This window comes from Nocardioides sp. Root240, from assembly GCF_001428825.1.
Classification (GTDB): Bacteria; Actinomycetota; Actinomycetes; order Propionibacteriales; family Nocardioidaceae; genus Nocardioides.
In genome coordinates, this window is record NZ_LMIT01000010.1 from 728,355 (window position 1) to 814,585 (window position 86,231).

83 protein-coding genes, 3 tRNA genes and 3 pseudogenes are annotated in these 86,231 nt (G+C 69.1%); 22 read left to right on the plus strand and 67 right to left on the minus strand.

Annotated elements, in window-relative coordinates; all coding sequences use genetic code 11:
• The 9 genes and pseudogenes from ASE20_RS26030 to ASE20_RS13380 form a co-directional block, all read right to left on the minus strand.
• Window positions 1-530: pseudogene (locus ASE20_RS26030) on the minus strand (molybdopterin-dependent oxidoreductase); the annotation flags it as partial.
• A 1-nt stretch (window position 531) separates the two neighbouring features.
• Window positions 532-970, minus strand: a pseudogene (locus ASE20_RS26035) (molybdopterin-dependent oxidoreductase); the annotation flags it as partial.
• A gap of 55 nt (window positions 971-1,025) precedes the next feature.
• Window positions 1,026-1,280 (minus strand): hypothetical protein, encoded by a 255-nt coding sequence (locus tag ASE20_RS13355; RefSeq protein ID WP_157538522.1) that lies wholly within the window; start codon window positions 1,278-1,280, stop codon window positions 1,026-1,028.
• The gene (locus ASE20_RS13360; RefSeq protein ID WP_056895011.1) at window positions 1,280-2,470 is read right to left on the minus strand and encodes an APC family permease; all 1,191 of its coding nucleotides are present in this window, start codon (window positions 2,468-2,470) and stop codon (window positions 1,280-1,282) included. Before ASE20_RS13360 ends, ASE20_RS13355 begins: the two co-directional genes overlap by 1 nt.
• Window positions 2,471-2,658: 188 nt before the next feature.
• On the minus strand, window positions 2,659-4,800 hold the full coding sequence (locus ASE20_RS13365) for an FAD-binding and (Fe-S)-binding domain-containing protein (RefSeq protein WP_235538818.1): 2,142 nt from the start codon (window positions 4,798-4,800) through the stop codon (window positions 2,659-2,661).
• A gap of 243 nt (window positions 4,801-5,043) precedes the next feature.
• Window positions 5,044-5,586 (minus strand): annotated as a pseudogene (locus tag ASE20_RS26040) (FAD-binding oxidoreductase); the annotation flags it as partial.
• A 16-nt stretch (window positions 5,587-5,602) separates the two neighbouring features.
• Complete coding sequence (locus ASE20_RS13370; RefSeq protein WP_056895013.1) at window positions 5,603-5,950, minus strand: hypothetical protein; 348 nt, start codon at window positions 5,948-5,950, stop codon at window positions 5,603-5,605.
• A gap of 32 nt (window positions 5,951-5,982) precedes the next feature.
• A complete protein-coding gene (locus ASE20_RS13375; RefSeq protein WP_162261017.1) occupies window positions 5,983-6,882 on the minus strand; it encodes a nitrilase-related carbon-nitrogen hydrolase in 900 nt (299 codons plus the stop codon).
• 194 nt (window positions 6,883-7,076) lie between these two features.
• Window positions 7,077-8,378, minus strand: a complete 1,302-nt coding sequence (locus ASE20_RS13380) for an NAD(P)/FAD-dependent oxidoreductase (protein ID WP_056895015.1) — start codon at window positions 8,376-8,378, stop codon at window positions 7,077-7,079.
• A gap of 207 nt (window positions 8,379-8,585) precedes the next feature.
• Here ASE20_RS13380 and ASE20_RS13385 point away from each other — a divergent pair, with 207 nt between their 5' ends.
• Complete coding sequence (locus ASE20_RS13385) at window positions 8,586-10,250, plus strand: PucR family transcriptional regulator (protein ID WP_056895016.1); 1,665 nt, start codon at window positions 8,586-8,588, stop codon at window positions 10,248-10,250.
• A gap of 10 nt (window positions 10,251-10,260) precedes the next feature.
• Here the strand turns inward: ASE20_RS13385 and ASE20_RS13390 are convergent, their stop codons facing one another.
• From ASE20_RS13390 to ASE20_RS13450, 13 genes are all read right to left on the minus strand, one after another.
• The gene (locus ASE20_RS13390; protein ID WP_200952792.1) at window positions 10,261-11,115 is read right to left on the minus strand and encodes a polysaccharide deacetylase family protein; all 855 of its coding nucleotides are present in this window, start codon (window positions 11,113-11,115) and stop codon (window positions 10,261-10,263) included.
• Entirely contained in the window at window positions 11,115-11,933 is an 819-nt protein-coding gene (locus ASE20_RS13395; protein ID WP_056895018.1) for a citryl-CoA lyase, read from the minus strand. Before ASE20_RS13395 ends, ASE20_RS13390 begins: the two co-directional genes overlap by 1 nt.
• Entirely contained in the window at window positions 11,930-13,480 is a 1,551-nt protein-coding gene (locus ASE20_RS13400) for a class I adenylate-forming enzyme family protein (RefSeq protein WP_162261018.1), read from the minus strand. The genes ASE20_RS13395 and ASE20_RS13400 overlap by 4 nt, the downstream gene beginning before the upstream one ends.
• A 52-nt stretch (window positions 13,481-13,532) precedes the next feature.
• The gene (locus tag ASE20_RS13405) at window positions 13,533-14,321 is read right to left on the minus strand and encodes an SDR family NAD(P)-dependent oxidoreductase (protein ID WP_056895020.1); all 789 of its coding nucleotides are present in this window, start codon (window positions 14,319-14,321) and stop codon (window positions 13,533-13,535) included.
• Window positions 14,318-14,944 (minus strand): CoxG family protein, encoded by a 627-nt coding sequence (locus ASE20_RS13410; protein WP_056895021.1) that lies wholly within the window; start codon window positions 14,942-14,944, stop codon window positions 14,318-14,320. Before ASE20_RS13410 ends, ASE20_RS13405 begins: the two co-directional genes overlap by 4 nt.
• 61 nt (window positions 14,945-15,005) lie before the next feature.
• Entirely contained in the window at window positions 15,006-16,244 is a 1,239-nt protein-coding gene (locus tag ASE20_RS13415; RefSeq protein ID WP_056895022.1) for an NAD(P)/FAD-dependent oxidoreductase, read from the minus strand.
• A gap of 68 nt (window positions 16,245-16,312) precedes the next feature.
• Complete coding sequence (locus tag ASE20_RS13420; RefSeq protein ID WP_056895200.1) at window positions 16,313-16,798, minus strand: MaoC/PaaZ C-terminal domain-containing protein; 486 nt, start codon at window positions 16,796-16,798, stop codon at window positions 16,313-16,315.
• Between the two features lie 187 nt (window positions 16,799-16,985).
• Window positions 16,986-17,399, minus strand: a complete 414-nt coding sequence (locus ASE20_RS13425; RefSeq protein ID WP_200952793.1) for an acyl-CoA thioesterase — start codon at window positions 17,397-17,399, stop codon at window positions 16,986-16,988.
• A gap of 46 nt (window positions 17,400-17,445) precedes the next feature.
• Entirely contained in the window at window positions 17,446-18,561 is a 1,116-nt protein-coding gene (locus ASE20_RS13430; protein WP_056895023.1) for a nitronate monooxygenase, read from the minus strand.
• 137 nt (window positions 18,562-18,698) lie between these two features.
• Window positions 18,699-19,025 (minus strand): DMT family transporter, encoded by a 327-nt coding sequence (locus tag ASE20_RS13435; RefSeq protein WP_225869114.1) that lies wholly within the window; start codon window positions 19,023-19,025, stop codon window positions 18,699-18,701.
• A gap of 13 nt (window positions 19,026-19,038) precedes the next feature.
• Window positions 19,039-20,691 (minus strand): CocE/NonD family hydrolase, encoded by a 1,653-nt coding sequence (locus tag ASE20_RS13440; RefSeq protein ID WP_200952794.1) that lies wholly within the window; start codon window positions 20,689-20,691, stop codon window positions 19,039-19,041.
• 135 nt (window positions 20,692-20,826) lie between these two features.
• Window positions 20,827-21,552 carry a nitroreductase gene (locus tag ASE20_RS13445; protein WP_056895025.1) on the minus strand — a complete coding sequence of 242 codons (726 nt, stop codon included), beginning with the start codon at window positions 21,550-21,552 and terminating at the stop codon, window positions 20,827-20,829.
• 46 nt (window positions 21,553-21,598) lie between these two features.
• Window positions 21,599-21,955, minus strand: a complete 357-nt coding sequence (locus tag ASE20_RS13450; RefSeq protein ID WP_200952795.1) for a CoA transferase — start codon at window positions 21,953-21,955, stop codon at window positions 21,599-21,601.
• Between the two features lie 283 nt (window positions 21,956-22,238).
• On the opposite strand from ASE20_RS13450, the gene ASE20_RS13455 reads away from it, so the two are divergent.
• Complete coding sequence (locus tag ASE20_RS13455) at window positions 22,239-23,663, plus strand: MFS transporter (RefSeq protein ID WP_225869115.1); 1,425 nt, start codon at window positions 22,239-22,241, stop codon at window positions 23,661-23,663.
• A gap of 120 nt (window positions 23,664-23,783) precedes the next feature.
• Here ASE20_RS13455 and ASE20_RS13460 read toward each other — a convergent pair whose 3' ends face one another.
• From ASE20_RS13460 to ASE20_RS13565, 22 genes are all read right to left on the minus strand, one after another.
• Entirely contained in the window at window positions 23,784-24,536 is a 753-nt protein-coding gene (locus ASE20_RS13460; RefSeq protein ID WP_056895027.1) for an IclR family transcriptional regulator, read from the minus strand.
• Between the two features lie 132 nt (window positions 24,537-24,668).
• Window positions 24,669-25,625 (minus strand): glycerate kinase, encoded by a 957-nt coding sequence (locus ASE20_RS13465; protein WP_200952796.1) that lies wholly within the window; start codon window positions 25,623-25,625, stop codon window positions 24,669-24,671.
• 59 nt (window positions 25,626-25,684) lie between these two features.
• Window positions 25,685-26,662, minus strand: coding sequence for a 2-hydroxyacid dehydrogenase (locus tag ASE20_RS13470; RefSeq protein ID WP_056895028.1), 978 nt, complete (start codon window positions 26,660-26,662; stop codon window positions 25,685-25,687).
• 74 nt (window positions 26,663-26,736) lie between these two features.
• Complete coding sequence (locus ASE20_RS13475) at window positions 26,737-27,372, minus strand: carboxyl transferase domain-containing protein (RefSeq protein WP_056895029.1); 636 nt, start codon at window positions 27,370-27,372, stop codon at window positions 26,737-26,739.
• A 20-nt stretch (window positions 27,373-27,392) separates the two neighbouring features.
• Window positions 27,393-28,013, minus strand: coding sequence for a biotin carboxylase N-terminal domain-containing protein (locus tag ASE20_RS13480; RefSeq protein WP_056895030.1), 621 nt, complete (start codon window positions 28,011-28,013; stop codon window positions 27,393-27,395).
• Window positions 28,014-28,052: 39 nt separating this feature from the next.
• Window positions 28,053-28,847, minus strand: coding sequence for an enoyl-CoA hydratase/isomerase family protein (locus tag ASE20_RS13485; protein WP_200952797.1), 795 nt, complete (start codon window positions 28,845-28,847; stop codon window positions 28,053-28,055).
• Window positions 28,848-28,917: 70 nt separating this feature from the next.
• Window positions 28,918-30,054: a thiolase family protein gene (locus ASE20_RS13490; protein ID WP_056895032.1), complete on the minus strand. Its 1,137-nt coding sequence runs from the start codon at window positions 30,052-30,054 to the stop codon at window positions 28,918-28,920.
• Entirely contained in the window at window positions 30,038-30,451 is a 414-nt protein-coding gene (locus tag ASE20_RS13495; protein WP_056895033.1) for a hypothetical protein, read from the minus strand. Before ASE20_RS13495 ends, ASE20_RS13490 begins: the two co-directional genes overlap by 17 nt.
• A 52-nt stretch (window positions 30,452-30,503) precedes the next feature.
• Complete coding sequence (locus ASE20_RS13500; protein WP_235538819.1) at window positions 30,504-31,394, minus strand: SDR family NAD(P)-dependent oxidoreductase; 891 nt, start codon at window positions 31,392-31,394, stop codon at window positions 30,504-30,506.
• A 60-nt stretch (window positions 31,395-31,454) separates the two neighbouring features.
• Window positions 31,455-32,603 carry an acyl-CoA dehydrogenase family protein gene (locus tag ASE20_RS13505; protein ID WP_056895035.1) on the minus strand — a complete coding sequence of 383 codons (1,149 nt, stop codon included), beginning with the start codon at window positions 32,601-32,603 and terminating at the stop codon, window positions 31,455-31,457.
• Window positions 32,604-32,669: 66 nt separating this feature from the next.
• Entirely contained in the window at window positions 32,670-33,860 is a 1,191-nt protein-coding gene (locus tag ASE20_RS13510) for a CaiB/BaiF CoA transferase family protein (protein ID WP_056895036.1), read from the minus strand.
• Between the two features lie 12 nt (window positions 33,861-33,872).
• On the minus strand, window positions 33,873-34,667 hold the full coding sequence (locus tag ASE20_RS13515) for a citrate/2-methylcitrate synthase (protein ID WP_056895037.1): 795 nt from the start codon (window positions 34,665-34,667) through the stop codon (window positions 33,873-33,875).
• Window positions 34,668-35,096: 429 nt separating this feature from the next.
• Window positions 35,097-36,065, minus strand: coding sequence for an aldo/keto reductase (locus ASE20_RS13520; RefSeq protein WP_318655574.1), 969 nt, complete (start codon window positions 36,063-36,065; stop codon window positions 35,097-35,099).
• 215 nt (window positions 36,066-36,280) lie between these two features.
• Window positions 36,281-37,189: an AEC family transporter gene (locus ASE20_RS13525; protein ID WP_225869118.1), complete on the minus strand. Its 909-nt coding sequence runs from the start codon at window positions 37,187-37,189 to the stop codon at window positions 36,281-36,283.
• Window positions 37,190-37,211: 22 nt separating this feature from the next.
• Window positions 37,212-38,921, minus strand: a complete 1,710-nt coding sequence (locus ASE20_RS13530) for a CocE/NonD family hydrolase (protein ID WP_082612375.1) — start codon at window positions 38,919-38,921, stop codon at window positions 37,212-37,214.
• On the minus strand, window positions 38,918-39,865 hold the full coding sequence (locus ASE20_RS13535; RefSeq protein ID WP_056895039.1) for an alpha/beta hydrolase: 948 nt from the start codon (window positions 39,863-39,865) through the stop codon (window positions 38,918-38,920). The genes ASE20_RS13530 and ASE20_RS13535 overlap by 4 nt, the downstream gene beginning before the upstream one ends.
• Window positions 39,866-39,895: 30 nt before the next feature.
• Window positions 39,896-41,173 carry an ABC transporter ATP-binding protein gene (locus tag ASE20_RS24345; RefSeq protein ID WP_082612376.1) on the minus strand — a complete coding sequence of 426 codons (1,278 nt, stop codon included), beginning with the start codon at window positions 41,171-41,173 and terminating at the stop codon, window positions 39,896-39,898.
• Window positions 41,170-43,128 carry a dipeptide/oligopeptide/nickel ABC transporter permease/ATP-binding protein gene (locus ASE20_RS13545; RefSeq protein WP_082612377.1) on the minus strand — a complete coding sequence of 653 codons (1,959 nt, stop codon included), beginning with the start codon at window positions 43,126-43,128 and terminating at the stop codon, window positions 41,170-41,172. The genes ASE20_RS24345 and ASE20_RS13545 overlap by 4 nt, the downstream gene beginning before the upstream one ends.
• A complete protein-coding gene (locus ASE20_RS13550) occupies window positions 43,125-44,066 on the minus strand; it encodes an ABC transporter permease (protein ID WP_082612378.1) in 942 nt (313 codons plus the stop codon). The genes ASE20_RS13545 and ASE20_RS13550 overlap by 4 nt, the downstream gene beginning before the upstream one ends.
• Before the next feature lie 136 nt (window positions 44,067-44,202).
• A complete protein-coding gene (locus ASE20_RS13555; protein ID WP_082612379.1) occupies window positions 44,203-45,783 on the minus strand; it encodes an ABC transporter substrate-binding protein in 1,581 nt (526 codons plus the stop codon).
• A 241-nt stretch (window positions 45,784-46,024) separates the two neighbouring features.
• Window positions 46,025-47,125, minus strand: coding sequence for a zinc-binding dehydrogenase (locus tag ASE20_RS13560; RefSeq protein WP_200952798.1), 1,101 nt, complete (start codon window positions 47,123-47,125; stop codon window positions 46,025-46,027).
• A gap of 28 nt (window positions 47,126-47,153) precedes the next feature.
• On the minus strand, window positions 47,154-47,852 hold the full coding sequence (locus ASE20_RS13565) for an SDR family NAD(P)-dependent oxidoreductase (protein WP_056895043.1): 699 nt from the start codon (window positions 47,850-47,852) through the stop codon (window positions 47,154-47,156).
• Between the two features lie 144 nt (window positions 47,853-47,996).
• On the opposite strand from ASE20_RS13565, the gene ASE20_RS13570 reads away from it, so the two are divergent.
• Entirely contained in the window at window positions 47,997-48,824 is an 828-nt protein-coding gene (locus ASE20_RS13570; RefSeq protein ID WP_225869152.1) for a helix-turn-helix domain-containing protein, read from the plus strand.
• A 183-nt stretch (window positions 48,825-49,007) separates the two neighbouring features.
• Here the strand turns inward: ASE20_RS13570 and ASE20_RS13575 are convergent, their stop codons facing one another.
• Both ASE20_RS13575 and ASE20_RS13580 read right to left on the minus strand, forming a co-directional pair.
• Window positions 49,008-49,457: a YybH family protein gene (locus tag ASE20_RS13575; RefSeq protein ID WP_056895045.1), complete on the minus strand. Its 450-nt coding sequence runs from the start codon at window positions 49,455-49,457 to the stop codon at window positions 49,008-49,010.
• Window positions 49,458-49,608: 151 nt separating this feature from the next.
• A complete protein-coding gene (locus tag ASE20_RS13580) occupies window positions 49,609-50,202 on the minus strand; it encodes a TetR/AcrR family transcriptional regulator (protein ID WP_082612380.1) in 594 nt (197 codons plus the stop codon).
• A gap of 95 nt (window positions 50,203-50,297) precedes the next feature.
• On the opposite strand from ASE20_RS13580, the gene ASE20_RS13585 reads away from it, so the two are divergent.
• Together ASE20_RS13585 and ASE20_RS13590 are read left to right on the plus strand one after the other, a co-directional pair.
• The gene (locus ASE20_RS13585; RefSeq protein ID WP_056895047.1) at window positions 50,298-50,735 is read left to right on the plus strand and encodes an MmcQ/YjbR family DNA-binding protein; all 438 of its coding nucleotides are present in this window, start codon (window positions 50,298-50,300) and stop codon (window positions 50,733-50,735) included.
• A gap of 18 nt (window positions 50,736-50,753) precedes the next feature.
• Window positions 50,754-52,190: a carboxylesterase family protein gene (locus tag ASE20_RS13590; protein ID WP_056895048.1), complete on the plus strand. Its 1,437-nt coding sequence runs from the start codon at window positions 50,754-50,756 to the stop codon at window positions 52,188-52,190.
• A gap of 226 nt (window positions 52,191-52,416) precedes the next feature.
• Here the strand turns inward: ASE20_RS13590 and ASE20_RS13595 are convergent, their stop codons facing one another.
• The 3 genes from ASE20_RS13595 to ASE20_RS13605 all read right to left on the minus strand — a co-directional run bounded on the left by ASE20_RS13595 (window position 52,417) and on the right by ASE20_RS13605 (window position 54,524).
• Entirely contained in the window at window positions 52,417-52,617 is a 201-nt protein-coding gene (locus tag ASE20_RS13595) for a hypothetical protein (RefSeq protein WP_056895049.1), read from the minus strand.
• A gap of 266 nt (window positions 52,618-52,883) precedes the next feature.
• Window positions 52,884-54,314, minus strand: coding sequence for a tyrosine-type recombinase/integrase (locus ASE20_RS13600; protein WP_056895050.1), 1,431 nt, complete (start codon window positions 54,312-54,314; stop codon window positions 52,884-52,886).
• 137 nt (window positions 54,315-54,451) lie between these two features.
• Window positions 54,452-54,524: transfer RNA gene (locus tag ASE20_RS13605), tRNA-Arg, on the minus strand.
• A 93-nt stretch (window positions 54,525-54,617) separates the two neighbouring features.
• On the opposite strand from ASE20_RS13605, the gene ASE20_RS13610 reads away from it, so the two are divergent.
• Window positions 54,618-55,619 (plus strand): LuxR family transcriptional regulator, encoded by a 1,002-nt coding sequence (locus ASE20_RS13610; protein WP_082612381.1) that lies wholly within the window; start codon window positions 54,618-54,620, stop codon window positions 55,617-55,619.
• 65 nt (window positions 55,620-55,684) lie between these two features.
• Here the strand turns inward: ASE20_RS13610 and ASE20_RS24750 are convergent, their stop codons facing one another.
• The 3 genes from ASE20_RS24750 to ASE20_RS13620 form a co-directional block, all read right to left on the minus strand.
• Window positions 55,685-55,822: a hypothetical protein gene (locus ASE20_RS24750; protein ID WP_157538525.1), complete on the minus strand. Its 138-nt coding sequence runs from the start codon at window positions 55,820-55,822 to the stop codon at window positions 55,685-55,687.
• 178 nt (window positions 55,823-56,000) lie between these two features.
• A tRNA-Ser gene (locus ASE20_RS13615) sits at window positions 56,001-56,091 on the minus strand.
• Window positions 56,092-56,172: 81 nt separating this feature from the next.
• Complete coding sequence (locus ASE20_RS13620) at window positions 56,173-56,631, minus strand: hypothetical protein (protein WP_157538526.1); 459 nt, start codon at window positions 56,629-56,631, stop codon at window positions 56,173-56,175.
• 100 nt (window positions 56,632-56,731) lie between these two features.
• On the opposite strand from ASE20_RS13620, the gene ASE20_RS13625 reads away from it, so the two are divergent.
• Window positions 56,732-56,816: transfer RNA gene (locus ASE20_RS13625), tRNA-Ser, on the plus strand.
• A gap of 22 nt (window positions 56,817-56,838) precedes the next feature.
• Here ASE20_RS13625 and ASE20_RS13630 read toward each other — a convergent pair.
• A complete protein-coding gene (locus ASE20_RS13630; RefSeq protein WP_056895053.1) occupies window positions 56,839-57,870 on the minus strand; it encodes a hypothetical protein in 1,032 nt (343 codons plus the stop codon).
• An 11-nt stretch (window positions 57,871-57,881) separates the two neighbouring features.
• Window positions 57,882-58,673, minus strand: a complete 792-nt coding sequence (locus ASE20_RS13635; RefSeq protein WP_056895054.1) for a carbon-nitrogen hydrolase family protein — start codon at window positions 58,671-58,673, stop codon at window positions 57,882-57,884.
• Between the two features lie 197 nt (window positions 58,674-58,870).
• Here ASE20_RS13635 and ASE20_RS13640 point away from each other — a divergent pair, with 197 nt between their 5' ends.
• The 4 genes from ASE20_RS13640 to ASE20_RS13655 are packed head-to-tail and all read left to right on the plus strand — an operon-like array spanning window position 58,871 to window position 61,459.
• On the plus strand, window positions 58,871-59,455 hold the full coding sequence (locus tag ASE20_RS13640) for a molybdenum cofactor guanylyltransferase (RefSeq protein ID WP_225869119.1): 585 nt from the start codon (window positions 58,871-58,873) through the stop codon (window positions 59,453-59,455).
• 50 nt (window positions 59,456-59,505) lie between these two features.
• Window positions 59,506-59,829 carry a DUF6457 domain-containing protein gene (locus tag ASE20_RS13645; RefSeq protein ID WP_056895055.1) on the plus strand — a complete coding sequence of 108 codons (324 nt, stop codon included), beginning with the start codon at window positions 59,506-59,508 and terminating at the stop codon, window positions 59,827-59,829.
• A gap of 30 nt (window positions 59,830-59,859) precedes the next feature.
• Complete coding sequence (locus tag ASE20_RS13650) at window positions 59,860-60,837, plus strand: NAD(P)H-quinone oxidoreductase (protein ID WP_056895056.1); 978 nt, start codon at window positions 59,860-59,862, stop codon at window positions 60,835-60,837.
• A gap of 34 nt (window positions 60,838-60,871) precedes the next feature.
• A complete protein-coding gene (locus ASE20_RS13655; RefSeq protein WP_056895057.1) occupies window positions 60,872-61,459 on the plus strand; it encodes a bacterial proteasome activator family protein in 588 nt (195 codons plus the stop codon).
• A 25-nt stretch (window positions 61,460-61,484) separates the two neighbouring features.
• On the opposite strand, the gene ASE20_RS13660 is transcribed toward ASE20_RS13655, so the two are convergent.
• The 4 genes from ASE20_RS13660 to ASE20_RS13675 form a co-directional block, all read right to left on the minus strand.
• Complete coding sequence (locus tag ASE20_RS13660; RefSeq protein WP_056895058.1) at window positions 61,485-62,186, minus strand: hypothetical protein; 702 nt, start codon at window positions 62,184-62,186, stop codon at window positions 61,485-61,487.
• On the minus strand, window positions 62,183-63,052 hold the full coding sequence (locus ASE20_RS13665; protein WP_056895059.1) for an HAD family hydrolase: 870 nt from the start codon (window positions 63,050-63,052) through the stop codon (window positions 62,183-62,185). Before ASE20_RS13665 ends, ASE20_RS13660 begins: the two co-directional genes overlap by 4 nt.
• A complete protein-coding gene (serS, locus tag ASE20_RS13670) occupies window positions 63,049-64,329 on the minus strand; it encodes a serine--tRNA ligase (protein WP_056895060.1) in 1,281 nt (426 codons plus the stop codon). The genes ASE20_RS13665 and serS overlap by 4 nt, the downstream gene beginning before the upstream one ends.
• 158 nt (window positions 64,330-64,487) lie before the next feature.
• Window positions 64,488-65,483 (minus strand): aldo/keto reductase, encoded by a 996-nt coding sequence (locus ASE20_RS13675; RefSeq protein ID WP_056895061.1) that lies wholly within the window; start codon window positions 65,481-65,483, stop codon window positions 64,488-64,490.
• Between the two features lie 71 nt (window positions 65,484-65,554).
• Here ASE20_RS13675 and ASE20_RS13680 point away from each other — a divergent pair, with 71 nt between their 5' ends.
• Window positions 65,555-67,138 (plus strand): diacylglycerol kinase family protein, encoded by a 1,584-nt coding sequence (locus ASE20_RS13680; RefSeq protein WP_056895062.1) that lies wholly within the window; start codon window positions 65,555-65,557, stop codon window positions 67,136-67,138.
• Between the two features lie 14 nt (window positions 67,139-67,152).
• Here the strand turns inward: ASE20_RS13680 and ASE20_RS13685 are convergent, their stop codons facing one another.
• On the minus strand, window positions 67,153-68,292 hold the full coding sequence (locus ASE20_RS13685) for a hypothetical protein (RefSeq protein WP_056895063.1): 1,140 nt from the start codon (window positions 68,290-68,292) through the stop codon (window positions 67,153-67,155).
• 116 nt (window positions 68,293-68,408) lie between these two features.
• On the opposite strand from ASE20_RS13685, the gene ASE20_RS13690 reads away from it, so the two are divergent.
• Both ASE20_RS13690 and ASE20_RS13695 read left to right on the plus strand, forming a co-directional pair.
• Complete coding sequence (locus tag ASE20_RS13690) at window positions 68,409-68,957, plus strand: hypothetical protein (protein WP_056895064.1); 549 nt, start codon at window positions 68,409-68,411, stop codon at window positions 68,955-68,957.
• Between the two features lie 22 nt (window positions 68,958-68,979).
• Window positions 68,980-70,152 (plus strand): hypothetical protein, encoded by a 1,173-nt coding sequence (locus tag ASE20_RS13695; protein WP_056895065.1) that lies wholly within the window; start codon window positions 68,980-68,982, stop codon window positions 70,150-70,152.
• Between the two features lie 18 nt (window positions 70,153-70,170).
• Here ASE20_RS13695 and ASE20_RS13700 read toward each other — a convergent pair whose 3' ends face one another.
• Window positions 70,171-70,569 carry a DUF4446 family protein gene (locus tag ASE20_RS13700; protein ID WP_056895066.1) on the minus strand — a complete coding sequence of 133 codons (399 nt, stop codon included), beginning with the start codon at window positions 70,567-70,569 and terminating at the stop codon, window positions 70,171-70,173.
• A 65-nt stretch (window positions 70,570-70,634) separates the two neighbouring features.
• On the opposite strand from ASE20_RS13700, the gene ASE20_RS13705 reads away from it, so the two are divergent.
• The 4 genes from ASE20_RS13705 to ASE20_RS13720 all read left to right on the plus strand — a co-directional run bounded on the left by ASE20_RS13705 (window position 70,635) and on the right by ASE20_RS13720 (window position 74,276).
• The gene (locus tag ASE20_RS13705; RefSeq protein WP_056895067.1) at window positions 70,635-71,465 is read left to right on the plus strand and encodes a prephenate dehydratase; all 831 of its coding nucleotides are present in this window, start codon (window positions 70,635-70,637) and stop codon (window positions 71,463-71,465) included.
• A 35-nt stretch (window positions 71,466-71,500) separates the two neighbouring features.
• On the plus strand, window positions 71,501-72,730 hold the full coding sequence (locus ASE20_RS13710) for an arginine deiminase (protein WP_056895068.1): 1,230 nt from the start codon (window positions 71,501-71,503) through the stop codon (window positions 72,728-72,730).
• Window positions 72,731-72,870: 140 nt separating this feature from the next.
• Window positions 72,871-73,242 (plus strand): Crp/Fnr family transcriptional regulator, encoded by a 372-nt coding sequence (locus tag ASE20_RS13715; protein WP_056895069.1) that lies wholly within the window; start codon window positions 72,871-72,873, stop codon window positions 73,240-73,242.
• A 20-nt stretch (window positions 73,243-73,262) separates the two neighbouring features.
• Window positions 73,263-74,276: an adenylate/guanylate cyclase domain-containing protein gene (locus tag ASE20_RS13720; protein WP_056895070.1), complete on the plus strand. Its 1,014-nt coding sequence runs from the start codon at window positions 73,263-73,265 to the stop codon at window positions 74,274-74,276.
• 189 nt (window positions 74,277-74,465) lie between these two features.
• On the opposite strand, the gene ASE20_RS13725 is transcribed toward ASE20_RS13720, so the two are convergent.
• Both ASE20_RS13725 and ASE20_RS13730 read right to left on the minus strand, forming a co-directional pair.
• Window positions 74,466-75,410: a DUF5926 family protein gene (locus ASE20_RS13725; protein WP_056895071.1), complete on the minus strand. Its 945-nt coding sequence runs from the start codon at window positions 75,408-75,410 to the stop codon at window positions 74,466-74,468.
• A 10-nt stretch (window positions 75,411-75,420) separates the two neighbouring features.
• Window positions 75,421-76,212 carry a glycerophosphodiester phosphodiesterase family protein gene (locus ASE20_RS13730; protein WP_056895072.1) on the minus strand — a complete coding sequence of 264 codons (792 nt, stop codon included), beginning with the start codon at window positions 76,210-76,212 and terminating at the stop codon, window positions 75,421-75,423.
• 92 nt (window positions 76,213-76,304) lie between these two features.
• Here ASE20_RS13730 and ASE20_RS13735 point away from each other — a divergent pair, with 92 nt between their 5' ends.
• The gene (locus ASE20_RS13735) at window positions 76,305-76,532 is read left to right on the plus strand and encodes a PspC domain-containing protein (protein WP_056895073.1); all 228 of its coding nucleotides are present in this window, start codon (window positions 76,305-76,307) and stop codon (window positions 76,530-76,532) included.
• A 12-nt stretch (window positions 76,533-76,544) separates the two neighbouring features.
• Window positions 76,545-77,333, plus strand: a complete 789-nt coding sequence (locus tag ASE20_RS13740; RefSeq protein ID WP_056895074.1) for a putative protein N(5)-glutamine methyltransferase — start codon at window positions 76,545-76,547, stop codon at window positions 77,331-77,333.
• On the opposite strand, the gene ASE20_RS13745 is transcribed toward ASE20_RS13740, so the two are convergent.
• Window positions 77,305-78,999, minus strand: coding sequence for a serine/threonine-protein kinase (locus ASE20_RS13745; RefSeq protein ID WP_056895075.1), 1,695 nt, complete (start codon window positions 78,997-78,999; stop codon window positions 77,305-77,307). The two genes, ASE20_RS13740 and ASE20_RS13745, sit on opposite strands and share 29 nt — an antisense overlap.
• Window positions 79,000-79,062: 63 nt before the next feature.
• On the opposite strand from ASE20_RS13745, the gene ASE20_RS13750 reads away from it, so the two are divergent.
• Window positions 79,063-79,608, plus strand: a complete 546-nt coding sequence (locus ASE20_RS13750) for an RNA polymerase sigma factor (RefSeq protein ID WP_056895076.1) — start codon at window positions 79,063-79,065, stop codon at window positions 79,606-79,608.
• Window positions 79,609-79,780: 172 nt separating this feature from the next.
• Here ASE20_RS13750 and ASE20_RS13755 read toward each other — a convergent pair whose 3' ends face one another.
• Window positions 79,781-82,612 carry a hypothetical protein gene (locus tag ASE20_RS13755; protein WP_056895077.1) on the minus strand — a complete coding sequence of 944 codons (2,832 nt, stop codon included), beginning with the start codon at window positions 82,610-82,612 and terminating at the stop codon, window positions 79,781-79,783.
• 101 nt (window positions 82,613-82,713) lie between these two features.
• On the opposite strand from ASE20_RS13755, the gene ASE20_RS13760 reads away from it, so the two are divergent.
• Entirely contained in the window at window positions 82,714-83,625 is a 912-nt protein-coding gene (locus ASE20_RS13760) for a hypothetical protein (protein WP_056895078.1), read from the plus strand.
• Window positions 83,626-83,634: 9 nt separating this feature from the next.
• Here ASE20_RS13760 and ASE20_RS13765 read toward each other — a convergent pair whose 3' ends face one another.
• Genes ASE20_RS13765 through ASE20_RS13775 form a run of 3 tightly spaced genes read right to left on the minus strand, consistent with a single transcriptional unit; the run spans window position 83,635 to window position 86,025 of the window.
• Window positions 83,635-84,645: a hypothetical protein gene (locus ASE20_RS13765; RefSeq protein ID WP_056895079.1), complete on the minus strand. Its 1,011-nt coding sequence runs from the start codon at window positions 84,643-84,645 to the stop codon at window positions 83,635-83,637.
• The gene (locus ASE20_RS13770; RefSeq protein ID WP_056895080.1) at window positions 84,642-85,340 is read right to left on the minus strand and encodes a hypothetical protein; all 699 of its coding nucleotides are present in this window, start codon (window positions 85,338-85,340) and stop codon (window positions 84,642-84,644) included. The genes ASE20_RS13765 and ASE20_RS13770 overlap by 4 nt, the downstream gene beginning before the upstream one ends.
• A gap of 34 nt (window positions 85,341-85,374) precedes the next feature.
• Entirely contained in the window at window positions 85,375-86,025 is a 651-nt protein-coding gene (locus ASE20_RS13775; RefSeq protein ID WP_056895081.1) for a TetR/AcrR family transcriptional regulator, read from the minus strand.
• Window positions 86,026-86,231 lie beyond the last annotated feature (206 nt).

Consider the following 86,231-nt stretch of genomic DNA (forward strand, 5'->3'; position numbering starts at 1 on the left):
GACCGACCTGACCGAGCATCGCGGCCAGCGTGACCCCGAGCCAGATCGGCTGCTCCCCGTGGTCCTGACGCTGCATCGACCAGCTGAGGTTGATCATGGTCCGCGACCGCGCCATTGCGCGTGCCAGCTCCTCGATCGTCCTCGCGGGAACCTCGGTGAGGGCCGATGCCCACTCCGGCGACTTCGGCGTCCCGTCCACCTCACCGCGGACATAGGCGATGAAGCGTTCGTAGCCCACCGTGCAACGGTCGAGGAACGCGCGGTCGGCGAGTGACTCCACGTCGAGCACATGGGCGATGGCGAGCATGAGCGCGGCGTCGGAACCCGGCCGGGGCGCGATCCAGTCAGTGCCGGCCTCGGCGAAAGCATCATCTCGGATGGGACTGATGTCCACGAAGCGGCATCCGGCCTCTCGCGCCCGGCGAACACCTTCACGCGTCCCGTGCTTGGCGATCCCTCCGGGCCCGACAGCAGAGTTCTTCTCCGACAACCCTCCGAAGGAGACGAACAGCTCCGTGTGCTCCGCGATCNGGGCTCCCGACGTCCCGTAGCTGTAGTCGCCGACGGCTGAGACGTAGCCGCCGAGGCAGTTCAGGAACCTGTGGAGCTGGCTCTGCCCATGGTGGAACCTGCCGGCACTCGACCATCCGTACGACCCGCCGTACACGGCCGATGGACCGCTCGCGGTGTACACACGGCACAGCTCGGCGGCCAGGAGGTCCAGAGCCTCGTCCCAGCCGACCTCGATGAACGGCTCGTCCCCGCGTCCCGCGCCCCCGGGGCCGTTGCGCAGCCATCCCTCGCGAATCGCGGGACGAGCGATGCGGGAGGCGTGGTGCTGGCTGGTGCCCACATTGCCGATGATGGCTCGGGGATCGGGATCGCCCGACCAGCCGGTGACGTCTCGCAGGGACCTTCCGTCGGTCTCCGCCTCGAGCATCCCGAAGTGGGTCAGGTGTCGCGACCTCATGAACTCTCGACTCCCTTAGGTTCCGGGTGATTGCTCAAGTCTGACGGACGGCGGTCTACTGCCGACCGATGCGCTGGTAGACGCTCGGCTGGAGACGCTTGAGGGCGGCGGCCGTCAGTACGCCGGCAACGAAGATTCCCCCGATGACGACGAGCAGTGCGTTCGACAGCGTCTGAGAACCGCCGGTCAGCAGATTGAAGTTCACGATGCCCAGGACCAGACTTGCGCCGAGCCCAATCGCCGCCAGCACCGGGATCACGGTACGGCGCCAAGTGGTCTCCTGAGTGTCGCTCGAACGCATGTAGCGCATCACCGCGAGGTTGCTGCAAAGAAGACCGCCAGCGTCGCGACGGAAGCGATACCGAGGATCGCGGCGTAAAAGGCGAGAGGCTCGACATCGAGCACCACGATCGGCACGAAGATGACTGCCGTCGCCACGCTCATCGCCAAGGATGCGGCGTGGGGGGACCCGTGGCGCTGGTGCACGCCCGAGAGCGCTCGCGGAAGGATGCCGTCCGCGCTGAGGTTGAACACGTAGCGCGAGGCGACGTTGTGCGCGGTCAGGAGGACGGCGAACGCGCTTGTGTTGACCAAGACATTTGCGGCATCCGTTGTGAACCGGCCAGCGAACTCGGAGATGCTCGCGTGCATGACTCCTTCGGGATCAGCAAGCACCGAAGCAACCGCGTTGCCCACGCCGAGCGAGTCGATGAAAAGCCAGGAGGTCACGCTGTAGAGGACACCGGCCGCTGCGATGACGCCAAACGTGGCGCGCGGAATCGCGCGGCGCGGGTCACGAACTTCGTCCCGGAAGAGAACGGCCACCTCGAAGCCACCGAACATGCCCATGGCGAAGAGGATGCCGATCGCGAAGGATCCGTCGAACAGGTGCGCCGGTGAGAAAGGGGCAGCGCTCAGGTCGTCTGGACCGCCACCGTGGAGGATGACGGCGGTGTCGTACACCGCCACCACGACAAGCTCGCCGAACAGCAGCAACGTGGTGATCTTGGCGGACAGGTCGATGCGGAGATAACCGAGCACGGCGGTCAGTCCCCAGAACACCGCACCCCACACGTACCAGGGCGCGCTTGGACCGTGAAGGGTGTCGGTCACGAGCGCGCCCAGCACGATGCCACCGAAGGCGACGGTCCCGGAAGCAACGCAGAAGTACGCCACCAGCATGGTGAAGCCGGAACCGAGGCCGACCTCGCGGCCGAGGCCGGCGGTGATGAACGAGTAGAACGCTCCGGGCCGCGGCAGTGCCTTCGACATGCGGATGAATCCGTCCGCGAAAGCGGCGAGGATGATTCCCGAGATGATGAAGACGAGCGGCGTACCGACGCCGTTGCCCGCGACGAGCATGATCGGGATGATGCCGACCACGACCACCAGTGGCGCGTTGTAGGCCATGATGCTGAAGAACAGCTCCAGCGTCCCGAGGTTGCCCCGCAGGCGCGGCCCGGTTCCCTGGTCGTTGGCTGGCTGAGTCGTTGAGGTCATCGCGCCCGTCCTTGTCGGCCGTGTCCTGCGCCGGGTTGCGCTCCTGGACGGGATCAGTCTGTTGAGCCCCTGCGGCCGGTGCACTGGTGCATCTACCATTCCGCTGCAGGGGCATTGGGCGTTCGCCAGTGCGCCGCCGGTTGGCCAGCCCCTCAGGCCCGGCGCTCAGGCGTTCGCCGCGGCAGGACTCAACGGGCGTCAGTCTCGGGCATCGCCGACGACGTCATTGCGCGATCGATCAGTTCGGCAAGGTGCAGCCCGGAGCGGGAGGGATCCACCTGCTTGACCTGCATCGAGCAGCTGAAGCCGTCGGTGAGGACCGGCACGTCGGCCGCTGTCGATCGCAACGCCGGTGCGAGCGCCTGCTCCGCGACCGACATGGAGAGCTCGTAGTGCTCGGCCTCGAACCCGAAGTTGCCGGCGACACCGCAACAGCCCGTCGCCTCACGGACCTCCTCGACGCCGAGCGCGGTGAGTGCCTTGCGTTGGACAGCGGCCCCGAAGGTCGAGTATTCGTGGCAGTGGGTCTGCAGGGTGACCGCGGCAGGCAGCGGCCCGGGGGTCCACCCGTCGCTCGTCCACGCGCCGGCGGCCTCGGCGAAGCTCTGGATCCTGGCGGCGACCCGCTCCGCCGCATCGGTGCCCAGGAGCTCGGGCACATCCTTCTTGAAGGCCGCAGCGCAGCTGGGCTCGATGACGACGATCGGCGCATCACCGCTGTCGTCCAGTCGGTGTACGGCCCGTCGCATGACCTTCTTCGCACGTTTGAGCTGGCCGGTCGAGATCCACGGCAGGCCACAGCACGCTTCCGTCTCGCACGTGATCGCGCGACCAGTGGCAGCGGCGACGCGCGCCGCCGCCCCCGCCACCTCGGGGCGGAAGCCCTTGGTGAAGGAGTCGACGAGCAGGACCACTTCAGGGGTGCCGACGGAGGATCCGGCTGTCTCGAGCTGGCGCTCGACGGCACGCCGCGAAGCGAACCGGGGCAGCGCACGCCGTGTCGTGACTCCACCGGCGAAGGCGATGAAGCGACCCAGGGGTGAAGCGAGCACGAGGTTCACGAAGCCCGGGACCCGACCAGTGATCTTCAACCAGAAGGGCAACCAGCCCAGCGTGAAGTGCGCGATCGGTCGCAGGCGGCGCCGGTAGTAGCGGGAGAAGAACTCTGCCTTGTACGTCGCCATGTCGACGCCGGCGGGACAGTCACTTGAGCACGCCTTGCAGGCAAGGCAGAGATCGAGCGCCTCCCGCACGTCCTCCGAGGCCCAACCGTCGCGCTGCGTCGGAGCGGATCGCACCATCTCCTGAAGCACGCGCGCACGCCCCCGGGTCGAATCACGCTCGTCGCCGGTCGCCCGGAAGCTGGGGCACATCACGCCCCCCGTCTCGGTCCGGCACCTTCCGACACCGATGCAGGACTGGACGGCATGGACCCAGGGATCGACCCCGGCCGCTGCGGCCTCGACGGGGTGGAGCGCAAAGCTGGTCCGCCACTCCCGATCGGGGACGCCGGCGAGCGCTAGGTTGTCGTCAAAGGCATCGGGAGCCGTGATGGAGCCCGGGTTGAGGATCCCCACGGGGTCCCACGCCAGCCGGAACTCCTCGAAGGCCGCCATCGCTTGGGACGAGTACATGATCGGGAGCAGCTCCGACCGAGCGCGCCCGTCACCATGCTCGCCGGACAGGGTGCCGCCGTGCCGCACGACGAGCGTTGCGGCCTCTCGTGTGAAGGTACGAAAGACCTGGCGCCCACGCTCGGAGCGAAGGTCGTAGGTCACCCTGATGTGCATGCACCCGGCGCCGAAGTGGCCGTACATGATGCCCGTCAGGCCGTGTGCTGAAAGCAGCTCGCGGAAGTCGGTCAGGTAGTCGGCCAGATCGGCGACCGCGACCGCCGAGTCCTCCCACCCCGGCCACGACTCGCCGCCGCTGGACGGGCGGTAGCTCAGACCGGCGCCGTCCTCCCGGACCCGCCACAGCGCGGTCCGCTCGGCTTGGTCGGTGATGAGGCGACCTTCGCGAAGCCGACCGGATCCGCCCAACCTGGCGAGCAGGGCCTCAGCATGCGACGCGACCTGGTCGGGATGCTCGCCGTCGAGCTCGACGTACAGGAAGGCCGATCCGGCTGGCAGTCCGACGACCGCATCAGGGCCTCGGCGCAGCCGCATGGTCGCGACGATCTCCTCGTCGATCCCTTCGACAGCAGCGGGGTCGAACTCGAGGATCGTCTCGACGTCGCGAGCGGCGTCGACCACGTCGTCGTAGCCGAGGACGACCAGGAGCGCAGAGAGCGGCTTCGGAACGACGCGGACGCGGGCACCCACGACCACCGCGCAGGTCCCTTCCGAGCCCGCCAGGGCGCGAGCAACGTCGAAGCCGTTCTCGGGCAGGAGGTTCGCGAGGTGGTAGCCGGAGACCTGACGAGAGAGGCGTCCGAGCTCTGTCCGGAAGGTCGCCAGGTTCGAGCGCGCGATCGTCGCGAGTCGAACGTTGAGCTTGTTGGCGCGTTCGGCGGACGATCGGTCCGCGGGGTCGGTCGGGCGCAGTCCGCCTGCGGCTGCCGTCAGCCGTGATCCGTCCGAGGTCACCAGGTCGAGCTCGACGACGTGGTCGGACATGCGGCCGTACCTGACCGAGTGATTGCCGCACGCGTCGTTGCCCACCGCCCCGCCGACCGTCGCCCGTGTCCGTGAGGACGGGTCGGGCGCGAAGGTCAGACGTCCTCCCGTGACCGCCTCGGCCTCTCTGCTCAGCGCGGCGAGGACCACGCCTGGCTCGACATCGGCCGTACCGGCTCCCTCGTCGACGGTGAGGATGCGATGCATGTGACGGGAGAAGTCGAGCACCACTCCGGGCCCGATCGCGTTGCCCGCCATCGACGTACCGCCACCGCGGCTGACCACAGGCGTGCGCGTCCCCCGGCAGACCGCCAGGACCGCGACGACGTCGTCGACCGATCGCGGGAAGACCACCGCCAGAGGTCGCACCCGGTAGTTGGATGCGTCGTAGGAGTAGGCGGCCAGCCGGTGCCCGGAGTTGTCGACCTCAAGGCCCGCCGACGTCAGCTGGTCGACAACCAGTTCCCCAGGGTCGCGACCCGGATCATCCTCACGCACCGTTCGTCCGCCGGCGTCAGATCTCGTCGCGCCAGTTCACCGGCGTGATGGAGAGGACGACCTCGGTGCCGATGTCGCCGCCGTACTCCACGATGACGCCCTTGGGCAGGACGACCAGGTCCCCGGGATCGCCCACGGTGACCTTGTCCCCCTCCCGGATCCGGAGCTGGCCCTTGATCACGAAGATCGACTCCTCGTACTGGAGCTGCCACGGGTCGCTGTAGAAGTCCTCCTGGAACACCATGAAGTAGGTCCCCAGCTTCGAAAGAGCGGTACCGGCAGTCCGGTGCTCGATCTTCGCGGGCCCGAAGTCGCGATCCTCGGCGGCTGAATAGCTGGGCTTGGTGACGGTCACACCGGTCACGGCGAGTTCCTCCAGGACGTTTGTTGGCTTGGTCATGCAGTGGCGGAGGCGCGGAGCTTCTCGAAGAGGTCGAGGCGGCGCAGAGCCAGTCCGGGTGCCTCAGGAGCGGCGCGGGAGGCCTCGATCAGGTCGAGGTCGAGCTCCGCAACCACGATCTGCTCCTCCGCGCCGTCGGCCTCGGCCAGGATTCCGTCGTTGATGCCGACGGTCCGGTCCACGGGAGTCGTGATGATCGCGCGACCGGTCGCGTACATCGGCGCATCGAGCGGGAGGCCGCTGGATCCGACCAGCGGCGACATGACGACATAGAGCTGGTTCTCGATCGCGCGTGCCTGACAGCCCGTGCGGACCCGGTGGACACCGCGACGATTCCACGTCAGGGACGGGCAGAAGATCAGATCCACACCCTGGCTCACCAGGTGCCGGGAGAGCTCCGGGAACTGAATGTCGGCGCAGATGAGGACGCCGGCGGTGAAGGGCCCGATGCGGGTCACCAGCAGCTCGTCGCCGCCGCGCGCACCCAGCGCGTGCTCAGGCGGGGTGAGATGGATCTTGTCCTGGCTCTCGACACGCCCGTCCGGGTGCAGGACGTAAGCGGTGTTCCGCAGCGATCCGTCGTCGGCGACCCGGTTGTGGCTGCCACCGACGATGGTCAGGTCGTGACGGGCCGCGAGGTTCGACAGGAACTCCACGATGGGATCGACGAATCTCGGCAGCTCGGTCCAGTAGTCCGACGAGATCGAGTCCACCGTCACCTCATGATCGTCGATCGCCGCAAGCAGGCCCGTCGACGCGAGCTCCGGGAGCAGCACCGCGCGGGCGCCCTTGGCTGCCGCTTCGGCGACGAGCTCCTCGAGGTGGGCAAGAAAGGCACCTACGTCGCGCTCCGCGCGCAGCTCCAGTTGCACGGCGGCAACAGTCAGCGATGGCATGGGGGTTCCTTCTCTCCAACGGGATCTCGGCGGCCGTGACGTCGTTGCCGCTCGCATCTGAGCTGTGGCGGTCCTCGGCGTGGACCGACGCCTGTGAGGCGCGAGAACGACGCTAGGACAGGCCGCCTGGGGTGGTCATTGGCAGATCGGCGAACCCCTGACCAGATCGCTGTGAGATCGCCAGCGAGCTCGGCTCAGCTCAGCATTGCGCGCTGCGGGCTCAGGCCTGCAGCGAAGTCACTGTCCTCGCCGGCGATGCTCTCCGCCACCACCTGTGCACAGATCGGAGCGCTGGCCACACCCCACATGTGGCCGACGTTGACATACGCGCCATCCAGGCGGCCGACGATGGGCAGGTTGTCGGGCGTCTCACTGCCCAGACCGGCCCAGAGACCGGTGACACCGAAGTCGGCATAGCGGTCGAACCTGTCCATGGCGACCGCTGTCATCGCACGCGTGGCGTTGAGGCTGATGTGTGGATTGAGCGAACCGCGCCCATCGATGCTGTGCCCGATGTAGAGCGATCCCCCGTGGTTCAGCGAGATGGTGTCGTCGTACTCCAGCGCGCTGGCCGGCTCGCCATCGTCGACGCTGTTGTCCTCGCCGTAGGCCGGTGGCGCGAAGAGACCAGGGTCGAAGTCCGGGAGGTCGAGGAGCGCGCCGCAGCCGTGGACACCCCGTGGCCCGCGAAGAGGCGGGCTGGTAGCCGTCTCCAGGGGCTGGGTCATCAGTTGTCCCATCCGGGTCGTCTCGATCGGCAGATCGATGCCTTCCGTCCGGAGCATCACTGCCCATGCGCCGACCGCCCAGACCACACCACCCGCGTGAACCTCACCGCGCACGGTTCGGACCCCGGTCACGGCGTCACCGTCGCGCAGCGAGGAAAGGACGGAACAGTTGCGCAGGATCTGGATGCCGTGCCTGATGCAGGCGTTCTCCAGTGCGTTGACGAAGCCGAGCGAGTCGATCTGCGCGTCATCACGGCAGAACGCCGCGCCGATCGCGGTCTCGGGAAGGACCGGAGAGAGCTCTGCGGCGACATCCCGCGAGACCATCTCGATGTCGAGCCCAGCGTCCTGCCGATCACCCACGTAGCGCTCGATCACCGCGCGCTGCTCGTCGTTCTCGAAGAAGAACAGTCCTCCGTCGCGCCGCAGGTCGAAGACGTCACCGAGCACGTCGATGTACTCGCCATACTTCTCTCGGCCCGCACGGGCGAGCGTCAGCTCCAGGCCTCGACGCCGGGTCTGCAACCACAGACCTCCAGCATTGCGGCTCGATGCGCCGTAGCCGGGGAAGCGCTGCTCGACGACTGCCACGGTGAATCCGCGCTTGCGCAGCTCCCACGCCGTACAGAGTCCGACGAGACCTGCTCCGACGACGACGACATCGGCGGACGCCAGCGTGTTGCCTTGGGCCATCTCGAACCAGTCCTCTCGATCAACCTCGGCTGTCGCGGTGCTCGACTCGTCGCGAACCGCAGCAAAGGCCTGCACCCTATCCGCGCCTGGGCCGTCCCGAGCCGTGAAGGCGTGAGCGCTCCCACGAAGGTAGACCCGGCAGCCAGCCGGGCGGGATGAGTACATCTCCAAGCATGAGGGCTGCCCCTCGGAGTTCTACCAACATCTCGGTGCCGGTGGCGGGATAATGTGCCCACGCGAACCAATCGCTCACCAGCGAGCCCCAGCAACCCGGGAGGGCGCATGACGGCGAGGTCATCCACGTGCACCCTTGCCGCCGTCCTTGCCGAGCTGGGGACCGAGGCGGAGCTCCTGGGAGACGAGGCGCACTTCTCGACCCGTGCGGTCGCCGGCTCGACCATCTGGCCGGGGACCGGCAGGCCCCGTCCCGAACCCGATCTCGTCATCGTCTGTCCTCCCGTCCAGGGGACCGACGCCCTGGCTGCCCTCTTCGACACGCTGCCTCTGTCGCCCTCGCGGATCGTGGCCCTGACGACGTCGCCCGCGGTCCCCTCAGCGAAGCTGAGGAAGATGGCTGGTGAGCACGCCGTCATCATCCTTCCCGGGTTCGAGCAGTCCGACGTGGTCCTGGCGATCGCTCGCGCGACGGACAGCCCCGACGAAACGGTCGCGCGCCGGCTGAGCGCCTTGCAACGATCGCTGACGCTGGCGTTGAGCGAGACGGAACCCATTCCGGCACTGCTCACCAAGCTGAAGTCGCTCTGCAACGCCACGGTCGCCCTCGTCGACAAGCGCGGGCGCACGATCCACGCGTCCGGCCCGCTGCCGATGAGTCTGCTGATGGCCGAGATCACCAGCACCGAAGCCCCCTCGCAGAGCGTGCAGGCAGAAGGCTGGTACGGCCTCGCCGATCGGATCAGCGATCCCACGCAGGCCGGCGAGCACTTCGGTTGGCTCATCGCGACCGCCCGCCGCTCCGAGTTCCCCGACGGCTACTCATCGGCCGCCATCCACGTCGCGACCACGCTCGTCGAGGCCAGCCTCCGCATGACCCAGGTGACTGCTCGCCAGGAGCGTGCGGTCCGGTCGGCAGTTCTAGAGGAGGCCATCGCCCTTGATCGGCGCCCCCGAGCTCCGGAGCTTGCAGGACGGTTGGCGGGCTTCGGCCTGTCCTTCAGTGACGAGCTCCGGGCGGTGGTGTGCCAGCCCGCTGAGAGCGATCGCACCGACCGCGCCAACGCGGCGATCGGGGAGCGCATCCCACTCGCCCTGGGACGCGAGGGCATTCCGCACCTCATCTCGGGGCGCGACCGGTACGCGATCCTTCTCGTGCAGTGCACGCCGGCCACCTTCCGTCGGCTGCTGGTGGCCGAGGGCGACTCCCTCCCGGAGATGAATGTCGGGATCGGGCGCTCGATCAGGCAGATCTCCGACGTGGCGGACTCGTTCCACGATGCTCAGCTGGCCGTTCGTTCGTTGCGGCGTCCCCCGCCGGGGACGAATGCGATGTGCTACGACGACTTCTCCTTCGCCACCCGCCTGTTCTCCGACGTCGGTCTGGACAGCATGCTTGCCTGGGCGGACGCGTTCCTCGAGCCGATCGACCGCGACGGGCCGCTGTTCGAGAGCCTGCAGGTGTACTTCGAGCAGCACCAGAACATCAACGCCGCGGCCGAGCTGCTCCACGTCCACCACAACTCTCTGCGCTACCGGCTCGCCAAGACCGAGGAACTCCTCAAGGTCTCGCTTCGTGATCCGGCCGCAGTGGCATCGGTCTATCTCGCTCTCGCAGCAGTGGACCTCGGCAGCATGCAGTCGACCACCAGGCCGCGCCACGTCGCTCAGCCCACCCGTCTGCCCGCGGACATCGAGGCACCCGGTACGCCGGCCGAGCTGTCCGGTCGTCCGAGCGACCGGAGTGGAGTCGTGCTCGGCCTCGAGTCGTGAGACCTACGAGTCACTCTGGATCGGGGCCGTCGGTCCAGGTGTCGTAGACCTCGGAGAGGGTCGGGAACCAGACGTCCGCGTGCTTCGTGACGTGGTCGAGGAACCGCTCCAGCATCAGGATGTTGTGCGCCCGTCCGATCGTCTGCGGATGGAGGGTCCACGTCATCACCCCGCCGGGGCAGCGCTCATAGGCGAAGTCGAAGCTGTCGATCCACCGACGCAGGACCGTCTCGTTGCTCTGCATGAGGGCGCTGCCCTTGAACGACTCCAGCTCAGGAAAGTCGTCGAGGATCCAGGAGACCGGCATCTCCAGCACGGAGCTCGGGGGCCCGAAGGTGTTGCCCTCCTCGAGATCGATCCCCGTGACGACGCGAGGCCGATAGGGCTCGAAGTCTCGTCCCATGAGCGAGGAGTCCCAGTCGAAACCGAACTCGGCGAGCAGATCCAGCGTGTGATCGGTGATGTCGAGGGCAGGCGAGCGATACCCGCGCGGCCGCTGGCCGAGCAGCGAGTCGTGCAACGCCACCTGGAGCTCGAGGAGCCGCCTCTCCTCGTCGAGCTCGAGGGACGGAATGTACTCGTGAAAGACCCCGTGCGCCCCGATCTCATGTCCATCACCGCGTACAGCCTCGACCGCGTGGGGGAACGTCTTCATGGTGTGGGTGGGAACGCACCAGGTCGTGGTGATGCCGAACGTCCGGAACACCTCGAGCAGTCGCGGCGCTCCGACCTCGGCCCCGAACTCACCGCGGGAGAGATTGGTCTGCGATCGGGACCGGAAGGTTCCGATCCAGACGCTCTGGGCGTCGAAGTCGGGGCTGAGGCAGACGGCGAGGCGCTTGTCCTCAGGGAGCTGAACCGGCACTACTTCTGCCCTCCTACTGACGCCCATTCGTCCGCGAAGTTGCGGCCGCGCTGCACGTCGTAGTCGACCTGGTCTCGCGCGATGACACGAATCGGCCGGTTGGCCGCGAGCTCTTCTGAGATGTGCGCAATCACTCCCGGCATCGTCGAGAGGATGGCGACTCCTGCGCCCTCAGCCGGCGTGAAACCGAGTCCATGCAGGACGGCGGCCATGACTCCCACGTCGTTGATGGGGATGTCGCCCTTGCCCGGCAGGGCGACGAAGGCAGCGTGGACCGCCTCGTACAGCTCAGCGGACTCGGGCCAGTAGCCCTCGGCGACCGCGATCGACTTCAAGAGCTGGCCACGTGGATCGACCTTCTTGAACACCGGGTGCCCCAGGCCGGGAATCCTGCGCCGCTCGGCGCGCAGCTGCGCGACCTTGTTCCTCGCGAACTCTGCCATCGACAGCGAGGAGTCCTGGAACTCCCTGTAAGTGCCTTCGATGAAGATGCCGGTCTCCTCGGTGCTCAGCGTGTGCGAGCCGACCGAGAGACAGGCCGCAGCGAGGCCGGCGGCGACACTCGGGTTCGCCGACACGGCAAATCTGGCAGCGACGGTGCCCGGCTTCTCGAGTGAGTAGTCGAGAACCGCGTTGAGGGCCGCGTCCAGGACCCGGATCTGCGATGGCGTCGGCAGTTCTCCCTTGATGAGGAGGTAGACAGAGCCCGTGAAGGGCAGGGCTCCGATCAGGTCTTCGAGGTCGTAACCGCGGATGTACACCTTGTCGTCGGTGGCCACGCTGACCTTCGATGACCAATAGCGTTCAGAGTTCTTCATCGGCTTTCTCCCGTCGCCTGGGACCCGGGGACCACTGTCGCGGCCAGTTCCTGGGCGACGTCACGCCGGCTGACCTTGCCGTTGGTGTTCAACGGGAGCTGGTCGACCCGCACGAACGTCGAAGGGACCTTGTACGACGTGAGGTGGTCACGTGCGAAGACAGCCAGCGCCTCCGAGTCGAAGACCCCTTGCTGACGCGGCACGACGGCGGCCGCCACCTGCTGGCCGTACAGGTCGTCCGCGAGGCCGACGACGGCGACATCGGCCACATCGGGGTGGGTGCGCAGGACGCGCTCGACCTCGGCCGGCGAGATGTTCACGCCGGCACGGATGATCAGGTCCGAGAGGCGGCCGACGACGTACACGAACCCGTCTTCGTCGACCCGAACCAGGTCCTTGGTGCGGTACCAGCCGTCCTCGGTGAGCGCGGCGCGCGTCTCTTCCGGGTCCTGCCAGTAGCCGAGCATCAGCCCAGGCCCCGTCGACAGGGCCTCGCCGACATCCCCGACGGCCACGTCGTGGCCTCCCGGATCGACCACCCGGAGCTGGGACCGCGGCACGACCTTGCCGGCCGAGCCGAGGCGCGGGATCTGGTTCTCGACCGGGTCATAGGTGACCAGCGGCAGGCACTCGGAGGCGCAATAGGCATCCAATACGGCCGTTCCGGTGAGCTCGAGCCACCGCTCGAAGGCAGGCTCGTTGCGGGGCTCACCGCCGGAGATGCAGAGGCGAAGGGTGGCGAAGCCGGAGAGGTCGAACTGCTGGTGATCGGCGTGCTGGACCAGCTTCGCGAAGGTGTTGGAGACGCCGGCCAAGAAGGTGGCGCGGTGCTCGGCCGCCGCCGCGGCGATCGGCTCGGGACGCGCTCGCCGTACGACGATGACCGTGGCGCCGGCATGCAACAGTGCCAAGGACGTGCTGGCGAGCCCGTACATCCACGCCATCGGCAGGCACACGATCCCCCGATCCTCCGCCGAGAGCCGCCACACCTCGGCGTAGGTCTGGGCGCAGTTGAGCACGGCAGTCGCGGACAACATGATGGCCTTGGGGCGACTCGTCGTTCCGGACGAGAAGCAGATCAGGTGCAGCGGCTCGCGAAGCCCCTCGGGATTGGGGGCGGCGTCGTGGCGAACGGGCGGCACGTCCGCCGCACCGAGGAGCGCCGTCGGGATCCGTCCGCGCAGGCTCCCGAGCAGGTCCTGGTCGAAGTCGTCGTCGACGATGAGCAGGGCCGGATCACTGCTGGTGATCGCGTACTCCAGATCCGACCGGCTGGACGACGGGTAGACCGTGACCAGCACGCCCCCGGCCCGCCAGACGCCCAGGGCGGCGGCAAGATAGTGCGCGGAGCTCTCCGCGACGAGCGCGATCCGCTGCCCCGGCTGCATGCCGGCGTCGGCGAGCCGCCCGGCCCAGGCCCGGATCCTGTCGACCAGCTCGCCGTAGCTCCATGTCACACCGGAGTCGATCACGGCGGTGTGGCCGGGCTGCGCCGCAGCGATCTTCTCGACCGCGTCGACGCACGTCGGCTTCAGTTGCTCGTTCATCGCCATTTTCGATCTCCGCTCGAGGGGTCTCGCTGCCCGGATGCGTGCCGCCTCAGGTGGCGGTCCAGCCGCCGTCCACTGCGATGACCTGGCCGTTGAGGTAGGACGCCTCGTCCGAGGCGACGAACAGCACCACGTTCGCGACCTCCGACGGATCGGCCGAGCGCTTCGCGGGGATCAGGAAGTCCATGATCTCCGGGGAGACACCGATTCCTCGTTGCTGCGACGACACGAGATCACCGAGCACCTCCTCGGACGTCGCGCGCAGGTTGGTGCGGATGACACCGGGCGCGACGACGTTGGCGGTCACGTTGGACGGCCCGACGTCGATCGCGAGCCGTCGGTGCATGCCCTCGATGGCGGCCTTGGACGTGACGTAGGCGATCCCGTCCGCGGCACCACGCTGGCCGGCCACCGACCCGATGGTGACGATCCGCCCGGACTTCTGCGGGATCATGACCTCCGCAGCGGCCTTGCAGCCGTGGAAGGTGCCCGTCAGGTTCACCCCCAGGATTCGCGACCACAGCTCGGTGGACGTCTCGAGGACGTCGGCGTACCCGTCGAAGAGCCCGGCATTGTTCACGAACACGTCGAGCTTGCCGTGCTCGGCGACCACGTCGCCCACGACGGTCCGCGTCGCCTCGAAGTCGGTCACGTCCAGGACCCGGGTGTGCAGGTTGGCCGGCGTCTGGAACTCGTCGGCCGTCTCCTTCAGCCGCTCCTCCGACCAGTCGGTCGCGTAGACCTCGTAGCCGGCGTCGACGAACGAGCGGGCGATGGCGCGGCCGATGCCCGACCCGGCCCCGGTGATGATGACGCTTCGTGCACTGGTGGTGCTCACGGGTGGTCCTTCCTGGGTTGGGACGGCGACGAAGCAACTTCGCGCCGGAAGATCTTGTCTCGCAGGGCGCGCAGGAAGCCCTTGACCCGCGCCCAGAGCGTGGTCGGAGCGGGCTCGATGCCACCGACGACTGCGACGAACTGGTTGAGCGCATCGGCCATGATCGAGCGGACGACCGGGCCACCCATGGCGGCGAGACTTCCGTCGATACGAAGGTGCGCGGTGTAGTCGAGCACCGCCTGGGACGGCACCGTTCCCTGCGTGACATCGACGCTCGCGACGCCGTGCATCTTCATGTTCAGCCGGCTGTCGGTGCCGTCCAGCAGGACCTTCAGCCGGCGGCTACGGGGATCGGGCTCGATCGTCGCGCGCAGGTCCCAGTTGGCGCTGATCCCCATCACCGTGTTGACCATCTTGGCGCGGTAGACGCTCGAGGACTCGGCGACCAGGGTGGCCGGGTCGAGTCCGGGGAGACAGGAGGCGACGAGAGGCACGTCCTCGAGCCGGGTCCACACCTGGTCCACTGCCGCCGGCACCTCGACCCGGTCCTCGAGGTCGACGGTGGTGCCCGGGGTCTTCTTGTTGGCGGTGCGCTTGCCCCAGTCCGCCTTGCGTGTTGCCATCGGTACTACTTCCCCCAACGGGTCTCGGTGTGGGCTGGAAGGTCCAGCTGGTGGTGATCGATCAGCCCAGGGTGGCGGCGCGCGCCATGCCTTCGGTGATCGCCGGTCGCTCGTAGCGGAACGGGGTCATGTCGATGGCCGGCTGCTGGCCGAGGATGAGATCGGCGAGCACGCGTCCGCTGCCGGCTCCGACGGTCGCTCCGTAGGCATGTCCGGAACCGATGAACAGCCCCGGCACGCGCGACACGCCGTCGAGGACGGGCAGACCGTCGCCGGTCTGCGGAGCGATTCCGCCCCAGACCCGCTCGACCGGGATGTGCTGGAGGGCGGGGATGTGGTCGCCCAGGACTCCGAAGGTCTGGGCGAGTCCGGCCACGGTCGGCTCCGGCGACGCGTCGGGGCCGTCGACGAACTCAATCGGGCAGCCAAGCCACAGGCGACCGTCGGCACGCTGGCAGACGAGCTCCAGGAGTCCCACCTCGGGCATGATCTGCTGGAGCGGGTGCATCACGATGTCGTCGTCGTAGCCGGGCAGCTCGCGAACGAACGCGTACTCGTGAAAGAGGCTCGGGCCGTACGCAGCGACGTTGAAGCGCTCCTCGACAGGCGCCGTCTCCGCCATCTGCATTCGCATGTGCAGGACGTGGAAGGGAAGTCCGGCCTTCTCGAGCAGAGCGGGCGTCCAGGAGCCAGCAGTGACGGCCACGGCATCGGCGGCCAACTGTCCCTCGGAGGTGGCGACACCGACGCAGCGACCGTCCTGGATGTCGAGTTCGAGGACGTCGGCTCGCACGACCTTGGTCCCGAGCTCCACGGCGGCGGCGACCGCGGCCTCGACGAACTTCTCCGGGTGCAGGTAGCAGTCCCGAAGGCTGTGGATCGCCCCGACGACGTCGTCCGGGAGCAGGGGGAAGAGCTCGCGCGCCCGGTCACCGTCGACGATCTCCATGGGCAGCCCGTCGGCGACCCGACGCTCGACGAATCCGGGTATCAGCGGGAGCTGCTCCTCGTAGTAGTAGACGAGCGCGCCGTTCGGCTGGAACTCGAAGTCAGCGATCTCCTCGGCGAGCTCGCCGTAGAGCTCTCGGGAGAGATTCGCCAGGGAGAGCTGTCCACCCGGCGCACGCGTGACCATCGAGATGTAGCCGGCATTGCGGCCGGAGGCGCCCCAAGCCGGGCGCTCCCGGTCGACGAGGGTGACCTGGACGCCGGAGCGGGCGAGGTAGAGCGCCGTGGTCGCGCCGATCACGCCGGCGCCGACGACGACGACATGTGCCGGGTTTTCAGTGTTCGAGGTCATCGTTGGTTCCTTCTCCGTAGCGACTGACAAGACCGGTGGTGCGGGGTGCGGGGCTGGTCCGGGACGGCTCACGCCGGACGGCGGCTGAGCATGACCGTCCAGATGCCCTGCTGGGTGACGACGTCGTCCTGGTTGACGACCTCGACCTTGGTCGCCACGACACCACGGTCCGGCTTGGTGCGTGAGGGCGTGACCTCGACGACTTGCTCGCGAACGTGCAGGGTGTCGCCGATGAAGACGGGGGCGAGGAAGGTCCAGTCCCGGATCCCCAGGAACGCGATGGCGGATCCGATCTTCCAGCCGAGACTCATCTCAAGACCGAAGGCGACCGACAGGGCGCCGGGACCGTGGAAGACCCGCGTGCCGAAGGTGCTCGTCCGCGCGTACTCCTCGTCGGTGTGGAGCGGGTGCATGTCGCCGGACCAGGTCGCGAACGTCAGGACGTCGCTCTCGGTGATCGTGCGGCCCCGGGTCACCCAGGAAGTTCCGACGACGATGTCATCGAGGTAGCGCACCTGGCTGGGCTCGTGGTCGAGGGTGACGTTGACGGTCACGATGGACAACCTTTCTCGTTGGCCCAATCCCCTCGGCCGAGCCAGTGGCGGGCTCCGACAGACCCGTGCTTGTGCCCGGCTCTCATCGCGAGCGCGATGCGGATGTCCTCGACTCTAGGCATCGGGCGGCCTCGTCCTCCTTGGTGGCGTTCCGAAGGTTTGCGGCCGCATCGGGTGTGCTTCCAACTCATGGTGATGCCGCCGTCACGGCTGCCCTCAGCGCTTCATCGATGTCGGTCGGCAAGGCGCGTGCCGTCTCCGTGGTCGCCTCGACGTTCACGTAGATCAGAGTCAGCCGCGCCAGCCGAACCCCGTCACGCGACACGATCGTGTCGAGGGTGAAGCTCGTTCGCCCGACGCGCGCACAGACCACGTCGACATCCAGGAGGTCGTCGAAGTGCGCGGGCTTCTCGAGGGTCATGTTCACCTGGACCACTGACGGATCCATGCCGCGCGCGACCATGTCGCTGTAGTCGAACCCCAGGTAGCGGAAGAACTCGGTCATAGCGACGTCGGCTATCTCGAGGTAGCGACCGTTGAAGAGGAAGCCTTGGGCGTCTGCTTCGTGATAGCGCACGCGATGGCGCAGCACCCGGGTCACCTGACACCGCTCATTTCGGTCGCTCCGACCACTCGCACGTGGACCGTCAGTCCAGCGACGTCCGGGTCTCGAGTGCCTCGAGTGCCTCGACGTACTCGTCGAGGAGGCGAGTCATCTCACTCTTGACCGTGGTGCTGCGCTGCATGTCTCCGATGACCTGACCGACGGCGTAGGTCCAGTAGTCCAGCTCGTGCGCCCGCTCGGCCCGCATGTAGGAGTAGCCGTTGAGGATCGACTGCATGGGCCACTGCAGCGGGGAGGGCGCGTCGGGCGCCTGCCACGCGTCGACGTACGGCGTGCGGAGCATCCGTCCCTGCTTGCCGGTCATGACCTTCGCGATGACCGCGTCCTCGGACTTCGCCTGGAAGAGCTTGTCGCGGGCTTCGAGGCTCAACTCGCCCTCGGCGGTGCCCAGCCACAGGGATCCGAGCCATACGCCCTGACAACCCAATGAGAGTGCGGCGAGGACGTGCGAACCCCGCGACACGCCGCCGGCCCCCAGAACAGGCACGCCTGCCGCGGCCTCGACGACCTGCGGCCACAGCACCATCGACGCGACATCGCCCACGCTTCCGCCGGCCTCCGTCCCCTGAGCCACCAGGAGATCGACACCGACCTCGACCTGCTTGGCGGCGTGTCGGGCACTGCCGACGAGGGCACCGACCATGACGCCCTTGGCGTGCGCCTCCTCGACCACCCACTTCGGGGTGACCCCGAGCGCGCCGACAATGAGCCGAACGGACGGGTGCGCCAAGGAGATCTTGAGCTGACGGGCACTCTTCTCGTTGGTCATCGTCATCTTCTGGGCGTTGTCCGCCATGAACGCGTCGCGATCATCCGCGGCAACGTCGCTCAGGCCCGCCTCGTCGAGCATGCCCGTCACGAAATCCATGTAGGAGGGCGGGATGCTCGCGAGGTACTCGTCGGCCTCCTTCTCGTCCTCGCCGGTGCCGGGGAAGACCAAGTCGACGCCGAACGGCTTTCCGTCGACCTCCTTCTCGAGCCATTCGATGGACATCTCGAGCTCCTCCGGCGTCATCCACGCAGCGCCGAGGACCCCGAGTCCGCCGGCCTTGGTGACGGCGGCGACGACATCCCTGCAGTGGGAGAAGGCGAAGATCGGCACTTCGATGTCCAGCGCCTTGGCCACGTCAGTTCGCATGTCGGATGGTCCTCTCCAGAGTTGACTCAACTGTTCCAGTCAAACTAGGAACCGATGGGGTGGTGCGGCATTGGAGTGTTCTTGAAGAAGTCACCGACTGGTGGTCGAGACTCCAAGAAGCCGACACCGCGGCCTGTTCAATGGGCGCCGCTGAGATTCAGCACGACAACACCGAGAACGATCATCGCGATGGCAGCAGCTTTGGTCAGGCTCATCGGCTCGCCGAGGACGGTGGCCCCGATGACCGCGACCGCCGCAGTGCCCACACCTGCCCAGACGGCGTAGGCCACCGACACGGGTATCTCCCGGACAACAATCGCCAAGAGGCCAATGGAGGCCACATAGCCGGTCAGCACAAGGGCGGTCCACCCGAGATGGCGGAACCCGTCCGTCCGGCCGAGAGCCGAAGTTGCGGCGACCTCGACAGTGATGGCGATGGCCAGGAGGCCTGCCGAAAGTATCACCGGACATCCGTTCTCAACATGGGACGACCGGCAGCTCGATGTACGACGGCCACCTCGCGTCGTGGTGTACCCGCTGCAGCGCGGAAGTGAAGTTGGGGTTGTCCTGGTCGCCGGTGTTCAGGTTGCGGTCCCATCGGGGGAAGCAGCTGTTGGTGATCTGCACCCGGATCCGGTGACCCGCCAGGAAGACGTTGCTCGTCGCCCAGAGGTCGATCTCGATCTCGCGACACGAGTCGGCGCCACTGTCGATGCGGAAGATGCCGTCGGCGAGGTTCAGCGAGCGTCCGTCCGGTCCGACGTCGCAAAGCCGAGCGACCCAGTCGGCCGACGGAGCCGAGCTCTCGACGTGGAGCCGTACCCGGAGGGGGCCCGTGACCTCAAGGTCCTCCTCGAGGACCTCAGAGGTGAAGAGGAGGACGTCAGGTCGCGCTTCGATCCGTGCCTGGTCGACGGGGCCGCGCTCGAAGGGGTGGAGGATGAGCGTCCCGCCGTGTGTGGGGACGGGATCAGCCGGGTCGTAGACGACCTCGCTCGGGGCCGCATCGACAGCGGGCGCCGCAGTGCTCAGGCTGCCGTCGGCGTGCAGGTGCCATTGCTCGGAACGTGCGCGCTCCAACGGCCAGGCCTCTTCGAAACGCCACTCGTTGCGGCCCATTACGAAGAGCTGGACCGGCGGCGTTTCGGCGGTCGGCGCGTCATTGACGAGATGGCTGCGGAGGAAGGTCAGGACCTCGTCGCTCCAAGAGCCGTTTGGGAAGGCGAACGCATCGCGCATGGACATGACGCCGAACATCTGGTCACCTACCTTGTCCCCGAACTCCATGTGCGTCCACGGGGCGATGATCAGCCGTGTCTCCCTGCCCAGCACCCGCATCGCCAGGTAGTTGTCGAGGGTGCCCTTGAGGAGTGCATCGAACCATCCGGCGGTCTGGAGAGTGGGCACCTCGACTCGCTCGTGGCCGGTGATGGCCAGGTGGTTGGTCGCCTCGAAGTCGTTGACGGCATCGAGTTCCACGAACAACGGCGGCGCGTGCCGTTGCATAACGGGCAGCGCAGTGACGGGGAGGTCCCAGAGACCTTCGTCCGTTAGGCGGTCGTAGTCGCGGATCAGGGTGCCCGCGCGCTCCCCGAGTTCGTCGTCAGGTAGGCCTAGGCGGGTCATCCAGTCGAATCCCTGTGCCAGCGGCCACGAGGTGGCGATCGCCAACTCCATCGCCCCTCCGCGGGACACGAGGCCGTCTCGCGGGTCGGCCCAGGTCAACAGAGGCGTGATCGCCTTGAGCGCTGGCGGCTGCTCGATCGCCGCCTGCCACTGGGTGTTGCCGCAGTAGCTGCCTCCGACCATGCCGACGCGGCCGTTCGAGCCGGCCAGCCGCGCGGCCCATGCGATCGTGTCAGCCCCGTCGTGACCCTCGTGCCGGAGCACTTCCCACACGCCATCTGACGCGAAGCGGCCGCGGACGTCTTGGACCACTACCAGGAAGCCGCGCCGGGCGGCCTCCGTGGGCGAGACCCCGTTCCATGCGTTCTCGGTGATCGAGCCCTTGCCGTAGGGGGTCCGGACGACCAGTGTCGGCCAAGATCCCTCACCCGCAGGGCGATAGATGTCGGCTCGCAACACGACGCCGTCGCGCATGCGTGCGGGGACGTCGAAGTCGACAAGCACGGATGAACACGACGCGCGGTCCAAGTCATCGACCTGTTGGCCCACACTCTCTGCTGTACTCACCGTCAGAACCTTTTCTCGGGGGTGTTGGGATGGCGGGAGACCGTGCAAGCGGTCAGCCTCGTCGGCGTTCCTTCAGATCCAGCGGGTGAAGCTCTCAACCGTTTCCCGCGGCGTCTCGAGGGTGTTCACGCGAGCCGATTCGTCGGCGTAGCCGAGAGCCATCCCGCAGACCAGTACCTCTTCCTCGCCAGCGCCGATGAACGGCAGGATCACCTTCGGGTAGTAGTTCCACGCTGCTTGGGGGCAGGTGTGCAGGCCGCGTGCGCGGGCAAGGAGCATGATGTTCTGGAGGAACATGCCGTAGTCGAGGAGCGAGCCCCGGCCCATGACGCGGTCGATGGTGAAGATCAGCCCTACGGGGGCGTCGAAGAAGTGATAGTTGCGCTGCGACTGCGCGTGCATCTTCTCCTTCTCGCCCTTGCTGATGCCCAGAAGGCTGTACAGGCTCCAGCCATTCTGGCGGCGCCGGTCGATGTAAGGGGAGACCCATTCCTGCGGGTAGTAGTCCGGCTGGTCGCGGTACTTCTCCGCGCTCGCCGGGTTGGCGAAGACCGCGTCATCCGCCTCGCACACCTGAGAGACGAGGTCGTCCCTGCTCTGGTCCTGCAGTACGTAAACGCGCCATGGCTGGGTGTTGACCCCCGAGGCGGACTGGCGCGCCACATGCAGGATTTCCTCGATGTCGTTGCGGGAGACCGGCTTGTCCCGCAGGAAGGCGCGGCAGGAGAAGCGGCTTTCGATAGCTGCTTCGACGCTCGTCGGATCGTTCACGACGGTCGTGAGGCGGGCGGTGACCATCCCAGGACTCCTAGCTTTCTGATTTCTGTCCGGCAGGATTTGTGGACTAGATGACGCCGGACTCGCGACCTGCGGCGATCTGTCCGGTGGAGAGGCCGAGGACCACGACCACGTCTGCGTCCTTGACCAATTCCTTGAGGATCCGCTGACCGTCTGAGTGGCGCAGGTCGAGCGTTATCGACTTCTTGTTGCGCGCCTCGACGTTCCACCACAGGCTGTCGCCCTCTTCACCGTGGGGTCCGACGTGACGCAGTGTGTCTCCGCTGACCGGCTGCTCGACCTTGATGACGTCGGCGGCGAGGTCCGCGAGCAGCGTTGCCGCGACAGGGCCCGCGACCATCGTGCCGATGTCGATCACCCGGATGCCGGAAAGCGGCCCGTTGACGCTGCGATCTACGCTCACGCTCATCTCTCCCTGCGGTTGGCCACATGAATGCCCGCGTCTAGGAGCGGCGGAGTACCCCGGCAAGGCCGGCCCTGGCGGATCTGTTCCATTACACAGCACACCGTTCCACTCTGTGGTCCATCCAGTGTGATCGGCCCCAGGGTGACGTGTCAAGGATCAGGAGCCGCCGTGGACCGCGACGGCTTCACCGCCCATCCCGCTCCTGTCGAGCCCCAGCCGTTGACACCGAGGCATGTGACGCCCATCATGTTTGGGTCACACAGTGGCACGACGTTCCATTGTGCGGCACATCTCGGGCGAGGTTCGTCTCGCCACCACCTCGACTGCCGGAAGTGAACACGCGATGACTGCTCCAGGCTCGCAACCCGACCAATCGACGACCCCTCGGGTATCCCAGAAACGGGTCGGCGCGGCCATCGTCGTCGGCACTGCTCTCGAGTACTTCGACTTCTTTCTCTATTCGGCCATGGCCGCACTGGTGATCGGACCGACCTTCTTTCCCTCTGAGAACTCCGTCGCCAGCGCCATGGCCGCATTGGCAACCTTCGGCATCGGCTTTCTCGCTCGCCCCTTCGCCGGACTGGTGTTCGGCATCATCGGAGACAAGTTCGGCCGAAAGGCTGTCCTCTCGTGGAGCTTGATCATGATGGGCATCTCGTCCGGACTCATGGGACTGCTGCCCTCCTACGCGACCATCGGCGTGGCGGCACCGATCCTGCTCGTCGTTCTTCGAATCGTCCAAGGAGTCGGGGCAGGCGCAGAGTTCAGCTCCGCGATTGCCGTGTCTTATGAGTACGCCCGCGAAGGCACCCGAGGACGACTCGGTTCCCTGCCGACGCTAGGCGTCAACCTCGGCGTATTCTGCGCATCGCTGACAGTCGCTGGATTGGCCTTGATCGGTGACGACTTCTTCTATTCCTGGGGCTGGCGGATTCCGTTCGTGGCCAGCTTCGTCCTGGCGCTGGTCGGGTATGTCATTCGTTTGAAGCTTCCCGAGAGCCCCGAGTTCACCGCAATGCCCGCCCAGGAAAGCAAGCGGAGTTGGTCCCGGGTCATGGCGGACCTCTTCAGGTCCGACTGGAGAGGATTGGTCATTGTCTTCGTGGTGTACGCGGGATACGCGCTCGTCGCGACGCTCTGGAAGACCTTCTCGCTGTCTTACCTTTCCGAGTTCCAGGACGTCAGCGGAGCCGTCAGCAGCTTCGGTGTCACCCTTGCCAGCCTGTTCGCCATCATCTGGACGCCCATATGCGGAAGGCTGTGTGACGCTGTTCCGGTTCAGCGCGTCCTGGCATTCGGCGGAGCGCTGGTCATCCTGTACTCCTTCCCGTTCTTCTGGCTGCTCGATACCGGGAACTCGTTCGGGATCTGGATAGCGTTGATCCTCGGAACGGGCGCTCTTGCACCGCTGCTGTCGGTTGCGGCGAGCCCATTCATGGCTCGGCAGTTCGCGACCAACACACGCGTCACGGGCTTGGGAGTGGGCAAGGAGTCGAGCGGCGCCGTTGCGGCCGGATTCGGACCGGTGGTGGCGCTCGGTCTCGTCAGTGCTTCTGGAACTGCCAGTACGACAGGGGTTTCCATGATGTTCGCCGCAGGCGGGGTTATGTTCCTGATCGCGGCTTGGAAGGGCAAGACGACAGCCCCGCAGGTTGGGTCCATCACTGAGCGCAGTCTCCTGGAGGGCGCTCACCGAGGTAGTTGACGGACCGCTGCCACACGCCTGGGATGCGTTCAGCGAGTCGAGAGCCCGTCCGGCGTCGGAGCATCCCGTGGTCTGGCGCCGGGCTTTCTGGCAACGAGCCGTGGGCGCAGGCGACTTCGCCTACAGGTCTTCTCCGAAACGGCCAGCGATGGTGCGCGCAGCGTCCATCACGTATTGACCGAACGCCTCTTCCAGTTCAGGGGTCATTCGCTGAGCTGGCGTGGACACGCCGATACTGGCGATACCCACGCCGCCGACGACGATCGGGGCAGCGACGGCGTGGACACCGTCGCGGAACTGACCCTCGCCCGAAGCGAAGCCCCGCTCTCGGGCTCGACGAATGACATCCTCGAAAGCGGCCGGGTCGGTGACGGTCGACGGGGTGGACGCCGTCAGCCCCTTGGAAATCAGGTCCCGCAGAACCTGTTCGGGTTGCGTGGACAGGAGCGCGCGCCCGTTGGTGGACGCATGGAGCGGCAGGACATCCCCCGGATCGACATGGGCGCGGACCGCCTGGGGACTGTCGAGACACTCGACGACCACGACCGTGTCATCCCGCTGGACGACTAGGTGGACGGTCTCTCGCGTCGCGTCACGCAACTGCTCCATCACGGGCAGTGCGGTCGAGCGGAGTCCGTTCCCCGCGTGGTGGTGCTGCCCGAGACGGAACATCTTGGGTGTCAGGGTCCAGCGGGTCGTCTCGCCACGAACGTCCGCGGCCCAGCCGGCCTCCTTGAGCGTGAGCAGCATGCGCTGCACCGAGCTCTTGGGGGCCCCCAGGTCGCGCGCGATCTCGGAGACACCCACGAGACCGGGCTCGGACAACCGCTCCAGAACACGCGTTGCCGTGAGGACGCTCTGGACGACGCTCATCCGAAATCCCCTGTCCGCAGACCCGTTTGCATGCGCCCAAACGTACCATCCTGTGGAACGAGAGGCCGCACAACGGGACACTACGCGCGGTGGGGGTTTCTCGTGGCATCTCCCGCCGGGACGCTTGTCCGGTCAGGCGGGGCGCACACGCTCCGCGACGCGCGCCCCGGCCTCGGCCAGGGCCGTTGGGTCGGACGCGACCATGATGCCATCGAACCGCTCTGCGAACTCGCCAAGATCGAGGTCGATCGACCCCACGACGGCAAAAACCGGCTTGTTCGCCACGCGGGTCAGCACCGCGGAGATGATCTTGCCCTGTTGGGTCTGGGAATCCAGCCGTCCTTCTCCGACGACGATCGCCATGGCGTCGCCCGCGAGCCGGTCGAAGTCGATCATGTCGAGGACGTAGTCAGCGCCGGAGACCAGTTCTGCGCCGTACCAGGACCACAGGGCTCCGCTGAACCCTCCGGCCGCACCCGTGCGGGCCACGCCACGAGGATCGCTCGGATAGCCGCCGGCCTGCTCGTGCAGGCGAGCGGTGAGAAGTCCTACCTGGTCGGGATCGGCACCCTTCTGGGGACCGAACACCACGGCTGCGTCCTCGAAGCTCGTCGTCACGTCGCACAGCACGGTGATCCGTGCGCCGCGGAGACCACCTCGCTCCGCGATGGCGGCGACCGCCCCGGCTCCGCCATCGGTCGTGGCGCTGCCGCCTGCAGCGATGACGATGTGCCCCGCTCCCCGCTCGGCAGCGTGGGCAACCAGGAGGCCCGTGCCGAAGGTGTCGGATGCCAGGGCGTCGTCGTCGTCGCGGCGAAGCCCCAGGCCGCTCGCGGCGGCCAGCTCGATGATCGCCACGCCTTCGCGCGTGAGCGCGTAGGCAGCCCGGAGCGGGTCCCGCCACGGACCGACGGTCTCCACCTCCACCACGTCGGCGCTGAGGGCGTGCCGAAGGACGTCGTAGGTTCCCTCGCCACCGTCCGCCAAGGGACACTCCACCGCAGTGGCGCCCGCTGCCCGGGCGCCGCGCGCGATGTGAGCCGCCACCTCGGCGGCGGCGTAGGTCCCCTTGAAGCTGTCCGGGGCCACCAACACGGTAGGGCTCGCCGAGCCGCCGAGGTGCTTTCCGGAGGCTCCCGACCGCTGCATCACCCGGTCACCGGCGTGAGAGGTGCTCTACCGGACAGGACCTCGACGACGTTGTCCACCGCCATGCCGGCCATGGCGTCGCGGGTTGCGGCACCGGCGCTCCCGATGTGCGGCAGGACGACGACCTCGTCCATGCGCCGCAATCGATCGTTGACCCGTGGCTCGTTCTCATGCACATCGAGGCCCGCGCCGGCCAGGTGTCCACACTCGATGGCATCGGCGAGGGCCTCCTCGTCGACCAACGGTCCGCGCGCGGTGTTGATGAGGTAGCTCCCCTTCCTCATCGCGGCCAGCTCCTCGCCACCGATGAGGTGTCTGCTCTCCTCGGTCAGGGGGCAGTGCAGCGACACGACGTCGCTGCGCCCGAGCAGCTGCGCGAGGTCCACGGACTCCACACCGAGACTCTTCGCTTCCTCGGACGTGGCGCGGCTTCCCGTGGCCAGGATCCTCATGCCGAAGGCGTGGGCGCGACGCGCGGTCGCCATGCCGATCCGGCCGAGGCCGACGATCCCCAGCGTTGCCCCTGCGCTGAGGTCGAGCCCCACGAAGCTCTGGGGACCCCAAATCCACGGCGTCGCCGTGCGCACGAACCTGTCAGCCTCGACCAGCCGCCTCGTGGTCGAGAGGATCAGGGCGAGCGTGAGGTCCGCGGTCGCCTCGTCCAGCACCCCGGGCGTGTTCGTGACGATGATGCCTCGTCGGGCTGCAGCGTCGACGTCGATGTTGTCGAAGCCGACGGCGACATTGGCCACGACCCGGAGCTGAGGTCCGGCGGCCTCCAGCACCTCGTCGTCGACCTTGTCGGTCAGCATCGTGATGAGGCCCGATGCGCCGCGAGAGCCGTCGAGCAGCGCCGGGCGATCAGGCGGCCACTCAGTGTCGGCGTGCACCCGGAGAGTCGCAGGCAACGACTCGCGTGCGGCCTGCAGGACGCGCTCGGACACCGGGCGAGTGAGGAACACGTGGGGATCGGGCATTCGCGTCACTTTCGTCCTACTTCTTTTGGGAGGTTCCTGTGATAACCGAACCGGCACGACGTCCGGGCGAGGTGCTACCAGGTGTCGACATGGGAGCGCCGCTCACGTTTCGCCAAGGTGGCTGGGTCGAGCGACCTGATGCCCGCGGTCAGCCACGCACGGGTGTCGACCGGGTCGAGCACCTCATCGACCGAGAAGGCGGCGGCCGCATTGACCGCTCGGGCCTTGTCGAAGAGCTCGTCGACCATCTCCTGGAACCGCCGGTCGCGCTCCTCCGGGTCGTTGATCGCCTCCAGCTCACGCCTGCGCCCCGCCTTGACCTGGCCCTCGAGGCCCATGGAGCCGTACTCGGCGCCGGGCCAGGCCACGGTGAACTGCGGGGCCCTCATGGATCCGCCGAGCATCGACTGTCGACCAAGTCCGTAGGCCTTGCGCACGAGTACGGCGAAGATCGGCACCGTGAGGTTGGCGCCCACGACGAAGGGCCGGCTGCAGTGGCGGACCAGACCTGTTGCTTCCGAGACGGGGCCGATCATGTTGCCCGGGGTGTCGCACAACGAGAGGATCGGAAGCCGGTGCGCGTCGCAGAGCTGCATGAAACGCGCCGCCTTGTCCGCCGCCTCACTGTCGATCGCGCCACCTGACACCGCGGCGTTGTTGGCGATCACACCGAACGGGATGCCTTCGACCCTGCCCAGGCCGGTCACCATTGCGCGACCGAACCCCGACCTCAACTCGAGGACGACGGCGCGCGCGGCCTGCCGGCCAGGAACCGCTCGACGTAGAGCTCGCCCGACCCGAAGGCCACGAGCGCCTCCTCACGACAGACACGAAACGCCGCATCGACCTCGTCGACCGACTCGACCAACCGGATCCCGCGGCCACCGCCGCCCGCGGTGGCCTTGATAAGTACCGGAGCGCCAGCCGCGTCCTTCATGAACGCCGCGACGTCAGCCGGGGTGTCGATGACCTTCCCCGGAACCACCGGGACCCCGGACTTCCCCGCCAGGTCGCGAGCAGCTGCCTTGTCCCCGAACAGGTCGAGGACATCCGACGAGGGCCCGACGAACGTCAGACCCGTCGCCTCACAGGCACGGGCGAAGTCCGCGTTCTCGCTGAGGAAGCCGTACCCGGGGTGCACGAAGGTGCACCCGGTCGTCACGGCGGCATCGACGACCTGGTCGATGTCGAGGTACGCCGCGGGACCGGCACCCGGCAGGGAGTGCCGGTACTCTGCGGCCGAGGCGTGGAGGGAGCCCTGGTCATCCCGGCTGTAGATGACGACCGGGTCGTACCCGGCAGCGCGGACACCGCGGCAGACGCGGATCGCGATCTCGCCCCGATTGGCCACTAACACACGATCGCGCACGGGCCCTCCCTCAGTCAGCGATCAGCGGTTCTGCCAGGCGGGCTCACGCTTCTCGACGAAAGCGCGACGACCTTCAACCGCGTCTTCGGTCTGAAGGATTCCGAGCTGCTCTTTCTTGGTGACGCGCCAGAAGTTGTCCTCGACATCGGTGCCGTCACCGACGCCGTACGCGATCCTCTTGATCGCCTGGACCGAGAGCGGAGCGTTCTTGTTGATCGACGCGGCCAGCTCGAGTGCCGCCTCCAGCGTACTGCGACCATCCCGAACCACCTCGTTGATGAGGCCTAGGCGCAGTGCCTCGTCGGCATCGATGGAATCGCCCGTCCACAGCAGCTTGAGGGCAACCTTGGGCGGAAGCTCCTGCAGGAGACGGAAGCATCCGCCACCAGCAGCCAGGGTGCCGATCTTCACCTCGGGGAGGCCGAACACCGCCTTCTCATCGGCAACCACGAGGTCGGTGGCGAGCACGAGCTCCATGCCACCACCGAGCGCGAGTCCGTTGACGGCCGCGATGACGGGCTTGCTGATGAAGTGCCGTACGAAGCCGCCCCACCCCCACGCCTGGTACCGCTCGGGAATCTCGGGCCGACCAGCCAGCGATTCCTTGATGTCGGCACCGGCACAGAAGGCTCGGCCCGCACCGGTGATGACGACGGAGCGGATGTCGTCGTCGGTCTGGGCCTCCTCGAGGGCGTCGGCGATGGCCAGGCTCATCGGCGTCGTCACGGCGTTCAGGGACGCAGGGCGGTTCAGGGTGATGACGAGCGTATGACCGGAGCGCTCGACCTTGAGGTCGTTCTCCACGGGGTCGGACAAGACGATTCTCCATTCTGGGAAGGGTCGATGGGTGAGCCGTCGCCGGCCCACGTCGGACGGTTAACGAGCTCTATCGCTCCAAGATGTGTACGACGCACACGGGGCCGATGCCGACCATGTGAGCCAGGCCGGTCTTGGCGCCAGGGTGCTGGCGGTCGCCCGCCTCTCCGCGCAGCTGTCGCGTGATCTCGGCGATCTGCCCGAGTCCGGTCGGGCCGAGCGGGTGTCCCATGGCGAGCAGGCCACCGGAGGGACTGACGGCGGTACGCCCGCCGATGTTGAACGATCCGGCGGCGAGTTCGCCGGCACCTGCGCCCGGCGGGCAGAGGCCCATGGCCTCCACGAACAGCAGCTCCTCGATGGCGAAGGCGTCGTGCACCTCCACGATGTCGAGGTCCTTGGGGTCGCCGCCCCACTCCTCGTAGGCGGCGTTGGTGGCGCTGACGGTGAGCGCCACGTCGGCGTTCTGGCCGTCGAACGCCTGGTCGCTGGTGGTGGCCGAGGCGGCAACCCGCACGGTGCGGTCACGCGCCACGCCGTACCGCTGGATGGCGTCCTCGGACATCACGATCACCGCAGCGGCGCCCTCACCCTGGGGAGTGATCTGGAGGCCGTTCAGGGGACCCGCGACGGCGGGTGCCGCCAGCACCTCTTCGAGGGTCCTCTTCTTGCGGCGCTGGGCGTAGGGGTTGAGGGCGCCGTTGCCGTGGTTCTTCACCGCGACCATGGCGATCTGCTCCCTGGTGTAACCGGCCTCGGCGAGATAGCGCTCGGTCAGCAGCGCGTACCGCGCGAACGGGATGTCGGCTGCCGGCGAGATCGGGGTGATGCCCGTGCCCGCTGCCGCGATCTTGCCCAGAGCCTTGTCGACTCCGATGGCGATGGCCACGTCAGCGAGACCGCTGGCGACCTCGGCGACGGCTTGGCGAAACGCCGTGGAGCCGGTGGCCGAGGCGTTCTCGACCTGCGACACCCGCAGGCCGGTCATCCCGAGATACCTCAGCATCGGCACCCCCGCTGCCATCCCGAGCCGCGCAGTGCCGACGAAGGCAGCCTCGACGCTGGGCCAGGGCACGCCGGCGTCGGCCAGGGCCTCGCGCACAGCGTGCAGGCCCAGCTCGATGTACGACGTCTCCGTCGGGTACTGGTACGGATGCAGGCCGATGCCGGCTACGTGCACCGGGCGGAGATCAGTGATGCGTGCCATGCGGCTTCTCCTCCAGCACGAAGATCAGGTACGGCTCTCGGGACAGGTCATCGGCGTCGCCAGCGACCCTCATGCCCGGCTCCCACGCCGTCTCGGCAGAGAGGAAGGAGTGGACGATCGGACCGTCGTCGAGCTCGACCTCACCCATCAGGAACGGCACCGGCCACACGGCGTGGCGCTCGATCGACGCCGAGCTCCGCAGAACGCCGCGAGCAGCAAGCGCTGACTCCGAGATGTCCTCTCGGGGCGCGCCGCATCGCTCACAGCCGAAGTACTGGCGAGGCAGACCGCGCTGACCGCACTGCCCGCAGGCCCACCCGATCAGGACCGCACCGCCCCCGGTCTTCTCCCAGATCCGGGGCGGCTCTGGTGCCGTCTCCTCCGTTGGCCTGGCCATGGGCTTCTCCGATCTCGCGCGTTGTTGGTGAATGACTGCCGTGGGTTGCCCGTCAGGGCATCTTTGGCGGCTCGACGACCGGCTCCGCGGGGACGCTGGACAGGGCCTTGGCGACGCCGGGAATCTCCCACCGACGACCGTTCTCGAAGGTGTCAACCAGGTGCCAGCCCTCGTACACGCCGATCAGGTCGCCCACGACTCGGAACACGTGGCCCGTCATGATGCAGTCGGTGGACGCCAGGTAGGCCACGAGCGGTGAGATGTTTCCGGGGTGGTACGGATCGAAGTCCGGATCTGACTCGGTCTCGGCGAGGCGCTCGACGAGACCCGGCGTCGCCTGAGTGGTCTGGGTCCGCGCGAAGGGCGCGATGCCGTTGACCCGGACGCCGACCCGCTTAAGCTCCTTGGACCAGACCTGGGTCATAGCTGCGATTCCGGCCTTGGCGGCGGCATAGTTCGTCTGCCCGACACCGGGCTGCATCCCTGCACCCGACGAGGTGTTGATGAGGGCCCGATCCACGTCATGGCCCAGCTTCGACTGCTCCCGCCAGTAGCGCGCAGCGAAGTGGCCGACCGCGAATGTCCCCTTGAGGTTGACATCGACGACCGAGTCAAACTCCTCCTCGGTCATGTTGACCAGCATGCGGTCGCGCAGGATGCCCGCGTTGTTGACGACCACGTGCAGGTCACCGAAGCCCTGCACGGCCGCTTCGACGAGGCCCTCGGCCGCGCTCCAGTCGCTGACGCTGTCGGTGTGGGCGATCGCCCGACCACCGGCTGCCGTGATCTCTTCAACGACGGCGTGGGCGAGGCCGGGCCCGACGTCGTTGACCACGACATACGCCCCCTCAGCGGCGAACAACAGGGCGTGCTCGCGACCCAGGCCCTGGCCTGCACCGGTGACAATTGCTACGCGACCCTCAAGAGCAGCCATGGTCCACATCCTTCGTTGCAGTTGGCTGCGCGGCGCAGCACTGGATCTCGTGGCGGAAAGGGGTCCGCATCACTTCGCGACACCAACTGCTCGAGCGAGCACCGTGCGCTGGATCTGGGAGCTACCGGCCGTCACGGTGGCGACGCGCGCCTCGCGCCAGTAGCGCTGCATGTCGTACTCCAGCATGAAGCCGGCACCGCCCATCAGCTGCATACCAGTGTTCGTCGCGCGCTGCAGGGCCTCGGAGCCGAACAGCTTGGCTGCCGTCACCTCCGTGAAGGCGGGCTTCCCGGCGTCCAGGATGCTTGCTGCCTTGTAGGTCAGGAGCCGGGCTGCCTCCAGGTCGCAGTACATGTCCGCGATCGGGTGGGCCACCGCCTGGAAAGCCCCGATGGGCCGACCGAACTGCTTGCGCTCGCTCACGTAGTTCCTAGTCATCTCGAACACTGTGCTGAGCGCACCGATGAAGCCGGCGCAGGTGAGAGCACGTTCGAGCTCCAGGTTGGAGTGCAGGACGTCCCAGCCTCCATTCAGTTCGCCGAGGATCTGGTCGCGCTCGACGCGGACGTTGTCGAAGAAGACCTCATTGGTCCCCAGCAGGTGGCGACCGACCGTGCGCAGTCGTCGTACCTCGATGCCGGGGGTGTCCGCCGGGATCAGGAACATCGTCATCCCGCCGTGGCGGCCCGCGCCTGGATCCGTGATCGCGGTGACGTGCAGGATCGTGTTGGGTAGCCCCGCTCCGGTGATGTAGAGCTTCTGCCCGTTGAGGACGAACCCGCCGTCCTCCTCCCGGGCCGTCGTGCGGATGCTGGCTGCGTCGCTGCCGGCCTCGGGCTCGGTCATGCAGATGCTGTAGCGCTCCGCACCAGAGATCGCGCGCGGAAGGTGGTACGCCTTCTGAGCCTCGGTGCCGTTACGCAGGATGTTCATGCCGAGGAAGATCGTGTTGCCGTAGCCAGCGCCGAACTCGAGGCCGCGGCGAGCAAGCTCCTCCGCCACGATGACCATGCCGGTGACACCTTGGCCGCCACCGCCGTACTCCTCGGGGAGCGGGAGGCCGTAGTAGCCGAGCGACGCGAGAAGGCCGTAGAACTCCTCGGGGTAGTGGGCCGCTTCGTCCCACTCCTTGACGCGCTCCTGCGGTGCTTCCTTGTCGATGACCTCGCGCACGGCAAGGCGCAGCGCGTTCTGGTCTTCGGTTTCGTCGAAGTTCATTGCCACGATTCCATTTCTTTGATGCCGTGCGCTGGACGGGCGGGAACGCTCCCAACCCCTAGGACTTCAGCTTCCTGCGACCGTTCCCGACTCGCGGAGGGCAGCGATCGCCTCCGGGGTGTAGCCCAGCTCCGCGAGGACCTTGTCGGTGTCCGCACCCAGCTGGGGAGCGGAGGCCAGGGCCGGAATGTCGTACGCCTCTGACGTGAAGGGCATGCGCACGGCCGTGTAGCGCTGGTCGCCGGACTCGCTCTGCACGAAGGTGTTGTTCTGCCGTGCTTCCTCGCTGCGCATCACGTCGACGTGGGCGAGCACGGGGCCTGCGATGATGCCGTTACGACGGAATCGAGCCGTCCACTCGTCGCGCGTGCGCGCGCCGATGGCGTTCACGAGCTCGGTGCGCAGCAGCTTCCGGTTCGCGACACGCGACGATCCGTCTGCGAACCGGGGGTCGCTGTAGAGGTCCGGCCTCTCGATGGCCTCGCACAGGAGTCGCCACTGCTCGGGAAGATAGGCCGCCATCTGGATGTAGCCACCGTCGGACGTCTCGAACATGTCGGTGGGATAGGCCAGCTCCCCACCAGTGTTGCCTGTCCTGGACACCTCGGAGCCGGTCACGGACGCCTCGACGAAGTAGTGACCCTGCAGGAAGGCGCTGACGTCGTAGAGGGACGTGCTCACGTGCTGCGGCTCGCCGGTCATGTCGCGAAGTCGCAGGGACGCCAGGATCGCCTGGGCCAGTGCCAGGCCCGCCGCGCCGTCCACGACCTGGAAGCCCACCTTGAACGGGTGGCCGTCCGGGTCGCCCGTCGCGGCCATGATGCCCGTCTCGGCCTGGACGACGGCGTCGACACCCTTCCTGGCTGCCCCGGCGCCCCGGTGCCCGAATCCGGACAAGGACGCGTAGACCAGGCGCGGCTGGATCTTGACGAGATCCTCGTAGCCGAGGCCCATGCGATCCATCGCTCCAGGACTGAAGCCCTGGACGACGATGTCGCAGTCGGCGACCAGCTTCTTGACGATCTCCTGCGCCTCGGCCCGCTTGAGGTCCATCGACACCGAGCGCTTGTTGCGGTTGTAGGCGAGGAAGATCGTCTTCAACGAGGCGCCGAGGCGGCGCGAGAGCTCGCCGTCGAGCTGCTCGATCTTGATGACTTCGGCGCCCATGTCGGCCAGCAACATCGTCGCCGACGGGCCCGCCATCAGCTGCGTGAAGTCGAGGACCTTCACCCCCGACAGAGGCTTGAGAGTGCTCATGGCTCGCTGCGCTCAGGCATCTTCCGGCAGGGGGCCGGTGTAGGCAACCTGGTCGACGGGCACGTGACGCCACGTGTTGCCCTGCTCGATCTCCTCCAGGTAGTGAGCCGCCAGGCCGACCGTTCGGGGCGTGACGATCAGGACCCGCGCCACGTCCGGCTTGAGGTCGAGGTCGAGAAGGATGGCAGCTGAAGCGCCGTCGATGTTGGCTCCGACCCGGCGTCCGATGGCCGCAGCCAGCTCGTCCTCGAGGTGGGTGAGCAGCGCGCAGTGGTACGCGAAGACGCCCTGCTCCTTCGCCAGCTTGAGCAGGATGGGCGTGCGGAAGTCGGGATCGTGCTGCGGGTGGCCGAATCCGTCGAGCGGCGCCCGGCGCGCCCTGGCATCGGCGACCATCTCCTTCGCTGCCAGCCGGAGCGCCTCGTCGGTGACCTCGCCCTCAGCCTTGACCCGCTCCACGACCGAGTGGAGGTTGCGAGCCAGCTCTTGGCCGGCGCCTCCCTGGATGTCACCGAAGGTCAGCGCGCCGCCGGCGATGGCCGCCTGGATCGGCACGCCGTAGGAAGCGAGGAGCCTCGCGACGGTGCTCGACGGCGCGATGCTGTGGTCCATCACGGAGATCAGGAGTGCTTCGAGGACCTTGGCTTGACCCGGTGTCGCGCGCTTGCCCGCCAGGATCAGGTACGCCACCTCGGCGAACGACGCCTTGCCCATGAGCTCGCTCATCCGCTCGCCCCTGACGATGAGGTCGTGGGGCTCGATCTTGGAGATCGCCGTCTCCCACGAGTTCGTATCTCTTGCAGCCATTCCCACTCCTAGTTAGCCGTGTGCCGGAACTACGTCGGGACTCCGGTGCTGCGCCGATCCGTCCCGCTCCCCTGAGGTCGCGCGGCCCGCTCTGCCAATCTCGGCACTCGTCGCGAGCGCCAGAACGGCTGCTCTTCCTGTTGTCCACCAGATCCCGGCGTTCCGTCTAGCGGCACGCCGTACCGCTTGTCGGTACGACCACGGTAGTGCGATGGAACCCCTCCGTCAAGGGCCTCGAGTGGCGACGGTCACTGAGATCTGCGAGGCCGGGTGTCGCGAGGGCGGCGTCCAGCGCGCCATCGAGGTGCGCGGGCAGGCAGTGATGCAGGGAGAACGACGCGCGCGAACACCCGCCCAGTCGTGGCTGGGCGGCAGGCTCGATGGCGCGCGAGTAGTCCCTATGGCGGCTGGACCGCGTGACGCGCTCGGCTACCGGCTTCGCGCGCTGCTCGGCGGGGGGCCGGGCCGGGCGCGGTAGCCCGCGGCATGGAGCAGCCCGTACCACTCCGGGCGGGCGAGCGTGACCTCGGCACAACGAGCGGCCTCGGCGATGCGCGCCGGGTTCGTCGAGCCAAGGAGCACCTGCGCGGCGGCCGGATGCCGCAGGATCCACGCCGCCGCGATCGCGGCGGGAGGCACCTCATGGATGTGGGCCAGCTCATCGATGGCGGCGTTCAGCACGGGGAAGTCGGACGATCCGAGGAAGACCCCTCGTGATCGTCCGGCCTGGAACGGTGCCCAGGCCTGCACGGCGATTCCCTTCGTCCGGCAGTAGTCGAGTACCCCTCCACCATCTGCCACTAGTGCCTGCTCGGATCCCTCGATGTTCATGGCGAAGCCCTGCGCGACCGCGGGTGCGTGTCCGAGCGAGAGCTGCAGCTGGTTCGCGACGATTGGCTGATCCACAGCGGTGGCCAACAGGTCCATTTGTCGTGGCGTGTGGTTAGACACCCCGAACGCAAGGACCTTGCCCGCTGCGGCGAGATCGTCGAACGCACGAGCCACCTCGTCCGGCTCGACGAGTGCGTCAGGACGATGCAGCAGGAGGATGTCGAGGTAGTCCGTGCGAAGTGCCCGGAGAGATCCTTCGACGGACGACACGATGTGGTCGTAGCTGAAGTCGAGGTAGGGCCCCTCGGCGACGGTTCCACACTTGGTCTGCAGCGTGATTTCCTCCCGCTGCGATGCCGTGAGGTGCAGCGCATCTCCGAAGCGCGTCTCGCATTCGTGCGGCCGGGAGCCGTAGACCGCTGCGTGGTCGAAGAAGTCGATGCCCACGTCGCGGGCCGCGGCGTACCAGCCACGCATGGCATCGTCGTCGAGCTCCCGGATGCGCATGCACCCGAGCCCGATCGCGGAGGACGGACGCTGGACACCCGGGAAGCTCACGGCGCCCACGGAATCCCCGACTCCCGTGCGCCGCCCGTTCCAGGCACGCCTCCAGCACAAGCGCGTCGCCGCACTTGTTCGGCCGATCGGCGGTCAGGCCGGTTCCTGTCACGCCACTCACTCATGACTCCACCTTTGTGTCCTTGTCTGTGGTGCGGGCCGTCCGCAAGTGGACCTGTCGTGGTCGTGGCGCCGTCGCTCGACGACGCGCATCTCCTAGCTGCTCACGCCAGCAGAGCGACGATTACGATCACGACCGGCACGCATCCGAACGTGCTGACGAAGATCGCGTCCCGAGCCAGCAGTTCCGCGCGCTGGTAGCGGCTGGCGATGACGAAGACGTTCTGCGCTGTGGGGAGTGCAGAGATGACGGTCACCGCGAGGAGGCTTTCGTTGTCGAGACCGATCAGCCGACCCACCACGTAGGCGACGGCCGGTTGCACGAGGAGCTTGAGGCCGACGGCCAGCCCCAGATCGGCCGCCGGCACCCCGCGGCCCGGCAGGGGGCCGAGTCGGAGGCTGACGCCGTATGCCAGAAGCATTGAGGGAACGGCCATACCGCCGATCAGAGCGATCGGAGCGTTCACCACCTCCGGAACGCGGAGCTCCGCCAGCGTGACCCCAACGCCAGCGAGGCTGGCGACCGTGATTGGGTTGCGCAGCGGTCTGCTTGCCACGCTGCGCAACGATGGGCGCCCTGAGTTCCGGGCCGCGTCGAGGACCATGAGCGCCGGGGGTTGCAATACGAGCAACTGCAGGAGCAGGATCGGCGCGATCAGGGCTGTGTTCCCCAGGACGTAGGCCGCGATGGGCAGCCCGAGATTGCCCGCGTTGCAGTACGACGAACACATGGCCGCGACCACGGTCCGAGCAGATCCGTCGCGACGCACGATGCCGACCACAACGGTCGCCGACAACGTGCAGAGAACGCCGGCCGAGATTGCGACGAGGTTCCCGGAGAAGACCTCGGCAATGTCGCTCTCCTGAAGCACCGTGAACAGCAGGGCCGGGCTGGCCAGGAAGAACGCGACCGCGCTGAGGGTCCGCTGTCCTGCGCTGTCGACGACGCCGAGATGGGCCAGGAGTGCGCCGAAGCCAATCACGACCCCGATGACGGCGAAGCCGTCGAACACGCCTGCCACAGTCAGTCAGTGCTCAGATGGCGACCACGGGCAGCTCGACGTACGACGGTCGATCTGCGTCGTGGAAGAGCGTCTGATGCGCCGCGACGAAGTCGGCCGATTGCTGGTCGCCGGTGTTCAGGTTGCGGTCCCAGCGAGGGAAGCAACTGTTGGTGACCTGCACCCTGATCCTGTGACCGGCCAGGAACACATTGCTGGTGGCCCAGAGATCGATCTCGATCCCCTGCACCTCGTCCGCGCCGCTGTCGAGTCGCCGAATGCCGTCGCACAGGTTGAAGGACTGCCCGTCAGGATGCACGTCGCACAGGCGCGCGACCCAGTCGGTCGACGGCGCCGAGCTCTGCACGTGCAGCTTCACCCGGATCGGCCCGGTCACCTCCAGATCCTGCTCGAGCACTTCCGAGGTGAAGACGAGGACGTCGTCCCTGGCCTCGACGGACGTCTGTTCGAACGGACCGCGGCCGGGGCCCACGCCGAGCGGCCCGCCCCAGGTCGGTACGGGGTCCGCCGGGTCGTAGGTGATCTCGCTCGGGTTCTCGTTGACGGGAGGATCTGTGCTGAGGCTGCCACCAGCGTGCAGGTGCCACTGCTCCGTACGAGCTCGTTCGAGGGGCCAGGTTTCCTCGTCACGCCACCTGTTGAGGCCCATCACGAAGATCCTGACCGGGGACGACGCCGGGGCATGGTTGTCGTCGGTGAGGTGACGCCTCAGGAAGGCCAGCACCTCATCGCACCAGGTGCCGTTCGGGTGCGTCCCCGCATCTCGCAGGGACATCAGGCCGTAGTCCTGGTCGCCGACACGTCCACCGAAGTCCTCGTGCGTCCAAGGCCCGACGATGACACGCGACTCTCGTCCGAGGTCGCGCATCGCCATATAGGCGTCGAGCGTCCCCTGCAGACAGCTGTCGAACCAACCGCCGGTGTGCAGGCTGGGGACTTCGACGCGCGCATAGGAGCCTGCCACCCGCATGTGCTGTGTCGCGGCGACGTCGTTGGCACTGCTCGGCTCCACGAAGAGTGGCGTCCCGTGGCGTCGTAGGACGGGCAGTTCGGAGACCGGTAGCCCCCAGTAGCCGTCGGCCTCGAGCCGGTCGAAGTCTTCAACCATTGACGCCGCCCGGGCGGCCCTCTCTTCATTCGTCAGCTCTTGGCGCGTCAGCCAGTTGAACCCGGAAGCCAGCGACCATGAGGTGATGACCGAGATCTGGGTCGCGCCGCCGCGGGCGACCAACGCTTCGCGGGGCTCTGCCCACGTCATCAGGGGCGTGATCGCGTGAAGCGCAGTCGGTTGCTCCATTGCGGCACGCCACTGCGTGTGACCGCAGTAGCTGCCACCAACCATGCCGACGCGGCCATTGGATCCGGCCAGTTCGGCCGCCCAAGCGATCGTGTCCGCGCCATCTCGCCCTTCATGGTGCAGGGGCTCCCAGACGCCGTCGGATGCGTACCGGCCGCGGACGTCTTGAATGACCATGATGAATCCCTTGCGGGCAATCTCGGTCGGGGAGAAGCCGTTCCACCAGTTGCCCCAGATGTCACTCTTGTCGTAGGGCGTGCGGACGACCAGAGTGGGCCACCTTCCCGTTCCGACGGGCCGATACACATCCGCCCTCAGCACGACGCCGTCGCGCATTGTCGCGGGGACATCGAGCTCCACCTGCAGGGTTGGCGGCATGTCGATCTCCTTGTTCGTGGCAAGGCTGCGTTCGAAGTTGACGGTCACTTGTCCTCCACCTGGTCACGGAAGATCCACCGGAGCGCCTCGGGAAGCGCAGCACCGGCGTGGCCGAGGCTGTGGCCGCCCGTGCCGAAGACGAACATCGAGTCGTAGCGGCGGTACTTCAGGGCAGCGTCGAGGTCGCGGTTCGCGATCGGAATGTTCCCGTAGATGAGGTCTGCGTCGCGTTCTCCGGTCTGGTGCCAGACGCGGATCGGCTTTCGGGGGGCGCGCCGGACCATGCTCGGGTAGTTGTTGGCGCCCAGGATGTTGATGAAGCTGCCGCAGTGCGTGATGACGTTGCCGAAGACGTCGGGGCGGTGAAAGGCCGCTCCGAAGGCGCCCGCGCCGCCGGAGCTGTGGCCGCAGATGAGACGGCCCTTCGGATCGTCGGTCAGGCTGACCCTGGTCCGGATGACCGGGAACAGTTCCTCCGCGAGGTAACGAGCGAAGTCCTCGCTCACCGTGTCGTACTCGACGCCACGGTTCGTCGTTCCGCCGTAGATCGGGTATCCCGGCCCGGTCTCCCCCGGGTTGTGGAACAGGCCGATGGTCATCGGGATGTCACCGGCGTGCACCAGGTTGTCCAGAACCGTCGTGGCACGCACTTGCTCACCCACGTAAGAGAGGCCGTCCAGGCAAACCATCAGGTTGACCGACTCAGCCTCTTCAGCGCCGTGCGGCAGGTAGAGGTAGACGCTGCTGGTGACACCTGGGTAGACCGTGTGACTCGTCCAACGGACGTGCAGGTACTGGCCAGCCGGAACGCCCTCCTGCGGCAGGGACTCGAAAGTCAGGCGATACTCCGACGAGGTGTCATCCTCCGACAGCTCGAAAGTGGCGACGTCCTTCGGCGGGATGGAGTAGGTGGAATAGTCCTCCGGGGCCATCGCCATGTGGTCGAGGTCCACCGCCTCGAACTCAACCGTATCGACGTGCGAGTGGGTCATTCTGAAACGCTCATTTCTGATTCGTCGCCGTCAGGATCTTGTTCCGAGAGTGTGCGAAGCAGGACCTGCTCCATCTGAACCAACTTCGCGCTCGGCGGGTTCGTCCAACGCGCTCACCATGGCTCGTGCTCCTGCGTCGTCGCCGGCATCGATGGCGGCTGCCAGATCACGCATTCGCCGAACGAAAACACCCGACTGTCCGCGGGCGGACCACGCAGCGCACCTTCTGGTGCGTGCCTCTTGCAGGTGGGTCTGCATCGCTGCAGGCGTCATGCCCTCAGAGGTGCGGGGGGTGAGTTCGAGTAGGGCGTCGCGCAGTTCGATCAGGCTGTCGAGTCCTCCCTTGGCCTCAGCTCGGGACAGCGCAACCGTCAATGTCGTGGCTCGCGGGTCCGGCTGGGCGAGCGTCTCTGTCACCGCTTGACGCTCCATGGCCAGAAGGAGGTCATCGCCAAGTCGGATGCGATCGTCGGTCTCATTGAGCGCGAGCCGCGCCATCGCCCGGCGCGCGCGGCGCCGATCTTCTTGCACGTCGGCGTCAGCGGTCAGCGACGCAGCGATGAGCCGGCGAGTGTAAGGCTGGGTCGGCTGCTCCGTCACCGTTCCCGCCTCTCCCTCTTCCACGAGCCGCCCTTGCTGCAGCACGGCGATTCGCGTGCTCATGTGTCGCACCACGGACAGGTCGTGGGTGATGAACAGGTAAGCGACTCCGCGCTCTCGCTGCAGCTCCAGGAGAAGGTTGAGGATCTGCGCCTGCACGGACAGGTCGAGAGCGGACACGGACTCGTCACAGACGACGAGCCTGGGCTCGGGCAGGAGGGCGCGCGCGATCGCGATGCGCTGGCGTTGCCCGCCCGAGAACTGAGCGGGGAACTTGGCCAGCGCCGACTGGTCCATTCCGACACGCTCCAGCATGGCGACGACGCGGGCGCGCTTCTCCGCGCCCGACATCGACGGCAGGTTGGTCAGTGTCTCGCTGACGCTCTGCTCGATGGTTCGGTGGGGGTTGAACGAGCTGTAGGGGTCCTGAAAGACCGCTTGGATCTGTGAGCTCAACGCCCGCCGTTGCGAACGGGAGGCGCCCGTGATGTCCCGGCCGTCGAACGTGATGGTTCCGCGAGCGGGTTGCACTAGTCCCAGGACGCAGTTGCCCAGTGTCGACTTCCCTGATCCGGACTCGCCCACCAGCCCGAGGGTCTCCCCCTCGCTCAGATTGAGACTGACATCCTCGAGAGCGACCTTGTCCTTGCGTCGACCTCGGCCCCGATAGAGGACCGACAGGTCGCGAACTTCGAGCAACGGTGTCATGCCTTCACCAAGCCGTCCTGCGCAGTGCGGATGCAACGTGCGCCAGCACCTTCGCCCAGCGACACCATCGGGATGAATCCAGACCGACATGCGTCCTCGACCAAGCCGCACCGACTGGCGAATCGACAACCCAGGGGCCAAGAACCAGGCGGCGGCACGGCGCCTGCAATGACGGGCAGCAGCTGACGGGGCGCAGCCCCGACGGAAGACGAATGGAGCAGTGCCCGCGTGTAGGGGTGCGTGGGTCGGGTGATGATCGTCCTCACGTCGGCCCTCTCAACGATCTGCCCTGCGTACATCACGAGCGCGCGGTCGCAGGTCTCGGCAACGACTCCCCAGTCGTGCGTCACCAGGATGAGAGCCATTCCGCTCTGCTCTCGCAGGTCGCGGAGAAGGTCCAGGATCTCGCACTGCACCGAGACATCAAGCGCGGTCGTCGGCTCGTCTGCAATCAGCAGCTCGGGTTCTCCCGCGAGCGCTCGGGCAATGGCGATGCGTTGCGCCATACCTCCCGAGAGCTCGTGGGGATACTTCTTCGCCACTACCTCAGGATCGGGCAAGCGGACGCGAGTCATCAGTTCGTGCGCGATCTGACGGGCTTCGTGCTTGCTAAGCCCTCGATGCAGTCTGACGGCCTCTTCGAGCTGGTGGCCGACGGTGAAGGCCGGGTTGAGGCTCGAGATCGGTTCCTGCGAGATGAACCCGATTCCCGTTCCTCGATAGCTGTTCATCTGACGCTCGCTCAGTGAGGTCAGCTCCACGCCCTTGAAGGTGATCGATGCGGCCTGCACATGGGCGCCCATCGGCAGCACCCGAAGTACTCCCGAGATGGTCATCGATTTCCCGCACCCGGACTCGCCGACGATTGCGACGGCCTCGCCGGGTTTGACGTCAAAGCTGACGGTGTCGACGATCGGAATCTCGCCCTTGCCGCGCGGCAGGCTCACCGTCATGCGGTTCACGCTCAGGACCGCCTCTCGTCCTGGGGGTGTCTCTCCCGGACGAGCCGGGGTCAGGGGCTGGGAGACTCGGGCTGCGAGAGCACGCCAACTGAAGGACTTGGTTGAACCGCTGGACCGACCCATGTAGGCGTCACGGACGCCATTTCCGATCAACGTCAGGCTCAGTGTGACGATGGCGATGATCCCACCGGTGGGAACGAGCATCCAGGCGTCGAGCGGCATTGCCTGTTGGGCATCGGTCACCATGTTTCCCCAACTTGGGGCTGGCGGTGTCACGCCGAGACCGAGGTATCCGATCCCAGCTTCGACGAGACAGGCCACCGCTGCCACAATGCTGATTTGCGTGAGCGCAGGTCCAGCCACACCGGAGAGAATGTGGCGGCGCATGATCTGCAGGCTGGTGAGGCCGGCGACTCGAGCACCTGCAACATAGGGCTCCTCGCGAACTGCGATGGTTGCCGAATAGACGACCCGCGCCAACGTTGGCGACATGATCACACCCAGCGTGATCATCGCTGCGGTTTCGTTGTTTCCGTAAATTCCGAGAACGACCAGGAGCATGACCAGCCCCGGTACTGCGAGCAAGAGATCACAAAGTCGCATGGCAACCAGCTCCACCCAGCCGCCGAGCGTTCCCGCCGCCATGCCCAGGCAGAGTCCGATCGCCGTGCAGACCGCAACGGCCTGAGCGATGCCGGCCAGTGTCACCCGGCCACCGTGGAGCATTCTGGAGAGGATGTCGCGGCCCAGTTGATCGGTGCCGAGCAGGTGGTCCGCGGAAGGCTTGGCGTAGATGTTCAGGAGGTCCTGTTCGAGGGGCGCGTACGGCGACACCCAAGGCGCGAGAAGACACCCCACGACGACGATCATCAGGACCAGAGCGCAGACCACCACAAGTGGCTGCCGCAGGAGGCGCGAGAAGAAGCCCGCTCCGCGCTCAGCCGCCCTGCGAAACTCTTCGTCGGTGGAAGGGCCTTCAATGACCGCGCTCATCGCGCCCTCACCTTCGGGTTCAGATAGCCGGTAGCGATATCAGTCATGAGGAACACGACGACGACCATCGCGGTGTAGAAGACCGCCAACCCCTGAATGACCGGCAGGTCGTGCTTGGTCGTTGCACTCACCATCAGGGTTCCGAGGCCGGGCATCCCGAAGATCTGCTCCATCAGGATGGTGCCGCCCAAGAGGCCGACGAACACCAGGCTCACCATGGTCAGGACCGGCCCGGCGGCGTTCTTTGCGATGTGCTTGAACACGATTCGCTTCCACGGATAGCCGTTCGAGCGCAGGCTGCGGACGTAGTCGCTGCGCATTGCGGAGAGCATCTCTGCCCTCGTCACGACGGCGACCAAGGCTGTTTCCGCCACGCCGAGAACGGCAACAGGAACGATCAACGACTGGACCCAGCCGGATGCCGACTCACCGATTGGCACGTAGCCGGAAACGGGCACCCAGGCGAGGTTCACTCCGAACACGAGGACGGCGATCAGCGCGAGCCAGAAGCTGGGCAGACCTCGGCCCAGGACTGCGAGCACCTCAGCCAGTCTGCCGGTGGCGCCGCCGCGGATCGCTGCGACCGCCCCGGATGCCACGCCAAGCACAATGACGAGGAGGAGCGCGCCTACGGACAGCGACAGCGTCACTGCGAGTCGCGAGGAGATGGTCTCCGACACTGGGAACCCCGTGGTGACCGATGTTCCCAGATCCCCGGAGAGAGCATTGCGGAGCCAGTCGCCGTACTGCACCAGCACGGGACGGTCGGCCCCCAGTTGCGCGTTCAGCTCGGCGATCGATTCCGGGCTGGCGGTCGGACCAAGGATCGCCTGCCCGGTAGAACCTCCGGCGAGTGAGCTCAGTACGAAGACGACGAGCGAGATCACTGCCATCAAGGGGATTCCCATGAGCAGTCGTCGAGCAACGACACCCAGCATGACCGATCCCTCCTTTCGGGATTCTCTTCACCAAGGGATGACTGACGACGATTCGGATGACTGCGCTCGAATGCGCGATCGCCGGCGATCCTTGGCGACCCGGCCCTGGGAGGAGGGCCGGGGCGCTGGACCAGCGTCAGTTCTTCGGCTTCCAAGCCGTGATCGCGAACTGTCCCATCGGCTCGGCCTTGCCGATCTCGATGCCGTCGGAGAACACGAACTGGGGAATGGTCACGATCGGCAGGTACCAGACCTTCGCAGTCATCGCTTCGTTGAACTGCTTGGCGGCGTCCTCGAAGGTGGCGTCCGTGGAGGTCACAAGGGCGTCGTAGGCCTTGTCGATCTCCGGGTCAACGGACCTGAACGGATTCCACACGTCCGAGAACGGCGACTTGTAGAGGCGGTAGGCATCGCCCGGGAGCACGCCGTACAGCCCGTACGACACTGCCCCAGCCGAGTACTTCTTCTCGGCGAAGTCGGTGAAGAACGACGTGTTCGGAAGGGCCTTCACCTTCAGGTCGATACCGATCTTCCCGAGCTGGTCGACCGCGGCGGCGACGGCTGTGGTGGCAGCCGGGTCGTCGCTGTTGACCTCCAAGGTCATGGAGAAGCCGTCGGGGTAACCGGCTTCAGACAGCAGGCTCTTGGCTTCGTCCACGTCGTAGGCGTACTTCGACGGCAGGTCAGCGTCGTAGCCGACGTAGTCGGTGAGGGTGAACTGGTCCTGGGGCGTGACGTCGGGGCCGACCGCCTTCGCGATGGCCTCACGGTCCAGGGCGAGCGCCATGGCCCGACGGACACGTACGTCGCCGAGCGCCTTGGTAACTTCACCGGATCGGTCCCAGAGCATCATGGCGATGGCGGACTTCCTCATCACAGTGACGTCGTAGCCCTTGTCCTTGGCCTGCCCGACAAGCGACGTCCCGCCGGCCATGTCCACCTGAATCTGCCCGGATGCGAGTGCGTTCAGAGCGGTGTTCTGGTCCGCCATGACGCGCAGGACGACCTTCTTCCAGTTCTGGCGCGACTTGTCGTAGTAGTTCGGGTTGGGCGTGTACGTGTAGTGATCGCCGGGCTCGCTCTCACTCGGCTCGTACACATACGGTCCCGCACCGAAGGTCGCCGTCTTGAGCTTCTCCGGGTCCTTGAGCCCAGCCGCGCTGATGATCAGCCCGTTGTTGCAGTTCCCGCTGTCGCCCAGGATCGACTCCATCCCGATGAACGGGTTCGGCGACGTGATCTTGACGGAGTCGTCGCCTTCGGCGGTGACCTTCCAAGGCTTGATGTAACCGTCGTTCAGCCCCGGAACGGACTTGTAGTACTTGAGGGTGTCGAGTACCGAGTCGCGGGTGACGTCAGTTCCGTCGGCGAACTTGATCCCATCACGAATCTTCATGGTGAAGACCGTGTTGTTCTCCGAGTACTCCCAGGACTCCGCGATGCCGGGCTCATACTCACCATCAAGCCCGGTTCGGATCAGTGGCTCATAGGCCAGCTGGAACATCGGGCTGGAGCATTCCTGATTCAGCTGGAAGCTCGTGGGCGAGTCGACCGGGATGGCGATCGTGAGTGTGTCGGTCGACGAGGAGGACGACGACGCCCCCCCGCCGCACGCCGCGAGACCAACCGCTGCCAGCGTCCCGGTCAGCACTGTCGCGGTCAATCGTCGAGCGCGGCGCGGACCCCCGCCGGACCAGAACTGCTTGCGCACCTTCATGACGTTTCTCCTCGCATCTCCAGCGTCCGCGACTCCGCGCTCAGCCGATCAGTGGGCCACTCGGCGTTCCGTTCTATGGCACGCTGTATCTGCTAGTGGTACACCGATGATCTACGTCACAGTCCGCCGTGTCAACGAGATGCGCTGACTTTGGAGGATGGACGACAGCTGTACGCGCGGTTCTCACTCTCCACACTGGCTGCGGGCGACCCCGCGCGCCCTCCAGTCGGCCACGACGGGTTCAGTCGTCGAGTACGACGACGTGCTTGCCCGGCATACCCCCAGCTTCAACGTCGGCTTGCGCATCGCGGACCTGTTCCAGGCCGCGGTAGACCTTCGCGATCGGGACCTCGATGCGACCCTCCGCGATGGCTTCGAGCTGGCGCGCGAGTGCGTCTTCGGGCAGGTCTGCCGCCGTGCCCGCATAGCTGGTCAACCGGACCCCGCTGGGGATCATGAAGGGGGAGAAGTCCGGGATCGACCACTGCCCGGCCAAGGCTCCGGTGAAGCAGACGGTGCCATGGCGACGGACAGTCGCGAGGGTGTCCGCGAGAGCCGAACAACCCACCAGCTCGAGAGCCGCGTCCACGCCGGCGGGCGCCAGCTCGCGCACCTGGTCGGCAACGGCGCCGGTGTCGACCAGCACATGGTCGACACCCACTGCGCGCAGGTCCTCGGCGCGATCCGCGCTGCGGGTAGTGGACAGCACCGTGGCGCCAAGCTCCTTCGCGATGGCCGCTGCGCTGAGCCCGACCGTCGAGGTGCCGCCGCGAATCAGCAGTGTCTGGCCGGCCTGCAGATCGAGCCCGGTAGCGAGGGAGCCATACGCGGTCTGGAACATCTCCGGTAATGCGCCGACGACCTCCCACGGCAGGTCGGTCTCGAACCGGATCACCTGCGCAGCCGGGACGCTCACGTACTCGGCGTAGGCGCCGTCATAGGCGCGGCCCATGCCACCCATCATGGTCGCGACCTGCTGGCCCGGCTGCAGACCGCTCGCACCGTCGGCCTCATCGACCACTCCGACGCACTCGATGCCCGGGACACGCGGATAGGTGACCTCCGCATCCGACTCGCCCTTGCGGGTGAGGACCTCGGACTCGTTGACGCCGAAGGCCTGTACCTTGATCCGCACCCAACCCGCACCACGGGTCGGCACGGGTACGTCCTTGATCTCCAGAACGTCGAGGCCGCCCGGACGGGTGACGACGACGGCCCGCATCGTCACCGGAAGGACATCGCCGGCAGGTTTCGGTCGAACCATGTCGAGTTCCTCACTCTCATTCAGTTCCGTGCGGCGCGAGAACGGTCGACCGGCGGTGATCTCACGTCCGGACGGCATGGCGCAGCCTTGGTCGTCAGCCCGAGACTCACCCCCAGGTGGTTTCCCCGTGACGGTCCACGAGGCGCCCCGAACCGTGGCCGGGGCCTTCCGTGGCGAGCTTGACGATGGCATCGGTGCCCTCGGTCACGGTCTGGGGACCACTGTTGCCGTTGAGGTCGGTCGCGGTGTAGCCCGGGTCGGCGACGTTGATGCGAATGTCGGGGATCCCCTTCGCATACTGCGTCGTGAGCATCGTCAGCGCAGCCTTCGACGCGGTGTAGCCGGGCACGATCGCGTGCGCCTCGGCTCGGGACAGGTCATGGGTCAGCTCGAGGGATCCCATCCCACTGCCGACGTTGACGATGGCCGGGTCGGTCGACTTGCGCAGCAGCGGCAGGAACGCCGTCGTCGCGCGGACCACGCCGACCACGTTGACGTCGAGAACGGCGGCGACGTCGGCTGCCGTCAAGATGGCCGGGTCGACCATCGGTCCGAAGATGCCGGCGTTGTTGATGAGCACGTCGATCTTCCCCTCATGCTCGAGAACGTCTGCTGCCGCTTCGGCGACGGACACCTCGTCGGTGACATCGATCTGTACGAATCGGGCCCCCAGCGCTGCGGCGGCAGCGCGCCCTGCCTGCGGGTCACGTGCTCCGAGCAGGACGGTGTGGCCGTACTCGACCAGGCGGCGGGCGGTCTCGTGGCCGAGGCCCTTGTTGGCGCCGGTGATGAAGGTGATGGTCATGCACTGATGCTGGTGCGCGCGTTGGCGTGACAACAGGGATGCGTCTACCCCAGGACAACCAGTACCACCCTCGGCGCCGGCATCCTCAGGGACAATCGTGCGATGAGCGACCTGGGTACGACGCTGCGCACGTGGCGTGACCGCATGTCTCCCGCCGCGGCCGGTCTCCCGTCCAGACGAGCACGCCGTGCAGCCGGCCTGCGACGCGAGGAGCTCGCCGAGCTCGCGGGCGTGTCGGTCGACTATGTCGTGAGGCTGGAACAGGGACGCGCCACGACCCCGTCGGTGCAGGTGGCCTCGGCGCTGGCCAGGGCCCTGCACCTGAGCGACGAGGAGCGCGACCACCTGTACCGGCTCGCTGGCCTGGCACCGCCGGGCGCCGAACAGATTTCCCGCCACATCCAGCCGGGCATGCAGCGAGTGCTTCTCCGCCTCGGCGACACAGCGACCGCCGTCTTCGCTGCGGACTGGCAGATGCTGTGGTGGAACCGAGGATGGGCCGCACTCCTGGGCGACCCCTCGGCGACTCCGCACGCGCTGCGCAACTTCGCGCGTGACACCTTCCCGGCCGAGACCCTCGGCCAGGGACCCCAGCTCGCCCATTGGCCGGTCACGGCCTTCGACGGCGGGGCCTCCGACGCGGCCGTCGTCTCCGACCTGCGCCGAGCCAGCGGCCGCTACCCTCGAGACCGGCAGCTGGCAGCCCTGATTCGCAGCTTGCGGACAACCAACAAGCGCTTCGCTGATCTCTGGGCCGCCGGCGAGGTGAGCCCGCATCGCGAGGGCCGCAAGGTCGTCGAGCACCCAGCCGTCGGTCCCGTCACGGTTGACTGCGACGTGCTCATCGACGCTGACACGGACCTGAAGATCGTGGCGATGACAGCAGCGCCCGACACCGAGGACGAGTCGAAGTTCCGCCTCGCCCTGCTGTCCGGCGTCCACGCCCCTGCGCGGAAGACGAGCGCGCACTGACGTCGCGGTGACGGGTCGACCACCCGACGAGCACATACGCAGGTGGAAGTCAGAGACCTGCTCGCGAACGCATTCGCCATCGAAGGAAGACCATGACCAGGCACGCATCAACGACATCTCCCGACACCCTCAAAGCTTTCACCGCCGAGATCCGAGACACTGGCGGAACGATCGCCCGCTGACTCAGTCAGTGGAATTCTCGACGGGGGAAGGCAGCGGTGACGTGTGCTCGTGGATGACCCTCCAATCGTCCCCGGCTCGGCCCCACACCAAGGTCTCTCGCATGCGGTACTCAAACCTCTCGCCGTTGCGGAGGTTGCCGACGTTGCGCAGAATGACGATGGTGACGGCCAGACCGCCGGAAGGATCGCGTAGCACGACGACGTCCTCAACGATGTCGGACAGGCTTTCAACCTCCTCGTCCAACCAGGTGCGGGCCGCCGCCGCGTAGGCGTCGTAGCCAGGTGCAGCAACCGGCGAACCGTCCCAGATCCGCACGCGCTGGTCACGGGAATACCAGCTCGCGCCGGCATCGAACCCGCGTTCGAAGTCGACCAGGAATCGCCGTACCTTGGACTCGAAGGTTGCCGCGTCCTCGGCCGTGACCACCGGGTACACCGTGAGGGGCTTCACCCCAGCTGCTTCAGACATCATCCTGCCCTTTCAACGACAGTCGGCGGCGCATCATCGGACGAGCCATCTACTCGTGGTCACAGCGACCCATGGCTCGACGAGAGCTCCCGGCGCTATCGAGCCCGACGGGCACCGGTCAGCTCGCATTGCCTTAGCCATCGTTGAGCCCCTCGGCTTGGAAGGGGTGATCGGGCCCAGCGAGCGCAACGATGGCTTCGTAGGGCCGGCGCACTGTTGCTTCGTCGAGCGAAGTGTCGGGGTGCGCCAAGCGGTGACTCCACCAGCCCCACAGCAGGGCGTTGATGGCGAGCGCGATGCTGGTGGGGACCACGGGCTGAAGCATCGCGAGCGCGTCGTCCTCGACCGCCTGGAGCACCGCCGCCACCTTGGGGTCCCGAGCGCCGTAGTGACGGATCTCCTCGTAGAGCCGGATATCGGTGAGACTCGGGCTCGTCGAGCCGATCGTGGCGTCAACGAGTGCATCGACGACGTCGGCGGGGGTCCGGGCGCCGCGGAGCGGGGCTGCATACCGGGGTTCGAGATCGCTGCGGGTCGAGTCCAACGCGCTCAGGATGAGGCCCTCGAGGGTGGGGAAGTAGTACGTCATCGACCCCAGCGGGACCTCGGCATGCGCTGCGACGCCCCGATACGAGACAGCGCTGATCCCGTCGGTCCTGATCACGTCGAGCGTGGCTTCAAGGATCCGCGAGCGACGTCCTGGGTCGTTCGGCTTCCCGCGGCGCATGGCCCTCCTCTGTCAGTCCAGGTGTGTACCATCGTACGCACTAGTGTGTACCGTCGTACGCACTGGATTCTAGAGTAGCCCGACGAGGAGATCGCGTGAACGGCAACAAGCTGCAGGAGCAGGCTCGCGAGCGAGCGCAGGAGTTGCCCGGCGCCCGGCTCGAGCACCCGTTCGGTCCGGACTGGGAGGTGTTCAAGGTTCGCGACAAGGTGTTCATGCTGCTGACGGACATCACCGGGGAACCCATCGTCATCATCAAGGCGGCGCCGGAGCATGGCGAGGAACTGCGGAAGCAGCACGAGGACATCACCCCCGGCTATCACATGAACAAGCAGCACTGGATCACGCTGCATCCCGGCGGTGGTATGCGAAAGGAGCTCGTGGACGAGCTGGTGACCGAGTCATTCCTCCTCGTCGTCGAGGGCCTGCCACACGCGAAGCGCCCAGTGGACCCGGCGACGTTCGGCAGCGCGGGCACCAACGACACGACCCCCACCGTCACTGACGACACTACGACCTCAGACCACACCTGATCCTCGAAAGGACTCTCTATGACCAGCAGCGACGACACCACAGTGCAGGGCGCCGTGCACTCGTGGCTCGGCATCTCGTACGCCACCGCCGACCGCTTCCACAGCCCGAAAATCGTGCCCTTCGACCCGGACCTGCCCTACGACCAGAAGGGTCTGGCACCGCTCCAGGCCGGCGACACCAGCTGGCTGGAAGCCGACAACGGGTTCAGCGAGGACTGCCTGAACCTCAACGTCTGGGCACCCGCCGACGCTGGAGACAAGCCCCTCCCGGTCATCGTGTATGTCTTCGGCGGCGGGTGGATGCTCGGCGCGAACACACAGACCACCTCCAACGCGTCCGGCCTCGCCGCGACCGGTCGCGCCATCGGCGTCTCCATCAACTACCGTCTGGGCGCGTTCGGTGCACTGTCCCTCTCCCAGTACGGCGGCGCTCTCGCGCAGGCTACGAACCTCTGCCTGCAAGACATCATCACCGCGCTGCGGTGGGTCAACGAGAACATCAGCCACTTCGGCGGCGACCCCAACAACGTCACCGTCACCGGGCACAGTGCCGGCGCGTACTCCACCCTGAGTCTCCTCGGCGCACCCTCCGCAGACGGCCTCTACCACCACCTCGCGGCGTTCTCCGGCATGCCGGCACGCCAAGTACCCGCTTGGGGAGCGGAAGAACGCGCCCACGCCGTCCTCACCGCACTCGGGATCGAGAACGATCCCGAGCAGCTCCTGACCGTTGACGCACACCTGCTCGCCGAGACGATGGCTGCGACGCAGTCCTCAGACCCTGGGGCAGCGCACGGCGTCGACAACGATCTCGTTGCCATCGTCGACGACCGAACTCAGCCCAACGGCATCCTCACCGATCTTCCCATGCGCGTCCTCGAGTCCGGACGACACAAGGAGATCGACATCCTGTTCAGCAGCACCACCCACGAGCTCGACTGGTGGGTCCTGCACAAGACCGACGAGTTCGACCCGGGCAGCATCGACGCTTTCGTCACGGAGTTCGCCAACCGCAACCGCATCCCACGCAGCCGCGCCCGCAAGATCGTCGCCGCCTACGACGTCAACGGGCGCACACCAGTCCAGGTCCGCGGAGCCCTGCTCACCGACTTCTCATTCACACTGCCTCAGACCCGCGGAGCGCTCGCCCACGCCGCGGCCGGAGGGAACGCGCACCTGCTCTCCATCGGGCCAGTCGAGGGCGCACACGCCGTCCACGGCACGGAGATGTACGGCATCGTCGGCCAGACCCGCCCCGGCGCCGGCCACGAGCAGATCGTTCGCGACACGTTCGTCCGAGACGCGCTGCTCTCCCTCGCCACGAGCGACAACGGCGCACTTTGGAGGCCCGTCGCCACGGCGCCGACCGCCCAAGGGATCGGCGACATGCCGTACGACGCCACCGCGCACGCCGAAGATGTACTTGAGACCTTCTCGGGCATCAAACGCCCATAGCCGCACCTTCGGGCTGGGAGCCTTCTGGGTCCCCTCCTGAAGAACCGGTGCAATCAGCGAGAACCGCAACAGCCGCGTGGAGTCGTTTCGCTAGCGGTTGCCGTCGCCCCTCACAAGCCGAGGCGAGGATACGCAGCGCGGGCTGGCGGGGGCGTGGGCCGGCAGCGTTCTCCGTGGAGCCGGGGGATCCGGGAGCGCGCGGGCCAAGGCCTCAAGCCGGGGAGCGCTACCAGTGCTCGCGTTGGGCGTAGGGATTGTCGACTACCACCGGTCGTAGCGCGGCATCCTGGAGATGACGCTCCCGGGCACAAGAATCGGTCAGACACATAGCGGCCGTGAAGATCAGCACTCCGAACTGCGTCGAGACGGTGGTCACGGCGAATTGGCCTGCCGTGCCGACCAGCAGCACACGATGGGTCTGCTGCATGAACGCCGTCTGGGTGCCCCACCTTGGCAAACCAATCCCGTGTCCCTCTCAAGCCCAGGGCGACCAGCGAACTGGCTGCGCGCCCGAGAGCCGTCCAAGCGGCGTGAAGCGGGCTTGAGGGGCGGCCGCGGGAAACGTGTGGCAAACGTGTCAATCGGCTGAACGGACCCAAGACGTACAAGGCTCTGACGACCATTTCTGCTGGTCGGAGCCACTGCCGTCGGAGCCGCCCGTCGTGTTCTGCCGCCCGCCGGAATCGAACCGACCTAGTCATCTCGGTTCAGGTGCGTGGTTTCTGCTGGAGCGGCGGGTGGGCCTGCGGTGAGGTCGAGGTAGTCGTTGATGGCGTCGGCAACGACTGCATCGCGGCCGGGCAGGACGTGGGAGTACTCGCGGAGCGTGGTCGAGGGGTCTGCGTGGCCGAGGCGTTCTTGGGCTTCGAGGATCTTGCCTTGGGAGACGAGGAACGTGGCGACGCTGTGACGTAGACGGTGCAGAGTCGCATCGGGGATACCGGCGGCGTCCCGGACTGCCTCGAACCGGTGTCCGAGGACCTCAGATCCGAGTCGACGCCAGTGCCCGGAGTCAGAGCTGAAGACCCACGGTCCCAACACATGCGCTCCGGCGGCACCCATCGGTCCAGCTCCACCAAGCGGGACAGCCGCGCGAGCGACGCGCTCCGCCCAGGTGTCGTGAAGACGGTGCCAGAGGTCAGCGGTGTCAGCGCCGAGCGTGACCGTTCGAGTGTGGCCGGACTTGGGCGTGGTGAGCTGGCCAGCGGAGACGGCCCGCTGGATGTGCAGCACCCGGCCGGTCAGGTCGTCGAACCGCAGCGCGACCAGCTCACCACGTCGGGCGCCGCTGTCGGCGGCGAGGCGAACCAGGAGGAGGCACTGTTCGGCGACGCGCAGGCGCCTCCAGGCCGCGGAACTCTCCGCGGCAGCGGCGTTCACTCGCGCAGCGTCCCGGTTAGCGCTCGCGCCCGGACTGCTCGAACCTTCGCTCGCGAGGCGATGGGGGATGTTCGCATGGGCCTCGATGACCCGGAGCTCGGCCGCCAGAAGCAGGGCTCGGACCTCATCGTCGGCCAGAGCTTGGCGGGGTGGGGAGCGGTGAGGTCCGCGCATCAGCCGCAGCGGGTGGGTGTCGAGGAGACGTTCGTTGTAGGCCCAGGTCAGACATGCACGCAGGACACGGAACCGGGCGGCGACCACGGCGTCGGAGGCGCCCGCGTCGCGCCAGTCCGCGAGCCGACAACGGATCTCGTCCGGTGACAGCGCGGCGGCCGGCCGCTCGGCGACGGGGTCACAAGCCAGCGCACGGGCATTCGAGGTGTACCCGACGTAGGTCGACGGCTTCCAGGGGTGGTCCGCGGCCAGCCAGGCCTGCAGCAGGAAGCCGACGGTGACCCGGTCCGGTGGCGGGATGATCGGGCGGCCCGTGGCCAGCAGCCGGATCCGGGTGGCGGTGGCATCGGCTTCGGTGCCGTGCACGGTCACCGAGAGGTGCCGGGTCCGGCCGGTCACCGGGTCGACATCGGCGGGAAGCCGGACCTCCCAGACCCCGGGGCGGCGTTCGCGCTGAGTGCCCTCACCACGAGAGCGGCGGCGGCGGCGCCGGCGCGCAGGCGCCGAGGCGGCCGTGTCGAGCACCGGCGGCATGTCGAGCGAGCGAGGCGAGGGGAGAACGGCGGTCATCTCACCACGGTGCGCCTGACCAGACGGTGCGCTCAACCGCTGACGATGGACTCGTAATGGGATCCGTAATGGGACAACGGGACAGACTCTCCCGGCCCATCACCGGCCAACCCACGTTTGACCTGCGAAAACTCTTGCGCGCCTGTAGGGATTCGAACCCCAAACCTTCTGATCCGTAGTCAGATGCTCTATCCGTTGAGCTACAGGCGCCCGTCCCTCATTGCTGAGCGACCGGTCGAGAATAGCCGAGACCGGACCCCGATGCCGAATCAGCGCGGCCTCCCGGTGTGGAAGCATGTCCCCGTGGCGGGTTACCAGCCGGAGGACCGGGAGCTCTTCGAGCGTGAAGCGACTGGTCTCTACGAGCAGGCGCTCGCCGAGGGCGGGCTCGCTGCCGACGATGCGCGGCTGGCCGACGGGGCGCCCTCGCGACGCGGTTTCGACCTGCTCGTGGAGCTCGGGCTGCTGCAGCTCGACAGCGCCCGTACGACGTGGCGGCCGCTCGAGCCGAGCAACGCGCAGTCGCGGGTGGTCACCCCGCTGGGCAACGAGGGTGCGCGGCTGATCGAGGAGTCGGCGCGCTGGGCGAACGCCTTCGCGGGGCTCAACCAGAGCTGGCGCCGCTCGCCGGTGGCGTCGGAGTCGGGGCCCTTCCTCTACCTCCACGGCGAGGCCGGTCGGTCCTACCTCACCGCCTTGGTCAGCGACGCCCAGGAGGAGCTGCTGACGGCGCAGCCGCAGGCCCACCGCAACGCGAAGACCGTCCAGGAGGCGGCGGTGCGCGACGTCGCCGCGCTCAAGCGTGGCCTGGCGATGCGGACGCTCTACCAGCACAGCGCGCGGCGCCACCCCGCCACGCACCGGTACGTCGCCGAGGTCACCGAGCACGGTGCCGACGTCCGCACCCTCGACGAGTTCTTCAACCGGCTGATCGTGGTCGACCGGCGGGTCGCGCTGATCCCGGCGGCCGACGACCAGGCGACGGCGGTCGTCGTACGGGAGCCGGCGATCGTGGCCTACCTGGTCGACGTCTTCGAGCGCGCGTTCGCGCGGGGGCGGCCGTTCGCGACGAGCGAGCAGCGGGTGATGAAGGAGATCGCGTCGGAGCAGCGCTCGATGACGATCCGGATGCTGATCGAGGGCCATGCGGACGCGGTGAGCGCCAAGCGGCTCGGCGTCAGCCCGCGCACGTACGCCGGCTACGTGGCCGAGCTCAAGGACGAGTACGAGGCCGAGACGCGCTTCCAGCTCGGCTACACGATGGGCCAGCTGGGGATCGCCGGCCAGGAGTCGGACGACGCCTGAAGTCCTCCGAGCGCGCCTGAGCCCCGGTCGACCCGAGGGTCTCCGGGGCTCAGTGCAGCGTCAGGTCAGCGGTCGGCGTGCCGCACCATGATGCGGAACGGCCATCCGGTGTCGGCCTCGGCCGCGGACGGCAGTGAGACGACACCCAGCGAAGCGATCAGGGCAACGGTCGCGAACGCGATCCGGCGAGCGGCCTTCTTCATGTTTCTGTCTCCTGTCCGCCGGGAGTCTCGGCAGGTTCGGATACACCCTCCAAAGGACTAGCGTGATGCATCCGGACCGCCGTGGCAACCCGTCGGGGGGCATTGTCGCGACCGGGAAGCGGAGCGCGCGGGAAAAGCGAGGATCCGCCCGGCGAACCGGGCGGATCCTGCGTTGCTGCGGAGGCGGAGGGATTTGAACCCTCGATGGGGTTGTAGCCCCAAACCCGCTTAGCAGGCGGGCGCCATAGACCGGACTAGGCGACGCCTCCTCCACTTCGACCGACCCCGAGGGACCAGCCAGCGGAGCAAGGTTACAAGCAGCGGCGTGCGACGCCCAATCCACCCGCCGGTCAGCGGGTGGCGCGGTCCAGGTGGGCGCGGACGTCGCGGGCGAGGTCGTCCTTGTCGGCAGCCACGAGCTGCACCGGGATCGTGGTCGAGCGACCGTCGCGCAGGCGCAGGACCAAGCACTCGATGTCGCGCGGGGCGGCGGCGACGGCGTCCTCGACCTCGCTCCACCGGGCCTCGGAGACGCCGGCGGCGCGGATCATCCGGACCTGGTAGCCCGCCTCCGTCAGTCGTACGACGACCAGCCGGCTCCGCAGCCACCAGGCCAGCCCGATCAGGCCGAGCACACCGAGCCCGAGGACGAGGACCAGCAGGTCGGCATCGAGGTCGAGCGCGACCGCGGCGACGGTCACGGCGAGCAGGACCACGGCGAGCAGGACGAGGTAGGCGCCGACGAAGCGCGCCATCACCGGCGGCGCCAACCGGTAGTCGCTCACCGACGGCTCCTGGGGGCTGCTCATGGGGCGAATTGAACAAGACCCGGTCCCGCGCGGGCAAAGCGGGTCGGTCTCCTAGACTCGAGCCCGGTCGACTGCGACGCTGCGGCGTCGCGGAGGCCGAGGAGGGATGCCGGAGTGGCCGATCGGAACCGCCTTGAAAGCGGTCGTAGGGAGACCTACCGCGGGTTCGAATCCCGCTCCCTCTGCTGAAGTGACGTGGATCGCCTGCTACAGCAGCGGGGAGAACCGTCCCGGCTCCGGCCGTACGGCGGCTGCCTGCTCCGCCACGCGGCTGCGCCGGCCGCGGTTGCCGGTCAGGGCCAGGTCGAGGCGGATCAGCACCCACCCGACGAGCAGGCCGACCACGAGGCCGTAGACCACCGAGAGGGTGGCCTCGGTGACGGAGACGGCCGGGTTCGCGAGCGCGGTCGCGGTGGGCGAGGTGGCGGCGACGCCGAAAGCGCACACCCACCAGCCCTGGCGGCGGCGCGCCCGCATGTGGACGCCGTAGGCGAGGGCGGGGACCCCGAGGACGGTCTCGATCGGGCGCGGGAAGGCGCCGAGGTGGTCCCGGCTCCAGCGGACCCACGTCAGCAGCTCGTCGACCAGCCCGGAGGAGCCGTACTGACGCAGCATCTCGGCGTACAGCAGGGTCGCGGCGAGCACCACGCCGCCGATGGCGACGACCACCAGGCCACGGCGGCCGAGGCCGTGGAGGCCCGCGCCGAGGCGGTAGACGAGCACGAGGGCACCGAGCAGCGCGAGGCCGAGGCCGACGTACTCGAAGCGCTCCTTCTGGATCGCCGGCTCGAAGCCGACCGTGGCCATCGCACCCACGGCGGCACACAGCAACGCGACCGAGCACTCCCGCGCGGAGGCGAGGAAGCCGGACGCCGGCACCGTGATCATCACGCCCAGCACGGCCGCGAGAGCGGAGGTGCTGACGGCGGCCCCGGTCAGCAGGATGTCCTGGTCGCTGAGCACGGCGACGAGTCCGCAGAGCAGGGCCAGCGCGCCGAACACGAACGGGCGGCCGCCGGTGCGGGCGGCGAGCGCCGAGGTGTAGGCCGTCGCGATCACGATGGAACCGGTGACGCCGAGCCAGTCCGGGCCGACCTCGACCATGGCCGCGACGAGCGCGGCGGTGCCGAGACCGATCAGGACGACCCACGCGGAGAACGGGGCGCGGGAGGCGCCCAGCTCACCGATCCGCTGCTCGAGCGGCGCCCGGGTGGGGGAACGTACGGCGGCGCGGGACACGAGGAAGCAGATTACATCCGGCGGTTGACCAACGACGGGTTGACGCGGCGGGCCTCGTCGAGCGTCACGCGGGAGGCGGTGGCCCGGATCACCTCCGGCACGTCCGGGGCACCCGGCCCCGCCTCCACCAGGACGTCGCCGAACGGGTCGACGACCATCGAGTGGCCGCAGTAGCGGGGCGCGGGCTGGCCGACGGCGGCGACGTAGACGGTGTTCTCGATGGCCCGCGCGGTCAGCAGGGTGCGCCAGTGGTCCACCTTGCGCGGACCGGCGACCCAGGCGGCCGGGACGACGAGCAGCTCGGCACCACGGTCGACGAGGGCACGCGCCAGCTCGGGGAAGCGGAGGTCGTAGCAGGTCATCAGGCCGACCTGCCACCCCGCGACGTCGAGGACGACCGGCTCGAGCGGCCCCGGGCTGAGGCGGTCGGACTCGCGGTAGCCGAACGAGTCGTACAGGTGCACCTTGCGGTACGACGCCTCGGACGCCCCCCGCGCGACGAGGGTGTTCCACGGCCGCCCCGGCACCGGGCCCTCCTCGAACATCCCCGCCACGACCGTGGTCCCCGCCTCGGCGGCAGCAGTCGCGGCGGCGGTCGCGAAGGGGCCGTCGAGCGGCTCGGCGTACGGGCTGACGTCGGAGCCGGCCTCGCCGAAGTCGCGCGCGAAGGCCTCCGGCAGCACGACCAGGTCGGTGTCGGGACCGGCGGCGGCGACCAGCTCGGTGAGGGCGGCGCGGTTGACGGCGGGCTCGAGCGCCGCGGCGGCCTGGACCAGCGCGATGCGGAGCGTGGGGGCGGTCACGGTGCAAGCGTAGATGCGTGAGTTCAAGGGATCGCGCGCTGAGCGCCGCCCAGGGCCGCGCCGACAAGGCGCCGGCGCGAAGGCATGCTGGGCGCACGGCGAGCGTCGGCAACGCCGTCGGCGTGGATGCTGGGTGGTGCTCGGCGTGGGAGACCTTGGACTTACTCATCCGGGCCGGTGTTTGGGAGACTCACGGCGTGATCGAGCTCGGACTCTCCGGATTCGCCGCCGTCGTGCTCGCCGGCGGCCAGGCCTCCCGCCTCGGCGGTGCCGACAAGGCCACCATCGAGCTGGGCGGTCGCTCGCTGCTCGACCGGGCGCTGGACGCCGTGGTCGATGCCGGCGAGGTCGTGGTCGTCGGCCAGCAGGTGCCGACCGAGCGACCGGCGACCTTCGTCCTCGAGGACCCGCGCTTCGGCGGTCCGGCGGCCGGCCTGCTGACCGGCCGCGACTCGCTGCTGCGGACCTTCCCGACGATCGCGGTGCTCGCCGTCGACATGCCGCACCTCACCTCCTCGACGTTCCGGAGGCTGCACGAGGCCGCGGTCGGGCACGAGGGGGCGGTGCTGACCCGCGACGGTCGCCGGCAGCTGGCGTTCGTCGTCGAGACCGCACGGCTGGACGCCGTACGGCCGCACCGGGAGGCGGAGCACGGTCTCGCCGTCCGGGCACTGCTGGAGCAGCTCGACCTCGTCGACGTCGCGTCGACCGGCTCCGAGGCGCGCGACGTCGACACGTGGAGCGACCTGCGCGACCTGGCCTCCGAGGCCGAGGGGCACTGACACGCCCGGGACCCTTGTCAGACGGCGGGGGTCTGGATCACTCTGGACGGGTGAACCTCCACGACTGGATCGACGAGTTGTGCGACGTCCTCGACATCGAGGCCGAGGCGGACGAGGGCCTGCTCGTCGACCTCTCCGGGATCACCCGTGACAACGTCCATCCGGCCGCCGGCGCGGTGACCGCCTTCCTGCTCGGCTTCGCGGCCGGGGAGCAGGGGGCGGACCCGGACCAGGTCGAGCGCCTCGCGGCGAAGGCCCAGGCCCTCGCCGAGTCGTGGGACCGACCAGCCGGCGCCGCGTCGGTCGAGGACGAGGACGTCGAGATCGAGGAGCTCGCCGACGCGGACTACGAGGACTCGGACTCGCTCGTCTGAGCCGCTTCGCGGGTAGGCAAGACTGGCGTCATGCGTGCCGTCACCCAGACCAGCCCCGGGGGTCCGGAGACCCTCGTCGTCACCGAGCTCCCGGACCTCGTGCCCGGTGCGGGCGAGGTCCTGATCGAGGTCGCCGCGACCGCGGTCAACCGGGCCGACCTGCTGCAGCGGCAGGGCTTCTACCCACCGCCGCCGGGCGCGTCCGAGGTCATCGGCCTGGAGTGCAGCGGCACGGTCGCCGCGCTCGGCGAGGGCGTCACCGACTGGGCGGTGGGCGACCAGGTGTGTGCGCTGCTGGCCGGCGGTGGCTACGCGAGCCAGGTCGTCGTCCCCGCGGGCCAGGTGATGCCGATCCCCGACGGCGTCGACCTCGTGACCGCCGCGGCACTGCCCGAGGTGGCGTGCACGGTCTGGTCCAACGTCTTCATGGTGGCGGGGCTGCGGCCCGACGAGGTCTTCCTCGTCCACGGCGGCGCCGGCGGCATCGGCACCTTCGCGATCCAGCTGGCCTCACGCCTGGGCGCCCGCGTGTTCACCACCGCCGGCAGTCCCGACAAGCTAGCGCGGTGCGAGGAGCTGGGGGCCGAGCGGGCGATCAGCTACCGCGACGAGGACTTCGTGGCCGTCGTACGGGAGGCGACGGACGGGCACGGCGCCGACGTGGTCCTGGACAACATGGGCGCGAAGTACCTCGCCCCCAACGTCGACGTCCTGGCCACCGAGGGCCGGCTGGTGATCATCGGCATGCAGGGCGGCTCGAAGGCCGAGCTCAACATCGGCCAGCTGCTGTCCAAGCGCGGCGCGGTCATCGCGACGACGCTGCGGGCGCGGCCGAAGGACGGCAAGGCCAACATCTGTACGTCGGTCGTCGAGCACGTCTGGCCGCTGGTCGCCGACGGGTCCATCACCCCGGTCGTGTCCGCCGTGCTCTCCCTGGACGACGTGGCCGATGCGCACCGCCTGATCGAGGGTGGCGACAACATCGGCAAGGTGCTGCTCACCCCGTGAGCCCGCGTCGGTGCCGTTGGCTAGGTTGGGGGACATGACCGAGAGCGGTGACGAGCAGATCGTGGTGGTGGGGCCGGACGGGCAGCCGATCGGCAAGGTGCCGGCGTCGGCGGTGGAGCAGCGCGACGACGGTGACCACGACGACGACGGCGAGCACTCGATCGGCGACCTGGTCGAGCAGCCTGCGAAGGTGATGCGGATCGGCAGCATGATCCGTCAGCTCCTCGAGGAGGTGAAGGCGGCCCCGCTCGACGAGGCCAGCCGCAACCGCCTCGCCGCGATCCACCGCTCGTCGATCGCCGAGCTCGAGCAGGGCCTCGCCCCCGAGCTGGTCGAGGAGCTGGAGCGGCTCTCGCTGCCCTTCTCCGAGGACGTCACGCCGTCCGAGGCCGAGCTCCGGATCGCCCAGGCGCAGCTCGTGGGGTGGCTCGAGGGCCTCTTCCACGGCATCCAGACGGCGATCTACGCCCAGCAGATGGCCGCGCGGGCGCAGTTCGAGCAGATCCGTCGCGCGCTGCCCCCGGGCATGGCGATGGGTGGGCCGGCGGCCGACCCCTCCGCCCCCGGTACGACGCCGGGCGAGTCCGGCGACGAGCCCCGCTCGGGCGGCATGTACCTCTGACGCCCGGCCTCGAGGAGGTCGGGGCTCAGTGCGTCGGGCGGCGACCCGTCCAGCCCAGCAGGACCAGGCCGAGCAGGCCGACCAGGGTGATCGCGGCGCCCGGCGCCACCACTCGGCCCAGGCTCGGCGGACCGTCGGACCCGCCGGAGGGCGCGGTGAGCACGACGTCCGCGTCGTCCTCGGGCGCCAGCGCGTCGCGCAGCAGGTCGAGGGTCACCGTGTCGAGGTTCGGCGTGGCGACGTAGCCGTTGCAGTCGACGGCGTGGAGCGCGTCGTTGGCGCCGGTGGTGAAGAAGAGGTACTGCTCGTTGCGGCGCGGCGGCAACTTGCCGTCGGTGCCGGTGACGAGGACGTTGACGTTGCGCCCGTCGGTGAGGTCGCCGGTGAGCACGTTGAGGACCCGGACCGTCACCCGGAGTGTCCGCGCCGCGGGCACGCCCGGTGTGGTGGTCGCGGTCGCCGCGTCGGTGGCCGTTCCGGTGCTGCCGGCCGTGCTCCGCACGACCGCGACCTGGCGGACGACGGCGTGGAAGACGTCGTCGGTGCCCTCGGCGTTGGCCGCGACGGCCGTCGCGTCGTCGAGGTCCAGCGCGGTGCAGCTGACCGGGATCGCGGCCGGCGCGACCGCGCCTGACGGGGCGGCGGGCACCACCACGGCCGCGGCGAGCGCGGCGGCCGGAGCAGCCGTGACCAGCGCGGCGCGAAGACGACGGGGGGCGGACCTCACGTGCCCATCCCACCAGATCCGCCGGCGGGGAACCAGCGGCCGATCTCGACGGCGGCACCGTCGTCGTCGACGGAGTCGGTCACGGCGTCGGCCGCGGCCTTGACCTCGTCGACGGCCTGGCCCATGGCCACGCCGCGTCCGGACCACTGCAGCATCTCGATGTCGTTGCGCCCGTCGCCGATCGAGAGCACGTCCGCCCGGTCGACGCCGAGCTGCTGCGCGACGTACTCGAGACCGGAGGCCTTGGAGACGCCGACGGGGGCCAGGTCGAGCCAGGCGGTCCAGCCGACGACGTAGTCGGTGCCGTGGAGGCCGAGGTTGCCCGCGAGCTTCACGAAGTCCTCGGCGGTGGCCTTCGGGTCGCGGATGATCACGCGGCTGACCGGGCGGGCGACCATGTCCTCGACCGCGGCGACGATGGACTCGCCGCCGAGCTCGCCGTCCGGGAAGGGCGCGGAGACGCGGTAGCCGATGCCGCGCTCCTCCACGGCGACGATCGCCTCGGGGTGCTGGGCCAGGACGGCCGCGACGGCCGGGGCGGCGTCGAAGGTGACCTCGTGGACGACCTCGGCGGGCGGGTACCGCAGCACGACCGCGCCGTTGGCCGCCACGATCCAGAGCCGCTCGCCGTGGCCGTGGAGGTCGAGCATGTCGGCGACGGCGGTCATGTTGTGCGGTGCGCGGCCCGACGACAGGACGACGTGGGCGCCACTGTCGAGGACCCGCTGGACGGCGTCGTGGACGGCCGGCGTGACCTCCTCGTGGCTCATGCCGAGCCCGGCCACCCACCGGAGCAGGGTGCCGTCGATGTCGAGGGCGACGAGGCGCGGCCGCCAGCCGGGCTCCCCCGGCGCCGGCGTGGTCACTGCGACACCGGGGTCAGGACCTCGAGCCCACCCATGAACGGCTGCAACGCCTTCGGGACCCGGACCGACCCGTCGGCCTGCTGGTGCGTCTCGAGCACGGCGACGATCGCTCGGGTGATCGCGGTGAGCGTGCCGTTGAGCGTTGCGACCGGACCCGTCTTCTCGCCGAACCGGCCCCGGGTGTCGAGGCGGCGGGTCTGGAAGTCGGTGCAGTTCGACGTCGAGGTGAGCTCGCGGTACTTGCCCTGGGTGGGGATCCACGCCTCGCAGTCGAACTTGCGGATCGCGCTCGAGCCCAGGTCGCCGGCCGCGATGTCGACGACGCGGTAGGCGAGCTCGAGCTTGTCGAGGAACTCCCGCTCCCAGGCCAGCAGGCGCTCGTGCTCGGCGGCGGCGTCCTCGAGGGTGGTGTAGACGAACATCTCGACCTTGTCGAACCAGTGGACCCGGATGATCCCCTTGGTGTCCTTGCCGTGCGAGCCTGCCTCCTTGCGGAAGCACGGGCTGAACGACGCGTAGCGCCGCGGCAACGAGGCGCCGTCGAGGATCTCCTTCGAGTGGTAGGCCGCCATCGGCACCTCGGACGTCCCGACGAGGTAGAGGTCCTCGCCCTCGATCCGGTAGATGTCCTCGCCGCCGCCCTGGTCGAGGTAGCCGGTGCCCTCCATCGCCTCGGTGCGCACGAGCGACGGCGCGATCACCTGCGTGAACCCGGCGTTGCGGGCCTGCTCCATCGCGAGGTTGACCAGCGCCAGCTCCAGCTGCGCGCCGACGCCGGTGAGGAAGTAGAAGCGGCTGCCGCTGACCTTGGCACCGCGCTCGAGGTCGATCGCGCCGAGCATCCGGCCGAGCTCGATGTGGTCGCGGGGCTCGAAGCCCTCCGCGGCGAAGTCGCGCGGCGTACCGATCTCCTCGAGGACCACGAAGTCGTCCTCGCCGCCGGTCGGGGTCTGCTCGGCCACCACGTTGGGGATCGCCTTGAGCGCGCTGGTCCAGGCCTCGTCGGCCGCGGTCTGCGCCGCCTCGAGCTCCTTGACCTGCGCGGCGAGCTGCTTGACCTCCTCGAGGAGGGCCTGCTTCTCCTCGCCCTTGGCCTGGGCGACCTGCTTGCCGAACGCCTTCTGCGCGGCGCGCTTCTCCTCGAAGTCCGCGATGGCCGTACGACGTGCGGCGTCCGCCTCGAGCGCGCGGTCGACCACGTCGGGAGACGCCCCGCGCTTGGCCTGCGAGGCGCGGACGCGGTCGGGCTCGTCACGGAGGATGCGCGGGTCGATCATGAGTCGAGGTTATCGGCCGGCCCCGACCGGGCGCGCATCGGTTTGGCTCGCGTTGTGCTGCAGGAATCCCCGCTCCGGCGGGGAAACTGACGGTTAGTGGCCGTTGCAACGGCCACTAAGCGCAGGAATACCCGCCGGAGCGGGGATTCCTGCACCGGTCAGAACAGCGCGATCCTCTCCGGGGCGGGGAAGAGCGCGTCCAGCTCGGCGAGGTCCTCGGCGGTCGGCACCCACTGGTCGGCCTGCGCGTTGGCCGCGACCTGCTCGACCGAGGTCGCCCCGGCGATGACCGACGCCACCGGGTGCTGGGCCAGCAGCCAGCCGATCGCGACGGTCACCTCGGACACCCCGCGGTCGGCGGCGAAGGCGGAGTAGGCCTGGAGGGTGGGCGACACCGCGTCCTCGAGCAGGTGCTGGCGGGTGCGGGCGAGGCGGGAGCCCTCCGGGGCGTTGCCGGAGGCGTACTTCCCGGTCAGCAGGCCGTTCGCGAGCGGGAAGTAGGGCAGCACGCCGAGGCCGAGCTCGGCGGAGGCGGGGAGCACCTCGAGCTCGGCGCGCCGGTCGGTGAGGTTGTAGTTGTTCTGGGCCGAGACGAACCGCTCGACGCCGAGCTCGCGGGCGACGTACTCGGCCTGCGCGATCTGCCACCCGGACCGGTTGGAGTGGCCGACGTAGCGGACCTTGCCCTCGCGCACCAGGTCGTCGAGCGCCGACAGCGTCTCGTCGATCGGGGTGCCGGGGTCCGGGGTGTGGAACTGGTAGAGGTCGATCCAGTCCGTGCCGAGGCGGCGCAGCGACCCCTCGACGGCCTTGCGGACGTAGCGGCGCGCACCGCGGGCGCCGAAGTCGGGGCCGTTGAGGTCGCCCACGTCCATCCCGAACTTGGTCGCCACGACCACGTCGGCGCGCCGGGTACCGAGCGCCTTGCCGAGCCGTTCCTCGGCCAGGCCCGGCGTGGCGCCGTAGTTGTCGGCGACGTCGAAGAAGGTGATCCCGGCATCCAGCGCGGCCCGCACGACACGGTCGGTGCCGCGCTGCGACTCGGTCGCGGCGCCCGTCCGCCCGAGGTTGTTGCAGCCGAGCCCGACGGCCGAGACGACCAGTCCGGAGCGGCCCAGGCGGCGCTGGGAGGGGGTGTACGACGAGGTGCTCACGCCCCCGACGTTAGCGAGCGCACGTCCGCGCGCACTGCCGTGGGTGCGACACCGTGTCCTATCCTCCGGGGGTGCTCGACCGTCCCCGCCAGACGCCACTGCTGGCCTCGCTGGCCCTCCTCGCCCTCTTCGCCGGGGTGGCCCTCGCCGTCGCCGCCGACTGGTCGTGGGTGGTCGACATCGACCACGAGGGGTCCGACGCCCGGGGCTGGGCCGCCGACCAGTCGTGGCTGGAGCACCCGCTGCGCGCCATCGAGATCGCGTTCGGCACGCTCTGGATGACGGTCGCGAGCGCCGTCTTCGCCGTTGCCATGTTCGTCAAGGGCCACCGCCGCGCCGGCGTGCTGATCGCCGCCACAATGGCGACCACCGCCCTCGTCACCTACCTGACCAAGGTCGCCGTCGGCCGCGGCCGACCGGTCTGGCAGGACCCGGAGTACTTCCTCCACTCCAACGCCTTCCCGTCCGGGCACACCTCCGCCTCGGCGACCTTCTGCGGCCTGGTGATCCTGCTCGCCGTGATGCTGGTACGACGCGCCGGCATCCGCCGCCTGATCAGTACCGTCGCCGTCCTGGCCTTCGTGCTCGTCGCCGCCGACCGGATCCTGCTCGGTCGCCACTACCCGAGCGACGTGCTGGGCGGGACCCTGCTGGGCGTCGGCGTCCTGCTGCTGGGCGTGGCGCTCTACAGCCCGCTCCCCCGCAGCCACGCCCTCAAGGCCGAACCGCTGCCCGAGGCCTTCCCCTCGGCGCGCAGGCTCGCCGTGGTCCTGAACCCGATCAAGGTCGAGTCGGTCGAGCAGTTCCAGTCGATGGTGACCCAGATGGCCCTCGATGCCGGCTGGAACGCGCCCCGCTGGTACCTCACCACGGTCGAGGACTCCGGCACCGGTCAGGCCGAGCAGGCCTCCGTCGAGGGCGCCGACCTGGTCATCGTCTGCGGCGGCGACGGCACCGTGCGCGAGGTGTGCGCGGAGCTCGCCGGCACCGGGATCCCGGTGGGCGTCGTACCCGCTGGGACGGGGAACCTGCTCGCCCGCAACCTCGAGATCCCGCTGTTCATCCGCGCCGCGATCGACATCGCGCTCACCGGTCAGGACCGGGCCATCGACATGGTCGCCGTCGAGGGCGACGGCATCGAGCCGAGCCACTTCATGGTGATGGCCGGGATGGGCTTCGACGCCGCGATCATGGAGGGCGTCAACGAGGACCTCAAGAAGAAGGTCGGCTGGCTGGCCTACGTCCTCTCGGCCCTCAAGGGCCTGATGTTCCCGGCGATGAAGCTGGAGATCTCGATCGACGACATGCCCTTCACCAAGCACCGCGCGCGCACCTGCGTGATCGGCAACGTCGGCAGCCTCCAGGGCGGCATGGTGCTGCTCCCCGACGCCGCCATCGACGACGGCCTGCTCGACGTCGTGCTGCTCTACCCGCGCCGCTTCCTGTCCTGGATCCCGCTCGTGCTGCGGGTCCTGACCCGTCGCGAGCACAACGCGGGCGAGTCCGTGGCCCGGATGACCGGCCGCAAGGTCGTCGTCCGCGCCGCCGGCGGGGTCCCGCGCCAGCTCGACGGCGACACGATCGGCATCGGCACCGAGCTCAGCATGGAGTGCATCCACGGGCGGGTCCTGGTCCGGGTGCCCCGCACCGTCTGACCCCGGTCACGGGGCTACCCGCCGAAGGCCCGCTCCACGAGGTCGGCCACGAAGGCCTTCGCCCAGTCCGGCTCCTGACGCCCGGCATCGAGCACCTCGACCCGCAGGAAGCCGTGGTCGTCGACGTCGGTGAGGGCGACCTCCCACGTGCCCGACTGCTCGGAGTGGTACGCCGGATGGTCGGCCACCTCGGTGTTCGCACGGGTTCCCAACGCCTGACGGCGGGCGGTCACGATGATCGTGACCGGGTCGGCGTCCGCAGCGGCGTCCGGGTCGTCCTTCGCCTCGAGCAGGGTGCACTGCCGCGGCCCGTCGTACGACGCCCGCTCGGCCAGCTCCTGCTGCCCCACCGCGGTCGTGACGGCCACCCAGGAGCGGCCCTGCCCTGCGGCTGTGGCCCTGGCCGCCTCCAACGCGGGGACGCACAGCAGGCCTGGGTCGGCCTCCCCGTGGCGGATCAGGTCGACCGGGTCGTCGGGCACCTCGACGTCGCCGACGGGGGCGCAGAGCCACTCGATCTGGTCGCCGAGCTCCGAGCAGGCGCCCTCGCCGCCCGGATCCGTCTCGTCCGCGGCGTAGAAGACCGGCGGGTCCAGGGTGCGACCCTCGCGGACCACGGCGTCGAGGTCCGCGAGCGCAGCCTCGGCGACCTGCTGTGCCACGGCGCAGTCGTCCTCGGAGTCGACGACGGCGAGCGCGAGCTCCAGGCTCGCAGGGACGACCACCGCGCAGGGTGCGTCGTCACCGCCGCTGGTGACCGGACCCTCGCCGACCCAGGCGGCGAAGCCTGCGACCTCGATGCGCTCCCGGCTGTCGAGGGCGTTGACGGCATCGGGTCCTGAGCCGTCGACGAAGTACCGCGCGTCGGTCAGCACCTCGACGCTGCCCTCGCCCCGGTCGACCGTGCACGCGTCCCCCTGACCGGGCTCGGCGAGCGCGTCGGCCGAGCCGGCGGCGCCGACCGCGCACGGGTCGAGCGCAGCCAACCGGCTGCGGGTCGTCGCCAGGTCGGGCTCACGCACGTCGGGGACCGGCGAGGACACGGGACCCACCGCGGACCAGTCACGGTCGTCGTACGACGTCTCACCCGAACACCCGGCGAGCACCAGGGCGAGCGGGAGGGCGGCGAGGATCCGGCGAGAGGGACGTGGCACGTTCCCGACCTTCCCACATCACCTGCAGGACGAACCCACGCATGAAGCGGCGCTCGGTGGGAATGCCTGATGTGCCGGCCGCGCACCGCGGCTCACCCACGCACGAAGGACCAGTGATGTCGGACGAGATCTACGTCCCGATCGTCAAGATCTACACCGCCGCCCGCCAGGGGATCCCCGACCAGGCGGAGGAGCTGGCGCTGATCGGCGGCCGGCTCCAGTCCATCGTCACCACCCTCGACGTGCAGACTGCGAAGGCCGGTGACCCGCCGGCGCTGCGCGACGCACTGACCATCGCCGGCAACATCCACGACGGCATCCGGCGCGGCGTCACGACGCTCAACCACGCCGCCTTCGCGCTGGAGGCGACCGGGGACGACTACGTCCAGAGCGACACCCAGGCGCGCGACGAGTTCAACCAGTGGCACGGAGCCCTCAAGGGCATCGAACCCACGCGGACGACGGTCCCCGGCGACGTCGGCAGCCCCGAGTCCCCCGGCGCGGTGCTGATCGACCCGACGGGCCACTCCTACCCGCACGTCATCTACTCCTCCGACTACGACCCCGAGGCGCCCAGCGAGGACAAGTCCGACCGCGACGAGACCGCCGACGAGGACAAGTCCGACCTCGGGCTGCCCTACGACCCGACGGCCCAGTACCGATGAGTGCCGAGAACAGGAGCCACCGGTGAGCTTCGACTACTTCGAGCTGTCCGCCGAGTTCGACAAGATCGAGGAGAAGCTCGGCTACCTCAAGGGCAACGAGCTCGCCTGGGAGTACCTCGTGGCTGCCCGTGACCAGCTCGGCGGGATGGCAGCGCCCGGCGACGGCTACATGCCGAGCGAGTGGTGGCTCGAGGACTGCAAGTTCCCGGTGCCCGGTCACGAGGTCGACCCGACGCGCTGGTTCCAGTTCACCTTCTGGATCCCGTTCGACACGATCCACGACAGCCCCGATCCGTCGAAGCTGGGCGCCGCCAACGCGAAGTACATGAAGGACGTCGCCGCAGGAGCCCTGCAGGCCTGGCACAACGGCGCCTCGTGGGCGAGCGGCCTGGCGTCGTACTGCCGCCAGGTCTCCGACTCCTTCACCCGCGCCGACGCCACCGCGATCTGCAGCGCGTTGGAGGACCTGCACACGTACGTCACCAGCGACTTCTCGGTGAACGTGCTCGACGACCCCTACGGCATCGAGACCATCCGGACCCAGTGGACCGGCAAGTCCGGCACGAGCTTCAACACCTTCTACGCCAACTACGACGGCCAGATCGCCCAGATGGCATGGGCCAGCGTGCAGGTGGCGCAGACCTTCGCCGCCGCGGCGCACGTCATCCACGGCACGCAGCAGGGCGTCCTGGAGTTCGCCAAGAGCATCGTCAAGATCATCGACCAGCAGCTCGAGGCATGGGCGCCGATCGGGCCGCCTCCGCGCGACGCCCCGGAGACTCCCCCGTGGGTCGCCGACGTGACGAAGATCGTCACGTCGGGCTGGAAGGTCCTCGGCCACGTCCCGGTCGTCAAGGACGTCAAGAGCCAGTTCGACGCCGTGATCAGCGCCGGCACCGACGTGAGCAACTTCGTCAAGACCATCGCCGACGTCACGGGCACCGACCTGCCGACACTGAGCAGGACGCTCGACGCCGCCGACTCGGACGAGATCTACAAGCTCCTCACCGACACGCTCTACGACGACTACCAGCAGAAGTACGTCGCCGCGATGGACGCGCTGCAGACGGGCACCTCGATCGACCCCGGCGACTCCGGCTACCAGCCGCCGATCAACACCTCCGACGTGCTGGACGACATGCCGCCGCCGTGGTTCCCCCGCGACGACATGCCGAACGAGGAGAGCATGCGCTGATCCCCGCCCGAGCCGCGATCAGCTGCGCGCCAGGCGCGCGTGCGCGACCGCCTCGCCCTCCTCGGGCGAGAGCTCCTGGTCGCTGCTCCACGCCGCGACGGACTTGGCGTAGGTGCGGGCCTCGTTGCGGCCGCGGATCGACGTGAGCACGACCCCGTCGCCGGAGTCGTCGAGCAGGGCCAGCGACCAGGACAGCCGCCCGCCCATCTCGTCGAAGGCGTCGTAGCGGACGACGGCCAGGTGGCGCAGCGCGCCGACCGCCTCGGCCCGGAGCGCGGCGACCTCGCGGCGCAGGCCGGCGGCGTCGGCCGGCAGGCCCTCCTCCCCCGCCGTCGTACGACGGCCGGCTGACCGGAGCGCCACCACGAGGGCGGCGGCAGCGAGCAGGAGCGCGAGGATCGAGAGGACGACGGCCATGGTGCCGACGGTAGTGGGGCCGGACGGCGCGGACGGCGCGCACGCGCCGCCACTACCCTTGCCGCATGGCCCGCATCGCGTACCAGGGGGAACCCGGCGCCAACTCGCACATCGTGTGCCGGCAGCACTACCCGGACGCGGAGGCCGTGCCCTGCGCGTCCTTCGAGGACGTCTTCGCGGCCGTCGCGAGCGGCGACTGCGACCTGGCCCTGATCCCGATCGACAACTCGATCGCCGGCCGGGTCGCCGACATCCACCACTTCCTGCCCGACTCGGGGCTGCACATCGTGGCCGAGCACTTCCTGCGCATCCAGTTCCACCTGATGGTGAACCCGGGCGCGAGCGTCGACACGATCCGCACCGTGCACAGCCACGTCCACGCGCTCGGCCAGTGCCGCAAGGTGATCCGCGAGCTCGGCCTGACCCCGCTGATCTCCGGCGACACCGCCGGCGCCGCCCGCGAGGTCGCCGAGGCCGCCGACCTGACCCAGGCCGCGATCGCACCGCCGCTCGCCGCCGAGATCTACGGCCTCGAGATCCTCCGCGAGGACGTCGAGGACGAGGACCACAACACCACCCGCTTCGTGCTCCTCTCCCCCGAGTTCGTCGCCGCTCCGCAGGGCAACGGGCCGGTCGTGACGAGCTTCGTGTTCAACGTGCGCAACCTGCCCGCGGCGCTCTACAAGGCGCTCGGCGGCTTCGCCACCAACGGCATCAACATGACCAAGCTCGAGAGCTACATGGTCGGCGGGGAGTTCACCGCCACCCAGTTCCTCGCCGAGGTCGACGGCCACCCCGACGACCCCGACCTCAAGCGGGCGCTCGAGGAGCTGACCTTCTTCACGACCGACATCAAGGTGCTCGGGGTCTACCCGGCGGATCCGTTCCGCGGCTGAGTCGTTCCGTCGTACGACGGGCCTAGGGTGTCGTCATGACCCCCCTCGGCGCCGACAGCGAGGTCGGCCGGCTGCGCTCGGTACTCCTGCACCGGCCCGGACCCGAGCTGCAGCGGCTGACGCCGCGCAACAACGACCGGCTGCTCTTCGACGGCATCCCGTGGGTCGCGCGGGCGCAGGAGGAGCACGACGCCTTCGCCGAGGCGCTGCGGGCGCGCGGGGTCGAGGTGCTCTACCTGACCGACCTGCTCACCGAGACCCTCGCCCTGCCGGCCGCGCGGGCGGCGGTCACCGACACCACCCTCACGGGCACGAGCGGACGCGACCTCGGCGACCCGGTGCGGGCCTACCTGCGGGCGATGTTCGACGATGCCACCCCGGAGGGCCTGACCTACCTGCTCACGGCCGGCGTCCGCAACGACGAGGCGCGCGCCGGCCTCGGCAGCGGAACGCTGGTGACCGCACTGCTCGCCGACGAGACCTTCCTCGTCGCGCCGCTGCCCAACCTGCTCTTCACCCGTGACTCGTCGGTGTGGCTGCGCGACCGGGTCGCGATCACCTCGCTGGCCATGCCGGCCCGTCGCCGCGAGACCCAGCTGACCGAGCTGATCTACCACTTCCACCCCCGCTTCGCGGGCACCGGACGGATCCACGGTCACCACCTCGAGCACGTCGAGGGCGGCGACGTGCTGCTCCTCGCGCCCGGCGTGATCGCCGTCGGCGTGGGCGAGCGGACGACGCCCGCCGGCGCCGAGCGACTGGCCCGGCAGGTGTTCGCGAGCGGGCTGGCCGAGACCGTGCTCGCCGTACCCATCGCCCAGGAGCGGGCCACCATGCACCTCGACACCGTGTGCACGATGGTCGACGTCGACAAGGTCGTGATGTACCCCAACGTCGCGGACACGCTGACGGCGTACGCCGTGACGCCCCGTGAGCCCGGCTCGCCGGACCTCGAGGTCGCCCCGCCCGAGCCCTTCCTGGTCGCGGCCGCGAAGGCGATGCAGATCGACACCCTGCACCGCATCGACACCGGCCTCGACCCGGTGACCGCCGAGCGCGAGCAGTGGGACGACGGCAACAACACCCTCGCGCTGGCACCGCGGCTGGCAGTCGCCTACGAGCGCAACGACGGCACGAACGCCCGCCTCGAGGAGGAGGGCATCGAGGTGATCCGGATCGCCGGGTCCGAGCTCGGGTCCGGCCGCGGCGGACCGCGGTGCATGAGCTGCCCGGTCGCGCGCGATCCGCTCGTCCCAGCGGGATAACTCGACCTACCCGGACACGTTGTAACGGTTGTCACGCAGACGCTCCCGCTCACGTCGACGAAACGACTAAGGTCGCCTCAGACATGGGGAGCTCCCCCGGCGTCGACGACAAGCCGGTCAGGCAGAGCGAAAGGGTCAGCATGGCAACGTTCTTCGAGCACTTCACGCCCCAGGAGATCGCGCGCATCAGCGCGACGGGACGGAGGGTGAAGCTCCCCGAGGGCTGGTCCCCGATCTGGGAGGACACGCCGGCCGACAAGGCCTACATCCTGCTCTCCGGCACGGTCTCCGTGCGTCGTGACGGCGTCGAGATCGCCCAGCTCGGCCCCGGGGACATCGTCGGCGAGGCCGCGATCGTCGGCCAGAAGCTGCGCACCGCCTCGATCGTGGCACTCACGCCGCTCGACACCATCCACCTCACCGACGAGATCCTGCGCGAGCTCGACGCCGAGTGGCCGACCTTCCACCAGGCCCTCGTCGACGTCGCCCAGTCCCGCTTCGGCGACGCCTGAGCACCCACCCGGACCACCGCGTGGACCAGCCGCACGACCCCGCCCCTGACGGCGGGGTCGTCGGTGCGCTCGAGGAGCACCTCCTCGGGGAAGTGCCGCACCTGACCCAGGAGCAGGTGGCCGCCGCGGCCGGCGTACCTCTCGGCACGGCCAACCAGCTCTGGCACCTCCTGGGCTTCGCCCACGTCCCCGACGACGCGGTCGCGTTCACGCAGGCCGACGTCCAGGCACTGCGGCTGGCCAGCGACCTGGTCGGCCTCGGCATCCTCAGCCAGGAGCGCCAGGACGGCCTGGTCCGAACCTGGGGCCGGAGCTTCGCGCGCCTCGCCGACTGGCAGGTCGCGCTGCTCGCCGACGTCGCCGGCGAGCTCGGCGCCGACCCGACCGAGGGCCTGCTCGCCATCTCCGACGAAGTGATGCCGCGCGTCGAGCGGCTGCAGTCCTACGTCTGGCGCCGCCACCTGCTCAGCGCGAGCGCACGCATGCTCGCCGAGTCCGGCTCCGGGGCCTCGGCGACGCTGGCCGTCTGCTTCGTCGACATCGTCGGCTACACCTCCCGTTCGCGCACCCTCTCCGACCGCGAGCTGGTCTCGTGGCTCGAGTCCTTCGAGACCGCCGTCCTCGAGCTGACCGTCGACCGGGGTGGCCGGATCATCAAGAACATCGGCGACGAGCTGCTCATCGTCGCCGACTCCCCCGAGGCGATGGCCGACATCGCCCTCGCCCTGACCACCCGCGGCGCCGACCCCGACGACCCGTTCCCCGCGGTCCGCGCCGGCGTCGCGTACGGCGAGGTGGTCACCCGCCTGGGCGACGTCTTCGGCCCGGTCGTCAACATCGCGGCCCGGCTGACGTCGGTCGCCCGGCCGAACTCGGTCCTGGTCGACCTCGGGACCTACGAGGCGCTGTCCGGCCGCACCGTGGAGCACGACGACGACGAGACCCGCGCGTCGTCGTACCGGTTCCGGAGGTTGCGGCGGGTCTCGGTCAAGGGCTACTCACGCCTGAAGGTCTGGGCCCTCCAGCCCGCCTGACCCGACGAACCGTGCCTCGTGGCACCACGAACCGTGGCTCGTGGTTCGCCTGGTGGCCGCGACTCACGGCTCGTGGAGCCATCACCCACGGCTCGTGGTGCCATCACCCACGGCTCGTGGAACCATCACCCACGGCTCGTGGAACCATCACCCACGGCTCGTGGTGCCATCACCCACGGTTCGTGGGGATCAGCGGATGGTGACCTGGCGGTTGGCGAGACCGTTGCGGGCGGCGCGCTGCTCGGTGGTGAGGTCGGAGGTGTCGGCGAGGGCGGCGTCGAGCTTGGCCTTGAACGCCGTCGCGGCGTCCTCGAGCGGCTCGGGGCCGGTGCCGACGGGGAGGTCCCAGACGGGGGCCAGCAGGCCGTGGGCGCGGAACATGCCGACGAAGCGGGCGTCCGGGACGATCACGTCGTCGCCGGAGACGTGCAGGCGGGCGAGCGCGTCGAGGAGGGCGTCCTCGGGCTCGGGCATCACCCAGCGCAGGTGCTCCTTGGCGCCCATCCGGGTCCAGTACGCCGCCGTGACCTCCGTCAGACGAGCGGTCGGCGCCGCCGCGCCCTCGGCCTGCTCGAGCGCCTGGGCGAGCTCGGAGCTGGCCTCCATGTCGGCGACCCAGTAGTCGAAGCCCTCGTGGACCTCGACGTTCAGCGCGACGTCCTCGACGAGGTCCTGCAGGCGCGGGCCGTCGGCGGCCGGGGCGGAGGTGAGGCCGACCATCCCGGCGCCCGGCTCGGCGGCGAGCGCCTCGACCAGCACCGCGCCGAGATCGCGCGACGGGTCGCCGAAGGCGTGCTGGACCTGCAGGCCGAGCCACACCTCACCGCTGTCACGGACCATCGCGGGCGCCGCCATCGGGAGCAGCGTGCAGAGCTTGACCACGCGGTCGGCGTACTCACCCTTGAGCGTCAGGGCAGCAGTCGCGGCCGGCACCAGCTCGCGCAGGGCGACCACGTCGGCCTCGGACGCCAGGCCCTCGAACGGCCGCTTGACGAAGACCTGGCCTCCGCCGGGCGCGCCGTGGCACGCCTTGTAGCGCTTGCCCGAGCCACAGGGGCAGGGCTGGCGCGGGCCGACCTCGCCCGGAGCGGTCTCGGTCGCGGCCGACGTCTTGGTGCGGTTCTTCTTCGCCATGGCGCGAAGACTATTCGGAGGCGCCGAACCGGGTGTCGAGCAGGTCCAGCATGAACCGCGGCTTGTCGCTGATCACGGCCTTCACCCCGAGGTCGAGGCAGAGGTCGAGGTCCTTCTCCTTGTTGACCGTCCACACGTGGACGTCGCGACCGCTGCGGGCCAGGCTGTCGCGCAGCCTGGGGTGCTGGCGCAGCATCTTGATGCCCGGACCCATGATCCAGTCGCGGCCGACCACGCGGCGCAGCATCGGCCAGTGGTTCGGCTTGTCGAACAGCTGGACCAGCTGGACCTCGGGGGCGAGCCGCTCGACCCGCTGGAGCGCGGTGAACGAGAAGCTCATGATCCGCACCGGGGCGTCCGCGCGGTCCCAGCCGAAGTCGCGCAGCATCTCGACGAGACGCTTCTCGACCAGTCCGCCGTACCGGGTCGGGTGCTTGGTCTCGATCGCCATCTCGACGCGGCGGTCGTAGTCGGCGACGGTCTCGAGGAGCTTGCGCAGGGTCAGGACCCCGCGCTCGTCGTCGTCGTCGGCCTCGTCGTCGAGGTCCGACCAGGGGTTCTTCCACGACGCGAAGTCGAGGTCGGACAGGTCGGCCAGGTCCATCGTGGACACCAGCCCCTTGGTGGCGGCGGTCCGCCGTAGGTCGCGGTCGTGCACGCACACGAGGTGGCCGTCCGCGGTGAGCCGGACGTCGCACTCGAGGCCGCCGGCGCCGCTGTCGAGCGCGGTGATGTAGGCACCCAGGGTGTGCTCGGCGATCTCGTGACTCGCGCCCCGGTGGGCGACGACCTGTGGTCGCATGGCTGAATCATGGCAGGTCTCAGGGTCGCATCCGGGGTGAACCGGGGTCCTTCCCCGATGTGGGACCGGCCCGGGCGAGGCATCGTGGAGGCATGAGCAACTACGACAGCTACCCCGCCCCGCAGAGCACCCCGAAGGGCCGCCGGCTCACCCGGCGCCGCCACGGCAAGATGGTCGCCGGCGTCTGCGGCGGCATCGCCGACCACCTCGGCATCGACGCCACCATCGTGCGGCTGCTCCTGGTCGCCGCGGTGATCTTCGGCTTCGGCACCGGGCTCATCCTGTACGTCGCCGGCTGGATCCTGATGCCGGAGGCCTGACAGGCTGAGGCGATGCCCGATCTCGTCGCCCGCCTGCGCGCCGCCGGCTGTGTCTTCGCCGAGGAGGAGGCCGCCCTCCTGACCGAGGCGGCACCCGACGACGCCGCCCTCGAAGCCCTGGTACGACGCCGGATCGACGGCGAGCCCCTCGAGCTCGTGCTCGGGTGGGCCGCCTTCGACGGCCTGCGGGTGGGCATCGACCCCGGGGTGTTCGTCCCGCGCCAGCGCACGGCGTACCTCGTCGAGCTCGCGGACGACGCCCTCGCCGCGACCCTCGGCCCCGCGGCCCCGGCGACCGTGGTCGACCTGTGCTGCGGCAGCGGCGCGCTCGGCCTCGCGCTCGCCCACCGGCGCCCGGGCAGCACCCTGCACGCCACCGACGACCACCCGGCCGCCGTGGCGTGCGCGGCCCGCAACCTGGCGGAGGTCGGCGGCACCGTCCACCTCGGCGACCTGGCCGCTCCGCTGCCGCTCGGCCTCCGGGGGCAGGTCGACTGCCTGCTGGCGAACGTTCCCTACGTGCCGACCGACGCCGTCGCGGCGATGCCGCCCGAGTCGCGGGACCACGAGCCGCGGAGCACCGTCGACGGTGGGCCCGACGGGCTCGACGTCCTGCGCCGGGTCGCGATGTCAGCGCTCACATGGCTGCGCCCCGGCGGCACGATGCACTCCGAGGTGGCCGTCGGCCAGGTCGACGCGGCGCTGGCCGCGCTCGGCGCTGCCGGGCTGCGGGCACGCGTCGACCACGACGAGGAGCGCGACGCGACGGTGGTCAGCGGGACTTCGCCTTCGGGGTCGTGACACTCGCCCCGTCGGTCACGGCCTCCAGCAGGTCCGCGAGCCCCTGCTTGTCGGCGGTGCGCCCGGACACGGAGATCTCGAGCGCGGCCTCGCCGGCGTCGTTGGGCAGCCAGCGGAAGAAGTTGTAGCGGACCCGGTTGTTGCCGTCGCGGTAGGTGTAGTAGACCGTGTCGGCGGTCTGGTCGTAGACGTCCGGGTCCTTCAGCTTCTCGAGCTCCACGACCTTCGCGGCGAGTGTCGCGGGTACGCCGATCGGCGTGGACAACGCACGGAGCCGGACGCTGAAGCCGCCGACCAGTGGTTCGCCCGCGGGGCGCCACCGGACCTGCCCGACGTCGTCGATCTCGTCGTCGGGCAGCACGCCGAGGTCCTCGTTCTTCGCCCCGAGCCGGTAGGCGACCCAGCCGACGGGCACCGGGTAGGTCCACGCCACGCCACTGGTCCGGACGACGTGGGTGTCGTACTCCTGGCCGTTCGGGAGCTGCAGCGCGGGGAAGTCGATGTCCGGCTCGGGCTCGCCGAGCGGTGTCTGCGACGGCGTCGGGGTCGGGGACGAGCTGGGCGCGCTGCTGGGCGACCTCGGCTCGCCGTCGTCGCTGCCGCCGAGCAGACGGGTGGCGCCATACGCCGCCCCGAAGGTCACGAGCAGGACGAGCAGCGAGAGCAGGGCCAGCGGCAGGATCCGCCGTCCCCTCGGGGGCTCCGGCGGCGTCGCGGGAGCCGCGGGAGCCGCCGGACGTTCGGGCGCGATCGTCACCGCGGGCTCGTCCCGGTCCTGCGTGGGCAGCTGGGTCGGCACGGCCTGGGGCGGGCCGAGCCGCCGCTCCGCCGTACCGGTCAGGGCCTCGCGCTGCACCGCGGTCCGCTCGGCCCAGCGCAGCCCGGCGACGAAGGACGGTACGTCGGGCCAGCGGTCGTCGGGATCGACCGCGAGCGCGCGCAGCACGACGGAGTCGTAGGCCGGCGCGACGTCCGCGATGAGGGAGGGCGCCGCCGGCAGCTCGGGCTGCATCAACGAGCTGAAGCCACCCTCGCGGACCAGCCGCCCGGTCAGCAGGTGGTAGGCGACCGCGCCCAGCGCGTGCACGTCGGCGCGGAGGTCCAGCCCGACGCCGTTGGCCTGCTCCGGAGCCATGTACGACGGCGTGCCGACCACCTGGGTCAGCCCGCTCGCGTGCAGCATCGCCTTGGCGACGCCGAGGTCGGCGACGAGCACCCGCTCCCCGCCGTCGGGCGTGGAGCGGAGCAGCAGGTTCTGCGGCTTGATGTCGCGGTGGATCACGCCGTGGCGGTGCAGCACCGCGATGCCGTCGCCCGCCTGGGCCATGAGGTCGACGACCCGGTCGGCGGGCATCGGCACGCCGGGCTGGAGCAGGTCCGCGACGGTGCCGCGGTCGGCGTACGACATGACGAAGTAGGGCGTGCCGTCGACCGCGCCGATGTCGTAGACCCGCACCACGTGGTCGGAGTCGGCCCGGCGCAGGATGCGCGCCTCCTCGAGGAAGCGGTCGCAGACGTCCTGCCGCTGGGCCCAGTTGTCGGCGAGGGCCTTCACCGCGACGGGGGAGTCCAGCTCGTCGTCGTGGTAGAGCCAGACGGTCGCGAAACCACCGGCTCCGATCCGGTCGACGCGGCGGAGCCTCCCGAGTCGCTCCGGCAGGGACACGCTGCGTATTGTGCCTGACGGAGCAGGGTGCAAACGCCACGCGCCCGACTCGGGGAGGCTGTCATGGAGGAGCTCGATCTCGACGAGGTCGCGCTGCGCGCTGCCGCGGGCGACCGCGACGCACTCGAGGACCTGCTGGCCGCGATCCAGCCGCGGGTCCGCCGCATCTGCGGACGGATGCTGCTGCACCCGCAGGACGCGGAGGAGGCCACGCAGGACGCGCTGCTCCTGGTGGCCACCAAGATCGGCACCTTCGCCGGGCGCAGCAAGTTCACGACTTGGCTGCACGCGGTCGCGTCCAACAGCGCGCGCTCGACGTACCGGACCCTGAAGCGGCGCTCCGCCGAGCACGCGGTCGACGAGATGCCCGTGTACGCCGACCCGCGCACGACGAGCGTCATCGCCGGCAGCCGGCTCGACCTGCTGGAGGCGCTCGAGGTGCTCGCCACGAGCCACCCCGAGCTCGTCGAGCCGCTCGTGCTGCGTGACGTGCAGGAGCTCGACTACAACGAGATCGCGCGCCTGCTCGACACCCCGCTCGGCACGATCAAGTCCCGCATCCACCACGCGCGCCAGGCCGTGCGGCCGCTGCTGCGCGTGCACGACTGACCGCTACTGGTTCGGCGCGCGGGAGTTTCGTCGTCCAAGTACGTGAGTTTCACCGGCCGGCCGGTGAAACTCATGGTTGGACGACGAAGTTTCCTCGTCCAAGCGTGAGTTTCGTCGTCCAAGTACGCCAGTTTCACCGGCCGGCCGGTGAAACTCCCATTTTCTCGCGCCGCTACTGGTCCGGCGCGCGCAGCGCCACCGTGCCCGTCGTGTCGGCGATCTGGCACTCCGACGGGTGCTGCGAGCGCACCCCGACGTCGTACGACGCCCCCTGGAGCCGCGTCACGACGTCGGACCCCGACGGCATCCGCACGCCGCGTCCCGACCACGTGCGGCCGTCCTGCGACGAGGGCTCCAGCCTGATCAGGAAGCTGCCGTACGGACCCACGGACTGCACGCCCGCGCGGTGCGGGTCGTGCACGACGACCTGGCAGAACAGGCCGGTCGGGTCGGCGTCGGCCTCGACGACCGAGGCGACGACGTCGACGGTCAGCGGGTCGGTCCGTCCGCGCGGGTCGGCGGTCATCGTGAAGCCCTTGATGTCCGGGAAGGACGGCAGGCCGCTGGCGTCGGCGAGGGCCCGCTCGGCGTCGGCGGTCGCGCGCTCGCGGACCTCGCCGATCAGCAGGTGCGCCACGGCCAGGCACGGGTCGGCGGCGGAGCCGAGCACCGGGGCGTCCAGCGCCTCGCCCGCCGAGGCCAGCGCGGTGTCGAAGCCCGCGGGTGCCTTCGCGGTGTCGCAGGGCACGCCGAGCTGCTTCATCACCTCGACCGCGAGCTGGTCGAGCTCGCCGGCGGCGATCGCCTCCAGCTGATCGGTGGTCGGCAGCGACGGCGGCAGGCCGACCGAGGCGAGGACGGCGGTGACCGCGGCGCGGGTCGCGAAACCGACGACCGTCTCGCACCCGCTGCCGGCGCCGCCGTCCGCAGCACCGAGCGCGACGCAGAGCGGGTTGTACTTCGCGATGGCGGAGACCACCCCGTCGATCACGCCGTTGTAGGCGTAGGACACCAGCTCGTAGACCTGCACGACCACGCCCACGACCACACCGGCCGCGTCGACGACGAAGTCGACGACGTCGCAGTACCAGGCGTCGCAGCCCTTCGGTGGCGGGAAGGCGCCCGGGCACCAGGTGCCGTCCTGCGGGTAGAACTGGCTGGCGACGTAGGTCGTCAGGTCGCCCTTGACGCCGCCGTAGCCGTACGACTCGTAGGTGGGCCGCGTGGCCAGCGTCCACGGGACGTCGACGATCAGGCAGCCGACGGCCTTCGGGTTCGGTGCCCGGCCGGCGTCGAGGTACAGGTTCTCGACCTGGAAGTCGACGCCGGTGCCCTTCGACTGGTGGACCGGCAGGTGCACGAGGACGTCCGGCGATGCCGCGGCCGGGCCGGTCTCGGTCACGACCCGCACGTAGACCGTGCTGCCCTCGACCGGCAGCTCGACCGGCGGGCTCGGATCGGTGAGAGCGCTCACAGGCACCAGCGAGGCGTACGCCGGCGTGCTCGCCAAGGTCCCCGTCGGGACCGGGGGCTTGAGCGCCACCGCGGTCCCCTTCGGTACCGCGCCTCCCTCGGGCTCGGCGTCGGCACGAGGGATGTCTGCGGTGTCGACGGTGAACGTGCCCTTCGCGTCGCCCTCGGAGACGCCGGAGGCGAGCAGGCCGGACGGCGAGAGCGCGAGGTCCGACGTGCGGGAGTCGAGCGCGAGCACCTGCCAGCGCACCCGCGTCGCGGCGGGCGAGGCGGCGGTCCAGGTGAAGGTCAGCTCCTGGTGCTGCGAGCCCAGCTGGATCCCGGTGCGCTCGCCATCGGGCGTGCTCACGGTCAGCGACACCGCCGACGGCTCCCCGACGATGCTCGCCAGCGAGCGGTCCGAGGGCACCCGCAGCTGGCCGGTCGCGACCCGCCGCGGGAACTCACCGGACTGCCACACCTCGAGCTCGAGCCGACGCCCGTCGAGGGCGGGCAGCAGGTGCGCGATCGAGGTCTTCGTGCCGGCGTCGAGCGCCTCGTCCTGAGAGGCGGGGACGCGGATCCACGGCCGGCCGTCGACGGACAGGTGGAGGAAGACGCCGGAGGCCGCCTTCGGGATCGTGAGGACACCGTCGACGACCGACGCGTCGCCGGTCCAGCCGTAGCCCTGGGCGCAGCGGTCGGGGACGGTCACCTCGACGGTGCCGGAGTCGCGTCCGCCCGAGCGGGCGAAGAAGGCATGCGTGCCCGGCGACAGGTCGCGGACCGTGCTGCGCACCTCGACCCAGCCCGACGTCGAGCCGCCGCCACGGTAGTAGGTGATGGCAGCGCTCACACCCTCCGCATGGAGCTCCACACCGCAACCACTCGCCTGCGCGCTCAACGTGAACGGACCGAGGGATGCGGCGGGGCCCACGGTGATCTCGTCACCGTCGACCAGCGACGCCCCGGCGTCGGGCGCCACCTTCACGACGAGAGCGCCACCACGGATCCCACCGACCAGTGCCGACACGGGGACGCCGAGCCGCGCGGCCACGTCGCGCGGGCGCTCGTCCTCCAGCACCGGTACGACGACCGGCACGTCCACCTCGCCCGGCGCCGCGCCGACCAGCACGGCGACCGGCGCCGTCTCCGCCACCTTGCCGTCGCCGTCGGTCACGACCGCGTGCACGGTGTGCTGCCCGACGCTGAGCGCGGGCAGCGCGAGGTCGAGCGCGCCGCCCCTGCCGGCCCGGTCGGTGCCGAGTCGGACCTCGTCCACGACCCGGCTGCCGTCGTACAGGGTGACGGAGGTGGTGCCGGCGTCGCTGAAGCCCTCGGCGGTGAACCGGAAACGGGAGCCGATCCGGCCGCGGTCGGTGCCGTTGAGCGAGAGCGTGCTCGGGAAGGGCATCGCGGCGTAGCGCGGCGGCTCGGCGGCGGCGGGTTCGTCGTCCCCGCCGCGGCGGTCGAGGACCAGGACGGTCACGCCGACGGTGAGCAGGGACCAGGCGACCACGTGGGCGACCCAGGCCCAGACCCGACGAGGCATGGCGCGAGAGTAGGCCCGCGCAACCCGCTCCGGGCCGGTCTCGCGCGTGATTACGACGAATCCCTACCCACGCCGGCCTTCCGGCGTCGTACGGTCGGGCCATGGGTTGGGTTGCCGCCGCGGCCTCGGGCGTCGCAGCGACGGTCGGCGTCGCCACCTTCGCGCTCGGGACGCTGGGATCCGACGACGTCGGCGACCAGTCGGTCTGGATCGACGGTCCGCTCGCGGGCACGCAGGTCGCGCCGGGGGCGGTCGTTGTGAGCGCTCACGCGACGGCCGAGACCCCGATCGACGACCTGGTGCTGGAGGTCGACGGCGAGCAGGTCGCCGAGGCCGGGGACGTGGAGCGCAACGGCAAGCTCGTGTTCGCGACGTTCGACTGGGACGCGGCCGCCGGCGAGCACACGCTCGTCGTGCTGCGCGACGGGGACCACGACGCCCGGTCGGCCGAGCGGCTGGTCTACGTCGGCGTGCCCGGCGTGCCCGCGCCGTCCGCCTCCCCGACGCCCTCCGCCTCGGCCACCCCGTCCGCCTCGCCCAGCGCGTCGGAGACCCCCACGGAGTCCGCGAGCCCGACCGAGAGCGTGTCGCCGACCGAGACGACCGCGACCCCCGAACCCTCGGACCCGACGACCCGGCCGACCAGGAAGCCGCCGACGACACCGACGACGAAGCCCACCCCGACGGCCGATCCGCCGACGCTCGATCGCGCAGGGATGTCGTCGGTCTCCGGGGAGCTGAAGGTCTACCAGTTCGCCGGGTGTCCCTACGTCGTGACCGTCACGGCACTGACCACCAACGCGACGAGGGTCCGCGCGATCGTCAGCGGCACCGGGGCGTCGTTCAACCTCGCCGACCAGGGCGGCGGCGCGTGGTCCGGCACCATCACGTCGGGCTACGACGCCAGCCAGGTCGGCAGCCACACGGTCACGCTCGAGGCGACCGGCCCCGGCGGGAAGGTCAGCAGGTCGGCGGGGACCCTGGACATCCGGGCCGGCTGCCCGAAGGACTGAGCCGCCGGCTCAGCGCGAGGTCCCGAGCACCCCGACACCCTTCGCGGTGCCGGCCTCCGTGCACCTGCTCGACAGGTCGCACACGTGCACCGTCGTCTGCTGCGCGCCGTCCGGGCCGGTCACGGTGACCACCTCGAGCCGCTCGTCGTCGAGCATCGCCACGTCGAAGACGTCGTCCGGCAGGTCGACCTGCGCGACCCGCTTGCCCGTCGCGGCATCGAGCACGTTGACCTGCTTCGGCATCCCCTCCGGCCGGGTCGAGGCGAGGGTGACCACCCGCGTCCCGTCCGGCGAGTACGGCGATGCCGCGCCCAGACCGCCCGGGCACGAGCGCCACAGGTCCGGCTCCTCCTGGGCAGGGCCACCGAGCACGCAGTCCTGGGAGAGCCCGACCCGGAGGCCGACGTACCGGCTGCGGTCGGGGGCGAACCGGCCGTCCCCGATGTCGCGGCCGACCATGGTCAGGTCGGTGCCGTCGAGGTTCGAGCGGTAGTACGTCGTGCCGACCGGCGACCAGCCCGTGATCACCGCGTCGCCGTCGAAGAGGGCCGTCCCCTCGGGCGATCCGGGGTCCGGCGGCGGTGCGACCCTGGTGGTGTCGCCGGACGTGAGGTCGGTGACGACGTAGCTCTCGCCATCCGGACCGAGACCGACGTGGTGGGTGCCGTGGGCGTCGATGTCGCCGTACCCGTTGGTCTCCGCGAGCACGGCGACCGAGCCGTCGGGGTCGACACGCAGCACCCGCGGCTTCGCATGGGTGCCGTCCGGCATGTCCTGGAGGACCCAGTGGTCGTCGATCCGCTCGAGGCCGGTGACGAACCCGACGCCCTCCAGAGGTACGACGGTGTCGCCGTCGTGGAGCTCGGTGGAGGTCGTCCACAGCGGCTGGGCGAGCGTCGTCCCCGCGGTCTTGTCGTCGGCGCCGTCGTCGGCGCCGACCGTGAGCGCCGTACCCGCACCGCCGGCGATGCCGATCACGGCCGCCACGGTCAGGACCACGCCCGCACGCCGGTCGATCACGACGCGCTCCCCAGCACGAGGTTGCCCTCGGCCTCGAGCAGCGTCGTGCAGGTGCCGGTCGCGACCTTGCAGCGGCGGAGCGCCACCTTCGCCGTACCGTCGCTGCCGGTGGCGACGTAGACCGTGGCGTCGTCGGCTCCCCATGCGGCGGCGAGGCGGTAGCCGCCGGGGTCGAAGCGGTGGACGACCTCGCCGGTGCCGGCGTCGCGGACCACCAGCTCGGACGGCGGCGGCCCGTCGTCGACGAGCATCCCGGTCAGCAGCAGGTCGCCCGAGGGCGACCGGGGCGCCCAGGCCGCGGGGCCGGACTCCCCGTCGGTCGCGGCCTCGCGCTCCTCCTCGCCCGGTACGCCGGTCGGCCGCGTCGTCCCGTCGTCGGCGACGTGGACGGCCTTCAGTGCGTCGGTGTCGCCGCTCGAGACGAGCACGTAGCCGTCGCCGTCGTGCTCCACGGCGACGACGAGGTCGGCGTCCACGCCGTCCGCCTCCACCTCCGAGTCGCCGTCGTGGATGGTGCCGTGGAGGAAGTAGAGCGGCCCGTCGCCGGCCGGACCGGAGGCGTCGACCGGGGTCGTGTCGCGGACCTTAACGTCGCTCCCACCGGTGTCGTCGCCCGAGGCGAGGGCGTAGCCCGCGCCGCCGGCGATGCCGAGGGCAGCGGCGGCGGTGACGGAGGCGATCGCGAGACGGTTCATGACGGGTGGGATGCGCGCGGGCGCGCTTTGGTTGTCAGCCTCGCAGGAACTGCGGCGCCAGGCCCGCACCCACGGCCGCGAGGTGCTCGACCAGCTGGTCGGTGTCGGCCTCGATCAGGCCCGAGCGCCAGGCCAGCATGGTCTCCACGAAGCCGCCGATGCCGGTGAGCACGGCGACCCGGAAGCCGACCTCGTCGATGTCGTCGCGCAGGTAGGGGCGGGCCAGGTCGATCATCAGGGTCACCGCCAGCTGGATGGTCTCGCGTCGGCGCTGCTCGAGGACCGCGCTGCCCGCGTGGTCGCCGAAGACGATCTGCGCGCGCTGCGGCTCGTCACCGATGTGGTGGACGACGGCCGACAGCGCGGCGTGCAGCTGGTCGAGCGGGCCCTCGTCGGCGTGCGGCGCGATGGCCGCCAGCATCATGGCCAGGGTCTCGTCGCGCATCTGGTCCCAGAGCGTGGCGAGCAGGGCGTCGCGGTCGGAGAAGCTCTCGTAGAAGTACCGGTCGGTGAGACCGGCCCGCGCACAGACGCCGCGCATCGTGACCGCGGCCCAGCCGCTCTCCTGCCAGATCTCGAGGGCGGCGGCGACCAGGGCCTCACGGCGCTCGCTGCGGCGTTGCTCGGCCGACTTCCCGCCGTACCGGCGACGAGGAGCGGGCGCTGCGGCCGCTGCATTTTCCACGGGTACATCTTGACGGCATGTGCCTTCAGAATGCAATCTGCAGGCATGCGCCTTCAGAAACAGGCCCGTGGCTCGGTGCGGAGCCGGATCGCGGCCGAGGCCACGGCCCGGACCCTGCGCCCGCTGACCGCCTTCGTCCCCGCCAACCGGTACGGCGTGCGCTTCGCGCGGCACCTGGTCGCCGGCAGCCTCGCCGTGTTCGGCCC

Bases quoted from the DNA above. Each gene is read 5' to 3' on its own strand.
- ASE20_RS13355 (WP_157538522.1), bottom strand. From the start codon at position 1,280: ATGCGCTACATGCGTTCGAGCGACACTCAGGAGACCACTTGGCGCCGT.
- ASE20_RS13360 (WP_056895011.1), bottom strand. From the start codon at position 2,470: ATGACCTCAACGACTCAGCCAGCCAACGACCAGGGAACCGGGCCGCGC.
- ASE20_RS13375 (WP_162261017.1), bottom strand. From the start codon at position 6,882: ATGCCATCGCTGACTGTTGCCGCCGTGCAACTGGAGCTGCGCGCGGAG.
- ASE20_RS13385 (WP_056895016.1), top strand. From the start codon at position 8,586: ATGACGGCGAGGTCATCCACGTGCACCCTTGCCGCCGTCCTTGCCGAG.
- ASE20_RS13395 (WP_056895018.1), bottom strand. From the start codon at position 11,933: ATGAAGAACTCTGAACGCTATTGGTCATCGAAGGTCAGCGTGGCCACC.
- ASE20_RS13400 (WP_162261018.1), bottom strand. From the start codon at position 13,480: ATGAACGAGCAACTGAAGCCGACGTGCGTCGACGCGGTCGAGAAGATC.
- ASE20_RS13410 (WP_056895021.1), bottom strand. From the start codon at position 14,944: ATGGCAACACGCAAGGCGGACTGGGGCAAGCGCACCGCCAACAAGAAG.
- ASE20_RS13415 (WP_056895022.1), bottom strand. From the start codon at position 16,244: ATGACCTCGAACACTGAAAACCCGGCACATGTCGTCGTCGTCGGCGCC.
- ASE20_RS13430 (WP_056895023.1), bottom strand. From the start codon at position 18,561: ATGCGAACTGACGTGGCCAAGGCGCTGGACATCGAAGTGCCGATCTTC.
- ASE20_RS13445 (WP_056895025.1), bottom strand. From the start codon at position 21,552: ATGGTCACCGCCCGCCTCACGACCGTCGTGAACGATCCGACGAGCGTC.
- ASE20_RS13460 (WP_056895027.1), bottom strand. From the start codon at position 24,536: ATGAGCGTCGTCCAGAGCGTCCTCACGGCAACGCGTGTTCTGGAGCGG.
- ASE20_RS13470 (WP_056895028.1), bottom strand. From the start codon at position 26,662: ATGCCCGATCCCCACGTGTTCCTCACTCGCCCGGTGTCCGAGCGCGTC.
- ASE20_RS13475 (WP_056895029.1), bottom strand. From the start codon at position 27,372: ATGGTGACCGGCCTGGGCAGGGTCGAAGGCATCCCGTTCGGTGTGATC.
- ASE20_RS13490 (WP_056895032.1), bottom strand. From the start codon at position 30,054: ATGGCACGCATCACTGATCTCCGCCCGGTGCACGTAGCCGGCATCGGC.
- ASE20_RS13495 (WP_056895033.1), bottom strand. From the start codon at position 30,451: ATGGCCAGGCCAACGGAGGAGACGGCACCAGAGCCGCCCCGGATCTGG.
- ASE20_RS13500 (WP_235538819.1), bottom strand. From the start codon at position 31,394: ATGTGGACCATGGCTGCTCTTGAGGGTCGCGTAGCAATTGTCACCGGT.
- ASE20_RS13505 (WP_056895035.1), bottom strand. From the start codon at position 32,603: ATGAACTTCGACGAAACCGAAGACCAGAACGCGCTGCGCCTTGCCGTG.
- ASE20_RS13510 (WP_056895036.1), bottom strand. From the start codon at position 33,860: ATGAGCACTCTCAAGCCTCTGTCGGGGGTGAAGGTCCTCGACTTCACG.
- ASE20_RS13515 (WP_056895037.1), bottom strand. From the start codon at position 34,667: ATGGCTGCAAGAGATACGAACTCGTGGGAGACGGCGATCTCCAAGATC.
- ASE20_RS13535 (WP_056895039.1), bottom strand. From the start codon at position 39,865: ATGACCCACTCGCACGTCGATACGGTTGAGTTCGAGGCGGTGGACCTC.
- ASE20_RS24345 (WP_082612376.1), bottom strand. From the start codon at position 41,173: ATGACACCGTTGCTCGAAGTTCGCGACCTGTCGGTCCTCTATCGGGGC.
- ASE20_RS13545 (WP_082612377.1), bottom strand. From the start codon at position 43,128: ATGAGCGCGGTCATTGAAGGCCCTTCCACCGACGAAGAGTTTCGCAGG.
- ASE20_RS13550 (WP_082612378.1), bottom strand. From the start codon at position 44,066: ATGCTGGGTGTCGTTGCTCGACGACTGCTCATGGGAATCCCCTTGATG.
- ASE20_RS13555 (WP_082612379.1), bottom strand. From the start codon at position 45,783: ATGAAGGTGCGCAAGCAGTTCTGGTCCGGCGGGGGTCCGCGCCGCGCT.
- ASE20_RS13560 (WP_200952798.1), bottom strand. From the start codon at position 47,125: ATGCCGTCCGGACGTGAGATCACCGCCGGTCGACCGTTCTCGCGCCGC.
- ASE20_RS13565 (WP_056895043.1), bottom strand. From the start codon at position 47,852: ATGACCATCACCTTCATCACCGGCGCCAACAAGGGCCTCGGCCACGAG.
- ASE20_RS13570 (WP_225869152.1), top strand. From the start codon at position 47,997: ATGTCTCCCGCCGCGGCCGGTCTCCCGTCCAGACGAGCACGCCGTGCA.
- ASE20_RS13580 (WP_082612380.1), bottom strand. From the start codon at position 50,202: ATGCGCCGCGGGAAGCCGAACGACCCAGGACGTCGCTCGCGGATCCTT.
- ASE20_RS13590 (WP_056895048.1), top strand. From the start codon at position 50,754: ATGACCAGCAGCGACGACACCACAGTGCAGGGCGCCGTGCACTCGTGG.
- ASE20_RS13595 (WP_056895049.1), bottom strand. From the start codon at position 52,617: ATGCAGCAGACCCATCGTGTGCTGCTGGTCGGCACGGCAGGCCAATTC.
- ASE20_RS13600 (WP_056895050.1), bottom strand. From the start codon at position 54,314: ATGACCGCCGTTCTCCCCTCGCCTCGCTCGCTCGACATGCCGCCGGTG.
- ASE20_RS24750 (WP_157538525.1), bottom strand. From the start codon at position 55,822: ATGAAGAAGGCCGCTCGCCGGATCGCGTTCGCGACCGTTGCCCTGATC.
- ASE20_RS13620 (WP_157538526.1), bottom strand. From the start codon at position 56,631: ATGAGCAGCCCCCAGGAGCCGTCGGTGAGCGACTACCGGTTGGCGCCG.
- ASE20_RS13650 (WP_056895056.1), top strand. From the start codon at position 59,860: ATGCGTGCCGTCACCCAGACCAGCCCCGGGGGTCCGGAGACCCTCGTC.
- ASE20_RS13655 (WP_056895057.1), top strand. From the start codon at position 60,872: ATGACCGAGAGCGGTGACGAGCAGATCGTGGTGGTGGGGCCGGACGGG.
- serS (WP_056895060.1), bottom strand. From the start codon at position 64,329: ATGATCGACCCGCGCATCCTCCGTGACGAGCCCGACCGCGTCCGCGCC.
- ASE20_RS13690 (WP_056895064.1), top strand. From the start codon at position 68,409: ATGTCGGACGAGATCTACGTCCCGATCGTCAAGATCTACACCGCCGCC.
- ASE20_RS13700 (WP_056895066.1), bottom strand. From the start codon at position 70,569: ATGGCCGTCGTCCTCTCGATCCTCGCGCTCCTGCTCGCTGCCGCCGCC.
- ASE20_RS13705 (WP_056895067.1), top strand. From the start codon at position 70,635: ATGGCCCGCATCGCGTACCAGGGGGAACCCGGCGCCAACTCGCACATC.
- ASE20_RS13710 (WP_056895068.1), top strand. From the start codon at position 71,501: ATGACCCCCCTCGGCGCCGACAGCGAGGTCGGCCGGCTGCGCTCGGTA.
- ASE20_RS13715 (WP_056895069.1), top strand. From the start codon at position 72,871: ATGGCAACGTTCTTCGAGCACTTCACGCCCCAGGAGATCGCGCGCATC.
- ASE20_RS13725 (WP_056895071.1), bottom strand. From the start codon at position 75,410: ATGGCGAAGAAGAACCGCACCAAGACGTCGGCCGCGACCGAGACCGCT.
- ASE20_RS13730 (WP_056895072.1), bottom strand. From the start codon at position 76,212: ATGCGACCACAGGTCGTCGCCCACCGGGGCGCGAGTCACGAGATCGCC.
- ASE20_RS13735 (WP_056895073.1), top strand. From the start codon at position 76,305: ATGAGCAACTACGACAGCTACCCCGCCCCGCAGAGCACCCCGAAGGGC.
- ASE20_RS13740 (WP_056895074.1), top strand. From the start codon at position 76,545: ATGCCCGATCTCGTCGCCCGCCTGCGCGCCGCCGGCTGTGTCTTCGCC.
- ASE20_RS13750 (WP_056895076.1), top strand. From the start codon at position 79,063: ATGGAGGAGCTCGATCTCGACGAGGTCGCGCTGCGCGCTGCCGCGGGC.
- ASE20_RS13755 (WP_056895077.1), bottom strand. From the start codon at position 82,612: ATGCCTCGTCGGGTCTGGGCCTGGGTCGCCCACGTGGTCGCCTGGTCC.
- ASE20_RS13760 (WP_056895078.1), top strand. From the start codon at position 82,714: ATGGGTTGGGTTGCCGCCGCGGCCTCGGGCGTCGCAGCGACGGTCGGC.
- ASE20_RS13770 (WP_056895080.1), bottom strand. From the start codon at position 85,340: ATGAACCGTCTCGCGATCGCCTCCGTCACCGCCGCCGCTGCCCTCGGC.